Source organism: Roseimaritima sediminicola, from assembly GCF_009618275.1.
Lineage (GTDB): Bacteria > Planctomycetota > Planctomycetia > Pirellulales > Pirellulaceae > Roseimaritima > Roseimaritima sediminicola.
On record NZ_WIAD01000002.1, the window covers coordinates 1 to 115,343 of the forward strand.

The window sequence follows — 115,343 nt, forward strand, 5'->3', positions numbered from 1 at the left end:
CCTGCTCCAAAGTAGCTTGGCGTCCCGGCCGAGCCCCTACCACCTCCTCGGCCAACACAGCCGAGCTACGATCCCTCCGCAACGGCCCACTCTCATGACACCCATGGTCTTCACGCGTACCGCTGGACTGCTTCTTCTCGGTCTCTGGACCACTGGGTCGGTGGCCGCAGCCGCTCCGGTGCAAGCGGCCGCCTCGGACCCGGCGGACGAGCGGCAGGGCCAGATGCGGCAGGGCGAGTTCACCGACAGCGAGATCTTTCCGGGCACGACGCGTACCTACCGCGTCTATGTCCCGGCCCAGTACGACGCCAGCCAGGAGGCGGCGTTGATGGTCTTTATGGACGGTCGCAACTACGCCAAAGCTTCGGGGCCGTTTCGTATTCCCCGGGTTTTCGATCAGCTGATCGCCGCGGGCCAGATGCCGGTCACGATCGCCGTCTTCGTCGATCCGGGAACGATTTCCGCCACCAAGGCCGGTGCGGCAAACCGCAGCAATCGTTCCTTCGAATACGACTCTTTGGGTGATCGCTACGCCCGTTTCCTTATCGACGAATTGCTGCCTGTGGCACTAGAGGGCCTGAACGTGTCGACCGATCCGGCCGAGCGGGCGGTCGGTGGCATCTCCTCCGGAGCCATCGCGGCGTTCACCGTCGCTTGGGAGCGTCCCGACCAGTTCGGCAAGGTGCTCAGCCACATCGGCAGCTACACGAATATCCGCGGCGGAGGGGCGTATCCCGGTTTGATCCGCCAAACTAAATCCCAACCCAAACCCATCAAAGTCTACCTGCAGGACGGACGCGACGACCTGGACAATCTGCACGGTCATTGGCCCTTGGGCAACGAAGACATGGCGGCCGCCCTGCAGTTCGCCGGGTACACGTACAAGTTGGAAATGACCGATGGCGGACACAGTGGCAAATGGGCGGGCGAACGTTTGCCTGCCGCGCTCCGGTGGCTGTGGTCCGACAGCGCGGAGTCCACGAATCGGACCGCCCAGCAAACCAAACCGGATTGGCAACCCCATCCCGATGCCCTGGTCAAATCAGACGTCCCTCAGGGTAAGGTTCACAAGATGCCGCCATGGCGGTCAAAGGTCCTGGCGAACACGGTTCGCGACTGGGCGATCTACGTCCCGGCCCAGTACGATCCGCAAACCCCCGCCGCATTGATGGTGTTTCAGGATGGGCAGTCCTTCCTGAATCCCAAAGGCCGCTGGCGGGTCCCCGTGGTGTTCGACAATCTGATTGCCAGCGGTGACATGCCCCCGACGATTGCGGTGTTCTTAAATCCAGGACACGACACCACCAAGCCGCGACGGCCCGGCGGAAAGCCCTCGGATCGCGGTTTGGAGTACGACAGTTTGGGCGATCGCTACGCCCGCTTCCTCGCTGAGGAAATCCTTCCGGAAGTCCGCCGGCAGTACAACCTTTCGGACGATCCCTCCCTGCACGCGATCGGTGGTTCCAGCTCTGGCGGGATCTGTTCATTCACCGTCGCCTGGGAACGTCCCGAGCTGTTTCGCAAAGTGTTCTCCAATGTCGGCAGCTTTGTGAATTTACGCGGTGGCGATGCCTATCCCGGCCTGGTCCGCAAAACGGAACCCAAACCACTGCGAGTTTACATGGCCGACACCAGCGGCGATCTGGACAACCCTTTCGGCCACTGGCCCATCGCCAACCGGCGCATGGCGGCCGCCCTCAACTACATGGGTTACGACGTCCGTTTCGACTGGGCCGAAGGCTACAGCCATAGCGCGGATTTCGCTGGCGAACGATTCCCCGAGGCCATGCGTTGGCTGTGGCGCAGCGAATCGCACCGGCGCGTCATCGATACGTCGGATGATTTGAAAGGCGACCTGACTCTGCTGGAGTTGCTGATTCCGGGTGAAGACTGGCAGGTCGTCGCCGATGACCTGGGCTTTGTCGATGCCCCCTGTGCGGATGAACAAGGCAATTTTTACTTTTGCGATATGCGTGCCCCGGCCGTGTATCGCCTCGACCCCGAAGGCAACCGACACCTCATCTGCGAAGAGGCGGTCAGCGGTTTGGAGTTCGGTCCCGACGGTCGCCTGTTTGCCTGTCAAGCTGGAAAGAAACGCGTCATCACGATCGATCCGGACAGCGGACAGGTCGAGGAAGTGGCCAGCGGGTTCGCGCCCAACGACCTCGCGATCGCATCGGACGGCAATCTTTACATCACCGAAACTCGGCAACAAAAGATCGTTCGGGTGAACCCCGACAGCGGTGCCGTGCTAGCCTTGCCGACCGAGATCGCGGGGCCCAATGGTATCGCCCTGTCGCCCGACGAAGGGACGCTGGCCGTATCGGACCACCGCGGTCCGCACGTCTGGATGTTTCGCGTGCAAGCCGACGGCAGTTTGGATGCGGCGATGCCTTCGATGAGTGTGCGTCTGCCCATCGATGCCGAGGGCGAGTTCCGGTTTAACCAGCCGCCCCCATATCTGACTCGCTCGCGAGGCGATGGCATGGCGGTCGACTCCCGCGGCCGCTACTACGTCACCACCGCCGTGGGCATTCAGATTTTTGACCCCACCGGGCGGCTCTGCGGCGTGTTGCCAGCGCCGCGCGGTGACCAGCCGTTGGTCAGCTGCGCCATCGGCGGCCCCGCCGGGCAATACCTGTACGTGGCCAACGGCAACGCCGTGCTCCGGCGGAAGTTGCAAGTCCGCTAGCGTTCTTTGTCGGCTCGCAGCACCGAGACGAAAGCTTTCTGCGGGATGGTCACGCTGCCGAACTGCTTCATCTTGGCCTTGCCCTTCTTTTGTTTCTCGAGCAGTTTCTTCTTTCGCGTAATATCGCCGCCGTACAATTTCGCCGTCACGTCTTTGCGGTACGGTTGAATCGTCGCCCGCGCGATGATCGTCCCGCCGATCGCACCCTGGATCGGGATTTTGAACTGGTGGCGAGGAATCGCTTCGGCCAGTTGCTCGCAGTAGTGCAGGGCCCGGGCGCGAGCCTTGTCCCGATGGACCAGGTAGGAAAGCGCGTCGACCGGTTCCTTGTTGACCAGGATGTCCACTTTGACGATGTCCGTGGACCGATACTCGATCGCGACGTAATCGAACGAACCATAGCCTCGCGTAATCATCTTCAGCTTGTCGTAGAAGTCGAACAGCACCTCGCCCAGCGGCATTTCGCTGGTCACTTCGACGCGACCGGCAGCCAGGTAGGCCATCGTCTGCGAGTCGGAGCGATGTTCGCGGCATAACTCCATCACCGGACCGACGTATTCCTCGGGGATCAGGATCGACGCCTTGATATAGGGTTCCGAAGCCGCTCGGATGTTCGTCGGATCGGGCCAATTGCTGGGGTTGTCGACTTCCACCGTGGTGCCGTCGTTCAATTCCAGGCGGTACAGCACCGAGGGCGCGCTGATGACCAGGCCGATATCGAACTCCCGTTCCAAGCGTTCCTGGATCACATCCAAGTGCAGCAGGCCCAGGAAGCCACAGCGAAAACCAAAGCCCAACGCCGCGGAACTGTCTTTCTCGAACGTCAACGCCGCGTCATTGATCGCCAGTTTTTCCAGGGCCTTGGTCAGGTCCTGGTACTCATCGGTGCTCATCGGATAGATCGACGAGAACACCACCGACTTGGCCGGTTGGTAGCCGGGAATGGGCTCGGCGGCCGGAGAATCGACCAACGTAATCGTGTCGCCGATCTCGATGTCCTGGACGCTCTTGACGCCGGCGACGATGTAGCCGACCTCGCCGGCGGTCAATTGGTCCCGTGGTACCGCCTTGAACTGGTTGTATCCCAGTTCGTCCACCTTGTACTGGCGGTCGGCGTGCATGAAGTGGATTTGATCGCGTGGCCGGAGCGTGCCCTGCATCACGCGGCACTGCAGGATCACGCCGCGATACTTGTCGAAGTGAGCGTCGAACACCAAGGCCTTCAGCGGAGCGTCTGCGTCACCGGTGGGGCTGGGCAGATGCTTGACGATGCCCTCCAAGACGTCTTCGATGCCCTGACCGGTTTTGGCGGATACTGGGATCGCCACGAATGGGTCCAGCCCGAGGTCCGCGTCGATCTCCTCGCGGACCCGATCCACGTCGGCCGCCGGCAGGTCGATTTTGTTGATGATCGGCAGCAGTTCCAGGTCGTACTCCAGCGCTAGGTAGAGGTTCGCCACGGTCTGCGCCTCAACGCCCTGGGTCGCGTCGACGACCATCAGGGCCCCCTCACAGGCCATCAGCGACCGCCGTACTTCGTGGGAGAAGTCCACGTGACCGGGTGTGTCGATCAAGTTCAGCTGATACTCTTTGCCATCAGCCGCCTGGTAATTCAGGGTGATCGTATTGCTTTTGATCGTGATCCCGCGTTCGCGTTCGATTTCCATCGAATCGAGCATTTGCTCGTGTAATTCGCGCTGCGAGATACCGCCGCAAGCCTGGATCAGACGATCGGCCAGGGTTGATTTCCCGTGGTCGATATGAGCGATGATGCAAAAATTTCGAATCTGTTTCATACGGGCTTTGCTGGTAAAAATAAGAACGCGGGACGCACGTCCGGGGCGGTTGCCTGCCTGGAATTCTAATGAAACCCCGGTCGATCCGACAGGGAATGACTATGTCGACAGAAAAGCCTTCCCAGATGCAACCGTTGCCCGCCCGCGCCAACACCCTGGTGATGTCCTACCTGAGCATTCGTCGAGCGATCGGCATGACCGGGATCATGCTGCCGATCATCCTGGGTCCGGTGGGCTGGCTGGTCTTTGACATCGACATCCAGGACAACCTGAGCAGTTATTACCACACCGAGTTGCGGGACGTGTTCGTCGGCAGCCTGTGCGCGATCGGGATCTTTCTGTTTTGCTATCGAGGCTACGACCGAATCGAGAACTGGACGGCCAATCTGGGCTGCCTGTCGGCTCTGGGCGTCGCCTTGTTCCCGCTGGATCCGGGCAGCGACCCGCTGCACCAACGCTCCTTGGTCGGTTACCTGCATTCGCTCAGCGGCGGAGTTTTCTTCTTGACCCTGGCCATGTACTCGCTGTTTCACTTCCCCAGTTCCAGCAGCCAGAAGCACGAGACCGCGCCGCACGAACCGGAACGCAACTTTATCTATCGTACCAGCGGCGTCGTGATCCTGTTAAGCATGGTCGCGATGGGAGGCTATCTGTTCCTGCTGCCGCCCGACTGGAAAACCCTGTTCAACCGTTACAATTTCTTGTTTTGGATGGAATGGTTGGCCGTTTGGGCGTTTGCCACTGCATGGCTGACCAAGGGACGCACCATTCTCGCGGATCTGGCCGTGGACGTGCTGGCGATCCCCAGCAACCTGCTGACCAAGCGTCCCCACAAAGATTGACCCGCGGGCCGCAACCGCGCATCAAAAAACGCCGATCCGTTGTCAACGAATCGGCGTATAGCGAATCGCGTGTCTAACGGATCACGCGAGTCGAAGCTAGTGCATCGGCCGTGGCACGGTGAAACTAACGACGGTTCTGGTCGCGGTCACGGTCACGGTCACGGTCCTGATCGCGGTCGCGCCGGTCCTGATCGCGGTCGCGCCGGTCCTGCTGTTGCTTCAGCGGAAACCGAGTGCGACTCTTCGGTCGTTCCAGCTGGACCGTTTCGTCATCCACGTTGACTTCCTGGGCGATCAAGGCCTCGCGGCCGTTGACGCGGCCCTGGCGAACCAACAAGCGCACCTCGGTGCCTTGCCCGATATCCAGATCATCGAACTTGGAGGCCGGTCCCATGTTCACCGTTTCCTGCTTGCCGCTTTGCGTTTCGACGCGAGCAACCAGGAACGGCTGGTCGAAGCCTCGGAAGCGAACCGTGCGGGTTTGCAACACGTCCGCTTTGACGCGTTTCATGCGGTTCTGCTTGGCTTGTCCGTCCTGAGGCGATTTCGGGCGAACCGTTTGTCCGTCGTGACGAACTTCCTTGGCCAGCAAGACCGTGCGGTCATTGATCCGGGCTTTGGTGCCGCGAACCCGCACGCGGTCGCCCTCGGAGAGGTCCAGTTTCGCCAGTTCCTCTTCGGTCCCCAAGCACACGACCAACCGCTTGTCGTCGTTGGTGTCGATCTTGGCCAGCTGATGACGCTGGTCCATACCCGCCAACTGCGCCTTCCGCATCGAATCGATTTCTCCGCTGATCGTCATCATCCGGGACCGTTCGGGTCGCATACGATCCGATCGATCGACCGAGGGCCGACGGCTCTCATGCGACGGACGATCCTGTTGACTGGAGGCGCGCGCAGAACGCTCCTGTCGCGACTTGCGATCTTGACTGCTCCGGCGAGCCTTTTCCAGATCGTAAACGTAGATCGTTTCGACTCCGTCGTAGACACCGTCGTTGTTGTAGTCGACCGCCATCGAGACCCAGCCGCGGGGGTCGATCTGGACGCCACGGTCCTGTGCCGAGCGATCGCCCCGGCGCTGGCGGTCCGAGGTCGATTGCCGATCGGAACGTTGACGGTCCTGCGAAGTCCGATCGCGTTGTTGCTGCCGATCGCTTTGTCGCTGCCGATCGCTGTCCTGCTGCCGATCGCTGTCTTGCTGCCGATCCTCGCGTCGATCGGTTCGCTCTTGGCGATCTTGGCGCATGTCGTTGGTGCGGCGGCCGTCTTGCTGGGCCGCGACTGGTGCGGTGCACACGGCGGTGGACAGCAGCAATGCGGTCAAGTTTCTGAGTTTCATCTGTATTCTCGCTTCTTCAAGAGGTCTTGCGAATTTCCTAAGTGACGATTCAGCGGCGGGGCCTAGAAGGCGTCGTACCAGCCATCGAACACGCCGTTGTCGTCGTACCAGTCGCTGGTGTAGTAGTTGTCGTAGTAGCCGTATCCGTAGTCGTAGTCGTCGAAGTCGTAGCCGTCATCGAGACCGTAGTTGTCGCCGTAGGCGTAGTCGTCGTCCCCGTAGTAGTCTTCTTGGTAGTCGTCGTTGTCGTAGTAATCGCTGTCGTAGTAGTCGTTGTCGTAGTAGTCGTTATCGTCGTCGTCGTATTCGTAATCGTCGTAGTCGAGGTCGTCGTAGTCGTCCTCGCCCTGGTAGTAGTCTTCGATCTCGGTGTCATTGCCATCGAACCAGTCACTCGGATCGTACCACTCGTCTTCGGCAACGTATCCGGCACCTGGCACATACTGCTGAGCGGTCGCCTGGGGAAGACTCAGCGGGACCAGAGCACACGCGGCGCTGGCGAGCCACCATTTCAAATTGATCTTCATGTTTTGTTCTCCGTGTTCAGGGAAAGCGTCTGGAACAATCTGTCCGGCTCGGCGAAACAAGCGTTTACATCCGAGCCTGCTGCGGGGAGTGCTAAGCACGCACCCTGTCGATGTCGCCAACAAAGCATCAAATGGCGCGCCAGGGTGGGACGAACCAGCCAGGAATCGCTAGAAAGCCGCAGCGGTGGCGAGGGGCTGTTCGCTGCCTGAACAGCCTGCGCGATTAGCGTGCGCACCTTGCGTTCGGATTTGCGTTGCCGACGCCGGAGGTCCGTTCGACGTGCGTCGCGTTCGCTAAACTTTGGTTCAGCATCCGATCATGCGGTGCTTCGAGTGGACAGAGTTGCTACGATCGTGGTGACCGCAAACACACACGCTTCCGACGTTTGCAATCCGTTCTCTCCCTCCCCCCAAGGCGACAATTATGAGAGTGTGTTTTCTGCTGCTCCTGATGGCCGTTTCGATCGGCTGCTCCGACCGCGACACCGCGGTTAGCACCGCAGAGCCCTCGGCACCCGCTTCCGATGCGACGGCACAAGATGTCTCGGCAACGGAGACAGATGACTCCGCGACGGAGGCCAGCACGATGCCGGGGGAAGCGGCGTTGGTCATCGATGTGCGCAGCCAGAACGAGTGGGACGATGGCCATGTGGCCCAGGCCGTGCATATTCCCCACACCGAGATCGCGGATCAGATCGACCAGCACACCACCGACAAGGATCGCAAGATCGTCGTCTACTGCGCCGCCGGCGTGCGTGCCCAGCGTGCCAAGGAGTCGCTCGAGGACCTGGGGTTCACCGATGTGGAGAACGCCGGCGGATTGGACGACGTCCGGCAAAGGTATGAAATGACCGAGTAATCGCGGCACCGCAAGCATGGCTATCGCCTACCGGAATTGAGCATGCCCTCGTCACGTACCCTGGTCCTGCTGGGCATCGGTCACACCAATGCGGAAGTCGTTCGCCGCTGGATCAAGCGGCCGATTGCCGATACGCGCTTGGTCTGTATCTCGAAATTTCCCTTTGCGACCTACTCGGGGATGTTGCCGGGCACGTTGTCGCGCCAGTTCGAGCCGACCGAAATGCAGATCGATCTGCGGGCCCTGACCAAACGTGCGGGAGCCGAACTCATTCTCGATGAGGTCACCGAACTGGATCCAGCAACGCGAACGCTGCATTTTGCCAAGCGCGACGCTCTGCCGTTCGACGTCTTGTCGGTGGGTGTGGGATCGATGCCGGCCGGTTGGCGCGATCACCGTTCGCCCGCGTTGGTCCCGATCAAACCGATGCAGACCTTCCCGTCACGCTTGGAGGAACGTCTCGGCGATGGCGCCGGGCCCAAGCGCTGTGTGATCGTCGGCGGCGGTGTCGCGGGGGTCGAGGTCGCGCTGTGTCTCGATGCGGGCCTAGCCAAACGGGGCCTCGCCGAACGGGGCCAGCCACAGTCCTATTCCATCACCATCCTGACCAGCGGACCGCAGATTGCCGACGGCATGACGAACCGCAGTCGCCGGAAGCTGCGTGAGATCCTCCGCGCTCGCGGCATCGAGGTGCGCACCGACTACCGCGTCAAAGAGGTCGACGAGCGGTCGGTCGGTAATGGCCAAGACGAACCGATCGCGGCCGACGTAATCATCTGGGCCACCGGCGCCGCAGCCCCACCGGTACTCGGTCGACTCGGGCTGGCTACTGACGAACGCGGCTTTCTCGCGCTCAATCCCCGGCTGCAAAGTACCGACGCGGAACCCATCTTCGCCGTCGGCGACTGCGGCACGATCCTCCAGCATCCGGCTCCCAAAGCCGGCGTATTCGCCGTTCGGCAGGCTCCCGTGTTGTGGCACAATCTGCGTGCGGCGCTCGGCGCAGAAACCGCTTACCAAACGTATCGTCCGCAGAGCGGGTTCATGAAGATCCTGAATACCGGCCACGGCAAGGCGTTGCTGGAATACAAAGGCCACAGCGCGCACGCCCGCTGGTGTTGGTGGCTGAAATGCTGGATCGATAAGCGCTTCGTCGCCAAGTATCAGTTTCGCGAATAGGAATGGTACGCGGCGAGCCTTGAGGGACTGGTGGCCCGATCCACTACGGGGTGTGGCCTGATCCACTACGGGGTTTTGCGGACCAGCGTCATGCCTTCGCGGCCGTGAAAGGTCAACAGCAGCGAGCCGTTGGCGGCGACCGCCTCGAGCACCGCTTCGAAGAACGGCTGTTCCCCCGGCCATGGAAAGGCGAAGAACAAATCAAAATCCGTCACCTCCAGATCCAGCTCGTCATAGGCGTTGCCGGTCTGGGTGACGACGTTCTCCAGCTCCGATTCCCAGTGCACCATGTCATCCAGCTCCGACGGCAGGAAGCTGCCGGCGACAAAGCGGGCCGGAATCGTCAGCTCCGCCGCCAGTTCGTCGGATTCCTGCACCAATGCCGAATCGATCTCGATGCCAACCGCTTCCAGGCCTCGCAGGGCTGCCAACATCGTGCCGGCGCCGATCCCGCTGCCCCATTCACAGAACCGGTTGCCGGCCAACAGATTCTCTTCCTGCAGCCAGCCCAGCGTTTTGTCCAGCAGTTCGAAATCGCAGGTCACAAACTGCTCGGTCACCGAAGCGTTGCGCAGCATCAAGGCTTCGATGCGTTCGAACGCGCGATCGATCAGGTGGGCGGCCGGATCGGAGAGCGTCCGCGAGCCGACGTGGTTGGGTACACAGATGGGCGCTAGGGCCACCGTCAACCTCAGGGAAGTGCGCGGATCAGTTGCCGATCGTCGCTCAATTCGAAAAGCGGCGGCTGCTGGACCTCGATCAATTCGTACACGCGCGGGACGGTCAGCGACGTTTTTCCATGGGTGTTCGCCTTGGCGACCAATTCTTCGAGGTTCGTCCAGCCTTCCGGAGCCAGATCGATCCCGATGGACTCGGGGTGATGACGCAGCACAAAGGCCAGGTATTTGCTGATTTTCGTTAAGCGTTTGTTCATAAGCGGCAGTGTAATCCAAGCCGCCTCGGGTCGCTGCGCCCGGTCTTAGCAAACCGCGCCCCATCGGTCAAACTATGTCACCATCCTTTCCTTCAGAGGTTCTTCGCATGACGATCCAGTGGTTTCCCGGTCACATGCACAAAGCGCGGCTCGAGATCGAGGCCGTGTTGCCGAAGGTGCACGTCGTCCTCGAAGTGCTCGACGCGCGGATCCCGTTTTCCAGCAGCAACCCCATGCTGGAAGAGCTGCGGAAAGCGAAACCGTGCTTGAAAGTGCTGGCCAAGAGCGACCTGGCGGATGAGGAGATGACGACGACCTGGAAACGGTTTCTGGAACAGTCCGAGAACACGCGGGCCACGGCCGTCTCCAGCGAAGACGTGCCCTCCATCCGGCGGCTGAAACCGCTGGCCGCCCAATTGGTTCCCGAGCGTCAGGGCCGCCCGGTAACGATCATGATCGCCGGAATCCCGAACGTGGGAAAATCGACTCTGATCAACTACCTGGCCGGTCGCAAGATTGCCCGAACCGGCAACACGCCCGCGATCACCAAGAGCCAACAAAAGGTCCCGATCGGCGACGGTTTCACGCTGCTGGACACGCCGGGGGTACTGTGGCCCAAAGTTGAGAACGTCAACAGCAGCTTTCGACTCGCGCTGCTGGGTTCGGTCAAAGAAACCGTGATGGACTACGCCGAAGTCGGCTTCTTCGCCGCGGGATACTTGTTGGAACATTACCCCGAACGCTTGCAGCGGCGCTACGACTTGGACGCTCTGCCGGACTCGGCTCTGGCGGCTCTGGAAGCGATCGGTCGTCGCCGCGGATGTTTGGGCAAGGGCAACCGCGTGGATCTGGACCGCGCGGGCCGCATCTTGGTGACCGAGCTTCGCAGCGGAGCTCTGGGGCGAGTGACGTTGGAAACTCCGGAATTGATGCAGCGCGAACAGCTGGAGACAGCCCGGCAAGCCGCCGACAAAGCGGCTTCGAAAGCGGAAACCAAAGCGGCCCGCAAAGAACGGTATCGAGAACGCAGTCGCGCGCGCCGCAAGGGGTCCTGAGCACGACGAGGAACCGTAAGGCCATACAAAAAACACCAAAAAAGCCCGTTCGACAACAGTTCGTGTGAACTCTCGTCGAACGGGCGTACTGCGACGGTTTTACCCGCGGGCGTGGGCGAATCGAACACGGTCGACGCTTTGGTCGCGGCTGGTTCTTAGTTGCTGGTCAGATCGAAGGGAATGTTATTCTCGCCGTCGACCACCGTCGCGGTCAGTCCAGACTGTCGCGGGTTGCGGTATTTCTTGGGGACCTCGAAGGTCAAGTCGGGTCCGCGTCCGGGAACGCTGGCCTCGGTCGACTGGATGCCTTTCTCTTCGGCCTCCTCATCCGAGATGTAATCGGCCATCTGGGCTTTGCGGATGCTGACCATGTACTCACCGGGCAGGGTGCCCGATTCGGGTGCCGCGACTTCTTCACCATCCGGAACGGCCGTCAGGCGATAGACCCCATTGGCGTCGGTCCGCCCCGTGGCGGACTGCCCCTGGCCGGCGGTCGTGGGCACGAACATGATTGTCGCCCCTTCGACGGGCGATCCGTCCAGGGTGACCTTTCCTTCGACGGGCACGGTATCCATTGTCGGTCGACCGGAACACCCCACCAGTCCCAGCACGCTCAACATCGCCACGGCCACAACCTGTCCAGTTCGTTTCATCGTGTCTTCCTACAGTTGTCAAAGTAAACAAAAAAAGCCCGCCGAACCCAGGTCATTAGAACCACGATTCGGTGGGCGATACAAGAACCCTTTTCGTTTGGAATCAGCCGTACAGCTTAAGGCAGCTGAGCGGTTTCACCACCTTGAACCGACCCCAAAGCTCCCCACAGGCCATACAGCGAGGGACCGCTGTAGTCCTGCGGACGGTTGGAGTCTGCCGGAGGCGTGGGTGAATCGAAGACGGTCAACGTCGGGTCGCCAGCGTCAATCGTCTCGCCGATGAAATGCACCGAGCCGTCGGCAAAGACCACGTTGACACCACCGGGGTGCGCACTGCCGGCGGTGATCAACGCCCAGGACTCAGCGCGATTACCACAGCTGGGACCATTGGGCGGCAACATCGGCTGCCAGGTCGTGTAGGGCGTTCGCGAGTCGGCCCAACGCCAACCTTTCTGCCAGCTGCCGGTTTCGACGTCGCCCACGAACTGGTTGTTCGGACCGACTTCGCCCAAGCACAACGCGGGGGCTTCACTGTTGCTCGCACCAACGTTCATGGCAAAACCGTCCTCGACCTTGCGGCTGCTACGGTTACCGATCCGTACACCCGAGATCATCATCGTGTTACTGGTTCCGTCGGTGATGCCGGCAAAGTTGCGGACCACTTTGTCGCCTCGTGCTCCCACGCCACGCGATTCGTGCCAAGCCCAGTCCAACCACTGGTCACCGCGGTTGATCTGGTAACTGATCCGGGAGATCGTGTTGGGCGGCGTGGTCGCCATCGGGTCCGAGGGACACAGCAGGGTTTCCGGCCCGCTCTGCATCAGCGTCGTATTGTGCCACGGTCGCTCGATTCCGATGTGGGTGTCGAACAACTGATCATACAGCGGTTGGCCTTCCATAAACGGCAGCAACAGCACCGCGTAACTCCACCGCTCACGCCCACTGCGGTAATCGCGGTACTGGGGATCTAAGAACAACGGATCATGCGTCGCCGCCGGAAACCGCTGGTAGGTGTCGTGAAAGTTGTGCATCGCCAACCCCAGCTGCTTCAGGTTGTTGCCGCACTGCATTCGCCGTGCGGCCTCCCGAGCCGCCTGGACGGCCGGCAGCAGTAGTCCGACCAGCACGCCAATGATGGCGATCACCACCAACAATTCAACGAGCGTGAACGCTTGTCGCGAAACGCGAAGATTTCTAGCTTTCAAAACTGCACCCTTGTAAACGATAGCTACGAAAAAAAGACACGCCCAGGGAAAACAAATCCCTGGCCGCTTCGTTAATGCTATGCGGACCCGGCTCAAAGAGACGCGAACTGGAACCGAAAAGCCCGCCGCTTGCCCGCCATCTTCAGCGCACCCGTTTCAGCCAAGAATTGACTAACAAGGACCGCCCCGGGTACAGCTTTCGACGACTTCACAGAAGATCATGCCCCCAAACAGAAGTACGGTAATGCAGCAGGCGATTGTAGGGAAATTTATGGCGAGATCAATACATTAAAGTGCGACAGCCCCGCACAGGCCACCCTTTAAAGGAAAATTCGCCACCGCCTTCCGGCCCTCGGGTTCCTTTGAGGCTCCGATAAAGGGGATTAGCGTTGAAGATCTAACGGCTGCGCTGCGTGACGGATTCGGGCCACTTCGGCCACCCGTGAAGGGGTGGTGTCCAGATACGGTACGGGCGTCTGCCTGGCAATCTGCGGTTGTTGCCGCCGCCTTGAACACCGCGTTCAGTCGAGCAACTGATGCAGATGGATGAGGCTCTTGCCCAGTCGTCCGCCGTAGTTACCGGCGCTGATCCGGATCAGTCCCTCGGTATCGGCGGCCGCTTTCAAGGCTTCGCCGGTGGCTCGCTGCAGCGACTGCAGATCGCGGCCGTTGATGATGATTTCCATGATCGAACGGCAGCCCTTGGGCACTTGGGATTTCTCTCCGAGCTGGTCACGCAGCGTGGGACAGAATTCGGCATAGGTGCTGGCGATGGTGAAGTCGTAACTGCTGCCGGCCTTGCTGCCGCTGGCGGCCACGCCGCCGGGAAAGGGGGCCACCACATCGGCACAGCGTTCGACCGCGGCGGCGGCTTTTTCCGCCGCCTCCAGGGCCGCGTCTTCGCTTTCCCCCATGAACCACAGGTTTCCCCCCATCACTCCATCGCGAAAGCCGAAGCGGCGAGACAGAAAGAACTCCCCGCCCAGGATCGGGATCACCCAGCCCGGCGTGTCGTAGCGGGTCTCGCGAAATTGGTGTCGATCGCCAAAGAAGGCGACTTTGCGTCCCAATTTAAAATAGTCCTCGCTGTCGATGCGGTTAAAGCAGCGAGCGGTCGGACAGGTCAATACGTTCTGGCTGATTCGCGCCAGCATGACTTTCTCCAGATGCTCGCGACGGTCCTTGCGAAACCGCGGCACATGGAACTGGACCACCGCCCCGCAGCGCCGGTCGGGCGTGCCCTCGCCGGCTTCGATCCACTGGGCCACGCCGGCTTCGCAGTCGCACAGGATCGTGCTGGAGGCGTGCCCGGTGACCGCCGCGACGCAGTGCTCCAGCCAGCGGCGATCGCGAGCGGTGATCAGGATCTCGCCATAGATGCTGCGAAAACCTTCCGCGTAGGTGTCTTCGACCAGATGTTTCAGATCCGTCATGCTCAGCTGCGTCCTCGGCCCTGGTACACGGTCGATTCGGTGACGACTTTGTCCATGTAGATGTCGTGGTCCTGCATCGGGATCTCCGGGAATATCTGGCAGTCAAACGCCAGGGCGATCAACGGCGTATCGGGCCGCGCGTTCTGCAGCAGTTTGTCGTAGTAGCCTTTGCCATGGCCGGTGCGTCCGCCCTGAGCGTCAAAGCCGACGCCCGGCACCAGAATCAAATCCAACTGCTCGACCGCCACCCGTTTCGCGGCGACCTCGCGGAGGTCGGCCCGCGGTTCGAGGATCTTGTACATCCCGACTTCCAGCTCGTCCATCGCTTCCAGATGGAACAGTTCCAGTTCCCCTTCGACGCAAAACGGCACGATGATCCGCTTGTCCGAAGCGATCGCGGCGGGCAGCGCATGCCGCGTTCGCACCTCGTCTCGCACGTCGACGTACCACATCACGCACTGGGCGGATTGATACTCGGGCAACTGCATCACGGCGGCGGTGATCTGTTCGCTGACGGCGTCCTTGTCGTGCTGCGCCTTGCGGTTGGCGTGTGCGGTCTTGCGGATCGCCTGCTTCAGCTGGTCCCGGGGATCACTGTCTTGAACGGTCATAAAATGCTTCTACACAGTAGGGCGAGAGAAAGAGATGCATCCGAGGTGGTTGCGCAAAGCAAACCGGCCGGCTACACCGACGGACCGGGCGGACGATTTTGGACACTCAGTTCCGCTTCCTGGTCGTCTTCGTCGTAGCGCAGGACGCTGTGCGATTTGTAGGGACTCAGCCGGTCCTCGCCGCCCAGGGGAACGAGGTGAATCAGAAAGCTACAACCCACGATTTCGGCGTTGCACTGTTCCAACAATCGGCAACAGGCTTCCATGGTTCCGCCGGTGGCCAACAGGTCGTCGACCAACAGGACTCGCTGGCCTTCGGCAACGCCGTCGACGTGGACTTCCAGTTCATCCGCTCCGTACTCCAGTTCGTAACGAAAGGAGTTGCGATCGAAGGGCAGCTTGCCGGGTTTTCGAATGGGCACGAATCCGGCGCCCAGCTGCAGCGCCAGCGGAGCGGCAAAGATAAATCCGCGAGCTTCCGCCGAAGCGACCACGTCGACCCCTTGCCCGGCGAAGGGCGCGGCCATGGCTTCGACCGCCATCTGTAACGCCTTGTGATCGGCCAACAGGGGCGTGATGTCGCGGAACAGGATACCGGGTCGCGGAAAGTCGGGGATGTCGCGAACGTAACGTCGTAGATAGTCGGCGTTCATAAAAAGAAACGGCCTCGATGAATCCAGGCAAATGGCGTGGCAAAGCGTCTCAGCTTAGCACGTCATCTGCGGGCGCGACACCGGTTAGCACGTCGGCATGAATCTTTCAGTGAAACCTCGCGACGACACCCTCCCGCGCAGCGGGAGGGTCGGGCTCTTAGGCCCGGGGAGGGCCCTACGAAAACCCTCTCCGGGCCTAAGAGCCCGACTCTCCCAAAGGGAGAGTAAAGCCGAATGAAATGTTGCGAGGTGCTTAGCACAGTGCACCGGTTAGCACAGTGCACCGGTTAGCGCGGTGCCCGCGGCGGCATCGACGACAACCGTCGCGAACCCCCAAAAGGCTGCGTTCTGCCGACCGGCTCAAAAACCCTGCAACAGGCCTTCCACCGCGGCCTGGATACGCGGAGCGGTGCCCAAACGATCGCCCAGCCCGGGCATGCTGAGCACGATGAACAGCAACAGGACGATCCCGGCAAAAGCCAGTTCGTTGTTACGAGCCTGTCCGGAACCGCGGGTTCGCCGGGTGAACAGCGACCAACGATGCCGATCGCTGTCTTCGGCGGTGCGCAGATCTTCCAGCCGCCGTACGGCCAATTGCACCATGCCGTTGTCCGCTTGGAACATCCATTCGCTGCGGACCCGCGTCCGTTCGCTGTCGGTCAGCAGGATCCAGGGCGTGCCAACCTTTAACTTCAGTGCTTCCTTGGGTTCGATCATCAAGGTGAAGCCGTCGATCGATTGCTCGTGCAGCATGGCTTTGACGCGTTTTCGTCCGATGCAGATCGTGGCCGCAGCCACTTCGGGTTGCACCGGACAGCGAAAAAAACCGGCTTGTTTCGAACTACTGCTGTCGCTCATCACACTGGATCCTCGGGGGACACTTCTCGCCGTAGCGGCTGGCAAACGAATTGCCCATCTAAAAAGTACGTCGAACTCGGGCGAGCAGCCGGTGAAAAACTTCCTGCCGCTGCACGTCCGGTCGTCGGCGGTACCGGTCGCACCGGCCGTAGGGTTTGTTCGCAGGGCTGGTCCACAGCGGCAAATCTTTTCACTGGCTTGTACCTGTCAAGCTGTGACGATTACGCAGGCTCTGACCGGCAGGTCGCGATGAAGCGATTTTGCGGCCCACTCCGGTCGATCTGATTCTTGGGCCCCTCGCCCGCTTTCCGGCCGCTGGGGCAGTCCCCCCGCGGTCGCCTGCGTCGCTCCTCCGGCGGGTGAGGTGCACGTGTCTTCACTTCCTACGCTCAGATCGCGCATCCGAATGATCCTTCGCGTTCGCAGCCATCGGTCGCTTGTTGCCCGGACGTTTCTCGCCGGTGCGCTCGCCCTGTCGCTTGCCGGCAAAAGCGATGCCCAATCCGGATCGGGGGATCGCTTCCGTGGAATCGATAGCGATCCGGCCGGCGGCCCGCACCAGGATCCCGCCGCGATGGTGCCCGAAGCGATTCGCGGTCAACTGCCGCCGGGCTGTACCCAGACCTGGCAACCCACCAGTCATTTGCACCCACCCGAGACGACCCGCCGCACCGCACGTTCGCATGGTTCGCAACCAGAACGCGTCTCCAGCCAGCCGGCGCGGCCCGAACCGGCAGTGACACCACCGCCCTACGTGCATCAGCATCTCGGTCAACTCGCACCCTTCGCTCCCAGAGCGAAAGCGGGTGGAATCGGCGAAGCCGCAGCGCATCGCTGGCCGAGTTCATCCGTTCCGGCTGCTCCGCCCGCTTACCTGCGAAATTCCGTGTCCCCGCGTCTGGCCGGTGACGATCTGCTGGCGGGTGACGACCGACTGGGCGGGGACAGTCTGCTGGGCGAGGACAGTCTGCTGGGCGAGGACAGTCTGTTGGGCGAGGACAGTCTGTTGGGCGGGGACAGTCTGTTGGGCGAAGAACGATCCGGCGGAGCGGTCGATCCGCTGACCTCGCTCGGCGGCGCCCCGGCAGCGGGTCAGGCGGGCAATCCGCATTCCGGCGCCAGCCGAGACGCGGCTGCGTTGCCGGCCGGCTCGGATTTGCTTTCCGGTGCAGAGGATCCGCACGCAGCCCTGCTGGGAGAAACGCGGTACCCGTCGGCGCTCACCTGCGCCCAGTGTCATCCCAAGCATTTTGAGGAGTGGCGGACCAGCGCCCACGCCTATGCTGCGATCTCGCCGATGTACCAGCGTTTCGAACAGACGATGGTGGAGCTTTCGCAGGGGACGATCGGCACGTTCTGCGCTCGCTGCCACAGCCCGGTCGCCACGCAAGTCGGTTACTCGCGTTCCGCCAGTGCGCTGGACGCCCCGAAAATCGTGCGCGAGGGCATCACCTGCATCGCTTGCCACCGCGTCAACGAAGCCTACGGCCGCACCAATGGCCAGCGGCGGATCGAACCGGGCGACATTCACGCTCCGGTCTACGGTGGTGGTCACGGCGCGGGCCTGGCCGATGCTCTGGCCCAGCGGGAGAAATTAAAACTGAAGACGGATGCTTCCGATCAAGGCCCCGGACAAGCCATTCATCGCAGTGCCCGATACTTCGAACCGATCACGCGCAGCGACTTCTGTGCGTCCTGTCATCAGGTGGCCGTGCATCCAGGCATCTGGCTGGAGGTCGTCCACGCCCAGTACCGCAGCGGACCGGCCGCCGCCCAGGGGATCAGCTGCCAGGACTGCCACATGGGCGCCGTGCCCGGCAAAGCCGAGGGTTACGAGCAGATCCCGATTGCGGAACTGGCCGGCAAACCGTGGGGCGAGCCGCGACGCCACGCCAACCATACCTTCTGGGGACCGAATTATTCGATCGCGCATCCGGGACTGTTTCCGATACACGAGAAGGCCGATCGCTGGACGCCGCGCCAGTGGACGCAGTTCGATTACACCAGCGACTGGGGCAAGCCGCAGTTCGAACGCAATCTTCCCGCCGACGCCGCTTTCCCACCGCCCTGGGACAATACGGATGACCGCCGCGACGCCCGCAAGATTATCGAAGCCAATTTTGCCAGTCTCGACCGCAAGCGTGCTTCGTCGATCGACGTGATGGAAGCGGCCATCGGAATCGAAGGTCCGTTCTTCGAAGCGGCTCCCGATCGCCACGCCGACCTGCGTTTTCGTTTCCGCATTCACAATCTGAGCGATGGACATAACCTGCCGACCGGATCGCTGGGTGCCCAGCCGCAGGTCTGGTTGAACGTGGCCGTGATCAATCCCGAAGGCAGGCGAGTTTGGGAGAGCGGATACTTGGACAGCCGTGGCGATTTGGCCGACGTGCGTTCGGTGGATGTCGCCCAGGGCCGCGTCCCGCGCGACGCCCAACTGTTCAACCTGCAGACCAAGTTCCTGATCAATACGCTGCGCGGCACCGATCGCGAGGTCTCGCTGCCGCTGAACTTCAACCAGGATCAACTGGTCTTCCTTCGCCCGGGAGCGGTTCCGGTCAGTGTCCTCAACCACCCGCCGCTGATCCGCATGGAAGCTCACAGCATTCCGCCGCTGGGCCATCGCGACGCCCACTATCGAGTTCCCGCCGGGGCGCTTCAGCAACCGGGCGTGTATCGCTTGTCGGTCCGCATGCGCAGCCGTCCCGAACCGACTTACCTGATGCACGAAGTGGGCGCGACGCCCGACATGATTCGTCGCATGAACACGGGCATCCTGAACATCCATCCGCGCAGCCACACCTTTATGGTTCCCTGAGTCCATGTTGTTGGTCCGATCAAAGCGAGCTTGCCGTCCGAACCGCACCTGGGCTACGACCCTCGCGGTGGTCGCTGCGCTGGTGGTTGCCGGAGCTTCGTCGCGGCCGCTGGTGGCGGCCGAGCCTCGGGCAACGCTTGGCGTTCCCAGGGCGAGTGGTGTCGGTGATGGGAGTTCAAAGTCTGGCGACGTTCGCTATCGCGGACCGGAGGCGGGGACGGCGTTGTCGACGCCGATGCCGTTTCCGGTTCGACCAACGCGGACGTCGACCGCTCGGCCGCGTCGCTTGCCGCCGGTCGCCCCGGAAGAACCGCAGGCTCCGGCGGACCACGCGAACCGTTTGCCCGCGCCGGCTCGAGCTTGGGAACTGATCCGGCCGGGCGATGTCCTGCCACCGGCACCCGCGGCGCCGGCCACACCGGCTCGCCCTCGGCGGCTTCCCGAGGTCGCGCCGCAAGCTCCGCGCGGGCCTTCGTCGGCTTCGTCACCGTCGCGTTTCGCCGAACCCCCGCCCGTTCATCCCGGGGACTTCCAGCCCACACCGCTGCCGGCCGGTTCCGATCGCTATGATCCGGCGGCCCAGCAGTACGTCTACGATGCCAAGCGCGATGTCCCGACCCAGCGGCCGATCTACGAGTGCGGGATACCTTTTTACTCCGGCGGCATGATGCCTCGCGGCGGCACGCTGCTGGGCGAAACCCATCTGACGCACCCGGCGTTCTACGTGTATGGCGATTACCGCGTCGGTGCGGCCAGCGGACGCAACGCCATCGGGCGGGTCGACAACGTGGCGCATCGCCTGAATCTGGACATGGATTTGCGGCTGACGGCGACCGAGCGGTTCCATGCCTTCATCGGACCGTTTAACCGGGCGGCCCAGTTCAGTCAGGTGCGATTTGTCGATGGCAGCGTCGAGTACGACCCGAACTTTAACCTCAATCCCGTAACCGCGTTCTTCGAAGGCGACGCCGGCGCTATCCTTGGTGGCATCGACGGCACGCCTTCGCCCTTCGAACTGCCCTTCAGTGTCGGGCTGGTGCCGTTGCTGTTTCAGAACGGCATTTGGATGGAAGACGCGGTGACCGGAGCGGCCATGGCGCTACCGGCTCGCCACAGTCGGCTGTTGGATTGGTCGAATTTCGACTTGACCGGCTTCGCCATCGCCGACCAATTGAATAGTCCGGCCTTTGGTAACGATGCTCACGCCGGTCAGGCGCTGGGAACGGCGATCTTTATCGAAGCCTACGACGGGTACATCGAAGCCGGCTACGCTTACGTCCACGACCGGATCGGTCTGGGACGCAGTTATCACAACATGACGGCCAGCTACACGCGCCGCTACTTCGACCGCGTCAACAACAGCGTCCGCGTGATCGTCAACGCCGGACAGGACCTGCCCAGCGACCAGCGGACGGCCGACGGTGGGCTGCTGTTGGTGGAAAGCAGTTTGGCGACGGCTGACTCACTGCGCATCCTGCCCTACCTGAATCTATTCGTGGGCTGGGACCGGCCGCAAAGTGTCGCTCGAGCGGGGGTCAGCGGCGGAATCCTGCGGAACGTCGGGATCAACTTCGAACCCGACGGTCTGAACGGCCATCCGACCCTGGATGCGACGGCCAACAATACGCTGGGCGGAGCGATCGGCATCGACTTACTGGGCGCTGCGCTCGATCGCCAGTGGATCATCGAAACGGCTTACGTCGCCACGCACCGCAGTGCCGCCGGGCGGATTGCCCGCGGCGATCAATGGGGACTGGCTTCGCGCTACCAGTTCCCGCTGTCGCACCGCACGCTGCTGCGGTTCGACGTATTGTACGGCGTGCGAGAGAACGACACCGACCTGTACGGCGGCCGGATGGAATTCCGCTGGAAGTTTTAAAGAGGCGGGCGGGTTTTAGATAGGCGGGCGGGATCAGGGGGGGCTTCCCAGCCGTTAAAGGCGGCAGCCGTCCGTTGCGCACCCCCGCCCCTGCCTGTCCGCCTAGCACCCCACGCAGGCGGCCAACTGGGCCAATTTATCGGCCGCTGCGCCACTGTCGATCGCTGCGGCCGCTTCGCCGGCGGCGACGGTCAAATCGTCACAGCGACCGACCAACCACAGCGCCGCGGCGGCATTGGCCAGCACGATCTGGCGGCAGGGTCCCGGTCGGCCGGCCAGGATCCCCCGAATGATCTCGGCGCTGTCGCGGGGGTCTTTGGCTTGTAACTGAGAAACCGAAACGGCCGGCAGGTCAAAACTGGCCGCCGTCCACTGCAGCACTTCGGTGCCGCTCGGGCGAACGTCGTACACGGTCGTCTGACCTTCGAGGGCCACTTCATCCTGCCCATCGGCCCCCCGCACGACCAACGAACGCGTCGTATCGAGTTCGGTTAGGGCTGCCGCGATCTTGGCCTGCGCATCGGCCTGTCCGGTCCCCAACAACTGGTGCGTCGCACCGGCCGGGTTGCACAGCGGTCCCAGCATGTTGAACAGCGTCGGGACCGACAGCGACCGCCGCACCTGGGCGACGTGCCGCATCGCCGGATGCAGCTTGGGCGCAAAGCAGAAACACAAACCGACCTGGGCCAGCGATCGCGAAACCGCTTCGGCCGACGATTCCACGGCCACGCCCAGTTCCGCCAACACATCGGCCGAACCGGACCGGCTGGTCGCCCGGCGGTTGCCATGCTTGGCGACCGGAACGTCCATCGCGGCGACTACGATCGCCGTGGCGGTGCTGATATTAAACGTTCCCGATCCGCTGCCACCGGTCCCGCAGGTATCCAACAGAACGGAGCCTTCGTAGGCGATCGGCGTCATGTGCTCGCGGAGGGCCCGGGCCGCTCCGACCAGTTCCGAGACGGCTTCGCCCTTGGCGCGCAGCGCTAACAACAATTCGCCGATGGCCTCGTCGCTGGCCTGTCCGCTGAGCATTTCGCCGATCAGCTGGCTGGTCTGCGGTGCCGTCAGATCTTGACCGGCTTGGACAGTTTCGACGGCGGTGGGAAAATCGATCATCGGGATACACTCGTACGGCGCAGGGCGTCGACAGGCAACGCAGGAAAAAGGAACGGTGGGCGCTGCAAAACGCTGCAGTATAACAACGCATCTGGCGGCCCACAGCGGGCCGCGACAACGGTGATTTCAAGGCCCCAACAAGCAGGCTATAATTCCGCGATGAGCACCAAAGTAATCATTGACTGTGACCCGGGTATCGACGACGCAGTAGCCCTGGCGATGGCCCTGTTCGATCCGCGTTTGGACGTCTTGGCCATCACAGCCACCGCTGGCAGCGTCGACGCGCAACAGGCGACCAACAATGTCCAGGCCATCGTCGCCCAGTTGGATCCGGCCAAGTTCCCGCGGATCGGCCGCGCGACGCCCTCGGATAACGCACCCGTTATCGACGACCGCTACCTGCTCGGTCCCGATGGCCTGGGCGATTTCCTGATCCAAACCACCGACCGCCAGCACATGCACACCTCGGAGAAGGTGATCGCCGAACTGCTGCGGTTGTATCCCGACGAAATCACCATCCTTTGCTTGGGTCCTCTGACCAACATCGCCCGCGTGTTTCAGCGCGACGCGACGATCGCCAATGCGGTCGGCAAACTGTTGATCAGCGGCGGAGCCGTGCAGTGCAACGGCAACGTCACGGCCGCGGCCGAGATGAACATGTTCATGGACGCGCCCGCGGCCCAAGCCGTGTTCCACTCCCCGACGACCAAGAGCGTCGTCCCGCTGGATGTTACCGATTCCGTGACCTTTGGCGTCGACCTGCTGGAGAAACTGCCCAGCAAAGACGGTCCGGTCGGCGGTATGCTGTACCAGATGCTGCAGTACGCCTTCCGGATTTCGCATCAGAAGCTCGGTCGCGAAGTCATCCCGCTGCAGGATGCGATGACGGTCCTGGCCGCGTTGGAACCGAATCTGTTTCAGTGGAAAGAAATGCCCGGCGATGTCGAGACCCGCGGTGAAATCACCCGCGGCATGACCGTCTTCGATCGCCGTGACCGCGCCGATGATCGCAGCAATACCGAGGTCGCCATCGGCGTCGAACGCAGCGAAGCCAAAGCCCAGATCGTTCGCGGCCTCCGCTACGCAGGCCAGGAACAGTAGATCCAGGGCTGCGACCGGGCTTGAATTGCAGGTAGCCGATCTCGCCAGAGATGGGACCAAGGCTCGCCAGAGATTGGACCAAGGCGACGAAAAGGTCCAAAGTCTGGCGACTTCAGCTACGGCTGGCCTCCAGGATCATCTGGGGATGCGATCCTAATTCTCGGCGACGACTTCGCCGCCGGCTCGCGTCGAGAGGGCTCGCCAGGTCGCCAAGTTGATCGTGTCGGTCTTGAAACGCACCGAACCGTCCAGAAACACCACGTTCACGCCGCCGGAGTGGTAGCTGCGGGCGGTGACCGCCGCGTAAGTGTTTTCGGTGGTCGAACGCCCTTCTCGCATGTTCGTCCAGTCGACGTCATAGACCGTTCCGCCCTGTTCGCAAAGCACCTCGGTGTTGGGGCCGAAGGTCGTCGTGAAACTGGTCTGGTGGGCGCGTCCGTCGACCCATTCGGTGTGACCGCTGTTGGTTTTGAAGCTGCCGGCCAAGCCGCAGATCTCGGCCGGACTCGTCGGCGGCGTCAGGTTGTTGCCCGAAGCGGCATCACGGAAGTAGGGCGTGTAGGCTTTGACTTCCGCAAACGCCATCGTTTGGCTCAATCCGTCGGTACAGGTGTTGAAGCCCAAGTAGCGGTTGGGGGCCAGCGCCCCGTCGCCGCTGGAACCGTTGCTGGGATTGAAAATGAAGAACGTCCCCGCGTTACAGGCGTAGTTCAGCGGGTAGTGGTAAGGATTGCCCGAGGAATCGGTCCGCAGCTCGTCCTTGACCTCCGAGGGACAAAGGTACGTGGGGACACGAAAACTGGCCAACCGCTGCGTGCCCGAGCTGGTTGTGACCTGCGCCGCGCCGTACCCCAGACCGTAATCGATCTCACTGGCCAGCGAGACCTGCTCGAGGAACGGCAGCAACCGAGCCTGGCTGGACCAGCCGTCGCCGCTGGAGTTGCCCGGATGCGACCAGGAAGCCGGCAGCCGCTTGTTGGAGGATTCGTAGTTGTGTAGGGCCAAGCCGATCTGCTTCAGGTTATTGCTGCAGCTCATCCGGCGAGCCGCTTCGCGAGCCGCCTGCACGGCCGGTAACAACAGCCCGACCAGCACGCCAATAATGGCGATCACGACCAACAATTCGACGAGTGTGAATCCGCGAGGGGAACGTTTGACCATCGGACACAACCTGGGTGGTGGGAAAGCGGCGCGAGCCGTCAGTTTTTAATGAGACTCATTCTCAACTCGATAAAAGATGCGGCGATTTTAGTAGCTCAAGCGGTCAGGTCAAGCACCGAAATTCCGTCAAATCTCAGGTTTTCGCTCACCGGATCAGCATCGTCGAGCCACCGCCCGGCGAGGCGTTCGTGGGAGCTGGCTGGCCAGCGGCGGCCGGCGCCGCGATAATCCCGCTGATCCCTTCCTCCCCCCGCCCCTCGACTCCTCACCCAACGGACCGCTGTAATGTCTGGAAAAGTCGTGTTGCTGAACGTCGTCGGTTTGACGCCCCAGCTTTCGGCTCATGCTCCTCGAATCCGTCAACTGGGAACCCCGCAGCCGCTGCGCAGCCCCCTGCCGGCGGTGACCTGCACATCACAGGCCACGATGTTGACCGGCGTCATGCCGGAGAAACACGGAATCGTCGGCAACGGCTGGTACTTTCGAGATACGGGGGAAATCCGTTTCTGGCAGCAGTCCAACGCTCTGATTCAAGCTGAGACGGTGTATCAAGAACTGGGGCCGGGCCGGACGGCCAAGATGTTTTGGTGGTTTAACCAAGGGGCGCCGGTGGCCTGGAGCGCGACGCCCAAACCGCATTACGGCAGCGACGGGTCGAAGCAGTTCGGGATCCTGGATCAGACGGGCTGCGACCTGGTCGCGCGGCTGGGCGAGTTTCCCTTTCATGCGTTCTGGGGACCGATGGCCGGCCTGCCCAGTTCGCAGTGGATCGCCCGTGCGGCGGCCGAGGTAATTCGCCAGCAGCAACCGGAGCTGACGCTGGTGTATCTGCCGCACCTGGATTACGACTACCAGCGTTTTCCCGATCACGATCCGGCCCGCGTGGCCGAGGTGGACGCCTGTGCCGGTGAGGTCATCGACGCGGCCCAGGCGGTGGGCGCCCGCGTGGTGGTGGTCAGCGAATACGGGTTGGTCCCGGTTTCCAGAGCCGTACTGATTAACCGTGTCCTGCGCGAAGCGGGTTGGTTGGTCGTCCGCGACGGCCCGTTCGGGGAAATGTTAATGCCCATGGACAGCGACGCCTTTGCCGTCACCGATCACCAGCTGGCCCATGTCTACGTCCGCAGGCCGGAATTGATTCCCGACGTGCGCCGGCGGCTGGAAGCGGTCGACGGGATCGCCGATGTGGTCGACCCCGGCGATATCTCGCTGGGTCATGAGCGCAGTGGCGAACTGGTGGCCTTGGCCGAACCGGATGCCTGGTTCGCATACTACTACTGGCTCAGCGACGCCCGGGCACCCGATTTCGCTCGCTGTGTCGACATCCATCGCAAACCGGGCTACGACCCGTGCGAATTGTTCATGACCAGTAAAGCTCGCGCGGCCGCACGGTTGTTTCAAAAAAAGGTGGGCATGCGGTACCGGATGGACGTCATCCCGCTGGATCCCTCGCTGGTCCGCGGCAGCCACGGCCTGCGCCCCGAACCGCAGCACGGCCCGGTGATCGTCGGCGAAGACGCTCCGGAGGACATGTGCCAGGTCAAGGAGTACCTGCACCGGCTGCTGAGCCGGTAGGCAGCAAACGGCGAGCGGGGGTTGTCGTGTTTTTTCCCGTTTCGAGGAGAATCGCGATAATAAAGCCTCGGCGGGATCGTTTTCTTTGGTGTTGTCTCCCGCACCCGCTTCTCTGACGGAACTTTATCGTGCCGGTCGCCTCGACTCACGACCGCGTCGAACAACTGGGCCGCTTGGTCGATCAGTACCAGCTGCAACTGTTGGCCTACGCCCAGCGGTTGAGCGGCGGCGATCTCGAACGCGCTCAGGATGCGGTTCAGGAGACCTTTCTGCGATTGTGTCGCGAAGACCTGTCGCGATTGGAGGGCCGTATTGCGCCCTGGTTGTTCGCTGTCTGCCGTACGCGAGTCATCGATATGCAACGCACCACTCCTCCCACCCAGATTTCATCGGACCAGGTGGCCGACACGGCCGCTACGCAGGATGGTCCGGCCGAACACGCCCAATGGAGCGATGAACAGCAGCGGCTGGCGGCCCAGCTCAGCCGGCTGCCTTCGCGACAACAGGAGGTGTTGCGGCTGCGTCTGCAAGCCGGGCTGACCTACCGCGAGATCGCCGAGGTGACCGGCACGACCGTCAACAACGTCGGCGTCCAGCTGCATCAAGCGATCCGCACCCTGCGCCAGCGGATGGCTGCGACCTAACGCTCGGCAAGCCGGCTCGCTGCTTTCGGAATCCGTAGAACGCCAAACCGCCAAACCACTCTCCTCCGCCGAGGATCCCATGAACGCTTCCCACGATGACGACCCCCGCATCACGGACTATGTCCTGGGCGAAATGGACGCCCAACAACGTCGGCTGTTCGAACAGGAACTGGCCAGCGACCCAGAGCTCGCCGCCGCGGTCCGCGAAGCCGAACAGCTGACCGGCCAACTGCAGACGCTGTACGCCGACGAGTCGCGACGTGCTCTGCCAGCAGACCAGCGCGAGAAAATCCTCGAAGCCGCGGCGTTTGCGCCGCGTCACGCTGGGCCCAGCACACCGCTGCCGCCGCGGGACTCCGTCGCCGACGCCCCCGGGTCCGGTTTGGCGTGGCCCCAGCTGGCCCTGTTGGTCGTTCCCTTGGTGGCCGTCGTGGTGATCCTGTTGCTGGCCGCCCAGCGTCAAGCCGCGACGCTTGCCCAGCAGACCCCCGACGCCCAGCAGACCCCCGACGCCCAACCGACTCCCGACACCCTGGGGCCGGCGATCGCGGCGTCTGATGAAACCTCGTCGCCGGACGCGGACGCGCTCGATTCTCTGTCCGTCGTCGCCGCCCAGCCCATCTCGGGCTCGGGTGCGGCAGACGATCAGGGCGGGGCGGGTAAGACGGTTCGTTTGGACCAGGGCCGGCTGAAAGCCCTCGCAGATAACAAGCAGAAGGGAAAACCCGTCCAGTCTCGCGGTGCTCTGGCTTCGCCCGCAAACACACCCCAGGGCGCCATGGAGAGCAGCAATGCTTTAGAGGGTGCGTACGGGAGCGGGCCGGCCGAACCGGAACAGCTGCGACGCCTGTCCGGAATCGAACCGCGTTTTGGAAGGCCGCAATCGGGACAAGCCCAGGACCAAACCCTCGACACGCACCTGAGCAAAGCTGTCGCCGAAGAAGAGGAGATGGCTGAAGGCTTTGGAATGGGTGACATGGACATGGGTTATAGCATGGGCATGGGCATGGGCATGGGCATGGGAGGTATGGGAGGCATGGGGCGCCCGGGGGATGGCATGGGCATGGCGACGGACGAACTACAGATGGGCTATGGCATGGAGGTACAGCGAGACAGCTCGCTTGCCACGATTCCCAACCCGGCCTCCGTGGTCGCCGAGCGGCTGCTGGGCGAAGGCACCGGTCCGGGACAGGCCGGCAATCGCTACGACGCCATCACCGACAATCCGTTCCGCCGCGTCCGCGAACACCCGCTCAGCACCTTCTCGATCGACGTCGATACGGCTTCCTACAGCAAAGTTCGCAACTACCTGCGGGGAAATCGGTTGCCACGTCCCGACGCGGTTCGGATCGAGGAACTGGTCAACTACTTCCACTACGACTACCGCGGACCGGAAGCCAAGCCGGACGTGGACGATGATGCACCCACCGGCGAGACGGCCGAAGCCGCGACCGACGGGGCCGCTCCCTTCAACGCCGACGTCGAGATCGCGGCTTGTCCCTGGACGCCGCAGAATCGCTTGGTCCGGGTCGGCATCAAAGGCCGCGAAGTCGCCAACGAAGATCGGCCGGCCAGCAACCTCGTCTTTCTGTTGGACGTCTCCGGATCGATGAACCAGCCCAATAAGTTGCCGCTGGTCAAACAGGGCATGCAGATGTTGCTGGAGCAGTTGAGCGAAGACGACCGCGTTGCAATCGTCGTGTACGCTTCGGCAACCGGCTTGGTCCTAGACTCCACTCCGGCCGACCAACATGCGACCATCTTTGGGGCGCTCGAGCGGTTGTCGGCCGGCGGCAGCACCAACGGTGGCGACGGCATCCGTCTGGCTTACCAAGTCGCCCGCGACCACTTCATCGAAGGCGGCGTCAATCGCGTCCTGCTGTGCACCGATGGCGACTTCAACATCGGCACGACCGGCACCGATGAACTGGTCCGCTTGGTGGAACAGGAATCCAAAGGCGGGATCTTCGTCTCCGTGATGGGTTTTGGGATGGACAACCACAACGATTCGATGCTGGAACAGATCAGCAACAAGGGCAACGGGAACTACGCGTTCATCGACAGCGCCGCCGAGGCCCACAAGGTGTTCGTCGAACAGACCAACGGAACGCTGATGACGATCGCCAAGGACGTGAAGATCCAGGTCGAGTTCAATCCGGCGGAAGTGGCCGCGTATCGTTTGATCGGGTACGAAAACCGGATCCTGGCCAAAGAGGATTTCAACGACGACACCAAGGACGCCGGCGAGATCGGCGCCGGCCACACCGTCACGGCGCTGTATGAAATCGTTCCGGCCGGCGAACAAGCCGAACCGATCGCACCCACGGTCGATCCGCTGCGATACCAGACACCGGCCAGCACGACCGAGCAGGCCGAAAGCGGCGAAATGCTGACCGTCAAACTGCGTTACAAGCAACCCGACGGCGAGGTCAGCAAGCTGCTCCAGTTTCCGGTGGAAGACGCGGGCAAGCCCTTCGCGGCGGCCAGCGACGACATGCAGTTCGCCAGCGCCGTGGCCGGCTTCGGCATGCAGCTCCGCAACTCGCCCTACAAGGGCCAGTGGACGCTCGCCGCGGTCGCCGAAACCGCTCGCTCGGCCAGCGGCGAAGATCCCCACGGGCTGCGAGCCGAATTCGTCGAGCTGGTGGAAACCGCCGCCAAGCTCCGCGGCGAAAACGGTGAGTAGCGAGTAGCGAGTAGCGAGTAGCGAGTAGCGAGTAGCGAGTAGCGAGTAGCGAGTAGCGAGGGGCGAGGGGCGAGGGGCGAGGGGCGAGGGGTGAGGGGTGAGGTGTGAGGTGTGAAAAAAACATTTCTGACTCTAACTGAGCCATGTGCCAAAAGAAGCGTTTACTCCCCTCTCCCCCGAAGCCTGGCGAGCCTAAGCGAGTCAGGCTTCGGGGGAGAGGGGTTGGGGGTGAGGGGGGACCAGCAGAGCAGCAGCACTTCCGTCTTTCGATACCGTGCGCGAATCGGAAAGGCGTACGCAAACAGTCATTCCTTTACACCCGAGCCCCCTCACCCCCGGCCCCTCTCCCACCACTGCTTCACTCGCTGACGCTCGCGGCGCAGCGGGGGAGAGGGGAGAAACCGGGGCTATCGCCCAAACGGCTCAGGGAGGCACAGGGGGGCAGAACCGGGGCTATCGCCCAAACGGCTCAGGGAGGCACAGGGGGCAGAACCGGAGCTATCGCCCAAGCGGCTCAGGGAGGCACAGGGGGCAGAACCGGGGCTATCGCCCAAACGGCTCAGGGAGGCACAGGGGGGCAGCACCGGGGCTATCGCCCAAACGGCTCAGGGGGGCACAGAAGGCAGAACCGGGGCTATCGCCCAAACGGCTCAGGAGCGTTTTGCGGCTGCGTCAGTGGGCTTCCAGCCAGTTTTTGCCGGTGCCCATTTCGACGACGATGGGGACGCTCATGGGCATCGCGGTCTTCATCGCCTGTTCGATCGCTGGCATCACCTCCGCCTGCTCGTCCTTGGGCATGTCGAAGACGATTTCGTCGTGGACCGACAACAGCATCTTGGTGCGGAAGCCGCCTTCATCGAGCGTGCGGTGCACCTTGATCAGGGCCAGCTTCAACATGTCCGCCGCGGTGCCCTGAATCGGGCTATTCATCGCCAGTCGTTCGGCCGTATTGGCCACGGTGCGGCTGTTGGAATTAATATCGCGCAGGTAGCGGCGCCGCCCGGTCAATGTCTTCACATACCCGTGCTCTTTGGCGTAGGCGATCGTGCGGTCGATGTACTGCTGAACGCCGGGATACTTTTCAAAGTAGTTCTCGATCAGCTCGTTGGCTTCCTCCCGCGGGATGTTCAGCCGCTGCTGCAGACCGAAGCCCGAAATGCCGTAGATGATCCCGAAGTTCACCGTCTTGGCCTTGTCGCGCATCTCACGCGTTACGTCTTCCAGGTCGACCTTGTAGACTTTCGCCGCAGTGACCGTATGGATGTCGGTCTCGGCCTGAAACGCTTCCATCATCGCCTCGTCGCGGCTCAGCTCCGCCATAATCCGCAGCTCGATCTGCGAGTAGTCGGCCGAGAGCAACAGATGGTCGTCATCGCGGGCGACAAAGGCCGCACGGATTCCCTTGCCGCGGCTCTTGCGAATCGGGATGGTCTGCAGGTTGGGATTGTTCGACTGCATCCGCCCGGTCGCCGTCCAGGACTGAGAATAATGCGTGTGCACGCGGCCGGTTTCGGGATCGACGTACGTCGGCAACGTATCGACGTAGGTCGATTTTAATTTCACCGCGTTCCGGTACTCCAGGACGTTGCCGATGATCGGGTGACGGCTGGACAATCGCTCCAGTTCGGCTTCGCGTGTGGAGTATTGTCCGGTGGCCGTCTTCTTGGGGTTCGCTTCCACTTTCAGTTCGTCGTACAGCACAACGCCCAGCTGCTTGGGCGAGTCGATATTGAACTCGCGTCCGGCGGCTTCGAAGATGTCCTCACGCAGCTGGTCGATGTCGCGGTTCAGCACATCCGCGAAGTCGGCCAAGGCGTCGGTGTCCAGCCGAATTCCTTCGTGTTCCATATCGACCAGCACCGGAACCAGTGGAAACTCGACTTCATAGCAGACCTGGCTGATCCCCAGCCGATCCAGCTCCGGTTCAATCACCTGTGCGACCTGCAGGGTGACGTCGGCGTCTTCGCAAGCGTACTCGGCGACGTCCTCGACCGGCACATCGGCCATGTTGCGTTGCTCTTCGCCGCGGGGCCCCAATAGGTCCGAGGTGGGAATCGGCGCGTAGCCCAGGTACACCTTGGCCAGGTAATCCAGGCCGTGCCGCATCTCGGGTTCTTTCATCGAGTGGGCCAGCATCGTATCGAACAGGTCACCGGCCACCCGGATGCCGTGCCACTTCAGCAGCGTGATGTCGTACTTGAGGTTGTGACCGACTTTGCGGATCTGGGGATTTTCAAGAACGGGCCGAAACTGTTCGAGCACTTCGCGGGCCTGTTCGCGGTTTCGGGGGCAGGCCACGTAGAAGGCTTGGTGGGGCGCGAAGGCAAATGCCAATCCCAGCGGTTCGGCCACCCGCGGATCGAGGTCCGTCGTTTCGGTATCGAAGCAGATCGTCTGCTGTTTTAACAACTCTTTCAGCAGCTTCTTTCTGCCCGCCTCGTCGTCGACCAACACATAGTCGTGATCGACGTCGCGGATGGTTTTCTCGACCACCGGCTCGTCGAACAACGAAGCCTGGATCTCCTGTTCGCGTTTGCTGCGGCGATTTTCGGCTCGATTCGCTTTGCTGGAAAACGACTTGCCGAACATCCGCTTGCCCAGCGTTTCGAATTCCAGCTCCATGCACAGCGTTTTGAGCGCCGCGTCGTCGAGACCATTCCACTTCAAACTTTCCAGTTCGATGTCGTGGGGCACGTCCAACTGGATGGTCACCAGCCGTTTGGACAAGCGGGCTTGTTCGGCGTTCTCTTCGACGCGTTCCCGCTGCTTGCCTTTTAACTGGTCGGTATTGGCCAGCAGTTCCTCGACCGTACCGAAGCGTTCGATCAATTTCTGGGCGGTCTTGGGACCGATCCCCGGCACACCGGGAATGTTATCGCTGGTGTCTCCCATCAAGCCCAGCACGTCGATCACCTGGTCGATCCGCTCGATTCCCCATTTCTCCAGCACTTCGGCCACGCCGATCCGTTCGAAGCTGCTGCCCTTGCGTCCCGGGCGATAGATCCAAACGTGTTCCGAAACCAATTGGTCGTAGTCCTTGTCGGGCGTGACCATCCAGGTTTCGAACCCTTGCCCGCTGGCCTGCCGCGCCAGCGTCCCGATCACATCGTCCGCTTCGTAGCCGGGGATGCGGATCGTGGGAATGTTGTAGGCCTGCATCAAGCGATCGATGTAGGGCAGCTGGACGCTGAGGTCCTCGGGCATCGCGTCCCGCTGGGCCTTGTACTCCGGGAACTCGATATGCCGCTGCGTGGGCTCGCTGGTATCGAACGCGACGGCCAGGTAATTCGGCTCTTCGCGTTTGATCAGATCGTTCAGCATGTTGATCATGCCAAACACGGCGGAGGTACAAAGCCCGCCGGCGGTATAGCGAGGACTGCGAATCAGGGCAAAGTGGGCGCGATAAATCAACGCCATCCCGTCGAGCAAGAACAGCCGTCGCTGAGAATCCAGCAGATTGCCCGCCGTCGCATTAGAATCGGATGCACTCATCGCTCACTCAACCTTCAATAGCCTACAGATCCTGTAAGGCGGCATTGTAGGTGAGTGGCCAGGGAAGTCGACGCCCGATCGAGCGTTCCACGTGTGCTTGAAAATGCCCCACGCTGCCCCAAGTGTTGCCCCGTCCGCTGCCCCCGAGCCTGCGGCCGCTAGGCTCGGTGCGATCTAGGCCGCATCGCTGCGGCGCAGCTGTTGGTAGGCCAACAGGATCTCGTACAAGTCCGAGGTCACCCGCACCGGTTCGTCCCCAAAATCGTTCAACCAGACACGATCGGTTTGGTAGGCATCGACCAACAACGGGACCAACTGGGCCACGCTGAGATTGATGGTGGGTTCGGAACTGCGAGGTGGTTCAGGACGAAAAAGTCGTAGGCGACTTGAACTCATAATTGGATCATCCGTCAGTGCATTTCTGATCGCGAGGAGAACGCAAATACGGAATCCCTGGCGAGAAGCCAAGGGGTAAAATCCGCGTCCACCATCCTCCTCAACCGTTTCCACCGCAAGCTGCCGGTGGAAAGCCCGTCAATCACGGTATCGGAAGGTCCACCGGGAACGGTTGAGTTGAATTTGAAAAGTTTGCCGGTTATCCACCGCGACATCCATACAGCATGGGGCTCGCTGGAGCACGGGCCTTACTCGGCTCGGGCTTCGACCAACATCCGCAGGCCGACCAGGTAACGGACCACGTCTTCGGCCTTGACCGCTTCCCACTGGGTCGCCTTGTGCCGCAGGATCGCCAGCTTCAGCGACTCCACCGCGTCGTTCAGGTCTTCGGGCAATTCCGGCAGATTACGAAACGGCTGGATCAAGTCCGCCTGCGGGGCTTCGTCCTGGGGCGGTTCGGGTTCGGCCAAGGCCGCCCCGGCGGGATCGCAGCCGCGGGCGCCGGAGATATCATCCTCGTCACCAAAATCCGGTCCTTCGTAGTCCGGTCCGGCCGACACGCCGGCGGGTTCCTTGTCGTCGAACTCGCCACGGCCGCCACCACCCTGCGCCGGCATCACGACATCTTCGTCCAGATCGACGTCCACGACTTCGGCCGCCTGCGGCTGGGCCTTGGGGTCGCCACCGGTGGCCTGCCAGCGTTGTTCGCGGAGCTGGGAAACACTCCAGCCACTGCGGACCGCGCCTTCGAGCCACATCGGCGCGTCGTCCCAGTCCAGGGCCGCCAGGAAATGGCTCCAGTACAAGCCCGGATAGCTTTCGTGTTCCTTGCCGAAGCGATCGTAGACGCGGCGCAGCCGTCCCACGTGGGGCGCGGTCACGCCGCCGGCACGCCGTGCCCAGGCTTCGTCGGAGTACTCGGTGGGATGGGCACCGGCTTCGATCAGAGCCCCTCGCCACTGGCCGATGATGCGTCCCTTCTCCCAGTTGGTGGAACTGACCAACCGCTGCCACTGGCCCACGAACGGTTCGCTGGCGTCGTCAAAAGCGGTCGCGTCCTCACCCGTGGCGTCCAGCTGGCCCGCAGCATCTTCCGCCCCCGACTCGGCCGCGTCGACTTCGGCCGCCCCCGACTCGGCCGCGTCGACTTCGGCCGTCTCCGCGCTCACCACCTCGCCCACCGCGCCGGCTTCGGCCACCGGACTGTCGCCCTCTGTCAGGGGCGGTTCGGCATCGAAGTGATCGACGAACTGATGACGTTCGGCGTCGACCGCTTCCTCGCCGGCGACGGGGTCGCCGGAGGCCAGATCGCCGGAAGCCAGTTCGCCGGAGGCCAGATCGTTGGGGGCGTCGGCAAAATCGTCAACGTCTTCGTAGATTTCGGAGTTGGGAGTATCCGCCAAGGTAAATCCTTTTTACACATCGAGATCGCAAGCACACACTGCGGTGTCGACATCGAGAGCGACCCGCCACGTTCACACGCTATCACTCCCGCCGCATTCGCCGAAGGGCTAGCGGTGGAAAAACCAAAAACGCAACGAAAACGCGTTCGGATTGCGCCGCCCAGTGAAAACGCAGCGGTGGAAAAAACGTTGACACCCGGGAGCAAAGAAGGCCACCGAGCTCGAGACAACGCGGCGACCCGAACCAGACAGCCGCCCGAACCAGGCGGCGGTCAGGGTGCGGCGGCGGCGGCATCCCAGCGAGCGATGTGGGTGGAGGGGTCGTCGGTGGGGTGCAGCCGGATCGACTGCCAGGCCATGGCCGGACGCTGGGGATGTCGCAGCCGCCCCTGGACGTCCTGAGGGGAGGACGCGTCGTGGTCGTAGGGCTGTTGGGTTTCGAACCGCCAACCGCTGCACAGCTGCTCGGCCGTGGTCTCCAGCTGCCGGGCCAGGGCACCGGAGGCGGCCAGAACGGTGCCGTCGGGATCGACGGCACAGAGCAACTCCGGCGAGCAATCGATCAACTGCTGCATGGCGTTGGTCTGGGCCCTGGCTCGCTGGACCTCGGTCGACTGTTTGGTGATGTCGTGCAGGGTCCCGTAGATCTCGACCACTTTGCCATCGTCGTCGCGAATGGGTTGACCGCGCGAGATCACCGTCCGGTACTCACCGCTGGGCAAGCGATGCCGGGACTGCACCTCATAGGGTTGGCCGGTCTGCATGGCGTGTTCGATCTGTCGCTGCAACCGTTGGCGATCCTGGGGATGAACCGTTTCCAGAAAGACTTCCAGGCTGGGCGCTTGCTCGTCGCGCGAGACGCCGGTCAGGGTATACAGTTGACTGTTCCAGCGGACCTGCTGGGTTGCGACGTCGAATTCCCAGGTTCCCAGTCCGGCCAGGCGAGTGAACTCCCTCAGCCGCTGGCGGCTGCGTTTCAGTTCATCCTCGGCCAGTTTTCGCTGCGTCACATCGCGGAGGTTCGTCACCAGCATCCGCTTGCCATCTTGAACCATGGTGCGACCGGAGATCAGCACATCGATCACGCGCGAATCGCTGGCATAGAAGCGGGCTTCGAAATTATCGATCCGGCCACGTCGCTGGAGTTCTTCGAGGAACGCCGCTCGCCGCTGCTGGCAGACCCACAGTCCCAGGTCGATCACCCGTTTGCCCACGATCTGATCCAGCTGGAAACCGAACCGGCGCAGAAAGACCTCGTTGGTTTCCAGAATCGTTCCATCGTCCAAGCGGGTCAGCAACACGGCGTCGGCGGAGTGGGAGAAGAGCATTTGCAGGCGAGCTTCGCGCTCGACCTTTTGCTGCCGACTGGACCGCCGCTTGCGAACTCGATAGGCCAGTTCCGAATCGCCCTCGCCGGCCGAATCCAGCAGGCTGAGGGCCAGGTCGTAATCGCCTTGATCGATGGCCCGGCGGGCGAATTCCACGCGCAGGCTGCTGAGCAGGGCCTGGGCGCGGCGGTTGCCGGGCGAAACCTCCAGGGCCTCGTTCAACAGACTGATCGCCAACCCGTATTTATCGTAACCCTCGGTGGCGGCGGCCTTGTCGGCGCACTGCCGGGCCCGGTCTACCAAGCGGACGCTTTCCTGATGATCTTGAAACCCGCGGAGAGCTTGCTGGAAGGCGTCGACGCTTTCAAAGCGTTTGGAGGGTCGCCGCTGCATGGCTCGACGGGCGATGTCCATCAATTCACCGGTCACGCGAGTGGGGCGAATGACGTTCTGGGCCGCAGCGCGGATGCAGGCGACCAGCGTCTCGCCGTGATGCGGCGGCTCACCGGTCAGGATTTGAAACAGCACTGCCCCCAGCAGATAGACGTCGGTGTGACGGCCGAGATCGGTGATCGAACCGGCCGCCTGTTCGGGCGCCATGTAGGCGGGCGTTCCGCCGATCGATTGCGTTTGCTCCTTGGTCTGGGGTCCCGAATAGGACAGGGCCAGCCCCCAGTCGGCCACCAGCACTTCACCGAAGCGGCCCAACATCACGTTTTCGGGTTTGATGTCACGGTGCAACAAGCCCCGGGAGTGGGCATAGCGAACCGCATCGGCGACGCGCAGCAGCGTCGAGAGGTTTTCTTCCAGCGAGCGTTCGGCCAGCACCTCCGCCCAGCTCGTCCCGTCGATCCGTTTCATGCTGTAGAACAGCCGTCCATCTTCGGTGTGGGCCAGTTCGTGCAGGGCGATCACGTTGGGATGGTCCAGTCCACCGACGGTCTGCGCTTCGGCGATGAAGCGTTGCTGTGCCGAAGCATCGCCAGCGAGTTCGTCGCGGAGGACCTTGACCGCCACCTCGCGGTCGACCGCCCGCTGGTGGGCTTGATACACGACGGCCGTGCCGCCGTGGCCCAGCACGCCCACCAGGCGGTAGTCGCTGTCCGGACCGCTACGTTGGCCCTGGCTGACCACGGGCCGAAGGGGCAGATGAACGCTGGCGGGCAGCGGGAAGGGGCCCGAATCCGGTTCCGAAGCGGTCCCCGGTGCGGTGGGCGCCTCGAGCGTTTCCTTAAACCCGCCGGCGACCGGAGGCAGCGGAGCCAGCTGCGCGGCCGTCGCATCGATCGTGATCGTTTGTCGGGTACTGCCGACCGCCTCCAGCTCTTCCAAAACCGCGGGATTGTCGAGGATCGTGGCCAGAAAGTTTCCGCCGGTGGTCCGTCGTTGGTCGGAGTTGCCGATCTCGGGCCCGCGGGCATCGAGATGGATTTGCGATTTTTCGGACACCGAACCATTCCTCGGCAAAGGCGAAAGGGCCTGGGATCGGCGCGAGAACGCTGGCAAGCAGCGCTACGTCGAGACGCCCTGAAAAGAGTTTGACTGATTGTTGCCGCGGCCTCGGGCGTCGTCAAACCACCGGATGTGGCCGCATTTTCGGTAGGGACGGAAGGGAATTCTGCGGATTTGCCCCGGCACTCACCGCCGCGAAGGGGGACGATCGGGTACGATTTGGCGGGGTTTTGGCTGCCGCCCGCCGCCGCTCACCCCCTGCAGGGCGGACCCGTTCCCCCGGGCGACCGCCCAGCCGGACTAGGAAAACGGCTCGGGCGGCGATAGAATCCCGCGTTACGCAGGATGCATTTGTTTTGTATGCTGTCCTCTTTCCGTGACCTTTCTTCCGTGAGTTAAGTCCATGCAGTTAAGCGTTTCCGCACGACACGGCGATCTTCAAGCTGGCGACCAAGCGTTGATCGAGCAAAAGGTGGAAAAGCTGAGACGTTTCTTTGATCGGATCAACGCGATCATCGTCACGGTCGACATGCAGAACCTGGACAAACCCGAGGTCGAGGTCAAGGTTTCGGCCGAGCACGTCGACGACTGTGTGGCTTCGGCCCAAGCCTCCACCGTGATCGGCGCACTGGATTTAGTGCTGCCCAAAATCGAACAACAGATCCGCCGGATCAAAGAAAAACGTACCGGCCACCGGGCGACCGGACTGAAACATCTGGATCCCACGCCGACGGCCGACGAAGAATAAATCATTCCGCTCCGCCGTGCCCCGCTTTGGACGGCACCGGGACGGTGGTAGGGAGGGCCGCTGCGGCAGTCGCTCCTGATGTTCAACCCTATGGAAGTACCGACATGAAATTCTCTGATTTTATTAGCACCAAAGCGATCCGGGCCGACCTCGAGTCCGAATCCAAGGAGGCGGTGATCCGCGAGCTGGTCCAGTCGCTGCTCGATGCCGGCGACATCAACGCCGACGAGCAGGAAGACATCATCGCCGCGATCATGAAGCGCGAGGAGCTGGGCAGCACGGGAATCGGCCGCGGGGTAGCCGTTCCTCACACCAAACACCCCAGTGTTGATAAACTGGTAGGTACCGTCGGCATCAGCGTCGACGGCGTCGATTTCAACAGCCTCGACGGCGAGAAGGTCCAGTTGTTCTTCCTGTTGGTCAGCCCGCCGGAACGACCGGGCGACCACTTGCGGGCTCTGGAGAACATCTCGCGGCAGCTGCGTGATGATGCGTTTTGCCGGTTCCTCAAGCAGAGCAAGACGCCCGACGATATCCAGCAACTGCTGAACGAAGCCGATAATAATCACTTCGTTTAATCCCATGAACGCATCGCCTTTCTGCTTCACCGTCATCGTGCGCAACCCCAAGGGTCTGCACCTGCGCGCGATCAACACGTTGGTCGAAGCGGCCGGGCAGTTTGAAGCGACGATTCTGTTGCAAAAGGACAGCGAACAGGCCGACTGCGCCAGCGTCTTTTCGCTGATGACGCTCGGTGCCGAACAGGGCACCGAATTGACCGTGACAGTTGAAGGTGCCGATGCGCCCCTCGCCGCTGCGGCCATCCAACAACTGTTTGAAGACGGTTTTTACGAATTGGAGGAAGCCTAGGCCCAGTCGCTGACACCCAGCGCGGTCGGCGGTCTCGCCTGACCCATCGGTCATCCGGCAGCAGGCTGGATCGGACCCGCAGCGCGCGGGATCGATTGCCGCTGTTAACAGGATCGCCGCTGCGTCGCCGCCTCGGGTTTGCGGCGGCTGCGCACGGTTTCCGGTGACTCGATGGTTCCCGCTGATCCTCGCCCTGGTGGGCGAGCGGCAATGGGCTCGGGATCCGGAGACCGAGGCCGGGCGGCATTTTCCAATCCTAATCGCACATCCCATAGATGAATCCGAACCTGTCGAAACGCTGGTTTACCGGCCATCCTACGCGGCCTCCGACCCCCGGGTCTGAGTCTGCCGGTGGCCGACAAAGCGGCGCGGACGAGGTCGGGGCACGATGCTCGAACTGCACGGTATCCCTGTCTCACCTGGTGTGGCAATCGGTCCGGCCTTAGTGCTGGATCCCGATGGCTACAGCATTCCCAGGTGCTATATCGCCGCCGCGGATGTTGCCGACGAATACGATCGTCTGCAACATGCCGTCGATGCCGTCTCGCGCTCTCTGGAAGAGAACCGGCTGCAGACGTCGGCCAAACTGGGCAACCAGACCGGTGACATCTTCGCCGCCCAGCTGCAAATGCTGCACGATCCGCGGCTCTCGGCCGAACTGCGCCGCCGCATCACCGATCACCAGCAATCGGCCGCCTATGCGGTCAGCCAGGTCCTGCACAATTACGCCGACGCCATGCGGCGGCTGAAGAGCTCGCTGTTGGCCGAGCGCGCCGACGACGTGCTGGACATCGAAAAACAATTGCTGCTGGCTCTCGGCGCGGTCACCTCCAACCCGCTGCATAACCTGACCGAGGAAGTCATCATCCTCAGTCACAACCTGACGCCCAGCGAAACGGCCAACCTGGACCGCCACTTCGTCAAAGGCTTCTGCACCGAAACCGGCGGCCCTGGAGGCCATACGGCGATCGTTGCCAAGGGCCTGGAGATGCCGGCGGTGGTCGGGATCGGCGAATTCCTGGACCGCGTTGGCGAAGCGACGCAGGTGATTGTCGATGGCGATCACGGTTGCTTGATCCTCGACCCCGACGAGGAAACGCTGAAGCGCTATCGCACGGGCCAGGAACGCCAACGCGTCTTCGCGCGGCGGCTGGAGGAACTCCGCGACCAACCGGCCGACACCATCGACGGCACACGGATCCGGTTGAATGCGAACATCGAATTCCCTCACGAGGTCGCCTCGTGCCTGGAACGCGGCGCCGACGGGATCGGCTTGTACCGCACCGAGTTTCTGTACCTGTCCAGCGAACAGGAGCCCAGCGAGGAGGACCACTACCAGGCGTACAGCCAGGTTGTTCGCGCCATTGGCGATCGACCGGTCGTGATCCGCACGCTGGACCTGGGCGCGGACAAGATGGGCCATCGACCGCTGGCCGACAACGAACACAACCCCTTTCTGGGTTTGCGAAGCATCCGTCTGTCGCTGAAAAACCAGGACCTGTTCCGTCCGCAATTGCGGGCGGTCCTGCGGGCGGCCGTTCACGGCGACGTGTGGATGATGTTCCCCCTGATCAGCACGCTCAGCGAGCTGCGGCAGGCGCGGATGTTGGTCAATGTCGTGGCCGAGGATCTTTCCGAAGAAGGCATCCCCCATCGCCGGGACATCCCGATCGGCATGATGGTCGAGGTGCCGGCAGCGGTTTTGACGCTGGATCGGTTCGCCAAAGAAGTGGACTTTTTCAGCATCGGAACCAATGATTTGGTGCAGTACACCCTGGCGGTCGACCGCAGCAACGAATACGTCGCCGATCTGTATCAGTCCAGCGACCCGGCCGTGCTGCGGTTGATCGACCACTCGGTCAAGGTCGCCAATGCGGCCAAGGTGCCGGTGGCCGTGTGCGGCGAAATGAGCAGCCGTCCGGCGAGGGCCTTGTTGCTGATCGGCCTGGGCGTCCGCAGTCTAAGCGTGCCGCCCAACGCTCTGCCCAAGGTCAAGAAAGCCATCCGCACGGTCTCGATTCAAGAATGTGAAGAGATTGCCGAGCGGGCCATGACTTTGGAATCGGCCCGCGAGGTCGATATTTATTTGGCCGATCGGCTTCGCGAACTCGTTCCGGAGCTGATCCTGCGATGAACGATACCTCCACCGAACCGCTGCGGATCCGTTTTCAGATCCGCTTTGCCAAAACCGACCTGCTGCGGTGGATCAGCCACCGCGACCTGGCCCGTCTGTGGGAGCGGCTGCTGCGCCGCTCTCGGCTGGAGTTGTCGTTGACCGAAGGCTTTCATCCCAAGCCACGCATCGGCTTTCCGTCGGCCCTGGCACTGGGGATCGAAGGCCACGACGAGGTGGTGGAAATCGATTTGGCCGAAGCGATCTCCGCCGCCGAACTGCTTGATCGGCTGGCCGCTGACGATCAACCGGGCCTGCGCATCTTGAGCGTCGCTCAGGTGCCCGAGGGGCTGCCCAAAGCCAGGCTGAAACGCAGCCACTACAGCGTCCCGATTCCCGAGGGCTTCCCGAGGGCGGACGTCGAAGCGGCGATCGCGAAGATGCGGCAGGTGCAAACCCTGAGCGTCACGCGCAAGAACAAAACAATCACGATCGATGCCGCATCGCAAATCGATGAACTGAACATCGACGATGCGCAGCTGAAGATGGTTATGTCCGCTAGCGACAAAGCGGACCTCAAGCCCACCGACGTGCTGTCGGCGATGGGCCTCAACTCACTGCTCGAAGCGGGTGCATACATCGTGCGTACCCGCGTCGAACTCGAACATACACTCGGACCCGAACACTGTGTCCAATTAGGAATGACTCATGAAAAAAGAGATGTTGATCAATGTCGCCCAACCGGAAGAGAGTCGCATTGCGATTCTTGAAAATGGCCGACTAGACGAACTGTACATCGAACGCGCCAGCCAAGAGACCTACGCCGGCAATATCTACCGCGGCAAGATCGTCAACCTGGAACCCAGTATCCAAGCCGCCTTCGTCGACTTTGGTGTCGGCCGCAACGGCTTCCTGCACATCAGCGACGTCGAACCTCAATATTTCCGCCAAGGTGGATACGATCCCGAAGAGGTGATGCGCGAGTCGGACGAACTGGCGCAGAAAGCCGCCCAGCGGGCCCGCGAGACCGGACGCGGCAACAAGCAAGCCTTCAAAGGCGGCCGGCCGCGCAACAAACCGCCCATCCAGGAAATCTTCAAACGCGGCGACGAAGTCCTGGTGCAGGTCATCAAAGAAGGCATCGGCACCAAAGGACCGACGCTGAGCACCTACATCAGCATCCCCGGCCGCTACCTGGTTCTGATGCCGGCTCTGGGCCGGGTGGGGGTGAGCCGCAAGATCGAAGACGAAGACGATCGCAAACGCCTGCGCCGCTGCATGCTCAACTGCGATCCGCCCAAAGGTCTGGGATTCATCGTCCGCACCGCCGGCGCCGAACGTTCCGAAAAAGAACTCTCCCGCGACCTGGATTACCTGCTGCGATTGTGGAGCTCGATCGTTCGCCGCCTGAAGGAAACCGACCAACCGGGCGTGATCTACGAAGAAAGCGACATGATCATCAAGACCATTCGCGATATCTTCAGCGGCGACATCGACGCGATCTATATCGATGAAAAGGAAGCCTACGAGAAAGCCCGCGACTTCCTCAAACAGGTGATGCCTCGGTTCACCGACCACCTGAAATACTACGAGGACAGCGAGCCGCTGTTCCACAAGTACCACCTGGAAGAGGAAATCGCTCGAATCAATCAGCGTCACGTGCCCCTGCCCGGTGGCGGATCGATCGTGATCGATCCCACCGAAGCGTTGGTGGCCATCGACGTCAACAGCGGCAGTTTCCGCGGCGAGAAATCCGCCGAAGACAACGCCTTCCGCCTAAATATCGCGGCGGCCAAAGAGATCGCGCGGCAGCTACGACTGCGCGACCTGGGCGGCGTGATCGTCAACGACTTCATCGACATGCGCAAAGAATCGCATCGTCGCAAAGTCGAAAACACCCTCCGCGACGCGATGGCCAAAGATCGCGGCCGCACCAAAATCTTGCGTACCAGCCCGTTCGGCCTGGTCGAAATGACCCGCCAACGGATCCGCCCCAGCCTCAAACGCAGCATCTATCAGGACTGCCCCTGCTGCGAAGGCCGCGGCGTGGTCAAGAAGGCGGAGAGCATGAGCATCGAAGTGATTCGCATGCTGTCGCTGGCCTGCCGCAACGAGCACATCGCGCGGGTTACGGTGCGCGTCAACGACGCGGTCGCCGCGGCCATCAACAACAACAAACGCCGCGAGATTGCCGACATGGAAGATCGCGGCAAGATGACCGTGCAGATCCTGGGCAGCGAGGGTTTGTACCCCGAACACCTGGAACTGGACTGCCGCGACGAGCGCGGTGAAAAGGTCGAAATCGACAGCTGAGTGAGAGGTGGTGGAGCCGCCACCCCAGGCTCAGCGTCTGGGGCTACCGCATGTCGCCACAGAGTAGCTCGGCTGTCCCAGCCGAGAACGAGACTGGCGGAATCGCGCAAGCGATTGAGTGTGGTAGCCCCAAAGCGCAAGCCCGGGGAAACGCCGGCGGAACCGCAGAGCGATTGAGTGTGTTAGCCCCAAAGCGCGAGCCCGGGGAAACGCTGCCGGAATCGCAGAGCGATGGCATGTGGTAGCCCCGGGCGCCAGCCCGGGGAAACGCCCGATTTAAACCACGAAGCCCTGGCTGGGCGACATGACGGGACGGCCGCGGAATTTCATGTCGTCCCCCTGGGACTTGCGTGGCATGTGAGCCCGCACCCCAGGCTCGCGCCTGGGGCTACCACATGTCGCCACTCCGTGGCTGCGTGGCTGTCCTTCACAGGCTGGAAGCCGATGCCACAGAGTAGCTCGGCTGTCCCCGCCGAGAACAGGACTGCCGGAATCGCGGAGCGATGGCATGTGGTAGCCCCGGGCGCCAGCCCGGGGAAACGCCGAAATTGAAATCACAAAGCCCTGGCAGGGCGATATGACGGGGCGGCCGCGGAATTTCATGTCGTCCCCCTGGGACTTGCGAGGCATGTGAGCCGGCACCCCAGGCTCGCGTCTGGGGCTACCACATGTCGCCACTCCGTGGCTGGCGGTAGCTACCGCATGTCGCCACTGGGGTGGCTGTTCCTCACAGGCTGGAAGCCGATGCCACAGAGTAGCTCGGCTGTCCCCGCCGAGAACAGGACTGCCGGAATCGCAGAGCGATTGAGTGTGGTAGCCCCAAAGCGCGAGTCCGGGGAAACGCCGCCGGAATCGCAGTGCGATGGCATGTGGTAGCCCCGGGCGCCAGCCCGGGGAAACGCCGAAATTGAAACCACAAAGCCCTGGTAGGGCGACATGACGGGGCGGCCGCGGAAGTCTATGTCGTCCCCCTGGGACTTGCGCGGCATGTGGGCCGCCCGCACCCCAGGCTCGCGCCTGGGGCTACCACATGTCGCCACTGGCGTGGCTGTTCTACACAGGCTGGAAGCCTATGCCACAGAGTTCTTCACAGGCTGGAAGCCTATGCCACAGGGTTCTTCACAGGCTGGAAGCCTATGCCACTGGAGGAGAATTAGTTTGCGACCCACTGCAGCAGATCGTCTTTGGACATCGCGCCGGTCTGCCGTTTGACGACCTCGCCTTGTTCCAGCACGAGTAAGGTGGGCAGGCGTTTGACGCCCATCTGCTTGGCCAGCTTGGGGTGTTCGTCGAAATTGATTTTGACGACGTGCAGCGGCGCTCCTTCGCCGCTGGCGATCAACTCGTCCAAAATCTTTCCCTGAACTTTGCACGGCCCGCACCAATCGGCGTAGAAGTCGACCAGGACGGGTCCCGGAGCGTCGCCCAGAACTTCGCTCAGAGCCTGACCTTTGTTCAGCGTGACCAGGGTGGACGCGGCGGAAATCTGGGCAGAGGCCGGCTGCACAAAACCGGTGGATTCCTCGCCATCGGCGTCAAACCGATACTGTACCGCAGCGGATTCGCCGGGCGACGGTTCGCCGGAAGCGGTCTCGGTTCCCGGTTGCGCGACTTTGGCAGCGGCCAGTGCGTACTCCGATCGCCCGTCCGCTCCAGGGCCGTCCGCTCCAGGGCCGTCCGCACCAGGCCCGACCGCACCAGGCCCGACCGCACCAGGCCCGTCCGCTTCCGGAGCCGACTCGGAGCCTGCATCGGCCTGCGCCAGTCTTTGTTCGTCGTCGCCGCCCGGTCTCTGCCACCACGCCAATCCGCCCGGACCTTTGCAGCCACTCGCAGCGGCCAACGCACCACACAGGACCGCGGTGCGGCCAAACGATAAAACGGGCATAAAATTACTTCAGCGTACGTGTCTTGCTCGCGCGCCGAAGCCATCTTCAGCACCGTATCGCTTTCCTCCTAACGAAAGGAACGCCACGAACGCAAGATCGCTCGTTGCCGCACGAAGCCCCTCGCCGGGCCTGAGCGCCAGACTCTCCCGGCAGAGAGAGTCATGTCTAAAAACATCTCGTGGCCTGCTTAGGAGGCGAATCCCACGGAGATTTCGGGGTTGGTATCGACCTCCAATCCGTCGATCTCCTCGACCAACTCCTGCAGCTCGGCCCGAAACTGCGCGGCGGGCAGGTCTTCGATCCGTTTCATCTGCTCCAAAGCCTTGGGTTGCTTCAGCAGCGGCCCCAATTCCGCTTTCAGCAGTGTGACCTGTTGGTCGGAATAGTAACGAGCGTCGGTATCGGCAATGCCGCCTTCCAGTTCCACGAAGACGCCGACGCGAGCATCCTTGAGGGCAGCCGCCATGGATTGCAGCATCGCTTCGGACATGATCGGTCCGGCCGGCCCGCTTTTGGACGCTTCGGCAAACGGATCGGTCGTCGCCGGCGGTTCGCGGTCGGCCGACTCACCGGCTGGGCTTTTCTGGCTGGGTCTCTGCAAAATCACCAAGCGGTCGTCCTGCAAGCGGAAACGGGTATCGGCCAGCCACTTGGTCGTATTGTCGTTCGCTTTCGCCTCTGCTTCGTCCTCCTCTTCGTCGTCATCACCCAGCTCCAACAGTTCGTCGTGGAGGACCACGTGGTCGATGTCATCGAAAGCAAAGACGACTTCAAACCCTTTCCAACCGTGGGCGTTGGTCTTGCTGACGGCCTGCTGTACACGAACCCCCGGACCGAGCGCCTTAGCGACGCGTTGCAGCTTTGCGTCCGGTGGAGGCGGAACCGTTTCGTCCTCTTCGTCCTTTGACGATTCCGACGAGTCAGCGGAACCGAAGCTGAACAGTTTCGTTTTCTGCTGGTAGCTGCGAACGTGGATCACGCCGCTGCCATCGCGATTGACTTTGACGACCACCGACTCCTCGAAACAACCGATCGAAGCCAAGGTCGCTACGAGCAACACCGCGGTCCACCATCCGTTTTGCCATCCCACCATCGCTCGTCACCTCCGCCAGAAGAGTCAGGAAACCTCAAGGCCTGCGTGAAAAACGCAGTATACCCCCTTTCCCTCTCGCACTCAGCGTTAGCGGTACTCGTACTCAGCGTTAGCGGTACTCGATTCGCTTGGCGGTTCGGGGCTACGGCAGTCTTGGGCTACCGCATGAGTACGCGCGGGGTTTCGAGCACGAGCACGAGTACGAGTAGGAGTAGGAGTAGGAGTAGGAGTAGGAGTAGGAGTAGGAGTAGGAGTAGGAGTAGGAGTAGGAGTAGGAGTAGGAGTAGGAGCACGAACCCTTACAGGCTGGAAGCCCGAGGCCACTTGTTAGCCCGCCGGGCGGCACAGTTGGCCGGGCCCCGTGTCGTCACCGGACCTGCTCGCCGCAACGATCCAATCTCTGGCGAGCTCAGCTCCCCTGGAACGCGCGGGTTCAGGCAAGCGACTCTTCTTCACTCAGCATGATCGGTTCTCGAGCGATCACCGTGGGCACGACGGCGACGCTGTCCACTTGACTACAGCGGCGGATGTCGTCGCCCATCCCGACGCGTTGCAGGTTGCGTCCGCCCTGCGAATCGGCCAGCCGCTCGGCGACCCGTTCAGCCAGCTCGCCGCCGGTCGCGCTTCCACAACCGGCCCTCCACAGCTCGGCGGCCAAGCGGGCTTCGTCGTTCTCCAGCGTGGCTCCCTGACGGTCGCGGCAGCGGGCGGCCAACGCTCCGGCCAACAGGACATCTTCCCCCGTGATCGCTCCGTCGGTCCCCGCACACAGCACATGCACTGCCGTCCGGTCGCGGATCCGCTGCGCGACCGCGGAGAGGTTCAAGAACGAAGCGGCAACGACGTGCTGGAAATTCGCTGCCGCGGCGAGGGCCCGGGTGCCGTTGGTGGTGGTCATGGCCAAGGTACGGTTCTGGACCTTCGACACGGTGTATTCCGCTGGCGAATTGCCCAGGTCGAATCCGTCGATGGGCTGGCAGTGGCGTTCGCCGCACAACAACGGACGCTGGCGGTGGTCCGCTTCGCCCGCGGCCCACTGCCGAGCCGCTTCGACGCTTTCGAAGGTCACAAACCGCCGTGCGCCGCTGGCCAAAGCCGCCGACATCACGCTGGTGGCTCGCAGGACATCCACCACGATGGCGGTCGCGGCGGCCGGGTCCAGCCCCACAGGCAGGCGATGGCTGGGTAAAAAAGAGACGGTCAATCGCATACGTCGGCTCGGCGGATCAAAAGGGGGTACCGCTTGCACTCCCAGGGCTTGTCGGAAACCGTTAGATTAAAACTCACGGTTCCTCGTTTTTTTCCCATCGGCAAACGGACTTATGTCGCGGCCTTCCACGCTTCCGTCAGCATCGACGTACCTCGCTCGCTTCGGCCTGTCCAGCTTTCGCCCCGGTCAGGAGGAGGTCGTGGACACGGTGCTGGAAGGCCAGGACGTATTGTGCGTGATGCCCACCGGTGGCGGCAAGAGCCTGTGTTATCAGTTGCCCAGTGTGATCAAGGAAGGCACGACGCTGGTCGTTTCGCCGTTGATCGCGCTGATGAAGGATCAGGTCGACGCCCTGAAGCAGCGGGGCATTCCGGCCGCCCTGCTGAACAGTACGCTGTCCGGCGGCGAACAGGCCGACGTGATGCGGAATATGGCCGAGGGCCGCTATGCGATGGTGTACGTCGCGCCGGAACGGCTGCGAAACCGGCACTTCCAGGACGCGGTGCGAACGGCCAACGTGTCGCTGTTGGCCGTCGACGAGGCTCACTGCATCAGTGAATGGGGACATGACTTTCGTCCCGATTATGCCCGGCTGGGCGGCTTTCGCGAGCGGTATCTGAACAACGTTCAAACCATCGCCCTGACCGCCACGGCCACCCCCACGGTCCGCGACGACATCCAGTCGTTGCTACAGATGCGCCAGCCGCGTTGCTTTGTCACCGGATTCGCCCGCGAAAACCTGTACTTCGGCGTTACGCACACCAAAGGGGACCGCGAAAAAGACGACGCGGTGCTGGCTTACCTGAAACAACAGGAGGGCTCGGGCATCATCTACGCGGCGACTCGGCGGCGCTGCGAAGAACTGGCCGAGTGGCTTCCCGAACGACTCGGGCGCCGCGTCGGCGTGTACCACGCCGGCCTGGACGGCCAACAACGCCAGGACGTCCAAGAGGCGTTCATGAGCGGCGAATTGTCGGCGATCGTGGCCACCAATGCGTTCGGGATGGGCATCGACAAATCGGACCTGCGCTACGTCATCCACTACAACATGCCGGGCAGCCTGGAGGCCTACTACCAGGAGGCGGGCCGCGCCGGCCGCGATGGTCTGCCCAGCGAATGTCGCTTGTTCTTCGCCTACTCCGATCGCTACGTCCAAGAATTTTTTATCGAGAACCGTTATCCCAGCGAGGAAACGGTGCGGGACGTTTATCGGTACCTGCTGTCGCGTCCGGAAGACCCCATCGAATTAACTTTGCTGCAGGTCAAAGAGGCCCTGGGTGGAAAGATTTCGGCCGAATCGGTGGGCACCGCCGAGGCGCTGTTGGCTCGAGCCGGCGTCCTCAAACGCCTGGACAGCAGCGCCAATCACGCCATCATCCGGCTCGACAGCAATCTTCCCACGTTGCAGGACCTGCTGCCGCGCGAAGCCAAGATCCGCCGCAAGGTGATGGCCGCTTGCGAGAAAGTAGTGGGCTCGCGTCGCCACGAAGACGTCTACGTTCGGCCCAACCGGCTGGCCGAGATCGCCGGGTTGGAACGGGAACAACTGGCGCGGTCGCTGCGCGAATTAACTCGCCTGCAAGCCTTTGATTACGTGCCGCCGTTTCGCGGCCGGGCGGTGCACTTCCTGCGACGCGACCTGCCGTTTGAAGAGCTGGAGATCGATTTCGATGAACTCGCCCGGCGCAAGGCGGCGGAATACGAGAAACTGGAAGCCGTGGTGTCCTTCGCCCGCAACGGTCGCTGCCGGCAACTAGCGATTTTGGATTACTTTGGCGATCCCAACGCCCAGCGCTGCGGCAATTGCGACCTGTGCCGCCCCGGGCAATCGCCCCTCGCCGGCGGAGCCGCGACAACCGATCGCAAACTCAGCAGTGGCGTCGACATCCAAGGCGTCAACAAAGAATTCCTGACCCGCGGCATCCGCATCGCGCTGAGCGGACTGGCGCGGATGCACGGGCGATTCGGCAAACTGATGGTCGCCCAAATGCTGTGCGGTTCGCAGAACAAAAAGATGCAGCAGTGGAAGCTGAATCGCTTGAGCACCTACGGGATGCTGAGCGGTTTGAAGCAGAATCAGGTCAGCGAGGTGCTGGACGTGATCTGCGACGCCGGGCTGGCCGAGCAGATCGAGGTGGACGAACGGCGGCCGACGATTCGGCTGAGCCCCCTGGGCCAGGAGGTCATGAAGGGCCAGGCCATCGTCCCGCCGTCCCTGCGATTGCCCTTTCCGCTGGCCAAGCGGTTGGCCGCGTGCGCCGCGGCGCACGAGTCGGGCGACATGCCCCAAAGGGATATCGCCGAAGCCGACGAGCCGGGCGAACAATCCGGCGGTTCGGCGTCCGACGGCGGTGGTGCGGCCCCACACCCGGAGGTGCTGGCGAAATTGAAGAGTTGGCGCCGCAAGGTCACCGCGGCCCTGGGCATCCCCGCCTTCCGCGTGCTGTCCAATGCCACGATGGAACGCGTCGCCACGGAGCGACCGACGGACACCGAACAACTGGCCGCAATCAAGGGCATCGGACCGGCGACGATCGAGCAGTTCGGTTACGATATCGTCGAGATGATCGCGGCGGTGACCAGCGATCCGGACAGCTCGGCCGAGACGCCAGAAGCCACTACCGCCGATCCGCAGGCCCCGCCCGCGGCGACCGGCCCCGCCCCGCCCGCCGATCCGCAGGCCCCGCCCGCGGCCCCCTCGGCTCCGGCCGACGCCTCCGCGCCGGCCGCCGCTGCTGGCGGGCCTTCCGCGTCGCCGCAGCCGGATTTCTATTGGACTTGGCGGCTCTTTTCCGACGGCTACAGTATGCAAGACGTGGCTCAGATCCGTCGTGTCAGCGAGTCCACGATCCTGGCGGATTTGTTGGCCGCCGGCGATGCCGGTCGTCCGCTGCACCTGCACTGGGTGGCCGACGAAGCCCAGCGTGAAGCCTTGCAGAGCCGGCAGGACCCGTCCGGCGAAGGGGGTGCGACCGCGCTCGAAGACATGGATCCTCAGTTGTTAGAAATCGCCCGGCGAGCTCGGTAGCGGCATTGTGTCCCGCCGTCCCGTGCCGTGTGGGACCGCGGTTAGCCAGGTCGCAAGAACCCCGTTACAATCGGCGGTAAACACCGCCACGCTGATGAACGAGCCTGCTCCGCAAATCAGCCCCCCGACGAACTAAATGCCTTTTTTTGGAGCCGCGAGAACGCTGTAATGGAGAACACCCCGGAAAAACGACGCAATGGCGAAGAGGGCGGTGGCGGAGGTCGACGGGGCAATAATGCGCTGTTGTTGCTGCTGGTCTTCGCTTCGGTCCTGGCGATCATGTACTTCAATCGCGGGACCCCCCGGTCGCAGATCAGCTACAGTTTCTTCTCCAAAGAATTGGCTCGCGGCAACATCGAATCGGTCCAAATCGGCACCACTTATGTGCTGGGCCGCTTCAAAACCCCTCCGCTGCCCGAATCCGAACCCGGGGCTCCGGCCGCCGACGCCGATACGGCCGCAGAGGGCGACCAACCCAAGCCGCTGCTGAAAGAGTTTCGCTTTGAACGGTTGCCCGATGACGGCTCGATCACCGAACTGAAGGATGAACTGCTCAGCAAAGGGGTGCACGTCGAGGGGATCCCCAAGGACAACACCTACGACATCCTCTCGTTCATCATGATCCTGGCGTTGCCGCTGGTGATCATCGGCTTTTTCATCTACACCCTGCGGCGTAGTCGCGGCGAGATGATGGGAGGCGGTTTCCTGTCGGGCTTCAGCAAAAGTCCCGCCAAACGGTTTGAGAAATCCGAACAGGCCATCACCTTTAAGGACGTGGCCGGCCTGGAAGGCGTCAAAGCGGACCTGCAGGAAATCGTCGACTTCCTCAAAAGCCCCGAGAAATTCCAGAAACTCGGCGGCCGCGTTCCCAAGGGTGTGCTGCTGAATGGTCCGCCGGGAACGGGCAAGACCCTCTTGGCTCGCGCGGTCGCAGGCGAGGCCGAAGTGCCCTATTTTTCGGTTAACGGTTCGGAATTCATCCAGATGTTCGTCGGCGTCGGTGCCAGCCGCGTCCGCGATCTGTTCCGCACGGCCAAGGAATCCAGTCCGGCGATTATCTTCATCGACGAAATCGATGCGGTGGGTCGCCAGCGTGGCGCCGGCCTCGGTGGCGGGCACGACGAACGGGAACAGACCCTGAACCAGATCCTCAGCGAGATGGACGGTTTCAGCCCCAGCCAGGCAGTGATCGTGATCGCCGCGACCAACCGTCCGGACGTCCTGGACCCGGCCCTGCTGCGCCCCGGCCGTTTCGACCGGCACGTCACCGTGGGCCGCCCCACCCTGAAAGGCCGCGAAGAGATCTTCAAGGTCCACGTTCGCGACGTCCCGTTGGCCGAGGATGTCGACCTGCATCGCTTGGCGGCCGGGACGGTGGGTCTGACCGGCGCCGATATCCGCAACATGGTCAACGAAGCCGCCCTGTGGGCCGCCCGTGGCAACAAGAAAGCCGTGGACATGAGCGATTTCGAATACGCTCGTGACAAGATCCTGATGGGTGCCAAGCGCGAAGAGGTACTGCAGGAATCGGAGAAAGAAAAAACCGCCTACCACGAAGCCGGCCACACCCTGACGGCGTGGCATCTGGACGGCGCGAACATCGTCCACAAGGTGACGATTATCCCTCGCGGCCGTGCCCTGGGCGTCACCCAGTACATCCCGTCGGAGGATCGGCTGAGTATCTCCAAGCACGAACTGGAGCACCAATTGATCGTCCTGCTGGGCGGCCGAGCGGCCGAACAGTTGGTCTACGGCGAGATGACCGTGGGAGCGGAAAACGATCTGGAACGCGCCAGTAATATCGCCCGCCGGATGGTGACCCACTGGGGGATGAGCGAGAAACTGGGGCCGGTCAGTTACAAGATGTCCGACGACGATCCGTTCCTGGGCCGCGAGATGCACAAGTCCCGAACGTTCAGTGAACACACGCAGGAAATGATCGACGAGGAAGTCCACAAGATCTTGACCGAAGCCGACAAGGCCGCACAGGATCTGCTGACCAAACACCGCGATCAACTCGAAGCCGTCTCACGGGCGCTGCTGGAACGCGAAGAATTGAGCGAAGCGGAATTGACCGAGATCCTTGGTCTGTCCATTCAAGCTCGCCAGCGCGAAGAAAATGGCAAAGTGAAGCCCGAAACCGTGTTGGCGCCCGAAAGCGCCTCGGAACACAGTCCGGGCCCGGCCGTCAATCGTGAAGACCCGGCCGTCAATCGCGAAGACCCGGCCGTCAACCGCGAAGACGCAGGGCACTGATGGCTGGCAAGAAGCGAGGCAAGGACCAGCGTAAGGTCCGCGCGGAGTTTCGCAAGAAGCATCAGGGTCGGGTTCGTAACAGCGATCTGACGCGTGAGTTTAAACAGGGCGATGGGCATTCCATCGAAGACCTGGTGCAGAACGAACGCGTCAGTGGCAAAGGCGAACTGACACGCCACCGCACCATCATCGGTGCCACCGCCGCACCCGAAGACGCGGCCGGCCTGAACGTTCACCTGGACGTGGACGAGTCGCTGGTGATGGGACGCGTGCTGAGCGTCCATGGGTTGCAAAGCCGAGTCATGACCGACCAGGGCCAGGTGGTCGAATGCGCCGTGCGGCAATTGCTCAAATCGCTTTCGACCGACCAGCGACACGTGGTCGTCGCCGGCGACCGGGTGGCCATCCGGACCGATGGCGAGAGTGCGGGGATGATCGAACGCATCGAACCTCGTCGCACCCAACTGTCTCGCACCAGCAAGGGCCGCCAGCACGTGATCGTGGCGAACTGCGATTACCTGTTGATCGTTGCCAGCGCCGTCCAGCCGGCGCTGAAACCCAACTTGATCGATCGCTTTCTGCTGACCGCCGAACAGTTCGACATTCAACCGGTGGTCTGCATCAACAAGGCCGACCTGGTCGATACCGCGGTCCTCCAGCCGATGCTGGGCGTGTATGCCCAACTGGGTTATCGAGCGCTGCTGACGTCGGCCGAAACCGGCCAGGGAATCGACTTCTTGCAGGCACTGGTTCAAAACAGCCAGACCGTCGTGGCCGGCCAGAGCGGCGTGGGCAAAAGCAGTCTGCTGAACGCGATCGAACCGGGACTGGGCCTGCGCGTCGGTCAGGTCAGCCACGAGAACGACAAGGGCAAACACACCACAACCGCCGCCCAATTAATTCCGCTGGAGTGTGGCGGTTTTGTGGTCGACACCCCGGGAATCCGCCAGTTTCAACTGTGGGACATTACGGCCAGCGAAGTCGGCGGGTTGATGCGCGATTTGCGACCCTACGTCGATGGGTGCCGTTTTCCCGATTGTCGGCACATCAATGAACACGACTGCGCGGTCAAGGACGCGGTGGCCGACGGCCGCATCGACGCGCGGCGCTATGACGCTTACTGCCAGATCGTCGCGGACCTGGAACCCTGACCTACCAACACAGTTCCTGGGGAAAGAACTCGTCGATCAATTCCTGGTAGTAAGGGCGCAGGCCCGCCACGTCGGGCGCTCGGTGACTCTTGGTATACAGGTCATAGGGATTGAAAGCTCGCACCCACCGAAACAGCCGCTCGTCACGCTCGTCCATCAAATGACGATAGGCCCCTTCGCGGTGGGCCGCGTAGAACGAGTGGTAGCGGATCATGTACAGAGCTTCGTCGGGTAGGTGGTCGCGAACCACGTGGTACAAGTACTCGTCGTGTCCCCAGGACATCAGCACCTGGTCCAGTCCGCCGGCCGGCGAATAGATCCCGCATTCACTGCGGTAACGCGAGTCGTTCCAGTCTGGGTTTTCGCGAAAGAACTCGGCAAATACCACTCGGTCGCTGAAGGCACAGCCCACCGGAAACGTGTCGCCCACGACGGCCCACTGCGGTTCGCCAAACAGGCACAGGATCTTGCCCAGATCGTGAATCAATCCGGTCAGAATGAACCACCGCGGATGGCCGTCCGCCCGAATCGCTTCGGCGGTCTGCAAGAGGTGTTCGATCTGCGATAGTTCGGTATCCGGATCGCTCTCATCGACCAACGTGTTGAGAAACTCCAACGCCTCCCAGACGCTCATCCGACGTTGTTCGAGAGCTAGGTACTTGCGACGCTGCTGCCGCACAAAATCGACTGTCTGGTAGCGATGATTCAAACGATAGAAGTCCCTCACCCGGGCGGGGGCAGAATCGCCGTAGTCGCGAAACGCGCCGGTCTGTTTCCCCCCGCCGCCCGCTGCGATCGCCTCCGCCACGGGCGCTTCACCCGCTTGGCGATCACCTGCGGCCGATGGGTCGGGATAGCGTCGGAGCAGATCCTCCTCCCACTCGTCCAAGTCACGCAGCGGTCGAGCATCCTTGTTCATGATTGACGGTCCTCATCGGGGGGCACAGCACGTCAGGGGGGCACAGCGCATCGGGGAAGCACGTCAGGGGGCAATTAGCCCCGTCGAGGCATTTTGCCCCGCCGACAGCCGCCGATCACGGAGGGCGGGAAACACGCTGAAAACAAATTTTACCAGCGTTTTGCGGTGATCTCTACGTCGCGACGGCGGTTATTACTAAGCGGCATGGGGCTTGCGTTAGTAGTACCACCGACGCCGAATACTGCAAACGGCATTCGTTCTTATCCTGCCACCGCGTGCTGGCTAAAACAGCGATCGCAAACCTTGCGTGGCAGCGTCTATATACGGAGGGAGAGTCTGCATGATTGCCAGACCTGACGGTTTTTCAGACGAAGGCGACCAGGAGAAAGGGGTACCGAGCCCGACGCCGAAGGAGATCCGCAAACGCGCCAAAGCGATCCGTAAGAAATGGAGCCCCCGAACACGCACCAGGCGACGAGTCAGCGGGGCCCCGAAATGGAACGTACCGCGAATCCAGCTGGACCTCCCCGAGGAAAGTCCAGAGTAGCTCGGCGGTCCTCAGCCGAGAATCACCGCGTGAAGGCGGGTGGGTCGCTGGCCGGAAAGGACTCACTGCTGGCTTCGTCGACCTGATCGACCACGCCATGAGCCGGATCGAAGGTTTCACCGGTGGGTTGCTGGCCGGTCGGCTGTTGGCCCGCAGGCTGCTGGGCGGGGCGGTCTTCGTTACCCGCGGCCGCGGTACCGGAAGCACTGCTGACGTCGTCCCCATCGCGCCAACGGACGGCCAGTTGAGCCACCTGCCGCACGCGGTGCAGCAGTTCGGGATAGTCCCCCGGAGGATCTTGTCCGCAGAACTGCTCGGTATCCGACTTGATGGTCGCACCTCCCTTTCCCTCCTCGAGATGCTTTTCGGCGCACGTTTCCAAACGGCGGCACAGATCGTTCCATTCGTTTTGCAACCAGTCATTAGACATATCTAAATCCTCGCTAGCAGGCGGATAGACGGTAAAAGCGTCGGCGTGAACCACGCGGAGTATGCTTGTATAGAGGTGCAAACGCTGTGCCGAGAGCCGGCTCTGCGGCGGGTGGTTCCGCCTCTTCGCTTCCCGCGGAACGATCACACCTGGCGAGGGCCGCTTCGGGGTTCGTTACAATGATGACCCGTTAAGCGTCCTCTCCCTTGCTACCCCCGCTGGGCACCGATGATTCGTCAACTGTTGAACATCTTTTTTTTCGCTGCGATCCTGCCGGTCGGTCCGGCCTTCGCACAGTCTTCTTCGCCGCAGGCGCAGGCGTCGGCGAAACCGCAATCATCGCCGCAGCGACCGAACATCATCTATATCATGGCCGACGACCTGGGTTACGGAGACCTTGGCTGTTACGGCCAACAGATGATCCACACGCCGCGACTCGATCGCATGGCTCGCGAGGGCCTTCGGTTCACCGACCATTACGCCGGACACACGGTTTGCCGTCCCTCGCGATTGTCCTTGTGGACCGGCAAACATGTGGGCCACACGGGCCTGATCGGCAATCGGTCGCGGAACCTGAGCGGTAACGAAGCGACCGTCGCGCGGCGCCTTCAGCAAGCCGGCTATGCGACCGGCGGCGTGGGCAAGTGGGCGCTGGGCAATGTGGAATCCGCTGCGGACATTCACAACGCCGGCCACCCCAACAACAACGGTTTCGATTTTTGGTTCGGGTATCTGAACCAGAGCAATGCTCACAACTACTATCCAACTTTCCTGTGGCGCAACCGCACGCGAGTCCCGCTGGCCGGAAACGTCTTGATGCAAGACAACCCGCGAGCTCGAGGCCGGGTCAGCGTCGTCCGTCAGACCTATTCCCACGATGTGATCACCGATGCGGCCCTGGACTTCATCCGCGATTCCCACCAAGAACCCTTCCTGTTGCACGTGCACTGGACGATCCCCCATGCCAACAACGAAGCGGGACGCGTCCTGGGCAACGGCATGGAGGTCCCGGATCTGGGTCGCTATGCCCAGCGTGATTGGCCCGAAGCGGAGAAGGGTTACGCCGCGATGGTCGAAAAGATGGACACCGATGTCGGCCGTATGCTGGATCTGCTGGCGGAGCTGCAGATCGATCGCCGCACCCTGGTCCTCTTCACGTCCGACAACGGACCACACAACGAGGCCGGGCACACCTATGAGTTCTTTGATTCCAATGGACCGCTGAAGGGCTACAAACGGTCGATGCATGACGGCGGCATCCGCGTTCCGCTGCTAGCCTATTGGCCGGGAACGATCGCTCCGGGTCGCCAGTCGGATCATCCTTCGGCCGCCTGGGACTTTCTGCCCACGGCGTGCGAGTTGGCCGGAGCGACGCCGCCCGACGACATCGACGGGATTTCCTACGTGCCCACTTTGCTGGGTCGCACCGATCAACAGGCCACCCACGAGTATCTGTACTGGGCCAGCAGCGAAGGCGCCACGGCGGTGGGTATGCGTCAGGGACCTTGGAAACTGGTCCAGTATCGCAACCAATCCAAACCGGGCCGCAAAGCCAAGTCATCCAAGGCGGGCAAACAGCGTCCAGAGCGCGACGTGGCGCAAGACTGGCGACTGTACGATCTGGACACAGATCTGGGGGAAGAAACCGACGTGTCCGCCCGGCACCCCGAACGGGTCGCGGGGATGTTGGCGTTGCTTGAACGGGACGGGTTACTGTCTCCCGCCGATACCCGCGAATAATTTTTACCTTCTACCTTCTACCTTTGACCTTTGACCTTTGACCTTTGACCTTTGACCTTTGACCTTTGGCCACGCGGCGACGGTGCATCCCGTGCGGCCTGTTGCTTTCGGTTACCATAGCAAGTTCTCTTTTCCTTTTCGCGGTGAGTGCCCCCATGCTTTTCTCGACGCACGTTTGGCGCCAGGCGGTGCCGCCCCGGACGGTCTTTCTGCTGCTGTGCCTGCTCTGGGGAGCCTTCGCTGGGTCGCTGTCCGCGAAGCAAACCGACGCACCGTATCGGTACTGGACGACGGCGGATGGTAAACGCAGCGGCGTACGACTGAAGGTGATCCAGGCCAATGCGACGCACGTGCGACTGCAGCGTGAAGACTCGGGCAAACAGGTGACGTTCGCGCTGGATCGCCTGTCGGCCGCCGACCAGCGTTACCTACGCACGCGACAAACCGCTGCGACCGCTCCGCCGTCCGCTCCGCCGTCCGCTGCCGCCGCCGATGCCGACCAAACGCCTACCGCTGACGCGTCTGCGCGGGCCTCATCCGCTTCCGCCGAACACTGGCCGCAGTGGCGAGGTCCACAGCGTGACGGCAAGAGCCCGGCCACGGGATTGCTCCAGCGGTGGCCCGAGGCGGGACCACCGCTGTTGTGGTCGGTCGATGGACTGGGTCAGGGCTACTCCGCGCCGGCGGTCGTCGAAGCGGTGCTTTATGTTCTGGGCACGCGGGACGAGGGAGAGTACCTGTTTGCGATGGCCGTCGACGATGGTCGGCTGTTGTGGGAATCGCCGCTGGGTGCGAAGGCCGGTGGCGGCGGATACCCGGGTCCGCGAAGCACGCCCACGGTGGACGGCGACCGAGTATTTGCGTTGGGCAGCGACGGGACGCTGGTGAGTGTGCAGCGGAGCAGCGGACAACGTCTCTGGTCGGCCAACCTGCAACAGGACTTCGGCGGCCAGCGAGGTCACTGGGATTACGCCGAATCGCCGTTGATCGATGGCACCAATCTGATCTGCACGCCGGGCGGCCCACGGCAAACGCTGGTCGCGTTGAACAAGAACAACGGCCGCTTGGTGTGGAGCAGTGCGGTGGGACCAGCCCTGGGTCAAGCCAGCGAGGATTACGTCCAAGCCGGGTACGCGTCCTGTGTGTTGGGTTCGTTTGCCGGCACGCGGCACGTGATCGCCTTCCTGCATGGCGGAGTCGTCGGCGCGAACGCCAAGGACGGTTCGCCGCTGTGGCACTACGACGCACCGGCCAACGGCACGGCCAACTGTTCGACGCCCGTGGTCCAGGACGGCAGCGTGTTTGCGGCCAGCGGCTATGGGACCGGCGGAGGCCGAGCGGAGATCGTGCGCCGCGGACGGCAGTGGAATGTGCAGGAAAAGTATTTCGTCAACAAGATGCAAAGCCACCACGGCGGATTTGTTTTGCACCAGGGGCATCTGTACGGCACCAACGACAGCGTACTGCTGTGCGTCGACTGGGAAAGCGGCCGGATCCGCTGGCAGGACCGCTGCGTCGGCAAGGGTTCGATCTCCTACGCCGACGGTCACTTGTACGTCCGCGGCGAAGACGGCGAAGTCGCGCTCGTCGAAGCTTCGCCGAAAAAGTACCGCGAGCGGGGACGGTTTATGCAGCCCGAGCGCAGCGGCGGCAAGGCCTGGGCCCATCCGGTGATCGCCGGCGGACGATTGTTCCTCCGCGACGGCCCGCAGATGCTTTGTTATCAACTGCGAAGCGACGAGGCGCGCTGACGTATTGCATAAACAGAAAGGACGCGGCGCAGGCGAAGTCAAGCCATCCGCTGGATCGCTTAAACCACGCCGTAGGCCAGCATCGCCTTGGCGACCTTTTCAAAGCCCGCGAGGTTGGCTCCGTCCATGTAATTGACGCGTCCGTTGCGTTTACCGAACTCGACGCAGCGGTCATGGATCTCGGTCATGATGGCTTGCAAGCGGTGATCGACTTTTTCCCGCGACCAACTGACCCGCATCGCATTCTGGCTCTGTTCCAAGCCGCTGACCGCGACGCCCCCGGCATTGGACGCTTTGCCGGGCACGTGCAGGACGCCGTGTTTGCGAAAGACCTCGGCGGCCTCACGCGTCGTCGGCATATTGGCCCCTTCGCACACGGCCAGCACACCATGCCCGACAAGCGCCTTGGCATCCTCGCCATCGAGTTCATTCTGGGTGGCGCAGGGCATGGCCACGTCGCATTCGACGTGCCACGGTTTTTTGCCATCGTAGTAGTCGACACCATCAAAGCGGTCGGCCATCTCACCGATTCGCCCCCGGCGGTTCTCCTTCAGATCTTTCAGGAATTCCCAGTGCTCCTGCTGCATGCCGGCGGGGATCCAAACGAATCCGGCCGAATCGCTCATCGTGACCACCTTGGCCCGCTTGATCATGGCCTTCTGGGCGGCGTACAGGGCTACGTTGCCGCTGCCGCTGATCGACACCAGTTTGCCCTCCAGGCCTTCGCCGTGTTCGTTCAGCACGTGTTCGCAGAAATACACACAGCCGTACCCGGTGGCTTCGGTGCGGATGGCGCTGCCGCCGGAAGCCAAGCCCTTGCCGGTCAACACGCCGCTCCAGCGGTTTTCCAGCCGCATGTACTGACCGAACAGGTAACTGATCTCTCGGGCGCCGACACCGATGTCACCGGCCGGTACGTCCACGTCTTCGCCGATGTGGCGATGCAGTTCGGTCATCAAGGACTGGCAGAAACGCATCACCTCACGTTCGCTCTTGCCCTTGGGGTTGAAGTTGGAGCCTCCCTTGGCACCGCCCATGGGCAAGCCGGTCAGACTGTTCTTGAAGATCTGTTCAAAGGCCAGGAACTTCAGCGTGCTCTGCGTCACCGAAGGATCGAATCGCATGCCGCCCTTATAGGGTCCGAGCGAGTGGTTGAACTGCACCCGCCAAGCTCGGTTGGCTCGGATTTCGCCGTGATCGGTCTCCCAACTGACGCGAAAGATCACGATCCGGTCCGGTTCGGTCAACCGTTCCAGGATCTGAGCTTTGCGAAAGTCCTCGTGCTGCAGGTACCACGGCATCACGGAACTCGCCACTTCTTCCACGGCCTGATGAAACTCATCCTCATGCGGATTCAGCTTCCGCAGCCCGTCCATGAAGTGTTCCAGCTCTCTCTCGTATCCGCTCATGTCGTTGCGTCCAAGTTGTTCCGTCGTAGGTTTACTTTTCGGAAAGGATCGTTCGTCGGCGGCCTCGCTCGGCGGCGGCCGGTTTTCTATCATCAACCACTGCTGCCCGCCTACCGCGGGCGACTCGGTGCAGCCGTCCCCCAGATGCTCAGCCGCCCCCGGCCGACCGGCCCGAACGGTTTCGACCGGCCCGAACGGTTTCGACCGGCCCGCACGGGTGTCGACCGGCCCGAACGGTCGGGAGCCTGAGACGGACGCGGGCGGCCCGTACTGTTGCGGGTAACCCATGAGTTTGTAACCTCATGCGAACCTCGGCAAGCGGGGCACCCGCTGGCCAGACCAAGCTTCCAGGAATCCACCCATGTCGGAAATTCTCAAAAACCTCAACTTCGACGTCGGGATGTTCGTCAAACCGCTGTTAGCGATCGTTTGCGGGGCGATGCTGGGCCTAAATCGCGAACGGCGAGGCCGGGCCGCGGGTTTGCGCACGCAGACGCTGGTCGCACTGGGGTCCTGCGTCTTTACCATGTCGGCTCTGCTGCTGGTCGAACGTTACCCGGAAGCCAACTACGATCCGATCCGCGTGGTCGCCGGGATCGTCGGGGGGATCGGATTTTTGGGCGCCGGTTCGATCATCCAGTCGGGCCGTTCGGTTCGCGGAGTGACCACGGCCGCCACGGTTTGGCTCTCCGGCGCCATCGGAATCGTGTGCGGAATCGGGTGGTACGAGATGGCTGCGATCACGCTGACCTTCACCATGATCACGCTGATCGGGCTGGGCAAACTGTCGCACCGCATCGAAGGCAAGCGGGGGGACGACGACGTGGTGGACGAAGTTACCGCCGCGGAGCTGCAGCGGCAACGCGAACATCAAGCACGCGTCCAGCAAAGCGCGGGCGGAGAGGGTTGAGCGGCGGTGCCGCGAGGGGGCCGGAGCGCGCGCGCCAGGGCGATCGTCGACCGTCCGCTGGAGGGGCGCTCAGTCGTCGGCCGCGCTGGCGTCCTTGATGACGAAGCGAGCCCGAAGGCGAGCGACTTCGCTGGCCAGTCCGGCGTCCTTCACCGAACGCAGCACTTCGTTGAAGTCCTTGTAAGCGGCGGGAGCTTCGTCCATCGGGTAGCGGCGACAATTGCTCAGGATATCGTGCTGGTCCAGTTCCGCATCGATCGCCTGTTGATCCAGAACCCGCTTGGCGTGACGCCGCCCGAGCACGCGGCCCGCGCCGTGGTTGACGCTGTAGCAGGCCTGCCGAGCGTCTTTGTCGGCGACCATCACGGCCGAACCGTCCCGTGGGTTTCCCGGCAACAAGATGGGGTGGCCGCTCTGGGCAAACGGCGTGTCGCGGAGGGCGTGATGCCCACCGGGATAGGCTCGCGTGGCTCCCTTGCGGTGCACCCACGCCGGCCGTTGGTCGATGACTTCGCGGCGGGCGATGTTGTGGCTGATGAAGTACACCAACGATCCGGTGGTTCCGGGAATCACCTCCTGAAACGCTTCCAGGACCAGGGCGTTGATCAACAGGTGATTCACCGTGGCAAAGTTCGCCGCCAGCGCCATGTCATCCAAATACGCGTTGGCTTCGTCACTGCCCAACGGCGCGTAGACCAACTGCGGGTCGCCCGCCGGCAATGGGATGTGCCAGCGGGCAAACTTGTCCTGCAAGCCGCGGAACTGGCCGGAAGCCAATTGATGGCCCAACCCGCGGGATCCGCAGTGCGAGAGGAACGCCACATGGCGATCGCGGAGCCCAAATGTTTGGGCGACGCTGCGAGCCCGCGGATCGTCCTCGATCGCGACCACCTCGCATTCGCCAAAGTGATTGCCGCCACCGTAAGAACCCAGCTGGGTGACCTTCTCGGTGAACTTGGCCAGGGCGTGCTCGTCCAGCAAGCGTTCCAAACGCAGGGCCAATGCGTCGTGGGTATCGTCGTGTCCCCGATGGGCCGCGTCCTCGCAGCGCTCGGCCCACTCCGGTGGAATCCCCAGTTGCCGGCACACGTCCTCGCTAGCTCCCTCGACGACGACCTGTTGCCCCAACGCTCGGTCCACCGGGCGGGACTTCTTGACGGTTCGCTGGCCGCGTCCGGGGCCAGTGGGCGTACGCTGACAGATCGCCGAGATCAACTCGCGGCGAGTGCGGCGGTCCTCCACGGCCTCCTCCGGCAGGTCCAACTGCAACAGACTCATCGAACACTTGATGTCCACGCCCACCGGCCCCGGATAGATGTGCGTGGGCGAGACCATCACACAGCCCACCGGCGCGCCGTAGCCGAGGTGTGCGTCGGGATTGAGCACCACGTCCGTCACGCCGGGAGCCAGCCGCGAATTGATCGCCTGCTGCAAGCAGGTCTCGTCGAAGGTCTCCCGGATTTTGGGCGTTCCGATCACCGTGATCGGCGACGTCGACCCGGTTGGCAGGATCGCGGTGGCTTCGCCGGTGGGAATCAACTTCGTAGGTACCGCAGCGGACATATTTATTTCTCTGGATGGATTCAAATCGCAGTCGGCACCGAAGCACTCGCCGCGGCCGACCCTGCGTGGGCTTAGACGGCGGCCCACACGACCAAGTTCACCGCAAATGGGCATGGAAGCTCAAGCGGCGGTTCTGGTAGGGTATTCCCATGAACACGTTTGATCACTTTGCGTACGGCTCGAATCTTTCCACGGCCCGTCTCCGCGCCCGCTGTCCCAGCGCGATCCCGATCGCCGTGGGTTACATCCGGGGCCGCGCCCTGCGGTTCCACAAACGCGGCCGCGACGGAACCGCCAAGGCCGACGCTTATTTTACCGGAAACCCTACCGACCTATTGTGGGGCGTCGTCTACCGTTGTGATCTGGCCGAAAAGGAAACGCTGGACCGCTGCGAATCGCTGGGCTGCGGCTACGACCTGGTCGAGGTCCGCGTCCAGGCCAACCAGAAAGTGCTCCACACCCGTTTGTACGAAGCCATGCCGCAGGCCATCGACACGTCGCTGGTTCCCGCGCCGTGGTACTTCGATCATGTGATGACCGGAGCTCGCGAGCACGGCCTACCGTCGAGCTACCTGCGGATGTTGGCCGGGTTTGCTGCGGTGGGCTGACAGCACGTCTGCGCCCCCCCTGTACTCGCACCGGCCGCGGGTCTATCAAAAAAAATCAGCACCAAACGCAGCCTGCGCTTGGTGCTGTTGCAAGGTCAGCGTGTCAGACCGCGACCGGTCCGTCCACGTCCGCCGTTATGGATCAGTCTTCCAGGACCTGCACATTCTCAGCTCGCGGTCCCTTGGGCCCCTGTCCGATGCTGTACTCCACTCGTTGCCCCTCGCGCAACTCTTCGTAGCTGACGCCTTCCAAGTTCGAACAATGGAAGAACATGTCGGTGCCGGATTCCGTGGCAATGAATCCGAAACCTTTGTCCGTCAGCCGCTTGATTTTGCCTTCTGCCATCTCTCTCGTCCAATCACTCTATCTAACAGTTTTGCGGTAGTCCCGCCCAGGAAACGCTCCCGGCCGACCCACACCGCCTACGTAGCCCCGCGCCGAGACGCTTCGCTACCTTCGCTCCCTCACCATACCGAATCCCCTCGGCAGAATGAGTCGACAAGCGAGAATATCGGCAAACATTTGCAAAAAAAACGCGGTTTCGAGCCTTTTCGGCTCACTTGTCCAGGCTTCTTCGCCGACATGTCGACGTTTGTACCGGCCGGACCAACCCGTTTCGAGCGCCGCCTTCTTCCTCGCCGAACCGACCGGATCGACCGGCAAACCGGTCACCGGGGCACCGGAAAGCGGGGGCGTCGCGGAGGCTTTCGCTTGCAATCTGCCCAATCCAGCCTTACTTTGACCACTCCTCGACCTCCCGCCTTTCCTTCCTTCCTCTCGCTGGATGACGCCACATGGACTTTCGAGTCTTTCTTGTGTTGGTTTGGTTGCCCGGATCGTTCGTTGCTCTTCCGCCGGCGGCGGCCGCCGACCAATCGGTCGCGGCGACCGGGGTAGCCCAGGACCGCTCGACCGACCAGGCGACGGAAGACGACCGGATCGACGCCGAAGACGAGATCCTGGCCGGTCATTCCTACCACGGCGAATTCCTGAACGAAGGTCCCCGCCAAGCCGCCTATTTGATGGGCGGAACCGGCGAAGTTTCCTTCCCCGTGACCAGCGACAATCCTCAGGTGCGTCCCTTTATCGAACAGGGGCTCGGCCAGCTGTACGGGTTCTGGTACCTGGAAGCCGAACGCTCCTTCCGCCATGCGGCTCAGCTGGATCCGCAGTGCGCGATCGCCTACTGGGGAGCGGCCCTGGCCACCCACAAGGCGCCCGAACGTGCCCGCGGCTTTATCGCCGAAGCCACCGCGCGGAAAGACTCGGCCAGCCGGCGCGAGCAGATGTATATCGAAGCCCTTGACGCCTATCTGAACTTCGGCCGCAAACCCGCCAAGGGCGACGCGGTGGCCGAGAAACAGGATGCCTCCGAAGACGCGGCGAAACCCGAAGGCGATGGCGACGACGAGTCGGCCGAAAAGTCGCTCGACGCCGAACAAAAAAAGCAGCGAGCCGAAAAGTATACCAAGGCGCTCGAGGGAATCGCGCTGGAGTATCCCGAGGATGTCGAAGCGCTCGCGCTGTTGGCTCTACAGCTGTACGAAAACCGCGGCGAATTGCCCAACCCCAGCTACCTGGCGGTCGATGCGTTGATGGACCGAATCTTTGCCGCCCAACCGCTGCATCCCGCGCATCACTTCCGCATCCATCACTGGGATCACAAGAAACCCGAACTGGCCCTGCGCTCGGCAGCGCTGTGCGGCGAGTCGGCGCCAGCGATCGCCCACATGTGGCACATGCCCGGCCACATCTATTCCCGCCTGAAACGCTACGACGACGCCGTTTGGCAACAGGAAGCCTCCGCCCGCGTCGACCACGCCCACATGATGCGCGATCGCGTGCTGCCCGATCAGATCCACAACTTTGCGCACAACAACGAGTGGTTGATCCGCAATCTGGTCCACGTCGGCCGCGTCCGTGATGCGGTGGATCTGGCCAAGAACATGATCGAATTGCCCCAGCATCCCAAATACAACACCCTGGATAAACGCGGCAGCGCCTACTACGGCCGCCTGCGGTTGACCGAAGTGCTGAACCAGTACGAATTGTGGGACGAAGCGGTGGAGCTGTGCACCCAGCCGTACCTCGAACCCACCGACCGAGAGAAAGAACAAGTCGACCGCCTGCGTCTGCTCGGTTCCGCCCGCTTCATGACCGGCGACGCCGCCGGTGGACGAACCATCCTGGAAGACCTGCGGCAGCGGCTGGGCGACAAGCAAGCCGAACGGGACGAAGCCGTGGAGCAAGCCGAAGCCAAAACCCGAGCAGGTTTTGCTCCAGCGGAGACCGACGCCGAAGCGGACGCGAAGGAGACCGAAGCGGACGCGAAGGAGACCGAAGCGGACGCGAAGGTGGACGGAGCCGCGTTGACGGCGGAACAGAAGAAAAAACTCGAGAAAGCTCGCGGCGATGCCGGCAAACCGTTCAAGACGCCGATCGGCAATCTGGAAAAAGCGCTCGCCCAGGTCGAAGCGTTCCAACATCTGGCTCGGGATGACTACGACGCCGCCCTGCCGCATCTGGAGAAAGCGGGTCGCAACGTCAGCCCGCTGTTGGTCGCTCGCGCACGGTTGATGAGCGGGGATCCGGCCGCCGCGATCGAAGCGGCCGAGAAGGAAGTCAAACGCAACAAGAACGAGGTGCTGCCGCTGGCCTATCTGACCGAACTGCATTACCACAGCGGCGACTGGTCGGCCGCCCGAGAAAGCTTCGACCAGCTGCGCGAGATCTCGTCGTCGATCGATCTACAGGCCCCGGTCTTCCAGCGGCTGGACCGGATCGCCGCCCGCCTGGGCTACCAAGGCGACTGGCGCCAGACGGCCCGCCTGCGTGAGGACTTGGGCCAGCGACCGGAACTGGACTCGTTGGGCCCGTTTCGCTGGCAACCCAGCCCGGCACCGTCCTGGAAATTGGTCGACGCCCAGGGCGATGTCCACACCTTGGACGACTACCGCGGTCGTCCGCTGGTGGTGATCTTCTACCTCGGATTCGGTTGTCTGCACTGTGCCGAACAGCTGCAGGATTTTGCGCCCTACGCCGAGAAATACGCTCAGGCAGGCATCGAGATCCTGGCGGTCAGCAGCGCGGGCCGAGAGGATCTGAAACAGGGGGTCGAGTTATATGATGGGGACCCGTTGCCCTTTACGATCACCTCCGACACCGACCTGCAAACCTTCAAGGCGTATCGCGCGTTCGACGATTTCGAGAACCAGCCTTTGCACGGCACGTTTTTGATCGATGGCGAAGGCCGCGTTCGCTGGCAGGACATCGGCTACGAACCCTTCATGCAGCCCGGTTTTTTGTTGGACGAAGCCCAGCGGTTGCTGGGGCAAAGCCAGGGCTCGCCCGAGACTCCACAAGGAAGTGAAATAGATGACGATCGATGATTCCGCTCGACAGTTCTTGATGGCCGCTTTGTCCACGCCCAGCCCCTCCGGGTACGAGGAACGCGTGCAAGCGGTGGTGCGTGAGTACATCGCGCCGCATGCGGCCGACGTCCGCACCGACGTCCATGGCAACGTGATCGCGCGCAGTCCCTCCTGCGACGGCCCGCGATTGATGTATGCCGGCCACTGCGACCAGATCGGTATGTTGGTTTCCTACGTCGACGAAACGGGATTCGTCTACGCCAACACGATCGGCGGCTGGGACCCGCAGCAATTGGTCGGACAAGCGATGACGATCTGGACCGACAACGGTCCGGTGGCGGCCGTGATCAGCCGCAAACCGATTCATCTGCTGAAACCCGAAGAGCGCAAAGAGGTCGTCCAGCTGGAACAGTTGTGGCTGGACATCGGTGCGGCAGACCAGGACGAAGCCCGGCGGACGGTACGGATCGGCGATCCAATCACCCTGGACCTGCGGCACCGTCCGCTGCTGGGCGACCATCTGGCCGGCCCGGCCATGGACAATACCACGGGCATGTGGACCGTGATCGAAGCCTTCCGCCGGGCGGCCACGGCAGCGGATCCACTGGCCTGTAACCTTTACAGTGTGTCGACCGTTCAGGAAGAGATCGGCCTGCGAGGGGCGAAAACGGCGGCCGGATCGATCAACCCCGACGTGGCTATCGCGGTGGACGTGACGCACGCCTCGGACTGTCCCACGATCGACAAGAACCAACAGGGCGACATCCGGCTGGGTGGCGGTCCGGTGATCGTACGGGGACCGAACATGAATCCGCAAGTCGTTCGCCGCTTGGTCGAATTGGCCGAAGCGCATGACATTCCCTACCAACTGGCGGCCGTCGGCCGGGCCACGCCCAACGACGCCAACGTCCTGCAAATCCATGGCGGGGGCGTCGCGACCGGGCTGGTCGCGATCCCCAACCGTTACATGCACTCGGCGGTGGAAACGATCTCGACCGCCGACATCGACCACGCGGCCGAACTACTCAGCCGGTTCGCGCAATCGCTCTCCTCCGACGACGACTTTACACCTCGCGTGCCGGTAAACTCGTAGACCGAGTCCCGACGCTCCTCCTTTTGCTCCGAGCCGCCCAACGATGCATCCCCGCCAACGCCCGCGCCCAAGTGCTGTTTGCCTTGTTTTGTTGTGGACCGCGATGGGTTGGGCCGCCGAGCCCCCATCGACCCAGATCTTCGCCGGCACCGGTCAAAGCTCGCCGCCGGCTGCGGCTTATCCCGCAGGCCAGCCAGCCGGTCCGCCGCGAGAGGTTGCGCTCGGCAACCCGTTTGGGATCGAGATTACTCAGCGCGACATCTACATCACCACGGTCGATGACCACTGCATTTACCGCAGTGATTCGGGCGGTCGACGGATCGAGCGGATCGCCGGCTGTGGCCTGATGGGCTACAGCGGCGATGGAGGTCCGGCGGATGAGGCTCGGTTCAACTGGCCGCACGAGATCCGCGCCGACGACGCCGGCAACTTGTACGTGGCCGATACCCGCAATCACGTCATCCGCGTCATCGACGGTCGGGACCAGACGGTTCGTACGCTGGCCGGCGACGGCACGGCGGGCTTTGCCGGCGAGGGAGCCAGCGGTTCGGACGTCCGTTTTAACCAGCCGCACAGCGTCGCGTTGGACGATGCCGGTGGTTTGTTGGTCGCCGATACGCTGAACCATCGCCTGCGCCGGATCGATCTGGAAACCGGCGCGGTGACAACCATCTCGGGCACTGGCAAACCCGGCTGGCCGCGCAGCGGTGCCGACGCCGCCGAGTCCCCGTTGTTCGGACCGCGGTCCCTGGCCGTGGATGCCGATTCGATCTGGATCGCGCTTCGCGAGGGCAACAGCATCTGGCGGATCGACCGCCACGACAACACGCTTCACCATGTCGCCGGGACCGGCAAAAAAGGGTACGACGGCGACGGCGGACCTCCGCTGCAAGCCACCTTCAACGGCCCCAAAGGATTGGCTATCGACGACCAGAATCGCCTGCTGGTGGTGGATACCGAGAACCAGGCCGTGCGGCGGATCGATTTGAAAGCCCAGACGGTGTCGACGGTGATGGGCGGTACGGTGGCCGACGCCACGTATCGGCTGAAACGTCCCCACGGAATCGCCTTCTGGCCCGCCCTGGGGTTCCTGGTCGCCGATTCCGAACACCATCGCGTGCTGCGGGCCAACTAAGTGGCATAGGCTTCCAGCCTGTGAAATGAATCCTCCCCCAACCCGATCGACTATGCGATCAAGAGGAGGAAAGCGAGTTCGTTTTCCTGAGACCGACACCAATGAAGCCGGCCCCTTTGATTTATCCGCGGATTGCCAAAGGGAGGCGTCCTCGGAACAATGGGCGGCATGGATGAATCACCTGTGGGTTTCGAGACGCTGGTCAAGACACCGGTGCGGGCGGAGTGTTCCGAGTCGCGCTTGGTGCTGACCTCCGTAGGCATTCCCAATCGCGTCGTGTTTCGCGACGGCCTGTGGATGCTGTTCGTGCGCGACGAACACGCCGCGCGGGCGCGGGCGGAGCTGCGGGCTTTTCACGAAGAAAACCCTGTCGAGGCGCCCGATCAGACCGCGCCGTTGCCGGCTTTCGAAGGCGCCACGGCCGGAGTGCTGGTGTATGCGATCACGCTGGCCCTGGTAGCCCTGTACACCGCCCACCGCACCTACGGCCTGGAGTGGCTGGAGGCGGGACAGATGCAATCGGGGCAAGTCCTGTCGGGCCAGTGGTGGCGGATCGTGACCGCGCTGACGCTGCACTTGGACGCCGGCCACATCGGTTCGAATCTGGTGTTTGGCAGCGTGTTTGGGCTGTTGGCCGGCCGAGCCTTCGGCGGCGGAGTCGCTTGGTTGACCATCGTGGTGGCCGGTTCGCTGGGCAACCTGGCCAATGCCCTGGTCCAGCCCGCCACGCATACTTCGATCGGTGCCTCAACCGCCGTCTTCGCGGCTCTGGGACTGTTGGTTGCCCACGCCCTGCGAAACCGTGGGCCGGCCCGGCGCGAGCGAGCCCTGCGGCGGTGGAGTCCGTTGATCGGCGGCGTGGTCCTGCTGGCAATGACCGGCGTCGGCGGAGAACGCACCGACGTGATGGCTCACGTGACCGGCTTCTTGGCCGGGCTGGTCGTCAGCTTGCTGGTCACGTTCATCCCGCTGGCCCTGCTGGGCAGGCCCGCCGTCCAACGCACCACCGGCGTCGCCGCGCTGCTGATCGTCCTGGGGGCCTGGATCGTCGGGTTGGCGGCCGCGGGCTGAGTCGCGACGCACGTTTGCGTGCGGCAAGTTATGGAACGCGGCTATCGCCCCAACGGCTCAGGGGACGGCAGGCGAGACGGCCCAGGCCTTGCCCCCGCTCGGCCTAACGCAGCGGGTCCGCTTCCGGCGATGCAGGGTTGCGGATCGAAAGCACCACCGAGGCGACGATGGTCAGCACGGTCAGCGGAATCACGACGTATCCCAGCACCCACCCCAGTTGCTCGGCAATCGACGGGTGGGTCTGAGTAAAAATCAACAGCCCCGTGTAGGCCACATAGTAGGACAGCAACAGGATGCCTTCCCATCGCGTGATCAGTTGGCCGGTAAAGAAGATCGGCATGCAGACCGCGGCGACGGCGATCATCACCGGCAAATCAAAGGCGATCGCTTCGGCATCGACCGGGATGCCGCCGGGAGCGACCATGCTGGAGATTCCCAGCACGCAGCCGAGATTAAACAGGTTGCTGCCCACGACGTTCCCGACGGCGATATCGCGTTGTCCGCGAATCGTCGCCACCACCGAAGTCACGATTTCTGGCAGAGATGTTCCCACCGCAACGATCGTCAACCCGATGATCAGTTCGCTGACCCCCAACCACGTGGCGACACTGACCGAGCCGGTCACCAACCACTTGGCTCCAAATCCCAGTCCGACCAGCCCCAAAGCGATCCAAACGAACTGCAGCGGCAGACGCTCCGGCGGCGGCGGCGTGACCAGTGATTCATCCACCACAAACACCCCCACGCCTTCCGCTTCGGTGTCGGCCGACAGCTCCGCATCGGCGTCCGACAGGTTCTTCTCGGCGGCCGTGGGAGCTGCTTCAGCAGCAGCCGCAGCCGGTTCCCTGCCGCGCCGCGCGTTGAAAAAACACAATCCCAAGTAGGCCACTAACAGGGAAAACAACAGCGCACCATCACCGCGCGACAATACGCCGTCGCGGGCCAACACCCACGTCAACACCGACGCGCCGATCATCAGCGGCACGTCCAGGCGAATTAATTGGCTGGACACGACCAGCGGTGAAAACAATGCCGCCAAGCCCAACACGCACAACACGTTGAACACGTTGCTGCCGATCACATTGCCCACGGCTACGGCGACCGAATTGGCGTAGGCAGCTTGCAAGCTGACGCCCAGCTCGGGCGCACTGGTGCCGAAGGCCACGACGGTCAGGCCGATGACCAAGGGCGAAATCCGCATCGCCGCAGCGATCGCCGACGCACCACGGACCAGCAATTCGCCGCCGACGATCAGGGCCACCAGACCGAGTAAAATTTGAAAACTTGCCAACATACGCGTTTTTCGTGCCCGACCTGGACACCATTCCATCAAGGAGAATTCGACCGGAAACCCGGTACTCTAACATCCCGATCGGTCGGCACAACGGTGGATCGAGCGACTGCGTCAGTCCAGCATGCGGCTGAACATACACAGATCGATCGCTTCGGCGACCGCTGCCTGCGGCCCCCAGCGCAGCCGATTGCTGCGTGCGTTCCCTTCGTCCAGCAGCCGCCCCAGGGGGCTCGCCAAACGGACGAAGCCCAGCCGCCGGGCATCATCGTACAGCCTCTGCCACGCGGCGACGTCGCCGTGTTCCAACCCCATCAGAACCGCATCGGCGAGGGCCTGCCGCAGCGCCTTGGTAAACGCTGTGATGGGGGACGTTTCGGCCCGCTCACTCGTCGGGTCCGTCGCCGGTTCGTGCGCGGCGTCTTGCCGCCGCCCCGTCCACGCCGAGACTGCCGTCCTCGTTCCGTCGGCGTCTTCGCAAATCACAGTCATCGGCTGGACCTGCAATTGCCGGTGCCGCAGCGAAACGTGACCGAAGACAAACCGTACCGCGGCCCCCTGACGCCCCAGCACCTCCGACAAGGCACTGAAGGCGACGGCGCCGCGGTGATGATACGGATGGACCAATCGCGCCGTCTGGCCATCGGCGTCCCGCAGCGTGGCGACCAGCCGTTGGTGGACCTCATCAAACCCCACATCCGCCGCCCCCGCCGTGCTTAAGACCTGCAGGTTCTGGGTGTGGCGACGCGGTAGTAGCCAATCCGGAGGAAGCACCTGCAGGCGTTCGATCGCTTGCCGGAAGGATTCCAGCAGCAGGGGCGGGGCGAGGTTCTCCCAACGAAACGATTGAGGATTCACCGTCATCCTGCTGGGCCCCCGCGGCAACACCAGCTCGTCGGCCGGAGTGCGTTTGCCCGCGGCCAGCAGCAACTGGCCATGGGCGGCGGATTCCAGTGAAACGCCGCGCTGCAGCTGCACGCCGGCCAGGTCGGAAAACGATTTCGGCGTCGGAGCCTGCTGTGGATCGGTGTCGGTGAACCCTCGCTTCAGCGCAGCCACGGCACCGGTATCAGTGTTTTGAAAATAGGCCAGGATCGAAGTGTGTCGCTTGCCGGGAACCACGCCCAAGCCCAGACCGATCAACCGCGCGGCTTTGATCTCGACAGGTCGATCCGACTTGGTGCCGCGGATCAGCACCTGCGCCGCGGCCCCGGTATCGGCAAGGATCGCGCGCCGCCGCGCGGTCCACTCGCCGACGGTTCGTACCACCAGGGCCGGATCAAAGCGAGCGTTACTGTCGCGGTACTGCGTTTCCAGCAGGGCCAATTCGGCCAACAGGTCCGCCGGCCAAACCAGCCCTTGCCCACGCACCGCCCGCTCGGCACGCGCCAACCGCGACGGCCAACTTCGGTGCAGTCCGTCCAGACCATCGGTCAACAGTTCCGCCAATAATGCATCCGCAGCGTCCAGACAGGCCGCATCGACGGGCAGCGTTTGGGGTTGCAGTGAGAGCACGGCGGAGCGTTGTTCCGGCGGCAGCTGGCGAAATCCCCAAACGGCCATCGAGACCCAGCCCGCCAAGGCAACGTCGGCGCAGTCGGCCCGAGCGTAGCGGACGTCTTCGGGCACGGGAAACCGCACGGTGCAGGATTCATGTAAAAAGCGCGCGGTGGGCTTCGGCCCGCGGCTCAGTTCCACCAACACGCCTTGCTTGAAGATCCGGCGAGCTTTGTTGACGGCGGCTTTGCCAAAACAGGCCACCAGTGCTTCGTCGTCGATTTGCCCCGGATCCCAAACACGGCCGAGCGATCCCGGCTCGCTTGTCTCGCGGCTGTTGGCCGGCGTCGCCGCCGGCGTCTCGGCGGGCATCGGTAGGGGGTGCTCTGCCCCGGCAGGTTTCCCGCCCGCCGAGGGCGGCCCCGCAGGAGCCAACGGCGGCTCGGGGTCAGCGGCCGGGGGCGTCAGTCGCTGGTAAGCCAACACCGAACGGATCACGTGGCGGCTGATCCCCGAGGTGCCGCTGCTGCACTGAGCTTCGTGGATCGTTTGTCCGGCGGGAAACACGCACACCGTTTGATCGGACCAACGCACCGTCAAGGTTTCTCCGTCCAGCGTCAGCTCGCAGGTCAGTTTGCCGGTTTCCAGCTCGCGCCGCGCACGTTTGACGGTTCCCCGGTTGGTGGTCGCCGCCAGGTCGTCATCGGAGAGGGCCAGCAGATCGTGACGCGTCATGGATTCACCGCCGGATCCTTTCGGCAACCCAGGTGGCCAGTTCCCCCGGCGTCATCGCGGCGACGTGCCAGCCGATTTTGACCAGCTGGGCCGCGACCTGCTCGTCGTAGGTCGGGTCCGCGCGTTGATCCAGCGCGGCCAAGCCCAAACAGGTCACGCCACTTTCGACCAATTTACGAGCGGACGTGTACAGCTGCGTCGTCGAGCCGCCTTCGTAAAAATCGGTGATCACCGCGAGAATCGTCCGGCGCGGATTCTCGACCAATGTGGAGGCGTACTGGACGGCCTGGCCGATGTCCGTGCCGCCGCCCAGCTGGACCTTCATCAATGTCTCGACCGGGTCCACCACACGGTCGGTCAAGTCCACGACCGAGGTATCGAAGATGCACAGATGCACCTTCATCATTCGCATGCTGTAGAACACGGCCGCGGTCACCGCCGAGTGGATCACGCTGTCCATCATGCTGCCCGACTCGTCGACCAGGATGATCATCTGCCAACGGTCGACCCGTCGCTGTACGCGAGAAAAGAAGTACGGCGTCTGCACGGTCACTCGCCGCGAGTGCGGGTCGTAGTGTTTTAAATTGCGTCGCAGCGTGGTGGCGACGTCAAAGTTCTTGGCGATCTTGAGGAACGATCGATGTCGGCGATCGACCGAACCCTGAAAGGCGCTGCGAACCTCCTGGGCCATCTGCCGCATCAATTCCTCGACAGCTTGGGCGACCAGGTGCCGGGCGGCTTTCAACACTTCCTGGTTCATCAGGTGCTTGGTTCGCAGGACCGCCTTCAACAGCGTTTGATTCGGTTGCGCCCGCGCAAGCACCTCGGGATTGGTAACCATCTCGTCGATCTCGTACCGCTCCAGCGCATCGCGCTCCATGCGTTCGATCGTGCGTTTGGGAAACAAATCGTGGATTTGGTTGATCCAGTCGGGAATCGTCAAGGCACTGGGGTCCAGGCTGCCACTGCCGCCTTGCGATGGCAGACGGACGTTACGCCCCTGGCCATATTCACGGTCGTACAAAAACGCCAAGCAGTCTTCTTGCTGCTGGCCGCGAGCGTCCAGCGGTCCGCACAGCTGTTCGCTACCGGGCCCCATCACCAGCCGCCATCGCGATTGGCGGCGCGAGGGGTCTTGGGCAGAGGCTCTGTCGGCTGGCTCGCTCGGGTCGGGGCCGGCTGGCGGCTGGGGATCCGTCATCGCTGGCGCTCCAGTCCGTATCGCTTGACGGCTTCGAACAAACGTTCCTCGATTGCAACCGCCTCCTGGACCGTCTCGGCATCCGCCGTCGCCAGGGCAGCCGAGGGTTTCAGGTGCGGCTGCAGCGACTGAAACAAGGTCGAAAGCATGTGATGTTTCTCTCGGGGTGTGAACGAGGTGAACGCCAGTCGCAGGGAGGGCAGGGCGGCCTGAAAATCGTCTGCGGCATAGTCCAACAACAGTTGATCGATGGCCCGCAGCAGCTCGGGCTGGCGCTGGACCTGTTCGCGAGCGACCGCGAACAAACCGGCCAGGAAATCTCCCAGTTGTTCGGGATCGGAAAAAAACAACAGGTCTTCCAGCACACTCTCGGTCGTCGCTTGGCCCAACGACCACAGCATCCCGGCGGCCGCTCCCCGCAGCAGCGGCGGTTTGTGTGCATCGGACTGAACCCGCCGGATCACGTCGCCGATCTCTTCGGCCGTCCAGTCGAGCACGTCCGGCAAGCGGCGGAACGTTTCCCGCATCGTCCGCATCCCCCGCAACAAGGACCGCGGATCGGAGACCGGGCGGCCGTGCGATTCGCACAGGGCCAGCGACCGAGAAAACGTTTCTCGCACCAACGTCCGCAACGCTTCCAGACGCTGCGTCCCCAGCGCCTCGTCAAAGCAGTACAGAAACAACAGGTGTTCCAGACACGACGTGGCCCCCACGAACCGCGGTTCGGAGTGAATCAATCGCTCCAGCGACTCCAGCAACGACTGCGATAATGTCTCGACGCCGGCCTGGGCCGCAAGGATCAACAGTTCGGCGGCCGCAGTGGCGTCGCGTTCGGTCTGTGCGGCCTGCTGCGTCAGACAAGCCGCCGCGGCGGTGCTCAGCCGAGTGCCATAGCGCGACGCTTCGATACAGCTGGCCTCGAACTCGGGACTCCAGCGCAGCTGCCACAATTCCCAAAGCCGGTCCAGGTTGTCGCGTTGGGAAAAATCGGTTCCCCCGCGACGCGAAAAACCGCGGATCTCTAGAATCCGCAAGCGGTGCAGCAAGCGACTCTGCTTTCGACCTTCTGGGTCAGTCAAATCCAGTTCGATCTGACGACCGCGCTGATCCGGCCGGAGACCGAACGTCTCCAGTTGATCCTGGATGTCTCGGACCAGCGGTGGCAGGCGTGTGCCCTGGGCCAGGCGACCGCGACGCTCCCCCCGCAACACCTCGTGCACTGCATCGATAAAGGGCGAAGCGCAGCCGTATTCCAGTTCGTCCTTGATCAAGCAACTGGTCACCGCGTCCAGCAGATCGCGCCGCCATACGTGGGGTCGGCCGCGCAGGGCGGCAATCGCCTGGGCCGACGTTTCCACGGCGATCAGATCGGCGGTGCTGAGCGTTTGTTTGCGTCCTCGAAGGGCGTCGACCAAGCGCGACAACAGTGGCTGGTGGTCGAAGGTTCGCCGGTCCCGTCGCTGCCGCCACGCGTACTCGTAGAAGCCGGGACTGGGCATGCCCGCGTCGTAGCCGGTCAGGTTATCAAGTCGTTGGTAGGAGTACGTGGTCAGCGCGATCCCCCGCTGGGCGATACGGCGGGCTCCGTTTTCTTGGGCGTCGTCGGTGCTGCCGGGACAGTCCAGTCCGCTCAACCGCGCCGCCAGAGCACCGCTGTGGAATCCGCCGGTCACGACCACTAACGGACCTTCAAAGCGGGCCTGGGACGCACGGATTTCGGCGGCCATGAAGGCTTCGCGCTGCCGGTCGCTGAGGCTGATCGGTTGCTCCCACACGCGGATGTTCAAACACAGCGAATGGACGCGGTGCAGGTAGTCCCGACGGGACAAGCCCAGTTGCGATTCGATCAGGCGGTCCCAGAGATCATCGAAATCTTCCACCTGCAATCGCTCGCACAGTGCCTGCACATAGCGACCGCGACGAAGTTCCGCATCGGCATAGCGATGCGTGGTCCGCTCGTGTTCAAAACTCTCCGCCCAGGGCAGGTCGATAAAGCGAACCGCCGCCCCACAGCTGCGAGCGGCCTGGATGGCAACCCATTCCGGCGAGTACTCGCAGAAGGGGTAGTACACGCCGTGGTGGGTGGCCGTCTGGGACTGGTTCTCGACCAGCTGGAAGTAGCTGTAGATCGCGATCGGCAGTTCGTGTTCCAGCGACAACTCGTTGATCGAATCGTTAAAGTCGCTGGGGCCTTCGATCAGGACGGCGCCCGGTTTCAGTTCCTCGATCAACTGGCTGAGCAGGTCGGCGCTGGCAGGACTGTGATGCCGGACGGGATAGAACACCACGTCCGCCTGATCATCGCACAACCGCCGCTGCAGGGCATCCATTTGATGCTCGTCCATCAGATCAACTCGTCGCGGGCATCGTAGAACGCTTGCCACGGTTCAGTCTTGCGTTTTTTGATCACGTGGTCGAAGTAATGCCGGACCGTTTTCAGATCGTCCGGATTGTCTTTCAGCACACTGCCGACCAGATGCCGCACCAAATGAAGCGGTTGGACCTGGCCATCGCTGTAGTAATAGGCGTGCACGCCGGCGGCGTAACCGGTGGCCACCGCTTCGGCCGTGCTGAGCACCGTAGACGGGGTTTCGATGCCTTTGCCATCGACCGTCTTTCCCTGGCGCAGTTCGCGGAACGTGGTCACCAACAATTCGGTCAATTCCGGATCGATGGTCACGGGCACCTGCGACCGGCTGAGATTGCGATTGGTTTCGCGTTGGACCAGCTGCAGTTCTTCCTGGATGTCGGCGATCGGGTGGACGGTTTCGAAATTAAAGCGGCGTTTCAGCGCGGCGCTCATTTCGTTGACGCCTCGGTCGCGAGTATTGGCCGTGGCAATGACGTTGAATCCGTTGCTGGCGTACAGCGACCGCTGGGCTTCGGGCAATTCGGCTACGGCCATCACCCGGTCGCTCAGCACCGACAGCAGGACGTCTTGAATCTCCAAAGCACAACGTGTGATCTCTTCAAAGCGCACCAGTTTTCCGTGCTTCATTCCCAGGTACAGCGGGGCGGGAACCAACGCGTTCTCGCTGGGCCCTTCCGATACCAACAGGGCGTAATTCCACGAGTAGCGGATATTGTCCTCGGTCGTCCCGGCGCTTCCCTGGATCGTCAGGGTGGAATCGCCGCTGATCGCGGCCGTCAGCAATTCGCTCAGGTAACTCTTGGCCGTTCCCGGTTCGCCGATCAACATCAGGCCGCGATTGGTGGCCAGGGAAACGATGCACCGTTCCAAGAAGGCTCGGCGGCCCACGAACTTTGCCGGTCGATCCTCGCTCGGGTCGCCCAGCACGAATTTCAAAACGGCCCGGGGAGACAATTTCCAGCCGGGCGGCTTGGGATCCTTGGCCGACGCTTTAGCCAGCGCCCGCAGTTCGTCGGCGAACAGGATTTCCGCTGGCGGCCGCTGCAATGTTTGCGGGTCGCCGTTTGAGGAAGCCGACTTGGTTCGCGTGCGTTTCTTTGCCATCGCTACTTGGCCTTGGATTTGATGATTTGCAGGTCGGCGATCACTTCGCTGATCACGATCGCCGGCACATCGCCCAGCTTCATCGTCTTCTTGCTGCCCCAGCCATAGCCCGAGGGGCCGCGCATGCCCTGGCAGAAGTGAATGCTCTCGGTGGACAGCATCTCGTCGGGATCGATGTAGCCCATTCCGACCACGCCGTCGTAATGCACGACTGCGGTGACATCGGCCGAGGGAAACTGCTTGGAGTGTTCGTCAAAGCAGCCGGCGTCCATGGCTTCACCACGCACCCAGCCGAGTTTCTCCAGCGTAAAGACCATCGTCGGAGCGGCCAGTTTTAAGCCGTGAAAGCGTTCCAGTTCCTTGCTCCTCGGCTCGCCGTTTTCCAGTTCGTAGATATCGCGGCCCAGCTGTGGAAACGGCGCGATGATTTCGTAATCGCTCAGTACCTCACCCCACGCGCTTCGCTCCTTGGCTGTCATGTCCAGCGGATGGACGACGCCAACTTGGCGAACATCGTCCAAGGTCGCCTGCTCGTCCTCGACGTCGGCGTAATCCCGTTCTTCGGTCACGCGAAACAATCGCTTGCGTTTGCCCTTTGCGTCGTAGCCGGCCCAAATTAATTTCTGGACCAAGTGCGTCATCAGGGGGTGTCGCACCAGCAGGCTTTCAAAGTCTGCGACCGCCCAGCGGCGGCCGGTGACCATCGCTTGTTCCAGCCTGGCGGCCTGCAAGGTGGCGACATCCTTGATCTGTTTTTTGATCAGTTTCCATTCGCTGAGCGATTGCTCTGCGACATTGGCGTCGTCTTTGACACCCGGCTTGGGCATGTTGGGACGCACCTTGCCGGCTTCGTCCCGCACCATCGGTTTCAGGTCGCCACCGAGCACGAACCAGAACGAGCGAGGACCGAAAGAAAACTCGCGGCGTCCGGTTTCATCCAGACCGCAATCGGGGATCACACGGTCTTCCAGCTCGGCCCGCGTCATCCCTTTCTCCTCGGCGATCTGTTCGACGAAAGCCGCCGCTTTGGATTTCAATCCTTTGAACTTCAGTTTCTGGGCGATACCGGATAACTGCATCAACGCCACGCTACTGCCCACCGCCCGCAGGCACTCCAGCCCGAACACGGCCCGCGCGTGTTGGCTTTCTCCCGGCCACGCCCGAACCAGCGGAGTTAATTTCAGGACGCAGCCGTCGTCGCCCAGATGACCGATGGCTCCCATGGCCCACTTATGTTTGGCGGCCGCACCATCCTCCTGCCAGTACCGGAACAACTGCCAGGCGAACGCATCTCGCGACGCCTTGTCGGCGTGCTGCCGGAGCGTCTGAAGCAACGGATGCCGTTCGGTGATCGGTGTCGTGGCCAACACCGAAAGCACGGTTTGGATTTGCTGGTCGTCCAGCCTCTTCTCGCCGACCACCAGAGGCGGCAGGCTTGCCGCGTCCGCCCAGGCGGGCAACCGGGGCGGTTTGGCGATGGCAACCTCGGCCAGCGCGTCCTTCAACCACCGCGGTGTCGACCGCGTGGTGAACGCTTCGTAGACTTTTTCTTCGTGCTCGATCACCTCGCGTTGCACCTGAGCGACGCCCGGCGCCGACTCTCCGGCTTCTTTCAGCGCTTTGACGATCACGGCTTGCTGTCCGTTGCGTTTGACCCCACGCAGGTATTCAATGGCCGCCTCGCCCAGTTTGCCCTTGTTTGCCGCCGTCGGGATCAAGCCGGCGACGGCGTTTCCCACTTGATGATTCAACCAATCTCGAGCCGGCGCCGGCATCTTGGCTTCCAGACGGCAGCGGAGCAGCGGTTCGGCCGCTTCGGGTGCCCGCACCAGACAGAGCACTTCCAGCAATTCCAGACAATAGTCTTTGTTGGATTGTGCGCAGACCTCGCTGGCTAGAACGTCCAGGGCGGAATACTCCGTACACGCCAGAAAGCCTCGAGCCTCTTGGGCGCTGTTCAGGCGGATCTTCAATCGTCGCCATTCCGCCTCCACCGTGGCCGCGTCGGACAAACCGAACAGCAACATCTGCGGCCGCAGGTAGTGATCGATCCACCCTTCATGTTGACTGAGATGATTGTCGGGCCACGCCGACACCACCGCGTAGACCTCTTTGTGCATCCCCAGGATTGCGGCCACGTAGTGTTCGGCCGGGTAGGTGCCGTAGGCATCGGTGACTTCGGCGGCGGGGTCAAAAGTTTTGCGAACGCGTTTGCGGAGCGTGGTGATTTGCGACTTGGACAGATAAGGCAGCACGTAATCGCGAAAACCTTCGGACAGGGCCAACGTGACCTCGCCGCGCGAGATGTACTTTTTGGCATCCTCCGGACACGGCGTCAGCGCGATTTCCAAGCATTGCTCCGGAGTGAACAGGGCGGCCAGCGGCCCCATGATCGCGGCGGAGACGCCCCGGGACGTTTTAAAAACCCGCTTGCGAATCGTTTCGAAATCGACCTCGCCATCGCATTTACAGCCCTTCCTGGTTTTGGCCGCGTATGCCGCCACGGCCTTCTTGCCGGCCAAGCGGCCGGGAGCCCCGATCATGGCTTCCAAGTACAACTGGGCTTCCGGAGCCGGCAGGTGCGGCCCCAGCGGCAGACTTTCATACGACAATTCCCAGCCGTATTGCTTGGTTTTCAGGGTCGCCAGTTTCTTCTCCGCCGCGTCCAAATCGGCTTCGCGAGGGCCGGGTTGGGGCAGGGGTTTTCGTTCGCGAAAACTGGCCATCGACCAGTCGGTCGGGGCGAGGTCGATCTCGTGCGTGACGTTTAATTCGGGCTGGGTCAGAACGCCGGCATCGTCCACCGCCACCGCCACCGGCTCGGCTGCGGACTCGGCCGCGGCCGCGGCCGTCTTCTTTTTGATCGTCTTATTGGTCGCGGTTTTCTTGGCCGCCGTCTTGCCAGCGCTTGCAGGAGCCGCGGCCGCACCGCCGCCGCCGCCGGCATCGACGTAGCCCTTTGCCATTTTTTGCTGGATCAGTTTTTCGAACGACTTCTGGCAAGCCGCATCGTCGTCGAAGGATTTCGCACGCGTTTGCCCGGCGGTCCCGGCGCGACCAAAGGTCACCGTGTGGGTACTGCCTTCCCGAACGATATTCCAGAACTTGTTCGATTTGCCATCTGCAAAGACCAATTGACGCGCGGTCATGGTGGGCGACTCCCCGATGAGAAGAAACAGCGTGATCGACGAAGGCGACGAGGTGTGGGTCGAAGAAGAGGTAACGGAGGATCCGTATTATGGCAGTTCCCAGAACGCTTCGCAGCAGTTTGGGCCGGCTCAGATCCGTCTTCCCGTCGTGGCCGGCCGCATGGTATCACCGCCAAGCTCACGCCCATCGTGCGGGATCGATGGTTGCGTTTCCTCGAGCCCTGGGAAGGATTCCTGCGAATGCCTGCGGTTACCGACACGGCACAAACGACCTCCGAACCGTCATCGCGTTTTGATTTGATGGCGGAACTGAACCAACTGCGGCAGCTGGACGCCGCGCAGATACATACGGCGATCACCGAGTACGTTCTGCCGGCACTGGCCGCCCTGGCCGTTATCCTGGTGGGTTACTTCGTGGCCAAGTTGGCCGCGCGGGTGATCAGCACGCCGGTGATCCGGCGCGTCGATGAAACGCTGGGCCGGTTCGTCGGCAAGTTCGTGTTCTATGGCGTGCTGGCCGGCATCACCCTGGCCACGCTGTCCAAGATCGGCGCCCCGGTGGGCGGCTTGGCAGCCCTGGTGGCGGCGGCCGGTTTTGCCATCGGCCTGGCCTTTCAAGGAACGCTCAGCAACTTTGCTTCCGGCGTGCTGCTGTTGGTTTTTCGCCCTTTCAAAGTCGGCGACTTCGTCAATGCCGGTGGCGTGATGGGCAAAGTGAACGAGATCGATCTATTTACCGTCACGCTGGACACGCCGGACAACCGCCGGATCATCGTTCCCAACAGCTCCATCTCCGGCGGGACGATCGAAAACATCTCGTTTCATCGCCACCGCCGCGTCGAGGTCTTGGTGGGCGTGGAATACGATGCCTGCATCGACCGCACTCGGCAGGTTCTGACCGCCGCGGCCGAAGCGATGCGTCCCAGTTTGGTCGAAGGTCCCGGCCGGGATTACCAGGTCATTCTGGACGGGCTGGGCGCCAGTAGTGTGGACTGGAAGGTTCGTTTCTGGACCCACAACGCGGACTTCTTCGCCGTCAAAGAGCAATTGACCGAGCACGTCAAAAAGGGATTGGACCAAGCCGGCATCGGAATTCCCTTCCCTCAAATGGACGTGCATGTCAGCGGCTGGCGGGAATCCGCACCGGCCGCGCCAGCCACAACGCGAATGCGTCCGCGACCGGCCCGCCAATCCGCGTGAGCGTGTCGCAGTAAGCCGGCCGCAGTTCGTAGTGAGCCGGCCGCAGTTCGTAGTGAGCCGGCCGCAGTGTCGCGGAACGAAAGAAGACCCCCGCTTCTCGGCAGAGACAGCCGAGCTAAGCACGTCGCAAGATGTTTTTAGGTATTACTCTCCCTCTGGGAGAGTCGGGCTCTCAGGCCCCGAGAGGGTCTTCGTGTGGGCCCTCCCCGGGCCTAAGAGCCCGACCCTCCCGCTGCGCGGGAGGGTGTTGTCGTAGGGTTGTACCGGAATACTTATGCCGACGTGCTTACTCTCTACTCCCAGCCTACGGGCTGCGTCCAAGCTTGCTTGCGTTGGCCTTCGAAGGACGGATCGGCCGGCGGCGCACTGCTGGTAACCACGGCCCGAACGTATAGTTCATTGCCCTTCAGACGATACTCTGCCGCGGTCCCTTCCACCGTTTTGACCACCACGCCGATCCGGTCTTCATCGATCGCCGCGGCCTTGGTCGTGCCTTCGGCGGACGCTTCGGCCGCCAGCGTGGCGATGAATTGAGTGGTGTAGGTTTCGTCCTCGACCGGCTGGATCGTCAATCGCAACGTCTGGGTCTCGGCGTCGTAACCGACGTCCTCGAGCGAGACGCCGCTGGAGGCATAGAAGTCGCCGGCTTTGAGCGCCAGGATCAGACGTTCGGGCGTCAGATAACGGCTGCGAACCATCACCCAACCGCGGCCCGGCCGCGATCCCGGCTTGCCGTGGTACTCGTGACTATCATCGGTGGCGATGCCCATCAACGGCGGCACATTCAAGTGTGTTCGGCGGATGGCGTTGGCCAGGTCCCACATGCGTTCGACGCCGGGACGGGTCTCGTCGCCCAGATGATTGACGCCCGGGTGCCCGTTGTAGACTTCGAAGAACCGCTCGGAGACCACCGCGGCCAGGTCTGCGGCGGTCATCGCGTAACCGAAATTCGGATGATTGATGTGCGGGAAAACTTCGCGGCCGTGCTCCCGCTCGTGCTCCAGGATGGCTCGCAGATTGTTCTGCATCGCTTCGCGAACCGTAGCCCCGCCGGCCGGCGGAATGGCTTCGGCGATATTGGTCGCATTGATGTGCACGGGTTTGCCTTCGGCGCGGTCGCTGATCTCTTCGGCCGGGATCAACAAGAACCGCTGTTGCTGTTCGACCAGAGCGCGAAACTCTTCCAGCGGCATCAGACGCACCTCGTGCGAATCGGTACCGGGTTCGCCGCGCGTCTGCACCCAAGCGTCACCGAAGCGTTCGCGATACCGCTGCAGGATGCCCTCGTCGCTGCGGGCAACCACCTGACTGACCTTCATCCACCGCCGACCTTGGGCCAGCACGTTGTGGTCGGTGATGGCCAGAAAATGGTACCCCTTGCTGCGGTACCAGTCGGCAATCATTTCAGGAAACTCGTCTCCGTCGCTCCACAAAGAATGCGTGTGCAAATTGCCCTTCCACCACTGGGGCGAAGGACTGCTGGACGATCCGCCGGGCTGTTCGCCTCGGCACACCGAGAGCGACAATGAACAAAGCGTGAACACACAGGCCGTGACGACGGCCCCTGACAAGCGTGGCATAGTCATACAGGGATTCTCGAGCTGCGAAGGGATTACAAGGACTGCTGGATTACGACGATCAAGGCGATCACCAACAACAGACTGATCGCCAATAGCATACTCGTCATCATCAGCCGGCGGTGCTTGCGTTGGCTCTTCGCAGCCCCGGGCGTCTGATCGCCGGCCAGCGCCGGGTCCTCCGGCTGTTCGATGACCAGGGGTCCGGAAGAAACCGGTTCAGACGCCGCCGGTGACGAAGTCGCCGGTGAGGGGGCCGCCGATGAGAGGGCCGCCGGTGAGGGGGCTGGCTGCTGAGGGCTCGCCGGCGCGCTGGGTGCGTCCTGGGCGGCGTCCAGTTCGGGAAGCACTTCGGCGGCGCTGCGCCACTGGGCCCAACCGTCTCGCCACAGCAGTGCCGAACGGCTGACCCGCCCCTGCCCGATCCACTCGTACAGCAATTCGACCGTTGCCGGGCCGTACTGACCACCGCTCCGCGGGCGCACGTACCACAGCGCGGCGGGATCCTCATCGAGCACCACAAACCGTCGCGTCGCCGGCGGAGTGGGCGGGGGCGGCTGGACCACGGCGGACTCGCTGATCGACGTGTCGGCGGCCGCCGTGTCGGAGACTTGGGTGTCCTCCTCGCGAACCGTCGCCCCGGCTTCCGGACGCGTCGCCTCGCCGGTAGCCGCATCCGCCACCGCGGGCGCCGAGGGCAGGGCAGAGGATTGCTGAGGCTGGGGGTCTGCCGGGGTGGATTCCTCGGCCGGGGTTGGTTTCTCGGCCGGGGTTGGTTCCTCTGCCGGGGTTGATGCTGCCGCGGTGGATTCTGCCGGGGCTGGATCTTGTACAGCCGGCTTGTCGGGCAGGGGAATCGAATACTCGGTGTCTTCCCGTGGGATGCGAAAGCGCACGCCACACTCGGGGCACTTTCCGCGACGCCCAGCCAACTGGGTTTTGATATTCAGCCGATGCCCACAAGCGTGGCACGCAAAACGAACTCCCATCGATACCGTACGTTCCTAACCGCCCTTTAGCGAAACTGTTCGTGACAGGCACTGCAAGATTGCTCGATCGCCCCGATTGCCACCCCGACGCCTTCCGCGTCCTCACGTTCCAGGGCCGCCCGGACGTCCAGGGCGGCGTTGGTCATGGCTTTGCTGAGCAACTGGTAATCTTCGTCGTCGGCATCGTCCATGCCTTCCTTGGTCAACACCTCGCCCACCAAGGCCACCATTTCAGCGTAGCGGCGGAGGCTGTCGGCATTGGCGGCGACGGCCGCCGGGGTGTTGCTGCCGGGCGACATTTGCTCGTACAAGGCAAAGTCCAAGTATTCCATCAGCGGTGACCGGTCGACGATCATTACCCAATCGTTGCCGTCTTCGGCATCGCGGCTGTTCAGGCCCGCGCCACTGACGATGTCCTGCAGATCCGCCTTGCGAAGTTTGGCTTCGTTATACACCTGAATCGAGCCGGCTTTGCTGTTGAAGGCCGTGCGAGCCAGCAGATCGCGAGCGGCCGCCGATTCCTCTTTCCACCGCACGTCGCCGTCGTACTCGGAGATTACGGCGAACAACATCGCCAGGATCGAAAGGTTGACGCGGGCGTCCTGGTACCCACCGCTCTTGAACGGTCCCGGCGTGGTGACGATCTCGTCGAACTTCAGCTTCAGCCGTTTGATCTCGTCTTCCAGCGAAACCGGGCTGATTAACTGCGACCAGCCTTCCGAGGCGGTTTCGGCCGCCCCGCCCTCGGCAGCCGTGCCGCCATCGGCAGCCTGGGCGGCCACCATCGCGGCGGCCCCACCGCTGTGCAGTTCGTCGACGCTCGGGCGGGTGGCGCGGACGGCGTCGCCCAGGTTTTCGTAGAACACGCTGTCCAGAGCCGCCCCCTCAAAGGACGGCGGCCGGGCACGCCGCTCACCGGCCAGCAGCGGCAGGGACAGGATCGTCATCAACAGCACGGCGGCCGGAGCCGACCGACACGGGCTGCACGAGCCACCAACGAATTTCACGATGAATACCTGCCTGCTTTCTGGGGCCAAAACGGACGATCCATTCGCCCCATTATCACTGCTCCGGTGGACCCTCACAACGCAGCGACCGGAATTATTGCCCGTTTGATCTTGCTCTGGCCGTAAATCCTTGCGTACCCTGCCCAGGCAACTCACCCAACGGCGACGGAGCGTCGGTCTTGAACAAACCCGCACACCATCGATTCAACCGCCCAGACCTTCGCGGGGATCGCTGCGCTGTGGTCGCCTCGGCCGTCCCTGCCACCCCGGCTCCGATCGCGTGGATGCCGAACGTGCTGGTGGGTGTGCTGCTGCTGAGTGTGCTGGGCGGCTGCACCAACAACCCTTACATGGCGGGCGCCACCCCCTGGCAAAATGCGACGCCCCCGGGTGTGGCTCCTCAGGAGGCGCGGCTGTCCGAACTACAGCGACGCGTCCAGCACCTGGACGATAACAATCGCCAGCTGCACACGCAGATCGCCCAAGCCGAACAACAGACGCAGGTGTACCGCGAAGAATTGGCCCTGGTGCGTCAGCAGTTGGCCGAAACGGCTGGCCAACTGGAACAATCGCGGCTGGCCGCCAGCAACGCCGAGAAACAGTTCCGCGGCTTGAAAGCCTCCACCCAGTTTCGCGGCGGCGCAACGATCAAGGCCAACACCAATCTGCAGGCCCTCGCACAGGGTTTGGACCTCGGCGGAGTGCCGATCATCAACGACGGAGACGTGCTGCGGATCGTCCTGCCGGCCGACCAACTGTTCCAGCTGAACACGGCCAATCCCCAGCCTCAGGCCACCGCCCTGCTCGACAACGTTGCGGGCGCCATTCGCACGCGTTTTCCACAACAACGCATCGGTATCGAAGGCCACACCGACGGCAGCCAGCTGTACGGCGGCCACTACCGCACCCCCCATCAACTGTCTTCAGCACAGGCCGTGGCCGTGCTGGAAATGTTGAGCGTACGCGGCGGATTGCCTCAACCCCAACTGTTTACGATGGCCTTGGGCGCCTCGAGTCCCCGCTATGAAAACCAAACCGCGGCGGGACGCGCGGCGAATCGCCGGATCGAAATCGTGGTCTATCCCGATTCCTACCAGTAGGTGGTCTCTCGGGCGGCGCACAGCTGTTAAGATACGTGACGTTGTCTCTGTCCGCTGACTCGTCACGCCCGCTTTCCAGCTTTCCCGCCCATGCAAATTGGCCTATTCGTTCCCTGCTACATCGATCAGTTCTATCCGGACGTCGCCATCGCGACGGTCGAGTTGCTCGAGCAATTCGGCGATCAAGTCGAATTTCCGCGGCTGCAGACCTGCTGTGGCCAACCCATGGCCAACACCGGCTGCGGTGACGATGCGGCTCCTTTGGCACGGCGCTTTGTCGATATCTTTGCCAGCGACGAGTACCAATACGTGGTCTGCCCGTCGGGCTCGTGCACGGCCATGGTCACGCATCATTACGAAGAGTACTTTCGCGGCACCGCACGCGGTGCGTACGAAGCGGTGCGCAGCAAGACGCTGGAACTGTCGCAGTACTTGAACGAGGTCAAACAGGCTGCGGCGCCCGCGACCGAAGCCTCCTTCGCCGCCTTTCCGCATCGCGTCGGTTTGCATCAAAGCTGCCACGGTCTGCGAGAATTGCGGCTGGGACAGTGTTCCGAACGCATGACCGACTGCGACGATTCGGTACGCAGCCTGCTCGACCGCGTGCCCGAACTGGAAGTCGTCACGCTCGAGCGACGCGACGAATGCTGCGGTTTTGGCGGCACGTTCGCCGTGACCGAATCGGATGTCTCGGTGGCCATGGGACGGTCGCGCGTCGCCGATCATGTCCAGGCCGGAGCGGAGGTCATGGTCGCCGGCGATATGTCCTGCCTGATGCATCTGCAGGGATTGATTCGCCGGGACAAAGAACCGCTGCAGACAATGCATTTCGCGCAAGTCTTGGCCGGACGCCCCCTCGATATCAACTCGCCCTCCGCGACCGTTTGACCGCAACCGTTTGAATCAACGCCCATGAGTTCCACGACCGACCATCCCACCGCCGCCAAGCCGTTTGTCGCCAACGACCAACGGATGAAGTGGCACGACGGAGCCCTGTGGTTTGTGCGCAGCAAACGTGATCGCCAAGCGGCGACGCTGCCCGAATGGGAGTACCTGCGGCAGCTGGCTTCGGACATCAAAGCCCATACGCAAGCGAACCTCGCCGAGTACCTGCAGCAGTTTGAAGAGAACGCCACGGCTCAAGGGGCCGTGGTCCACTGGGCGGCCGATGCCGACGAACACAACGCCATCGTCCTGAAACTGCTGCGGCAGCACGGCGTCGGGCATGTGGTCAAAAGCAAATCCATGCTGACCGAAGAGTGTCATCTGAACCCGTATCTGGAAAGCCACGGCATCGAGGTGGTCGACACAGACCTCGGTGAACGCATCATCCAGTTGCGAGAGGAACCGCCCAGCCACATCGTGCTGCCGGCCATCCATCTTAAAAAAGAAGACGTCGGCGAGACCTTTTATCGGCATCTGGGCACCGAACAGGGCGCCTCCGATCCGCAGTACTTGACCGAAGCCGCTCGCGGACATCTGCGGAGTAAATTCCTGGCGGCCGAAGCGGGGATCACCGGCGTGAACTTCGCCATCGCCGAGACGGGCGGAGTGGTCATCTGCACCAACGAAGGCAATGCCGACCTGGGCACCTCGCTGCCGCCCTTGCACATCGCCTGCATGGGCATCGAGAAATTGATTCCTCGTCAGGCCGATCTGGGGGTGTTCCTGCGGTTGTTGGCCCGCAGCGCCACCGGCCAACCGATCACGACCTACTCGTCGCATTACCAAGGGCCCAAGCCCGGCGGACAACTGCACATCATCCTGGTCGACAATGGCCGCACGAGCCTGCGCGACAGCGACACGTTTCGCAAAGCACTAAACTGCATCCGCTGTGGCGCCTGCATGAATACCTGTCCGGTCTACCGGCGCAGCGGCGGCCACAGCTACGGCTCGGTCGTCCCCGGCCCCATCGGCAGTGTGCTGTCTCCGTCCAGCGACGCGGCCAAGCACCGCAGCTTGCCCTACGCATGCAGCCTGTGCGGATCGTGTACCGACGTGTGTCCGGTAAAGATTCCGCTGCACCACCAGTTGTTGGCTTGGCGGCATACGCTGGCGCGCGAAGGCCTCCTGCCCGCCTCGAAACGATGGAGCATGAAGGCCGGCTCGAAGCTGTTAGCTCATCCACGCTTGTTCGCCGCGGCCGGCTGGTTCGGTCGCGTCGCCCTCAGGTATTTGCCGCACGGCTTGACGCACAATCGTCTGAATACTTGGGCCCGCGCGAGAGAGTTGCCCACCCCGCCGAAGTCCAGTTTCCGCAGCTGGTACCGGCGCAACCGCGCGGCGCAGACCCAGCTGCCGATCGTCCAAACGCCGGATGATCCGCCGCCGCGCACCGAGTCCTAACCGGATCGCATTTCCCGCGCTTCTACCCACGCCCCTTCGAACCGCAGCACCCCACGACGATGGACGACACCGCGCAAACCGCATCCTCGCCCGCCTCGGCTGGCTCGCCCACCCGCAGCAGTCGCCAGGGCATTCTCGACCGCATCCGCAGCCGCCGTCTGCCCGAGGCTGCCCTGCCGGATATCGATGCGGCACGCCTGGTCCGGTACGACAACCTCGCCGACGCGTTCTGTCAATCCGCAGAAATCGTCGGTGCCAGCGTCCGGCGAGTTGCCAACATCGAACAGGCCCACGCCCATCTCGAAACGCTTGACGCGTATCGCGATGCGGCTCAGGTCGCGTCGACCGTGAACGGGATCGAGGGCAATTTCGATCCGGCGTCCACGTCCGCTGCCACGGAACTGGCGTCGCTGGACTGGATGGTCATTAACGGACGACTGGGCGTCGCAGAAAACGGCGCCGTTTGGGTACCGGCGGACGAAGTGCACGACCGCACGCAAATCTTCATCACCCAGCATCTGGCCATCGTTCTCGACACCGCCCATCTCGTGCCGCACATGCACGAGGCCTACCAGCGGATCGGCCGGTTCCGCGGCTACGGCGTCTTCGTCTCGGGCCCCAGCAAGACGGCCGACATCGAACAGTCACTGGTCCTGGGCGCCCACGGCTGCCGAACCCTGACAATTTTGTTGCTCGACGCGGCATCCCCATCCCCGTAGCTGAAGTCGCCAGACTCTGGGCCTTTAAGCACGTCGCAACATTTCATTCGGCTTTACTCTTCCTCTGGGAGAGTCGGGCTCATAGGCCCGGAGAGGGTTTTCGTAGGGCCCTCCCCGGGCCTAAGAGCCCGACCCTTCCGCTGCGCGGGAGGGTGTTGTCGCGGAGTTTCATCGAAAGATTCATGCCGACGTGCTTAGAAACCTCGCCTCCAATCTCTGGCGAGATCAGCTACGGCTAGACGTCCTCGATGCCCATTCGGCTGGTGTGCGAGCCGGGGTAGCGTCGGCGGGCATGAGGCTGGCCGATCTCGTGCCAGTACTCCACGGTCGGCTCGCCGGCTCGCCAGCACAAACGGACCTCACGTCCGTCGAGCAGCGCCGGAAAATCCACCGAACCATCTTCCGGGCTGTGCAGCTCGACGCCCAACGACCGCAGCTCTTCGCAGCAGTCCTCCAGACGATCGTGATCTTCGACCAGAGACTGTTCGACTTCGGCCAATTCCTCGGAGTAAGCCTTGCGGTCGACCGTTTGGTGCAGCATCTTCAGCCCTTCGCGCTGCGCCTGCTGCGACTGGACCGTATCGCTCAGCCGCATCCAGTCGCGCACGATGCGCCGCAGCAGCGGCAACATCTCATTGGCCTGCTCAGCGGTGAAGTAACCGGAATGCTGGGGAATCGCTTTAACCATGCGTCCGTAGGATCGTGGGGCTGCAGAAGAAATACGGGAGTGCCGTCCCTATACATTGTATTGGACCCCAGTCGATTCGGTTGGTTCCCGACTTTCTTGGCAAAACCACCAGCGCGGCGAGACGGTTTGTCGGGGAAGGGGCCGCCCGAGCGGCCAACGGGCCCTGACGGCGTCCCAAACCCGCATTTTGCTAGCATTTTCGCCATTCAGCCGCTCAGCGTCGATAACGAATCGCATGCCAATTGCAAGCCCAGCGCAGCAAAAAAAGCAAATTCTTGGCGCGCACTTGCTTGACTCTCCATCGGGGTGACGTAGAGTGAATTAGGTAACAATAGAGTCAAGCTGGCGACGGATGTCGTTGAGGGCTCACGTCACGCCGATGATCGACGAGGCAAGAGCAGCCGAGTGTGCTGTGTGAAGACGGCCGGAGTTCGAATTCGGATTGAGTAGGACCGGTCCCAAAGGAATGCGAAGATGTTAGTTTTATCTCGGAAGAAGAACGAAAGTATCGTCATCAACAACGACATCAAGATTGTTGTCGTTGAGATCCGCGGTGACAAGGTGCGGTTGGGCGTCGAAGCGCCCCGCGAAGTACCGGTGCATCGCCGTGAGGTGTACGATGCGATCCAGCGTGCCAAAGAAGATTCGCCGGAACAAGTTTAGCGTCGTTTTTGCCGTGTTTTGCCGGGCGAAATCATCCTTGTTCGGCTGCGATCGATTTTTTTCTTTCGCGGTCCCTTGACGATCTTGCCACGCTCTTGGTACACCTTGTGACATCACTGACACGCGGCCCCTTCGTCTAGCGGTTAGGACACCGCCCTTTCACGGCGGCAGCACGGGTTCGAGTCCCGTAGGGGTCACTTGTTTGTACCATTGCCCGTAAGAACTGAGCGGATAACGCTCGGTTCTTACGGGTTTTTTTATGCCCCGGTGGGTTCTTCGCCCCGGCGGTACGTCCTCAAGCTCTCGCTCTTCTCATGCCGCGTCACGGCTCCGAACTGGATCCCCCAAACCGATTTGCCAGCACGCATTTCGAACGCGATTGGGATCAGGTGCAGTGGGACCAGGAATACCGGCACAGCGTCCAGCGACGCGAGCCGCAGTATCTGGAGGACGCCTCGGAATCGATCGTCAGCGAGAACCGCTCGCCGGACATCCCGTTCCGCTACAGCCTGAATCCTTATCGCGGCTGTTTGCACGGCTGCAGTTACTGCTATGCCCGGCCCACGCACGAGTACCTGGGCCTGAATGCGGGCTTGGATTTCGAAAGCCGGATCGTGGTCAAACACCGCGCGGCCGAATTGTTTCGCCGATTTCTTGCCCGCCCCGGCTGGTCCGGCGAGCCGATTACGTTTTCGGGGGTGACCGATTGTTACCAACCGGCCGAGCGACGGTTCCAGCTGACGCGGCAATGCTTGGAAGTGGCCTTGGCCTGCCACCAGCCGATCAGCATCATCACCAAGAACGCTCTGGTCCTTCGCGATCTGGACATCCTTGCTCCGCTGGCGGCGCAGAACCTGGTACACGTCTACCTTTCGATCACCACCTTGGATGCCGCTCTGGCGCGGCAGATGGAACCGCGAACCAGCACGCCCGAGGCGCGTCTTCGGGCCATCGGCGAATTGGCTGCCGCCGGGGTGCCGGTCGGCGTGATGATGGCCCCGCTGATCCCGCACCTGACCGATTCGGAGATTCCCAGTCTGTTGGGCGCCGCGGCCGAAGCCGGCGCGAGCGCCGCCGGATACGTGCTGCTGCGGCTACCGCTCAGCGTCGAACCGGTCTTTGTCGAGTGGCTCGAGCGGGAACGGCCGAATCAGGCGGCCGCGGTGCTCGAGCGAATCCGCGACGCTCGCGAGGGCCGGCTGAACAGCGCCAAGTTCGGCGAACGCCTGCGAGGCAAGGGCGAACGCGCGGAGCAGATCCGTAATCTGTTTCAGTTGTTTCAAACCCGCCACGGCCTCGACCGGCGGCTGGCACCGCACGACCGGACTCCGTTCCAGCCGCCCCCGCCGCCCTCGGGCCAGATGCAGCTGTTCTAGGCTCGGCGTTCCCGATCAAGCCGAACGGATTTTTTTCCAAAAACGACCTCGCTGTTGACCTAACGTGTCAACGCTCGGCCGTTTACTACCTGGTAGCCTTGTACTTTTGGATTCACAGCACGAGGGGCAATCGATGCCGAGACCGAATCGCGTTTTCCTGGGCTGGGATAGCCCCCTATTGCCCGCGGCGGCCACTTACCTGCGCGAGCGTTACCAAACAAACGGTCGGTGGGACTTGAGCGGTACGCTGTTGGTGGTTCCCACGGCTCGCGCCGGTCGCCGCCTGCAGTCCCTGCTGCGACGGCAAGCGGAACAGCACGGGGTTTCGTTATCGCTGGGGTCGATCCTGACCGTCGGAGCCCTGCCCGAACGCCTGTACGAGCCGGACGCGGAGGTGGCGTTGGAACTGGAACAGACCCTCGCCTGGACGCAGGTGTTGGTCGCTGCGACGCCGGAGCAACTGAGCCCGCTGATGCGGAACCTGCCGCCGGAGGAACCCTTGACGCCGTGGATGGAACTGGGGGCGGCTCTGCGGCGGCTGCATCAGACGTTGGCCGCCGATGACCTGCGATTTGCCGACGTCCTTCCGCACGTGGACACCGAAACCGAACGCCGTCGCTGGCAATTGCTGGACGTCCTACTGGGGCGTTATCACGAACAGATGCAAGCGGCCGGACGGGTCGATCCCTACTCGGCTCGCGTGGCTGCGGCCGCTGGCAAACGCTGCAGCAGCGATGTCGACATCGTGCTGATCGGTACCACGGACCTGAATCGTACGCTGTGCCGGATGCTCGATCAGGTGGCCGATCGGGTCACGGCGTTGGTCGCGGCCCCGGAGTCGCAGCTGCACCTGTTCGACACCTACGGCAGCGTCGACCCGCAGGCTTGGAACCTCCAGGACCTGCCGCTGGAAGACCAGCACCTGGTCAGTGCCGACGATGCTCCGGCCCAGGTCGAAGCCATGGCCGCACAGTTGGCCGACTTCGGCCAAGCGTTCTCGCCCGATGCGATCACCGTGGGCGTGACCGACGAGTCGTTTGTCTCGCTGGTGGAAACCGAACTGCAGCTGTGCGGCGTGGCCGCGCACCGCGAACAGGGCTGGCCGCTCTCGCAAACCGCGCCCGGGCGATTGCTCAGTTTGCTGACGCTGCTGCGAACGCGGATGAACTGGACGTCGCTGGCGGCGCTGCTGCGTCACGCCGACATGTACGACTGGATCGATCGGCAACTTCAGCAACTCCAGCAAGAGGATCCGCTGGAAGTGGAACCGGGTCGCAGCCGCACCGCGTCGCTGCCCTGGTTGAGCCAGTTGGACCATTTCCTGGGCGGACACTACCCAACCCAACTGGAGAATCCCTTGCCGCCCGAGGCCGCGGCCGCCTACCCCGTGGTTCGGCGGCTGCGCGAGATCGTCCTGCGTTGGCTCCGGCCCCTGGATGGACCGCCTCGGCCGCTGGCCCAGTGGTGCGAAGCGCTCAGTGGGTTGCTGGAGGAGATCTATCCGCAACCGCCCGAAACCGACCCGCCCGAAACCGACCCGCCCGTGGCCGACCCGCCCGAAACCGACCCGCCGGTGGCCGACCCGCCCGTGGCCGACCCGCCCGTGGCGGCGACATCGGCCGAGACGGGCGAACCGCATCCTGCCCACGCCGAAGGACTCCTCGAACCGCCTCGGCGTCTGCCGCGAACCCAGCTGGCGATCGAACGGATCCGGACGATGCTCGAGCGTTTCGAAGGCCTCAGTTCGGCCCTGGACGTGGAGGTCTCGGCTGCGGCGGCGATCGAGATGCTGCTGGGGCGTTTGGCCGAGGCGCCGATTGTCCTGCCGCCGCGCGCCGAGATGGTCGAGATCCTGGGCTGGCTGGACCTGGCCCTGGACGACGCCCCGGCGATGGTCGTGGTGGGCATGAACCATCCGTTTGTGCCCGAGAGCGTGACGGCCGATGCCTTCCTACCGGGCAGCCTGCGTTCGCGGCTGAACGTCGCGGACAACGAACGGCGGTACGCCCGGGACGCCCACGCCTTGCATTTAATTCTCTCGACCCGGCCGGCGGTCCGCCTGATCGTGGGCCGCCGCGGGGCCGATGGCAGCCCCACGCCGCCCAGCCGATTGCTGTCGGCCGCGTCGGGCGAGGACGTGGCCCGCCGCGTGATGATGCTGCTGGACCGGCCGCCGGTGGCTACGCCGGTTCGGCACCGCTGGTCGGGCGGTGCGACGCGCACCGAATTGCCCATTCCCACCGCGGGCCCGGCCAAGATCAAGGTGATGAGCGTCACGGCGTTCAGCGCCTACCTGGCGTGTCCGTTTCGCTTCTACCTTCGCTATGTGCTGGGCCTGCGGCCGATGGATGATCAAGCCGGCGAGCTGCAAGCCAATCAGTTTGGCGACCTGGTCCACGGAGCGTTGGAAGAATTTGGTAAACACGAAGAGCACCGGATGGCCGACCGAGCCGATTCCATCCGCGAACTGCTCTTTGCGCACCTGCAGGATTACGCCGACCACCACTACGGCGATCACCCGGCGGCAGCGGTTCAGATGCAAATCCAACAGGCCAAGCGGCGGCTGAGTCTGGTCGCCGAAAAACAAGCGGTGCGCCGCGCCGAAGGATGGGAGATCCGCTTTGCCGAGGCGGCTGTCAATCCTTCCGACGGAGCCGCAATGAAGGTCGACGGCAAACCAATGGGTTTAAAGGGCCGCTTCGACCGCATCGATTTCCATCCCCAGACCGGTCGCTGGGCGATTTTGGATTATAAAACACACGGTCACAAACCGCTGAAAAAACACATCGATTCGGCCACCGGAGCGTGGATCGACCTGCAGCTGCCGCTGTACCGCCTGATGACCCCTTACCTGAACCTGGATGCCGAGGTCGAAGAGGTCCAGCTGGGGTATTTCAACGTCGCCGAGCAGGCCGAACAGACCGGCGTCCACTTGGCCGAGTTCACCGCCGAGCAGTTCGCCGAAGCCACCAAGGTGATCGAGGATTGCATCCGCCGCATCTGGGCGGGCGACTTTACTCGCAGCTCCGATCCGGTTCCTTTCGACGACTACGCGATGATCTGTCAGACCGGACTGGCCCAGACGCTGTTGGATGAATTTGCCGCAGCGGACGAACCCGCTTCGCCGCGGTAGGCCGCCCGCCGCTGTCGTTGTCATCCCCATGGAACCCGAACATCCTGACCTGCCATGCAACGCGAATTTGATTTCCAGTCCTCCGATCCGCCCTCGAAACAAGCTGTGGATGCGAAGCCGACCGCGGAAGACCCCACAAACCGGCGAGCGTCGTCAGATCGGCCGGCGACGAGCACATCGCGATCGCTGGTGCTGGAATCCGGTGCGGCGGCGGCGTCCTACCGGATCCCGCCCCAGCCGCTGCCGTCGCTGTTGGTCCGCGCCTCCGCCGGTACGGGCAAGACGTACCGGTTGACCGGGCGGTTGATCCATCTGTGGCTGCAGGGCACGCCGATCGAAAGCGTTCTGGCCACGACGTTCACGCGCAAGGCGGCCGGTGAAATCCTCCAGCGCGTGCTGACCACCTTGGCCCGCGCGGCAACCGATCCCACGGAGGAGGCCCTGGCCGACCTGCGCCGCCAGATCGGGCGCGAGGACGTCAGCCGCGTGCAGTGCACTCGGCTACTGCACGCGATCGTGCGATTTATTCACCGCCTGCGGATCGGCACCCTGGACAGCCTGTTTTCCCAACTGGCCCAGTCCTTTCCCTTCGAACTGGGCTTGCCGCCGGGGTGGCGGTTGACCGACGAGAACGAGGAGCGGTGGCTGCGGAGCCGGGCCATCGAAGCCCTGCTGGCCGGATCGGAGCTCAGCGAGGTGGCGTCGCTGATGTCGATGCTGACCAAAGGCGAAATCAAACGTTCGATCGCCCGCGAGATCGACGGCGTCGTGCTGTCGGCCTATGCGGTGGCTCGCGGTTGCCGTCCCGATGCCTGGGAAACCCTCCAGCGGGCGACCGCTCCTGACGATGCCGCGCTGACCAAAGCGGCCGGATACCTGCTGACCGCGCAAGTCGGTCATAAATCGGCCGACAAGAACCTGGCCAAACTGGGCGAAGCGCTGGAGACGCGCGAACCGTCGCTGCTGGCCGGCAAAGAGCTGCTCTCCACGGTCAAGGGCTGTGTGGACCGCGGCGAAACGCCGTCCTACTACCGCCGGGAATTGCCCGAGGATATCGTCGAAGCGTTGTTGGTGGCCTATCAATACGTCCGCTCCGACACGCTGGGCCTGCTGGCCGAACAATCCAAGGCCACCGGGCAACTGCTGCAGAACTACGACCGCTACATCACCCTGCTCAAGCACGGCGTGCGGGCTCTGGCCTTCGACGACGTCACACTGCGTTTGGCCGATTGGATCGAAGGCCAACCCTTACAGTCAATCGCCGCGCGGCTCGATGGAGCGATCGAGCACGTGTTGCTGGATGAGTTCCAGGACACCTCGCCCCAGCAGTGGCGCGTGCTGCGACCGCTGGCCTATCGCGCCGCCTGCGGTCCACCGGATGCCGGCCAGAGGGACGGCGTCTCCGGTGCCAAGGGCGATCCGTCCTCGGCGGTGCGTTCTTCGTTTTTCTGTGTGGGCGACACCAAGCAAGCGATCTACAGCTGGCGCGGCGGCGTGGCCGCGATCTTCGATACGGTCGACCGGCAGATTCCCGGTGTTCAGAACGACGCGATGTCGCTCAGCTATCGCAGCAGCCCGGTCATCACCGACGCGGTCAACGACGTGTTCCACAACTTGACCCGCCATCCGCTGTGCGACCACGCCGGCCAGGTCGACGAGGACCCGGCGCGGCAAGAACCGTACGAAGCGGACGCGGTGGTGGATTTTGCCAAAGCCTTTCCGCAGCATGCGGCCAGCCGCAGCGACCTGCCCGGATACGTGCGGATGCAAACCGGCCCGGAGTGTGACGGGTTGGCCGATGAGAAAGCGATCGTGCATCAAAGCTACGTGGCCCAGCAGGTCGCGGATCTGGCACGGCGAATGGCCGGCCGCTCGATCGGCATCCTGACTCGCAAAAACGCCACCGTCGCTCGCCTGATTTATTTGCTTCGCGGTCACGGCGTGGATGTCAGTCAGGAGGGTGGCAATCCGTTGATCGATTCCGGTCCAGTGGAATTAATATTGTCGGCCCTGATGCTGGTCGAACATCCCGGCGACGGCCGCTGGTGGTACCACGTGCAGAACTCGCCTTTGTCCGCGCACGACGTGTTCGCCGGCGTCGGGCCGCACAGCGATTCCCCCGACGTGCTGGCCGAGCAGAGTCATCGGGCGGCGGCGCGGCTGCGACGTTTCGTCGAGGAACGTGGCCTGGTCGCTGCGATCCGCCAGCTGGCCGACCCCGTGGCGGCGGTCGCCGACGCATCGGATTGCCTGCGCCTCCGTCAATTGCTGCAGCTGGCGCAGCAGTTCGCACGCAACCCGCAACCGCGCTGGAGCGACTTTGTGGACCTGGTCCGCCAGCAGCGCGTCGAACGGCCGCAACCGGCTCAGGTCCGGGTGATGACGGTCCATCAAGCCAAGGGTCTGGAGTTTGATGCCGTGGTGCTGCCGGAGCTGGAGTACGCACTGGGGCCCAGCGGCGTGCGCTGCGTGGCGCGGCGGCCGGTGCCACACGACCCGCCCGAAGCGATGCTGCGGTACGTAAACCGAGCGTCGTGGAGTTTCCTGCCGGAAGTCTGGCAGCGAGCGTTCGGCCAGATGGTGGCCACCAACGTCACCGAGACGCTGTGTCTGTTGTACGTCTCACTGACCCGTCCCCGTCACGGCTTGTATCTGTACGTCCAGCCCACCGGCAGCCGCACGGCCAAGAGCCAGAAGAACGCCAAGATGCTGCTGTACAACGCCTTGGAATGCGAAGCCGATCCGGGCGACGCCGAGACGCTATGGTATGAGGCGGGCGAGGAGCAGTGGTACAAGAAACTGCCGCCGGTCGCACCGCCCGATCCTCCGCCCCCGGCCAAAACGATCCGGCTGCAGCCCGTCTCCACCCCGGCGCGACGCAATCTCCCGCCCGCCCCCGAAACCACGGATTCCCAGAACAGCAGGATCGGAGAGAATTGGTAGCCGTGGACGGGAATCTCAAATCTCAAGTCTCAAGTCTCAAATTCCCTGACTTCGGCGGAAAGCCTGTATGAAAAAAGATCGTTTTCTCCCCTCTCCCCCAAATCCTGGCGAGCCTAAGCGAGCCAGGATTTGGGGGAGAGGGGCCGGGGGTGAGGGGGAATTGCAGCGTAGGTTCGTCAGTGTCACGCCTCGATGCGGTGCGGCAGGAAGATCCGTTGCAACGAGTCAGCCATTTGCACCCGAGCCCCCTCACCCCGGCCCCTCTCCCACCACCGCTTCACTCGCTGGCGCTCGCGGCGCCGCGGGGGAGAGGGGAGAAAACGATTCTATTCGCCCATAGATTTCGCTAGAGTCAGCAAACCTCAAACCTCAAACCTCAAACCTCAAATCGATTACGAGCACGAGCACGAGCACGAGCACGATCCAAACTCACCACTCACCACTCACCACTCACCACTCGCCAACCAACAATGCCTACGTTCCTTCACGCTGCCGACTTGCATCTCGACAGTCCGCTCCAGCGGCTGGAAGCCTACGAGGGGGCTCCGGTCGAACCGATTCGTTTGGCGTCCCGCCGGGCGTTGGAGAACCTGGTCGAACTGGCTCTTGCACGCAACGTCGACCTGGTGGTCATCGCAGGCGACCTGTACGACGGGGATTGGCAGGACCACCACACGGGGCTGTTCTTTGTTTCGCAGGTCACGCGTTTGGTTCGCGAAGGCATTCCGGTCGTCGCGATCAGCGGCAATCACGACGCGGCCAGTCAGATGACCAAGTCGCTGCCGCTGCCCAAGAATCCCGATGGCAGCCCGATCATGTTGTCCAGCCGCTCGGCGGAAACTCGCCGCTTTCCCGATCTCGGCATCTCGGTCCACGGCCGTTCCTTCGGTCGCCGCGCGGAGGTCGACAACATGGTCCCGGACTACCCGGCGGCCGACGGCGGTGTGTTCAACATCGGCGTGCTGCACACCAGCCTGACCGGAGCCGAAGGACACGACACCTACGCTCCCTGTACGACCCTGGATTTGGTCAACAAACAGTACGACTACTGGGCCCTGGGGCATGTCCACACCCGGAGGCTGCATCACGATGTGCAGGATCCCGATGCCGCTCCGATCGTCTTCCCCGGCAACCTGCAGGGGCGTCATCCCAAGGAAACCGGCGCCAAGGGGTGCTACGTGGTCGACATCGATTCACGGGGACGACCCCATCTGGAGTTCGAAACGCTGGACGTCGTCCGCTGGGAAACCTGTCCTTTAAAGCTGGAGGACTGCGAAACGCTCGACGACGTTTATGACCGATATCGCAGCTGGCTGCAGGCGGCCATGCACGAGGCCGGCGACCGTATCCTGGCGCATCGCGTCCGCGCCCTGGGCGGAACCGGATTGCACAACACGCTGGTTTCCGATCACCTGCAGATCGAGAACAGTCTGCGAGCGGTGGCGATGGAGATCGCCGGCGAACAAGCTTGGCTGGAAAGCCTGCGAGTGCGAACCAGCTTGCCCCGCGATGCGATGCCCAACTTCGATCCCGACGGACCGCTGGGATGCTTGGAGGAGGTTCTGGCCGAAATGAGCACCGACGATCAACTGGACTCGCTGGGCGATGAACTAAGTGACCTGGTGCGGAAGCTGCCCGACGAGCTGACCGCCGCGCCGCAAGACGCCCTGCGTTTGAACGATCCGCAAACCCTACGCGAGCTGATCGAAGCGGCTCGTCCCCTGCTGCACGTGCAATTGCATCGCGAGGAGGCAACGCAATGAGACTGGAACGACTGGACCTGATCGCTTACGGCGGATTTACCGATCGCAGTCTGGACCTGTCGGCCGGTCCGCGCAGGCTGCATCTGCTGTACGGCCCCAACGAGTCGGGCAAGTCCACAGCCCTGCGAGCCATCACCGGATTGCTGTACGAGATCGATCGCAACACCGACGACAATTACCTCCACAGCTATCCGAACCTGCGGATCGGCGGACGTTTCTGCAACGACGACGGCGTCCGCCTGGATTGTGTACGGCTCAAGCGGAACAAGAACTCGCTGCTGGATCTCGATGGCGAACCGGCCGACGAAGCGGTCCTCGCCCGCTTGCTGGCCGGGATCGATCGCGAAACCTTCGAGCATCAATTCGGCCTGACGCATCCGCGCCTGGTCGAAGGCGGACGAGCCATCACCCAGGGTGATGGAGACCTGGGCGAAATCCTGTTTGCCGCCGGTGCCGGACTGGGCACGTTGACCGAGGTGGGACAGCAGTTGATTAAACAGCAACGTGAGCTGTTCAAACCCTCGGGTTCGATCCCCACGATCAACAAACAACTGTCCGAACTGAACCGTCTGCGCCGGGACCTCAAACAGGCGCTGCTGAAACCGGCCGATTATAAACGCCGTTGCGATGCCCACGAACAGATTAAAAAACAGACCGGCATGCTGCAGCAACAGGTCAGTCAGGTGCGTCAGCAGCACGCGAGAAACCGCCGCCTGCTCGACGCGCTGCCGATCTTAAGGAAACGCGCGACCCTACAGCAACGCCGCGAAACCTTTGGCGACGTGCCCCGGCTGGACAGCGACTTCGTCGAACGCCGACGCGATGCGCACGAAAAGCGTTCCACCGCCGAAAGCCGGCAGCGGGATCAGCGTCAGCGGTTGGCGCGTCTGGAGCAAGAGCTGGCCGCTGTGGAGGTCGACCCGCGTTTGGAAGCGCACCGGCAATCGATCGAAGCGCTGAACCGGCAGTTGGGCGCAAGCCAAACCGCCGCGCGAGACCTGGTCAAACGGCAAGCCGAAGCGGATGCGATTCGCCAAGAGATCGATGCCAGCCTTCAACGGCTGGATCGCCAAGAATCGTTCGACGACCTCCAGTCGCTCCGCATCCCGTTCGAACGCCGCGAGCGCATCGCCGCACTGGCGGACGAGGTCGGCCGGCTGGAAGAAAAGCAACACGCGGCGCGGCAACAACTGGATGATTTGCAGGAACAGATCCAGCCGCTGGAAACCGACGCCGCCGGTCAATCCGCTCCGGTCGACCCGGCTCATCTGGCGTCGGTACTGGAACAGATCGGTCCGCCTGCCGCGCTTTTGGAAGCCCACGGCGACGCACAAAAACGGGTGGACACGTTGGCCCGCCGAGCCGAGCGGCAACGCTCACAGTTGGTCGGATTCGACGGCACGCTACAGCAAGCCGTGGGGCTTACCCCGCCGCGGCCGGCCCAGATCGAAGAGCTCGCCGACCAACTGCGGCACTGGCAAACCGTCCGCGAACAGTTGGCCCCGCAGCAGCGTGAGCGGCGCCAACAACTGGAAGAGATCGAAGCCGAACTGGAAACGCTGAAAAACGCTCAGGCAATCCCCAGCGAAGCCGAACTACAGGACATTCGCCAGAGGCGCGACAGCCAGCTCGCCGATCTCAAAGCGGCCGCCCCCCCGGACACCTCGACGCTGGCCGCCGTCAAAGATGCGGTCGCTCGCGCCGATGCCATGGTCGACGTAATGCGGCGGGAAGCCCAACGTGTGGCGCGCCGTGCGACCTGTGAGGTCGACGCCGAAAGATACCGCGTCCGGCTCCAGCACGACGAAACCGAACTGCAGGCGGCCCAGCAGCAGTACGAGGCCGCCTGGCAGCAATGGCTCCGGCTCTGGCAGCAGGCCGGGGTGACCGCCGAGGGGCCCGCGGCAATGAAGGACTGGCTGGAGACGCTGGAGCAACTGCGCGACATCCACAACGACTTGCGCGAGGCGCAACAGCAAGCCGAAACGGCCCAGCACAAGGTCGCCGATGCGACCGAGCGACTTAGCAAAGCACTCGCCGAGACGCTTTCCGCCCCCGCAGCCACCGTGCCAGCCGACGGGGAACCCGATCTGGTTCGTCTGGTCGCCACCGCGCGCCAACACCATGCCGCGCTGCAAAAGCGGTTCGAGGAGCATCGTCAGGCTCAGGCGTCGCTCGAGACGCTGCGACGCAAGCTGCCCAAAGCCGAACGGCAGTTGCAAGAACAGCAAGACCAATACGCCCAGTGGCAGCGTCAGTGGCGGGCGGCGATCGAAGGCATCGTCCAGTCGCCGGACGTGCCGCCGTCGGGGGTCAAACGGTTGATCGAACAGATCGACGAGATCTTGAACAAGAAAGCCACCCACGATGGGCTCCAGTTACGAATCGACGAGATCCAGGCGTCCCACAAAGCGTTCGCTAGGGACGTTCAGTCGCTGCTGCAAACGGTCGCGCCGGACCTGCTCGAATTACCGGCCGATAAAGCGGTTCCGGCCTTGATCGAACGTGCCAATAGCCATCGAGACGCCGCGGTGAAGCAACGCAGTTTGCAGGAGCAGGTCGACGAGGCGAAACGAATGCTCGAACAGAATCAACGGCAGTACGACGAAGCCTCGGACACGCTGCGAATGTTGGCCGACGAAGTCGGCTGCGAACAACTTGATGATCTCCCGGAGCTGGAGCACCAGTCCGCAGAGGCGGCGCGCTTGGATGCCGAGCTGGAAAGCTGTGATGATAGTCTGCGGGCCCTGGCCAGCGATCAACCACTGGAGGCATTCGCCCAATCCGCCGAAGCGGCGGACGCCGAAACCCTGCAGCAAGAAGCCGATCAACTGGGCGACCAACTGGCCCAGTTGGAGGCGGAATTGGGCGAGCGGCAACAAGAACAGGGCCGGTTAAAAGATGACGTCGAGAGGATGGATGGCAGCGCCGCCGCCGCGGCCATCCAGCAAAAGATCCAGGACACGCTGGCGCGGCTCCGCCGCGACGCGCTGCAGTACGCCACGCTGCGAATGGCCGACGTCGCCCTGCACCGGGCCATCGAACGCTACCGCGCCGCCAACCAAGGTCCGATCCTCGCGCGAGCTGAGGATATTTTCTGTCGCTTGACCCTGAACGATTACACCGGCCTGCGAGCACGGTACGACGACCGTGCGACCCCCACCCTGGTCGGCGTTCGCGGGACGATGGAGGTGCCGGTGAACCGGATGAGCGACGGGGCGGCCGATGCGCTGTACCTGGCGCTGCGGCTGGCCAGCCTGGAGTCGCACGTCGACCGCCGCGGTCCGTTCCCCCTGATCCTGGACGACATCCTGATCCAGCTGGACGACGACCGAGCCGCCGCGGCCCTGGAAGTCCTGTCCGAGCTGAGCGAGAAGACGCAAATTATCTTCTTCACCCATCACCGCCACCTGCTCGAGATCGCCGCCGAGCGGCTCGGCGCCGACCAGTTCCACTGCCACGACCTGCACGAAGTGGCGGTCACGTCGTAGCCGAGCTATTGGTGCGTAGGCGCCCCTCGCCAACCAAACTCTGGCGAGTTCGGCTGCGAAATTGGGCGACTTCGGTTGCGAGCGATCGGTCAAGACGGCTTGCCAAGGCGTCTCGGATCGAGAAACTGTGGTTCTTGCCTTTAACGGCTGTGCCGTTTCGAGTTCTCGCTTCACCCTGAATGTGTTCCTATGTCCCAGCGTCGTGGTTCGTCCTTTGCAGGTTTGTCTGTCGCCATCGCCACTCCGTTTCAAGATGGCCAAGTCGACTATGCGCGACTGAAAGCACAGTTGGAATTCCAGATCGCCGCCGGTACGACGTGCGTGGTCCCCACCGGCACCACGGGCGAATCCCCCACCCTGACTCATGACGAGCACGAGCGGGTGATCGCCGAAACGATCCAGACGGTCGCCGGCCGCATCAAGGTCATGGCCGGTACGGGCAGCAACAGCACGGCCGAAGCGTTGCGGCTGAGCAAGCGAGCGGAGAAAGAAGGCGCTGACGCAACGCTGCAGGTCGCCCCCTACTACAACAAACCCACCCAAGAGGGCTTCTACCAACACTACAAGGCGATCGCCGAAGCGGTTTCGATCCCGGTGTGCGTTTACAATATCCCCGGACGCAGTGCGGCCAACATCGAAGTGGAAACGATCCAGCGGCTGGCCGACGTCGATGGAATCGCGATGGTCAAAGAGGCCACCGGGAAACTCGACGCCTGCTCGGAGATCCTCGGCACCACCGACCTGACCGTGCTCAGCGGCGATGATAGCCTGACGTTGCCGATGATGTCGGTCGGGGCCGAAGGCATCATTTCAGTGGTCGGAAACGTCGTTCCCGGCGACATGTTGGCGATGGTCAAAGCCTATGCCGAGGGCCAGATCGCCGAAGCCCAGCGGCTGCATCACAAGCTGTACGGCCTGTGCAGCAACATGCTCGGACTGGCGACCAACCCGATCCCGGTCAAAGCCGCGATGAAGTTGGTGGGCCGCGACACGGGCGAACTGCGGTTGCCACTGACGGCTCTGGACGACGCCGGGATGCAGCGTTTGACGCAGACCCTGCAGACCTACGGTTTGATCGCTTGATCCGCTCGTTGCCGCCCCATCACCGGCCCCGGCCCCACGGCCGCGAAACTTTGTTCGACCGGGCGGGTTAAAATACCCGGGTCCCGATGTCGTTACCACAAAGCCTCGTGAGCTGGTTGTGATGAAAATACATGCTTTCCTGTCGCTGCTGCTGATCGCCCTGCTCAGCGTGCCCGCTCAAGCCCAGCCCCCCAGAGAGGGAGACCGTGGCGGACGCGGCGGAGACCGTGGCGGGCGTGGTGGAGACCGGGGTGGGCGCGGGGGAGACCGTGGCGGTTTCGACCCCAGCCAGTTCCTCAGCCGGCTCGATCGCAACGGCAACGGCATGTTGGACATGGACGAGCGTGACGGGCCCGGTTCGTTCATCATCGGCCGCTTGAAACGCGAAAACCCGCGTTTCAATGCCGATCGTCCGATCCCGCTGAAAGAGATCAGCGACGCGTTTACCCGCATGCGGGGCGGCGGCGGCGATCGAGGCGGTCGCGACAACAACGATCAAGCCCAAGCGTCGGCCCTCGAAGCGGGAATGTTGGTTCCCGGCTTTGGCGTCGAGGCACCGCCCGAGCCCGTGCCGGGTTTCGGAGCGACCGCTGAGATGTTCGACGTGGAGGTCCGCGAAGAAGACCGCCGCGAAGCCGAAGAACGGATGCGGCGCTATGACCGCAACCGCGACGGGTTCCTGACCCCGAACGAACTGAGCAGCCGCTGGGAGGGCAACCCGATGGACTTCGACCGCAATCGAGATGGCAAACTCTCGCCCGCCGAACTGGCCGTTCGCTACGCTCGCCGCCGTGAAGGCAACGCCCAGAAGGCCCAGCCCAAACGGGATTCTCGCGACGATCGTCGCCGACGTGACCGCGACGACGACGAACCGGTCGATCCCTACAACGGGGCGAAGTCGTTCCGCAATCTGGGTTGGCCCAGCGAGAACGAGGAGTTGCCCGAGCTGTTCAAAGAGCGTGATGCCGATGGTGACGGACAGGTGCTGATGAGCGAATTTGCCAGCGAATGGACGCAGGAGAAAGTCGAAGAGTTCTACGCCCTGGACCGCAACGGCGACGGTGCCATTACCCTGGCCGAAGTCAATGCTCCGCGGCGCGAGGACCAGGACTCGCAGGACGACGGTCGCCAGAGCATGACTTCGACCTCGCAGCAGTCTCGCTCGGAGGATCGCGGGGATTCCTCTCGCAAGGACGACGAAGAGAGCCGCTCGCAAAAGTATTTGGACTACTCCAAGCGAATCATCAGCCGCTACGACACCAACGAAGACGGGGCCCTGCAGGCCGCCGAGTGGAAGAAGATGCTGATCGATCCCTCGCCCGCGGACGTCAATCGCGACGGCCGGATCACGGCCGACGAGTACACGGATTATCTGTTGAAAAAAGGTCGAAGGTAGGCGTGAGCGACATCGAGGACACGATCTGCGCGGTCGCCTCGGCCGCCGTGGGCGCGGCCCAAGGGATTGTGCGGATCAGCGGCCCCGATTCGCTGCGAATCCTGCGCTCGGTTCAGCGCGGCCAAACCGACTGGCCGCAGCGGGCCCCGCGGCGGGTGCCGCTGGAGATGGATTTGGGGTCGCCCCTGGGCACGGTCCACGGCTCCGCTTTGCTGTGGCCTACGCCGCGCAGCTACACCGGCCAGGTCGCAGCCGAGCTGCATCTGCCGGGCTGCCTGCCACTGCTGGACGCTGCGGTCGAACGCTTGATCGCCTCGGGGGCCCGTCCCGCTCGCCCCGGCGAATTCACGCTCCGCGCCTTCCTCGCTGGTCGGCTGGACCTGACGCAGGCCGAAGCCGTTTTGGGGGTGATCGATGCCGACGATCGACGCTCCCTGGACACGGCCCTGGAACAACTGGCCGGCGGACTGTCCGGGCCGCTCGGCCGCCTCCGGGCCGATCTGCTGGACCTGTTGTCCCATCTGGAAGCCGGCTTGGATTTTGTCGAGGAAGACATCCAGTTCATCGCCCCAGAGGAACTGGACGCCGCCCTGTGCGATGCCCAGCGGCAACTGCAGACGATCCGCGGCCAGCTGTCGCGGCGCACCTCGTCGGCGGACCTGCCGCTGGTCGTCCTGCGCGGCAAACCCAACGCCGGCAAAAGCCGCCTGATGAATGTGCTCTCGGGCGCCTCGGCGGCGATCGTCACGGATGTGGCCGGGACCACTCGCGATCCGGTGCACTGGCAAGCGAACCTCGGGCGGCATCGGGTCCAGCTGGCCGACACCGCCGGAATCGAAGCCGGCCGTGATTCGATCGAACGCCGTGCGCAAACCGCAGGTGTGCAAACCGATCGCCGGGCGGCCGTCCGCTTGATCTGTCAGGACGCGCTCGACCCTGCGCCACAAGCTCCGCCTACCGACGCCACGCCCACACTCTTCGTCCGCACCAAGTGCGACTTGCTTGCGGCCGACGACGCCGCGAAAGACCACTCGGCTTCCGACGGTTGGATCGACACCAGCAGCCTCAGCGGTCAAGGGATCGACCGGCTGCGCGAGGCGATCGCCGAGCTGCTCGACCGGGTGCTGCACCGCGACGCCGGCTCGGTTGCCGGCACGGCGGCCCGCTGTGCGGCTTCGCTGGACGAAGCGATCGCGGCCGTGGAAGAAGCCCGCAGCGTCCTGCACGGCGGAGGCGGCGAAGAATTGGTCGCCGCCGAAATGCGGCTGGCTCTGTCGGCCATCGGCGAAGTGACCGGCGAGGTTTATACCGATGACATCCTGGACCGCATCTTCAGCCGTTTCTGCATCGGCAAATAACGCCTTCTACTCGCCTTCGACCGGGTCCAGCTGAACCGGTTCGGTCTTGGCCCACTTGGCGGCTTTCTCCTCGGCACTGGGCTGCTCCAGCGGACGGACGACGCGAAACCCGACAGTTAGCGCATCGGTGTGATACCAGATGCTGCGGGGCAATTGCGGGTCCTGCTGTTTCCAGTCCTCTTCGGAGTGGTGGCGAGCGGCGCTGCGAAGCCGATCCGGGTCGTCGTCCCAGCTTCCGCCGCGGACCACACGCGGGTACAGCGTCGTGGGGATCTGCAGCGGGTCGACGATCAAGCCCTCTTTGGCTCGCTGGGCATACAGGTCTTCGACGTACTGATCCAACGTCCATTCGGCGACGTTGCCATGCATGTCGTGCAGGCCCCACGGATTCGGCTTTTTCTGTCCCACCTCTTCATAGGCATCGTCGCTGTTGTCGAAGAACCAAGCGTAGTCTTCCAGATTGTCGGGATCGTCGCCGAAGGAGTAGGCCGTCGACGTGCCGGCGCGGGCGGCGTATTCCCATTCCGCTTCGGTGGGCAAACGGTAGTAGCGGCCGGTCTTGGCGGTCAACCACTCGCAATAGGTGCGAGCGGCGTGCTGGGTCATGCAGATCGCCGGATGCTGGCCCTTGCCCATCCCGAAACTCATATCGGTATAGGGTTCGGTGGGACGGGTGACGCCATCGACCAACAGGTCTCGCGGCCCGGCGGCGATCGACAGCAATTTGCGACGACGCTGGTCCATCTGGTCGGTCCAAACGTCGTACTCGTCCCAGGTCACTTCGTGCTTGCCCATCCAAAATGGCGAAATTTTGACGGTGTGCTGCGGGCCTTCGTCCTCGTTTCGATCCGCTTCCGATTCGGGACTACCCATCTGGAAGGTGCCCCCCGGAATCGGCACCATCTCAAAGGCCACCTCGGTGTGCGCCAGTTCTTCGGTATAGGGCTTCATCTCCGCTTCGGTCTCGGCAACCGCGTCGGGATTAGCGACCGGCGCGGGCGATTCGTCGGCCGCGGCGCCCACAGCGAACAGGCCCGAAGCAAATAGGCCCGAAGCAAATAGACCAAGGGCACGGAGACTCAGCTGCGACGAGCGTTTGGGGGGCATAAACGTCCAATGGCAAGACATGGTGGGAGAATCCACGGGGGTGGGAAGAAACGAACGAGGGGGGCGTGCGCGGGTGCGACCATTCTAATCTCCGCGGCGCAACGGCTTGTCGATTTATTCGAAAACGCATTGCTTACGTGAGCCGTCCGGGCGATAGCCTCCGTTGTGCGGTGACGAAACCGAGGCTATCGCCTAAACGGCTCAAAAACATCGGCAGGCCGGCAAGCGAGCGGCTCAAGTTTTCAGCGAGGGCAACCCCTCTCGTTCCAGGCGCAGGACTTTGTCCAGACGTCGCGCGTGTCGTTCCTGCGGATCGTACTGTGCGTTCAGAAAAGCACGAATGACTTCCAGCGCCAGCTCCGGGCCGATCACTCGGCCGCCGATGCACAGCACGTTCATGTCGTCGTGTTCGACACCCTGACGCGCCGTGTAGGTATCGTGACAAACGGACGCTCGGATGCCGGTGATTTTGTTGGCTGCCACGCTCACGCCCACGCCGCTGCCACAGACCAGGATTCCCCGATCAGCTCGTCCCTCGACAATTTCGCGGGCGACGAGTTCGGCAAAATCCGGGTAATCGCTCTGAGTGGTATCAAACGCCCCGCAGTCATGCAGCCGGATTTCGGGCACGGTCTGCTGGCCCCCGCCCGACAGCACCTCGGCCACGGTTTGCTTGAGTGAAAAACCAGCGTGATCGCCAGCAAGAGCGATCCGTAGGGGGCCAACCGGGTGCGTCATAGTTCAGGGCTCGAGCAGATTAAATGGACGAAATGGTCAGATTTGTGTCAAAACGGCAAGCCAGGGGGGGAAAGGCCGTTGTCTCCGGCCAGCGGCTTTGATAGTTTTTGCGGATTGTGGCACCGTTGGCTAGCTACCATCGCTGCGTTCTCTATCCGTTTCCCGCTAACCCCCGAACGATCGGGCTTTTGTAGTCGCTCCACCGGGCCAAGTAAACGGTTGCCGGACTCGATTGCTAGCTTTGACCGTTCTCGAAACTGAGTTTTCCATGGTAAACCGTAATCTGATCCGCGCCCTAGAAGATGATGATCTGGCGAGCGAGTTGGCTCTGCTGGCTCCCCCCGAGGACACCGAAGACATTCTGTTCGAGGCGTTGACCCAAGAACAGCAAGACTACATCCAGGGGCGAATCGTCGACGGCCGGATCGTCGAGTTGAACGACGAATGGGCTCTGGTCGACGTCGGATTCAAGAGTGAAGGCACGATCGGACTCGATGAATGGGGTCCCGAGGAAGACCCGCCCAAGGTCGGCGACACGGTCAAAGTCCTGATCGAGGAGATGGAAGACGAACTGGGGGCCGCCGACGACCCCTACGGCATGATCTCGCTGAGCAAGCGCAAAGCGGAAAAGATCATCCAGTGGGAAGAGATGATGGAGTCGGTTGCCGAGGGCCAAGTGGTCACCGGTACCGTGATCCGCAAAATCAAGGGCGGCCTGTTGGTCGATATCGGCGTCAACGTCTTCCTGCCGGGCAGCCAAGTCGACATCCGTCGACCGGGCGATATCGGCGATTTCATCGGCCGCGTGATCCAAGCCGAAGTGCTGAAGATCGACGACACGCGCCGCAACATCGTGATCAGCCGCCGCTCGTTGATCGAACGCCAGCGTGAAGAAGACCGCGCGTACCTGATGAAGGAACTGGAAAACGGCCAGATCCGCAAAGGTATCGTCAAGAACATCGCCGACTTCGGTGCCTTCGTCGACCTCGGTGGTATCGACGGCCTGCTGCACATCACCGACATGGCTTGGGAACGCATCGGGCATCCCTCGGAAATGGTCTCGATCGACCAAGAGATCGAGGTCAAGGTGCTGAACATCGACCGCGAAAAGCAAAAGATCGCGCTCGGTTTGAAGCAAAAAGACCGCAACCCGTGGGAAAACATCGAAACCAAGTACCCGGTCAACACCGCCCACGAAGGCGAAGTTGTCAACGTGATGAGCTACGGAGCGTTCGTGAAGCTGGAGCCGGGCATCGAAGGCCTGGTGCACATCAGCGAAATGAGCTGGACCAAGCGGGTCAATCACCCCAGCGAACTGGTCAACATCGGCGACAAGATCGAAGTCAAGATCCTGGGCGTCGACCCCGAAGGCCAGCAGCTGTCGCTGGGTATGAAGCAAACCCAGAAAAACCCCTGGGACGAAGTCCTGGAGAAGTACCCCGAGGGCAGCGATGTCACGGGCCACGTGCGCAACCTGACCAACTACGGTGCCTTCATCGAACTGGAAGAAGGCATCGACGGTCTGCTGCACGTCAGCGACATGTCGTGGACTCGCAAGATCAGCCATCCCAGCGAGTTGCTGGAGAAGGGCCAAGAGGTTCACTGCCGCGTACTGAGCGTCGATCAGGATCGTCGCCGCATCGCCCTGGGCCTGAAGCAGCTGGACAACGACCCCTGGACGACCGACATCCCGGAAAAGTACCAGCCGGGTCAGTTGGTCAACGGCCAAGTTACCAAGATCACCAACTTCGGCGTCTTCGTCGGACTGGAAGACGGCCTGGAAGGGCTGTTGCACATCTCGGAACTGGCCGACCACAAGGTCGAAGACCCCGAAGAAGTCGTCAAAGTGGGCGACCCGATCGAAGTCAAGATCCTGCGGGTCGACACCGACGAACGTAAAATCGGCCTCTCGCGCAAACGCGTCGAATGGGCCGAGGAACAGGAAGAAGCGGCAGCCGAAGAAGAACGGCAACGCACCGCCGGCCAGGAAGAGCTTAAGGGCGGCCTGGGTGGCAGCGATGGCCTGCTGATTCCGTCGCCGGAGCCTAAGGACGAGGAATAAAATCGCGTCCTAGTCGCCTAAAGCAAACCGAGAAAACCTCGCGGTCCCCCCGGGCCGCGAGGTTTTTTCATGTGCCGACCGAGTCATTTTCTATCTGAGCCGAAGGCCAAAGCGGGCTGTCGGTTGGAGTCGAGAACGCATCGCTTGAGTGAACCGTTTGGGCGATCGCCCCGGTTCATTCCGGTGACGTATCCTGGCGGAACGTCAATTCGGCCACCAACGGCAAATGGTCGGAGGCGTATCGTTCCTCGACGGTATAGTACGCTTCGACGCTCAGCGTCTCGGCCGCTTTCTTGTTCCAAAGAATCAGGTCGATCGCTTTCTGGGGATTCCGCTGCGGATAGGTTAAGGGATGGGCTTCGGTCAACATCCCGAACTGACTTTTCAACAGGCGGAAGTTTTCGTCATCCGGTTCCATGTTGAAGTCCCCGCCCAAGATCACCGGGTACTCTTCATACCGCTGGGTGTGCTTCAGCAGCGTCTCGATCTGGAACTTTCGGATCGTGTCCGAGCGGTGATCCAGGTGCACGGTCATGAAGGCGACTTTGGTCCCTTCGATCTCGACCAGCACGATCGCCAGCGAACGCGTTTCTCCGCTCGCCCCTTGCGGGGCCGGCAAGCGATGGCTCTCCGCCTTGAGGATCGGATACCGGGACAGGATCGCTTGCCCCTGTTCCCCATCGGACTTGTACGAGGCGCTGGCGAAGTGGTAATGCATGCCCGTCGATTCGGCCAAGTCCTTCGCCTGGTGGGACTGCTTGCCCGAACGGACCGTGTACTTATCCACCTCCTGCAGCCCGACGATGTCGGGTGATGTCCGCCGGATGACGTCCGCAACCGCCTGCAGGTCCTTGTGCGAGTAGTCCGGCTTGGATGGCGGAGACGCGATGTGGATGTTGTAACTCATGACCTTCAGCGGTTCTGTCGAACCGCAGGGATTCGCAAAGCCGCCCAGAATGACCAGTGCCGAGACAAACGAAAGTACTGTTTTCATCAGGTTTGCAATCTCATCAGGAATTGGATCGTCATCCCTTACCGAGCGGCCTAGCCCGGCGAACTGGCGAGGGTGTACTGGAGCTTCTGCGGCTTGTTGTGTTCGGCGTGCGTGGCATCCAGGGCTCGCAGTTCCAGCGTCAACTCGTCCTCACCCAACTCGGCACGCACCCAGCCACTGGGGCGCGATTCGTTGAAGACATATGCGGTGGGCGGCAAGTTGATCAGATAAGGCTGGCCCTCGGAGCGGCGGACGTTCCAGTTGTGCGTGTGCCCGAAAACGTAGGCCTGCACATGCGGGCGGGCTTGCAAGGCGTCGAGCAGCGCCCGTGAATCGACTAGGCCGGAAACCCGCTGCTGGGAGCCCTCGGGCAGGAACTGAAGATTGTGGTGACCGATCACAATCGCCGGTTTGTCCGAATGAGCGTCCAACGCCTCGATCAACCAGGCCAGCTGCGGCTCGCCCAGTTCGCCGGTGACGACGTTGACCTCTTTCAGCGAATCGACCAGGAACAGATTCGCCGTCGGCGACTCCAGCACGCTGACGTGTTTGCCTTCGACCAGCGGGTGTTCCGGTTGTTGACTTTTGAAAGCGTTGTAGAACGGACCGCGATCATCATGATTGCCCATGTTCATATGCACGGCCAAGCCGGCATCGCTAAGCCGCTGTAGAGCTTTGCTGAGCGTCGCGTAGTCGGCAGGAAGCCCTTTCAGGTAGGCACAGTCGCCGTTGATGATGACGCCCTCCGGCGGAGTCGCTTCGGCCAGCACCTGGTCGACGACGCGGTTCAAATTATCGAACATCGTCACACCGCGAGCACTGGTGGCCGGATCGGCGGCGATGTGCGTGTCGGACAACAGCGCCCACCAGGGACGCGGCGAGCTCGGTTCCGCGGCTCCGCTGGCTTGCCCGGCCAGCAAGGCGGTCCCGCCGACCAGGGTGGTGTGCAAGAAACGACGACGAGATTGGGGCAGGACGTGCAGGGGCATCGGACACTCGGCAGGGTTGGGGAAAGGCGGGCCAGTCAGAGGAAAGTTGATTGTAATCGCTGCGCAGGGGCCATGGTGCCCAGTCGTTCGACAGCCGAGCTTCTACCTCGGATTGGCATTCGAGGCTATCAACTGCCATCGCTTCGCGATTCAGCGCCGCTAACATCAGCCGCAACGCGCTAGCGTACGGTTCCCTCCGCAGCCGCAACGCGCTAGCGTACGGTTCCCTCCGCAGCCGCAACGCGCTAGCGTACGGTTCCCTCCGCCGCGTCCAAAACCGGCACGGTCGCGCCCGGCCTCAGCCCGCGCTCGTCTCGGCTGAAGACAGCCGAGCTACTTTAAGCCTCGTTTGCGTCAGCGCAAG

Annotated in this window: 82 protein-coding genes and 1 tRNA gene; 44 read left to right on the forward strand and 39 right to left on the reverse strand. The window is 62.8% G+C overall.

Translation table 11 applies throughout. The annotated features are described in order from the left end of the window. Window positions 1-103: 103 nt before the first annotated feature. Entirely contained in the window at window positions 104-2,692 is a 2,589-nt protein-coding gene (locus GE027_RS01680; protein ID WP_153555632.1) for an alpha/beta hydrolase-fold protein, read from the forward strand. On the opposite strand, the gene lepA is transcribed toward GE027_RS01680, so the two are convergent. Continuing rightward, complete coding sequence (lepA, locus tag GE027_RS01685) at window positions 2,689-4,488, reverse strand: translation elongation factor 4 (protein ID WP_153555442.1); 1,800 nt, start codon at window positions 4,486-4,488, stop codon at window positions 2,689-2,691. The two genes, GE027_RS01680 and lepA, sit on opposite strands and share 4 nt — an antisense overlap. Before the next feature lie 101 nt (window positions 4,489-4,589). Here lepA and GE027_RS01690 point away from each other — a divergent pair, with 101 nt between their 5' ends. Beyond that, entirely contained in the window at window positions 4,590-5,330 is a 741-nt protein-coding gene (locus tag GE027_RS01690; protein ID WP_237607175.1) for a DUF998 domain-containing protein, read from the forward strand. 124 nt (window positions 5,331-5,454) lie between these two features. Here the strand turns inward: GE027_RS01690 and GE027_RS01695 are convergent, their stop codons facing one another. After that, window positions 5,455-6,669, reverse strand: coding sequence for a hypothetical protein (locus GE027_RS01695; RefSeq protein ID WP_153555444.1), 1,215 nt, complete (start codon window positions 6,667-6,669; stop codon window positions 5,455-5,457). A gap of 62 nt (window positions 6,670-6,731) precedes the next feature. Further along, the gene (locus GE027_RS01700; protein ID WP_153555445.1) at window positions 6,732-7,196 is read right to left on the reverse strand and encodes a hypothetical protein; all 465 of its coding nucleotides are present in this window, start codon (window positions 7,194-7,196) and stop codon (window positions 6,732-6,734) included. A gap of 424 nt (window positions 7,197-7,620) precedes the next feature. On the opposite strand from GE027_RS01700, the gene GE027_RS01705 reads away from it, so the two are divergent. Next, window positions 7,621-8,055 (forward strand): rhodanese-like domain-containing protein, encoded by a 435-nt coding sequence (locus GE027_RS01705; protein WP_202617301.1) that lies wholly within the window; start codon window positions 7,621-7,623, stop codon window positions 8,053-8,055. Window positions 8,056-8,097: 42 nt separating this feature from the next. Further along, entirely contained in the window at window positions 8,098-9,234 is a 1,137-nt protein-coding gene (locus tag GE027_RS01710) for an FAD-dependent oxidoreductase (RefSeq protein ID WP_153555446.1), read from the forward strand. Window positions 9,235-9,299: 65 nt separating this feature from the next. On the opposite strand, the gene GE027_RS01715 is transcribed toward GE027_RS01710, so the two are convergent. Both GE027_RS01715 and GE027_RS01720 read right to left on the reverse strand, forming a co-directional pair. After that, window positions 9,300-9,917: a class I SAM-dependent methyltransferase gene (locus GE027_RS01715; RefSeq protein ID WP_153555447.1), complete on the reverse strand. Its 618-nt coding sequence runs from the start codon at window positions 9,915-9,917 to the stop codon at window positions 9,300-9,302. Between the two features lie 8 nt (window positions 9,918-9,925). Then, window positions 9,926-10,168 (reverse strand): RNA 2'-phosphotransferase, encoded by a 243-nt coding sequence (locus tag GE027_RS01720; RefSeq protein ID WP_153555448.1) that lies wholly within the window; start codon window positions 10,166-10,168, stop codon window positions 9,926-9,928. 107 nt (window positions 10,169-10,275) lie between these two features. On the opposite strand from GE027_RS01720, the gene ylqF reads away from it, so the two are divergent. Further along, window positions 10,276-11,223 carry a ribosome biogenesis GTPase YlqF gene (gene ylqF / locus GE027_RS01725; RefSeq protein WP_153555449.1) on the forward strand — a complete coding sequence of 316 codons (948 nt, stop codon included), beginning with the start codon at window positions 10,276-10,278 and terminating at the stop codon, window positions 11,221-11,223. A 155-nt stretch (window positions 11,224-11,378) separates the two neighbouring features. On the opposite strand, the gene GE027_RS01730 is transcribed toward ylqF, so the two are convergent. The 6 genes from GE027_RS01730 to GE027_RS01755 form a co-directional block, all read right to left on the reverse strand. Then, window positions 11,379-11,876: a carboxypeptidase-like regulatory domain-containing protein gene (locus GE027_RS01730; RefSeq protein WP_153555450.1), complete on the reverse strand. Its 498-nt coding sequence runs from the start codon at window positions 11,874-11,876 to the stop codon at window positions 11,379-11,381. Window positions 11,877-11,992: 116 nt separating this feature from the next. Continuing rightward, window positions 11,993-13,081, reverse strand: a complete 1,089-nt coding sequence (locus tag GE027_RS01735; RefSeq protein WP_162006534.1) for a DUF1559 family PulG-like putative transporter — start codon at window positions 13,079-13,081, stop codon at window positions 11,993-11,995. A 521-nt stretch (window positions 13,082-13,602) separates the two neighbouring features. Next, entirely contained in the window at window positions 13,603-14,514 is a 912-nt protein-coding gene (locus GE027_RS01740; RefSeq protein ID WP_153555452.1) for a formylmethanofuran--tetrahydromethanopterin N-formyltransferase, read from the reverse strand. A gap of 2 nt (window positions 14,515-14,516) precedes the next feature. Next, window positions 14,517-15,125: a 5-formyltetrahydrofolate cyclo-ligase gene (locus GE027_RS01745; protein WP_153555453.1), complete on the reverse strand. Its 609-nt coding sequence runs from the start codon at window positions 15,123-15,125 to the stop codon at window positions 14,517-14,519. 71 nt (window positions 15,126-15,196) lie between these two features. After that, complete coding sequence (locus tag GE027_RS01750; protein WP_153555454.1) at window positions 15,197-15,778, reverse strand: adenine phosphoribosyltransferase; 582 nt, start codon at window positions 15,776-15,778, stop codon at window positions 15,197-15,199. A gap of 360 nt (window positions 15,779-16,138) precedes the next feature. After that, window positions 16,139-16,636, reverse strand: a complete 498-nt coding sequence (locus GE027_RS01755; RefSeq protein WP_153555455.1) for a hypothetical protein — start codon at window positions 16,634-16,636, stop codon at window positions 16,139-16,141. Between the two features lie 406 nt (window positions 16,637-17,042). Between GE027_RS01755 and GE027_RS01760 the strand changes: the two genes are divergently transcribed. Together GE027_RS01760 and GE027_RS01765 are read left to right on the forward strand one after the other, a co-directional pair. After that, on the forward strand, window positions 17,043-19,454 hold the full coding sequence (locus tag GE027_RS01760) for a multiheme c-type cytochrome (protein WP_237607177.1): 2,412 nt from the start codon (window positions 17,043-17,045) through the stop codon (window positions 19,452-19,454). 235 nt (window positions 19,455-19,689) lie between these two features. Beyond that, window positions 19,690-21,333 carry a hypothetical protein gene (locus GE027_RS01765; protein ID WP_153555456.1) on the forward strand — a complete coding sequence of 548 codons (1,644 nt, stop codon included), beginning with the start codon at window positions 19,690-19,692 and terminating at the stop codon, window positions 21,331-21,333. Window positions 21,334-21,435: 102 nt separating this feature from the next. Here the strand turns inward: GE027_RS01765 and trpD are convergent, their stop codons facing one another. After that, window positions 21,436-22,452 (reverse strand): anthranilate phosphoribosyltransferase, encoded by a 1,017-nt coding sequence (trpD, locus tag GE027_RS01770; RefSeq protein ID WP_153555457.1) that lies wholly within the window; start codon window positions 22,450-22,452, stop codon window positions 21,436-21,438. A gap of 159 nt (window positions 22,453-22,611) precedes the next feature. On the opposite strand from trpD, the gene GE027_RS01775 reads away from it, so the two are divergent. After that, window positions 22,612-23,553 (forward strand): nucleoside hydrolase, encoded by a 942-nt coding sequence (locus GE027_RS01775; protein WP_153555458.1) that lies wholly within the window; start codon window positions 22,612-22,614, stop codon window positions 23,551-23,553. 153 nt (window positions 23,554-23,706) lie between these two features. Here GE027_RS01775 and GE027_RS01780 read toward each other — a convergent pair whose 3' ends face one another. Further along, window positions 23,707-24,714 (reverse strand): DUF1559 domain-containing protein, encoded by a 1,008-nt coding sequence (locus tag GE027_RS01780; protein WP_153555459.1) that lies wholly within the window; start codon window positions 24,712-24,714, stop codon window positions 23,707-23,709. A gap of 285 nt (window positions 24,715-24,999) precedes the next feature. Between GE027_RS01780 and GE027_RS01785 the strand changes: the two genes are divergently transcribed. From GE027_RS01785 to GE027_RS01795, 3 genes are all read left to right on the forward strand, one after another. Continuing rightward, entirely contained in the window at window positions 25,000-26,289 is a 1,290-nt protein-coding gene (locus GE027_RS01785) for an alkaline phosphatase family protein (protein ID WP_153555460.1), read from the forward strand. 128 nt (window positions 26,290-26,417) lie between these two features. Next, complete coding sequence (locus tag GE027_RS01790) at window positions 26,418-26,933, forward strand: RNA polymerase sigma factor (protein ID WP_237607178.1); 516 nt, start codon at window positions 26,418-26,420, stop codon at window positions 26,931-26,933. Window positions 26,934-27,012: 79 nt separating this feature from the next. Beyond that, the gene (locus GE027_RS01795) at window positions 27,013-29,619 is read left to right on the forward strand and encodes a VWA domain-containing protein (protein ID WP_153555462.1); all 2,607 of its coding nucleotides are present in this window, start codon (window positions 27,013-27,015) and stop codon (window positions 29,617-29,619) included. 672 nt (window positions 29,620-30,291) lie between these two features. Here the strand turns inward: GE027_RS01795 and polA are convergent. From polA to GE027_RS01815, 4 genes are all read right to left on the reverse strand, one after another. Further along, entirely contained in the window at window positions 30,292-33,111 is a 2,820-nt protein-coding gene (gene polA / locus GE027_RS01800; RefSeq protein ID WP_153555463.1) for a DNA polymerase I, read from the reverse strand. Window positions 33,112-33,285: 174 nt separating this feature from the next. Continuing rightward, window positions 33,286-33,507: a hypothetical protein gene (locus GE027_RS01805; RefSeq protein WP_153555464.1), complete on the reverse strand. Its 222-nt coding sequence runs from the start codon at window positions 33,505-33,507 to the stop codon at window positions 33,286-33,288. Between the two features lie 248 nt (window positions 33,508-33,755). Then, window positions 33,756-34,910 carry a hypothetical protein gene (locus tag GE027_RS01810; protein ID WP_153555465.1) on the reverse strand — a complete coding sequence of 385 codons (1,155 nt, stop codon included), beginning with the start codon at window positions 34,908-34,910 and terminating at the stop codon, window positions 33,756-33,758. A gap of 272 nt (window positions 34,911-35,182) precedes the next feature. Then, complete coding sequence (locus GE027_RS01815; RefSeq protein WP_162006535.1) at window positions 35,183-37,687, reverse strand: serine/threonine-protein kinase; 2,505 nt, start codon at window positions 37,685-37,687, stop codon at window positions 35,183-35,185. A gap of 406 nt (window positions 37,688-38,093) precedes the next feature. Here GE027_RS01815 and hpf point away from each other — a divergent pair, with 406 nt between their 5' ends. The 6 genes from hpf to GE027_RS01845 all read left to right on the forward strand — a co-directional run bounded on the left by hpf (window position 38,094) and on the right by GE027_RS01845 (window position 43,734). Continuing rightward, window positions 38,094-38,438, forward strand: a complete 345-nt coding sequence (gene hpf / locus GE027_RS01820) for a ribosome hibernation-promoting factor, HPF/YfiA family (protein ID WP_153555467.1) — start codon at window positions 38,094-38,096, stop codon at window positions 38,436-38,438. A 104-nt stretch (window positions 38,439-38,542) separates the two neighbouring features. Then, window positions 38,543-39,016: a PTS sugar transporter subunit IIA gene (locus GE027_RS01825; RefSeq protein WP_153555468.1), complete on the forward strand. Its 474-nt coding sequence runs from the start codon at window positions 38,543-38,545 to the stop codon at window positions 39,014-39,016. A gap of 4 nt (window positions 39,017-39,020) precedes the next feature. Further along, entirely contained in the window at window positions 39,021-39,308 is a 288-nt protein-coding gene (locus GE027_RS01830) for an HPr family phosphocarrier protein (RefSeq protein ID WP_153555469.1), read from the forward strand. 388 nt (window positions 39,309-39,696) lie between these two features. Beyond that, entirely contained in the window at window positions 39,697-41,442 is a 1,746-nt protein-coding gene (gene ptsP, locus GE027_RS01835; RefSeq protein ID WP_153555470.1) for a phosphoenolpyruvate--protein phosphotransferase, read from the forward strand. Then, the gene (locus GE027_RS01840) at window positions 41,439-42,191 is read left to right on the forward strand and encodes a TIGR03936 family radical SAM-associated protein (protein WP_153555471.1); all 753 of its coding nucleotides are present in this window, start codon (window positions 41,439-41,441) and stop codon (window positions 42,189-42,191) included. Before ptsP ends, GE027_RS01840 begins: the two co-directional genes overlap by 4 nt. Beyond that, on the forward strand, window positions 42,130-43,734 hold the full coding sequence (locus GE027_RS01845; RefSeq protein WP_153555472.1) for an Rne/Rng family ribonuclease: 1,605 nt from the start codon (window positions 42,130-42,132) through the stop codon (window positions 43,732-43,734). The genes GE027_RS01840 and GE027_RS01845 overlap by 62 nt, the downstream gene beginning before the upstream one ends. 1,153 nt (window positions 43,735-44,887) lie before the next feature. Here the strand turns inward: GE027_RS01845 and GE027_RS22990 are convergent. From GE027_RS22990 to GE027_RS01865, 3 genes are all read right to left on the reverse strand, one after another. Next, window positions 44,888-45,622 carry a thioredoxin family protein gene (locus GE027_RS22990; RefSeq protein ID WP_153555473.1) on the reverse strand — a complete coding sequence of 245 codons (735 nt, stop codon included), beginning with the start codon at window positions 45,620-45,622 and terminating at the stop codon, window positions 44,888-44,890. Between the two features lie 188 nt (window positions 45,623-45,810). Next, complete coding sequence (locus GE027_RS01855; protein WP_153555474.1) at window positions 45,811-46,716, reverse strand: hypothetical protein; 906 nt, start codon at window positions 46,714-46,716, stop codon at window positions 45,811-45,813. A gap of 433 nt (window positions 46,717-47,149) precedes the next feature. Further along, window positions 47,150-47,926, reverse strand: coding sequence for a 2-phosphosulfolactate phosphatase (locus GE027_RS01865; RefSeq protein ID WP_153555476.1), 777 nt, complete (start codon window positions 47,924-47,926; stop codon window positions 47,150-47,152). A 112-nt stretch (window positions 47,927-48,038) separates the two neighbouring features. Between GE027_RS01865 and GE027_RS01870 the strand changes: the two genes are divergently transcribed. The 3 genes from GE027_RS01870 to rsgA all read left to right on the forward strand — a co-directional run bounded on the left by GE027_RS01870 (window position 48,039) and on the right by rsgA (window position 54,361). After that, on the forward strand, window positions 48,039-50,954 hold the full coding sequence (locus GE027_RS01870; RefSeq protein WP_153555477.1) for an ATP-dependent DNA helicase RecQ: 2,916 nt from the start codon (window positions 48,039-48,041) through the stop codon (window positions 50,952-50,954). Window positions 50,955-51,122: 168 nt separating this feature from the next. After that, on the forward strand, window positions 51,123-53,210 hold the full coding sequence (ftsH, locus tag GE027_RS01875) for an ATP-dependent zinc metalloprotease FtsH (RefSeq protein ID WP_153555478.1): 2,088 nt from the start codon (window positions 51,123-51,125) through the stop codon (window positions 53,208-53,210). Beyond that, window positions 53,210-54,361: a ribosome small subunit-dependent GTPase A gene (gene rsgA, locus GE027_RS01880; RefSeq protein ID WP_153555479.1), complete on the forward strand. Its 1,152-nt coding sequence runs from the start codon at window positions 53,210-53,212 to the stop codon at window positions 54,359-54,361. The genes ftsH and rsgA overlap by 1 nt, the downstream gene beginning before the upstream one ends. A 1-nt stretch (window position 54,362) precedes the next feature. On the opposite strand, the gene GE027_RS01885 is transcribed toward rsgA, so the two are convergent. Then, the gene (locus GE027_RS01885) at window positions 54,363-55,280 is read right to left on the reverse strand and encodes an inositol oxygenase family protein (protein WP_153555480.1); all 918 of its coding nucleotides are present in this window, start codon (window positions 55,278-55,280) and stop codon (window positions 54,363-54,365) included. 569 nt (window positions 55,281-55,849) lie between these two features. Continuing rightward, window positions 55,850-56,257 (reverse strand): hypothetical protein, encoded by a 408-nt coding sequence (locus tag GE027_RS01890; RefSeq protein WP_153555481.1) that lies wholly within the window; start codon window positions 56,255-56,257, stop codon window positions 55,850-55,852. Window positions 56,258-56,485: 228 nt separating this feature from the next. Between GE027_RS01890 and GE027_RS01895 the strand changes: the two genes are divergently transcribed. Next, window positions 56,486-57,997, forward strand: a complete 1,512-nt coding sequence (locus GE027_RS01895; protein WP_153555482.1) for an arylsulfatase — start codon at window positions 56,486-56,488, stop codon at window positions 57,995-57,997. Window positions 57,998-58,152: 155 nt separating this feature from the next. Beyond that, the gene (locus tag GE027_RS01900; protein WP_153555483.1) at window positions 58,153-59,748 is read left to right on the forward strand and encodes a PQQ-binding-like beta-propeller repeat protein; all 1,596 of its coding nucleotides are present in this window, start codon (window positions 58,153-58,155) and stop codon (window positions 59,746-59,748) included. Window positions 59,749-59,807: 59 nt separating this feature from the next. Here GE027_RS01900 and gdhA read toward each other — a convergent pair whose 3' ends face one another. After that, the gene (gene gdhA / locus GE027_RS01905; protein ID WP_153555484.1) at window positions 59,808-61,157 is read right to left on the reverse strand and encodes an NADP-specific glutamate dehydrogenase; all 1,350 of its coding nucleotides are present in this window, start codon (window positions 61,155-61,157) and stop codon (window positions 59,808-59,810) included. A 361-nt stretch (window positions 61,158-61,518) separates the two neighbouring features. On the opposite strand from gdhA, the gene GE027_RS01910 reads away from it, so the two are divergent. Then, complete coding sequence (locus GE027_RS01910) at window positions 61,519-62,067, forward strand: MgtC/SapB family protein (RefSeq protein ID WP_153555485.1); 549 nt, start codon at window positions 61,519-61,521, stop codon at window positions 62,065-62,067. A 69-nt stretch (window positions 62,068-62,136) separates the two neighbouring features. Here the strand turns inward: GE027_RS01910 and GE027_RS01915 are convergent, their stop codons facing one another. Continuing rightward, on the reverse strand, window positions 62,137-63,630 hold the full coding sequence (locus GE027_RS01915; protein ID WP_153555486.1) for an RtcB family protein: 1,494 nt from the start codon (window positions 63,628-63,630) through the stop codon (window positions 62,137-62,139). Between the two features lie 149 nt (window positions 63,631-63,779). Between GE027_RS01915 and GE027_RS01920 the strand changes: the two genes are divergently transcribed. Continuing rightward, on the forward strand, window positions 63,780-64,238 hold the full coding sequence (locus GE027_RS01920) for a gamma-glutamylcyclotransferase family protein (protein ID WP_153555487.1): 459 nt from the start codon (window positions 63,780-63,782) through the stop codon (window positions 64,236-64,238). A gap of 142 nt (window positions 64,239-64,380) precedes the next feature. On the opposite strand, the gene GE027_RS01925 is transcribed toward GE027_RS01920, so the two are convergent. Continuing rightward, entirely contained in the window at window positions 64,381-64,584 is a 204-nt protein-coding gene (locus tag GE027_RS01925; RefSeq protein ID WP_153555488.1) for a cold-shock protein, read from the reverse strand. A gap of 449 nt (window positions 64,585-65,033) precedes the next feature. Here GE027_RS01925 and GE027_RS01930 point away from each other — a divergent pair, with 449 nt between their 5' ends. The 4 genes from GE027_RS01930 (at window position 65,034) to GE027_RS01945 (ending at window position 70,909) form a co-directional block, all read left to right on the forward strand. Continuing rightward, window positions 65,034-67,628 (forward strand): redoxin domain-containing protein, encoded by a 2,595-nt coding sequence (locus GE027_RS01930; protein WP_153555489.1) that lies wholly within the window; start codon window positions 65,034-65,036, stop codon window positions 67,626-67,628. Continuing rightward, complete coding sequence (locus GE027_RS01935; protein WP_153555490.1) at window positions 67,615-68,703, forward strand: M42 family metallopeptidase; 1,089 nt, start codon at window positions 67,615-67,617, stop codon at window positions 68,701-68,703. Before GE027_RS01930 ends, GE027_RS01935 begins: the two co-directional genes overlap by 14 nt. 91 nt (window positions 68,704-68,794) lie before the next feature. After that, entirely contained in the window at window positions 68,795-69,838 is a 1,044-nt protein-coding gene (locus GE027_RS01940; protein WP_162006536.1) for an NHL repeat-containing protein, read from the forward strand. 168 nt (window positions 69,839-70,006) lie between these two features. Next, window positions 70,007-70,909 carry a rhomboid family intramembrane serine protease gene (locus GE027_RS01945; protein WP_153555492.1) on the forward strand — a complete coding sequence of 301 codons (903 nt, stop codon included), beginning with the start codon at window positions 70,007-70,009 and terminating at the stop codon, window positions 70,907-70,909. Window positions 70,910-71,012: 103 nt separating this feature from the next. Here the strand turns inward: GE027_RS01945 and GE027_RS01950 are convergent, their stop codons facing one another. The 6 genes from GE027_RS01950 to GE027_RS01975 all read right to left on the reverse strand — a co-directional run bounded on the left by GE027_RS01950 (window position 71,013) and on the right by GE027_RS01975 (window position 82,257). Beyond that, window positions 71,013-72,203, reverse strand: a complete 1,191-nt coding sequence (locus GE027_RS01950) for a calcium/sodium antiporter (protein ID WP_153555493.1) — start codon at window positions 72,201-72,203, stop codon at window positions 71,013-71,015. A 111-nt stretch (window positions 72,204-72,314) separates the two neighbouring features. Beyond that, the gene (locus GE027_RS01955; protein ID WP_153555494.1) at window positions 72,315-74,432 is read right to left on the reverse strand and encodes a hypothetical protein; all 2,118 of its coding nucleotides are present in this window, start codon (window positions 74,430-74,432) and stop codon (window positions 72,315-72,317) included. Between the two features lie 4 nt (window positions 74,433-74,436). After that, window positions 74,437-75,633 carry a VWA domain-containing protein gene (locus GE027_RS01960; RefSeq protein ID WP_153555495.1) on the reverse strand — a complete coding sequence of 399 codons (1,197 nt, stop codon included), beginning with the start codon at window positions 75,631-75,633 and terminating at the stop codon, window positions 74,437-74,439. Further along, window positions 75,630-77,978 carry a DUF5682 family protein gene (locus GE027_RS01965; protein ID WP_153555496.1) on the reverse strand — a complete coding sequence of 783 codons (2,349 nt, stop codon included), beginning with the start codon at window positions 77,976-77,978 and terminating at the stop codon, window positions 75,630-75,632. Before GE027_RS01965 ends, GE027_RS01960 begins: the two co-directional genes overlap by 4 nt. After that, window positions 77,978-79,108 carry an ATP-binding protein gene (locus tag GE027_RS01970; RefSeq protein WP_153555497.1) on the reverse strand — a complete coding sequence of 377 codons (1,131 nt, stop codon included), beginning with the start codon at window positions 79,106-79,108 and terminating at the stop codon, window positions 77,978-77,980. The genes GE027_RS01965 and GE027_RS01970 overlap by 1 nt, the downstream gene beginning before the upstream one ends. A gap of 2 nt (window positions 79,109-79,110) precedes the next feature. After that, entirely contained in the window at window positions 79,111-82,257 is a 3,147-nt protein-coding gene (locus GE027_RS01975; protein ID WP_153555498.1) for a WGR and DUF4132 domain-containing protein, read from the reverse strand. A 240-nt stretch (window positions 82,258-82,497) separates the two neighbouring features. Between GE027_RS01975 and GE027_RS01980 the strand changes: the two genes are divergently transcribed. Beyond that, window positions 82,498-83,457, forward strand: coding sequence for a mechanosensitive ion channel family protein (locus GE027_RS01980; RefSeq protein WP_153555499.1), 960 nt, complete (start codon window positions 82,498-82,500; stop codon window positions 83,455-83,457). Window positions 83,458-83,750: 293 nt separating this feature from the next. Here the strand turns inward: GE027_RS01980 and GE027_RS01985 are convergent, their stop codons facing one another. From GE027_RS01985 to GE027_RS01995, 3 genes are all read right to left on the reverse strand, one after another. Then, window positions 83,751-85,043, reverse strand: coding sequence for a PHP domain-containing protein (locus tag GE027_RS01985; protein WP_237607179.1), 1,293 nt, complete (start codon window positions 85,041-85,043; stop codon window positions 83,751-83,753). Window positions 85,044-85,069: 26 nt separating this feature from the next. Continuing rightward, window positions 85,070-85,930, reverse strand: a complete 861-nt coding sequence (locus GE027_RS01990) for a DUF4339 domain-containing protein (protein ID WP_162006537.1) — start codon at window positions 85,928-85,930, stop codon at window positions 85,070-85,072. Between the two features lie 119 nt (window positions 85,931-86,049). Then, on the reverse strand, window positions 86,050-87,030 hold the full coding sequence (locus GE027_RS01995) for a cytochrome c (RefSeq protein ID WP_237607180.1): 981 nt from the start codon (window positions 87,028-87,030) through the stop codon (window positions 86,050-86,052). Window positions 87,031-87,209: 179 nt separating this feature from the next. Here GE027_RS01995 and GE027_RS02000 point away from each other — a divergent pair, with 179 nt between their 5' ends. The 4 genes from GE027_RS02000 (at window position 87,210) to GE027_RS02015 (ending at window position 91,195) form a co-directional block, all read left to right on the forward strand. Next, window positions 87,210-88,130 carry an OmpA/MotB family protein gene (locus tag GE027_RS02000; RefSeq protein WP_315852900.1) on the forward strand — a complete coding sequence of 307 codons (921 nt, stop codon included), beginning with the start codon at window positions 87,210-87,212 and terminating at the stop codon, window positions 88,128-88,130. 90 nt (window positions 88,131-88,220) lie between these two features. Further along, window positions 88,221-89,018 carry a (Fe-S)-binding protein gene (locus tag GE027_RS02005; RefSeq protein ID WP_153555501.1) on the forward strand — a complete coding sequence of 266 codons (798 nt, stop codon included), beginning with the start codon at window positions 88,221-88,223 and terminating at the stop codon, window positions 89,016-89,018. A 24-nt stretch (window positions 89,019-89,042) separates the two neighbouring features. Further along, window positions 89,043-90,476 (forward strand): lactate utilization protein B, encoded by a 1,434-nt coding sequence (locus GE027_RS02010; protein ID WP_153555502.1) that lies wholly within the window; start codon window positions 89,043-89,045, stop codon window positions 90,474-90,476. 59 nt (window positions 90,477-90,535) lie between these two features. Then, entirely contained in the window at window positions 90,536-91,195 is a 660-nt protein-coding gene (locus GE027_RS02015; RefSeq protein ID WP_153555503.1) for a LutC/YkgG family protein, read from the forward strand. A gap of 235 nt (window positions 91,196-91,430) precedes the next feature. On the opposite strand, the gene GE027_RS02020 is transcribed toward GE027_RS02015, so the two are convergent. Further along, window positions 91,431-91,883: a DUF2203 domain-containing protein gene (locus tag GE027_RS02020; RefSeq protein ID WP_153555504.1), complete on the reverse strand. Its 453-nt coding sequence runs from the start codon at window positions 91,881-91,883 to the stop codon at window positions 91,431-91,433. A gap of 474 nt (window positions 91,884-92,357) precedes the next feature. Here GE027_RS02020 and csrA point away from each other — a divergent pair, with 474 nt between their 5' ends. The 10 genes from csrA to GE027_RS02070 all read left to right on the forward strand — a co-directional run bounded on the left by csrA (window position 92,358) and on the right by GE027_RS02070 (window position 109,089). Continuing rightward, window positions 92,358-92,546: a carbon storage regulator CsrA gene (gene csrA / locus GE027_RS02025; RefSeq protein WP_068131774.1), complete on the forward strand. Its 189-nt coding sequence runs from the start codon at window positions 92,358-92,360 to the stop codon at window positions 92,544-92,546. A gap of 125 nt (window positions 92,547-92,671) precedes the next feature. Continuing rightward, a tRNA-Glu gene (locus GE027_RS02030) sits at window positions 92,672-92,743 on the forward strand. 117 nt (window positions 92,744-92,860) lie between these two features. Further along, window positions 92,861-93,922 carry a PA0069 family radical SAM protein gene (locus GE027_RS02035; protein ID WP_153555505.1) on the forward strand — a complete coding sequence of 354 codons (1,062 nt, stop codon included), beginning with the start codon at window positions 92,861-92,863 and terminating at the stop codon, window positions 93,920-93,922. Window positions 93,923-94,055: 133 nt separating this feature from the next. Further along, on the forward strand, window positions 94,056-97,055 hold the full coding sequence (locus GE027_RS02040; RefSeq protein WP_153555506.1) for a PD-(D/E)XK nuclease family protein: 3,000 nt from the start codon (window positions 94,056-94,058) through the stop codon (window positions 97,053-97,055). Window positions 97,056-97,109: 54 nt separating this feature from the next. After that, window positions 97,110-99,998, forward strand: a complete 2,889-nt coding sequence (locus GE027_RS02045) for a UvrD-helicase domain-containing protein (protein WP_153555507.1) — start codon at window positions 97,110-97,112, stop codon at window positions 99,996-99,998. Window positions 99,999-100,468: 470 nt separating this feature from the next. Beyond that, on the forward strand, window positions 100,469-101,761 hold the full coding sequence (locus GE027_RS02050; RefSeq protein ID WP_153555508.1) for a metallophosphoesterase family protein: 1,293 nt from the start codon (window positions 100,469-100,471) through the stop codon (window positions 101,759-101,761). Continuing rightward, a complete protein-coding gene (locus GE027_RS02055) occupies window positions 101,758-105,252 on the forward strand; it encodes a YhaN family protein (RefSeq protein WP_153555509.1) in 3,495 nt (1,164 codons plus the stop codon). Before GE027_RS02050 ends, GE027_RS02055 begins: the two co-directional genes overlap by 4 nt. 189 nt (window positions 105,253-105,441) lie before the next feature. Then, window positions 105,442-106,335, forward strand: a complete 894-nt coding sequence (dapA, locus tag GE027_RS02060) for a 4-hydroxy-tetrahydrodipicolinate synthase (RefSeq protein ID WP_153555510.1) — start codon at window positions 105,442-105,444, stop codon at window positions 106,333-106,335. Window positions 106,336-106,456: 121 nt separating this feature from the next. Beyond that, window positions 106,457-107,731: an EF-hand domain-containing protein gene (locus GE027_RS02065; protein WP_153555511.1), complete on the forward strand. Its 1,275-nt coding sequence runs from the start codon at window positions 106,457-106,459 to the stop codon at window positions 107,729-107,731. A 2-nt stretch (window positions 107,732-107,733) separates the two neighbouring features. Continuing rightward, window positions 107,734-109,089: a tRNA modification GTPase gene (locus GE027_RS02070; protein WP_153555512.1), complete on the forward strand. Its 1,356-nt coding sequence runs from the start codon at window positions 107,734-107,736 to the stop codon at window positions 109,087-109,089. Window positions 109,090-109,095: 6 nt separating this feature from the next. Here the strand turns inward: GE027_RS02070 and GE027_RS02075 are convergent, their stop codons facing one another. Together GE027_RS02075 and rpiB are read right to left on the reverse strand one after the other, a co-directional pair. Beyond that, window positions 109,096-110,217, reverse strand: coding sequence for a formylglycine-generating enzyme family protein (locus tag GE027_RS02075; RefSeq protein WP_153555513.1), 1,122 nt, complete (start codon window positions 110,215-110,217; stop codon window positions 109,096-109,098). 213 nt (window positions 110,218-110,430) lie between these two features. Continuing rightward, window positions 110,431-110,934 (reverse strand): ribose 5-phosphate isomerase B, encoded by a 504-nt coding sequence (gene rpiB, locus GE027_RS02080; protein WP_153555514.1) that lies wholly within the window; start codon window positions 110,932-110,934, stop codon window positions 110,431-110,433. Between the two features lie 268 nt (window positions 110,935-111,202). On the opposite strand from rpiB, the gene GE027_RS02085 reads away from it, so the two are divergent. Continuing rightward, a complete protein-coding gene (locus GE027_RS02085; protein ID WP_153555515.1) occupies window positions 111,203-112,996 on the forward strand; it encodes a 30S ribosomal protein S1 in 1,794 nt (597 codons plus the stop codon). 175 nt (window positions 112,997-113,171) lie between these two features. On the opposite strand, the gene GE027_RS02090 is transcribed toward GE027_RS02085, so the two are convergent. Next, on the reverse strand, window positions 113,172-113,990 hold the full coding sequence (locus GE027_RS02090) for an endonuclease/exonuclease/phosphatase family protein (protein ID WP_153555516.1): 819 nt from the start codon (window positions 113,988-113,990) through the stop codon (window positions 113,172-113,174). Window positions 113,991-114,040: 50 nt separating this feature from the next. Continuing rightward, complete coding sequence (locus GE027_RS02095) at window positions 114,041-114,979, reverse strand: metallophosphoesterase family protein (RefSeq protein WP_153555517.1); 939 nt, start codon at window positions 114,977-114,979, stop codon at window positions 114,041-114,043. Window positions 114,980-115,343: the final 364 nt, after the last annotated feature.

Excerpts from the sequence above, each read along its gene's own strand:
- GE027_RS01680 (WP_153555632.1), top strand. The coding sequence starts at position 104 with ATGGTCTTCACGCGTACCGCTGGACTGCTTCTTCTCGGTCTCTGGACC.
- lepA (WP_153555442.1), bottom strand. The coding sequence starts at position 4,488 with ATGAAACAGATTCGAAATTTTTGCATCATCGCTCATATCGACCACGGG.
- GE027_RS01690 (WP_237607175.1), top strand. The coding sequence starts at position 4,590 with ATGTCGACAGAAAAGCCTTCCCAGATGCAACCGTTGCCCGCCCGCGCC.
- GE027_RS01695 (WP_153555444.1), bottom strand. The coding sequence starts at position 6,669 with ATGAAACTCAGAAACTTGACCGCATTGCTGCTGTCCACCGCCGTGTGC.
- GE027_RS01700 (WP_153555445.1), bottom strand. The coding sequence starts at position 7,196 with ATGAAGATCAATTTGAAATGGTGGCTCGCCAGCGCCGCGTGTGCTCTG.
- GE027_RS01705 (WP_202617301.1), top strand. The coding sequence starts at position 7,621 with ATGAGAGTGTGTTTTCTGCTGCTCCTGATGGCCGTTTCGATCGGCTGC.
- GE027_RS01710 (WP_153555446.1), top strand. The coding sequence starts at position 8,098 with ATGCCCTCGTCACGTACCCTGGTCCTGCTGGGCATCGGTCACACCAAT.
- GE027_RS01720 (WP_153555448.1), bottom strand. The coding sequence starts at position 10,168 with ATGAACAAACGCTTAACGAAAATCAGCAAATACCTGGCCTTTGTGCTG.
- ylqF (WP_153555449.1), top strand. The coding sequence starts at position 10,276 with ATGACGATCCAGTGGTTTCCCGGTCACATGCACAAAGCGCGGCTCGAG.
- GE027_RS01730 (WP_153555450.1), bottom strand. The coding sequence starts at position 11,876 with ATGAAACGAACTGGACAGGTTGTGGCCGTGGCGATGTTGAGCGTGCTG.
- GE027_RS01740 (WP_153555452.1), bottom strand. The coding sequence starts at position 14,514 with ATGACGGATCTGAAACATCTGGTCGAAGACACCTACGCGGAAGGTTTT.
- GE027_RS01745 (WP_153555453.1), bottom strand. The coding sequence starts at position 15,125 with ATGACCGTTCAAGACAGTGATCCCCGGGACCAGCTGAAGCAGGCGATC.
- GE027_RS01750 (WP_153555454.1), bottom strand. The coding sequence starts at position 15,778 with ATGAACGCCGACTATCTACGACGTTACGTTCGCGACATCCCCGACTTT.
- GE027_RS01755 (WP_153555455.1), bottom strand. The coding sequence starts at position 16,636 with ATGAGCGACAGCAGTAGTTCGAAACAAGCCGGTTTTTTTCGCTGTCCG.
- GE027_RS01760 (WP_237607177.1), top strand. The coding sequence starts at position 17,043 with ATGATCCTTCGCGTTCGCAGCCATCGGTCGCTTGTTGCCCGGACGTTT.
- GE027_RS01765 (WP_153555456.1), top strand. The coding sequence starts at position 19,690 with ATGCCGTTTCCGGTTCGACCAACGCGGACGTCGACCGCTCGGCCGCGT.
- trpD (WP_153555457.1), bottom strand. The coding sequence starts at position 22,452 with ATGATCGATTTTCCCACCGCCGTCGAAACTGTCCAAGCCGGTCAAGAT.
- GE027_RS01775 (WP_153555458.1), top strand. The coding sequence starts at position 22,612 with ATGAGCACCAAAGTAATCATTGACTGTGACCCGGGTATCGACGACGCA.
- GE027_RS01780 (WP_153555459.1), bottom strand. The coding sequence starts at position 24,714 with ATGGTCAAACGTTCCCCTCGCGGATTCACACTCGTCGAATTGTTGGTC.
- GE027_RS01785 (WP_153555460.1), top strand. The coding sequence starts at position 25,000 with ATGTCTGGAAAAGTCGTGTTGCTGAACGTCGTCGGTTTGACGCCCCAG.
- GE027_RS01795 (WP_153555462.1), top strand. The coding sequence starts at position 27,013 with ATGAACGCTTCCCACGATGACGACCCCCGCATCACGGACTATGTCCTG.
- polA (WP_153555463.1), bottom strand. The coding sequence starts at position 33,111 with ATGAGTGCATCCGATTCTAATGCGACGGCGGGCAATCTGCTGGATTCT.
- GE027_RS01805 (WP_153555464.1), bottom strand. The coding sequence starts at position 33,507 with ATGAGTTCAAGTCGCCTACGACTTTTTCGTCCTGAACCACCTCGCAGT.
- hpf (WP_153555467.1), top strand. The coding sequence starts at position 38,094 with ATGCAGTTAAGCGTTTCCGCACGACACGGCGATCTTCAAGCTGGCGAC.
- GE027_RS01825 (WP_153555468.1), top strand. The coding sequence starts at position 38,543 with ATGAAATTCTCTGATTTTATTAGCACCAAAGCGATCCGGGCCGACCTC.
- GE027_RS01830 (WP_153555469.1), top strand. The coding sequence starts at position 39,021 with ATGAACGCATCGCCTTTCTGCTTCACCGTCATCGTGCGCAACCCCAAG.
- ptsP (WP_153555470.1), top strand. The coding sequence starts at position 39,697 with ATGCTCGAACTGCACGGTATCCCTGTCTCACCTGGTGTGGCAATCGGT.
- GE027_RS01840 (WP_153555471.1), top strand. The coding sequence starts at position 41,439 with ATGAACGATACCTCCACCGAACCGCTGCGGATCCGTTTTCAGATCCGC.
- GE027_RS01845 (WP_153555472.1), top strand. The coding sequence starts at position 42,130 with ATGAAAAAAGAGATGTTGATCAATGTCGCCCAACCGGAAGAGAGTCGC.
- GE027_RS22990 (WP_153555473.1), bottom strand. The coding sequence starts at position 45,622 with ATGCCCGTTTTATCGTTTGGCCGCACCGCGGTCCTGTGTGGTGCGTTG.
- GE027_RS01855 (WP_153555474.1), bottom strand. The coding sequence starts at position 46,716 with ATGGTGGGATGGCAAAACGGATGGTGGACCGCGGTGTTGCTCGTAGCG.
- GE027_RS01865 (WP_153555476.1), bottom strand. The coding sequence starts at position 47,926 with ATGCGATTGACCGTCTCTTTTTTACCCAGCCATCGCCTGCCTGTGGGG.
- GE027_RS01870 (WP_153555477.1), top strand. The coding sequence starts at position 48,039 with ATGTCGCGGCCTTCCACGCTTCCGTCAGCATCGACGTACCTCGCTCGC.
- ftsH (WP_153555478.1), top strand. The coding sequence starts at position 51,123 with ATGGAGAACACCCCGGAAAAACGACGCAATGGCGAAGAGGGCGGTGGC.
- rsgA (WP_153555479.1), top strand. The coding sequence starts at position 53,210 with ATGGCTGGCAAGAAGCGAGGCAAGGACCAGCGTAAGGTCCGCGCGGAG.
- GE027_RS01885 (WP_153555480.1), bottom strand. The coding sequence starts at position 55,280 with ATGAACAAGGATGCTCGACCGCTGCGTGACTTGGACGAGTGGGAGGAG.
- GE027_RS01890 (WP_153555481.1), bottom strand. The coding sequence starts at position 56,257 with ATGTCTAATGACTGGTTGCAAAACGAATGGAACGATCTGTGCCGCCGT.
- GE027_RS01895 (WP_153555482.1), top strand. The coding sequence starts at position 56,486 with ATGATTCGTCAACTGTTGAACATCTTTTTTTTCGCTGCGATCCTGCCG.
- GE027_RS01900 (WP_153555483.1), top strand. The coding sequence starts at position 58,153 with ATGCTTTTCTCGACGCACGTTTGGCGCCAGGCGGTGCCGCCCCGGACG.
- gdhA (WP_153555484.1), bottom strand. The coding sequence starts at position 61,157 with ATGAGCGGATACGAGAGAGAGCTGGAACACTTCATGGACGGGCTGCGG.
- GE027_RS01910 (WP_153555485.1), top strand. The coding sequence starts at position 61,519 with ATGTCGGAAATTCTCAAAAACCTCAACTTCGACGTCGGGATGTTCGTC.
- GE027_RS01915 (WP_153555486.1), bottom strand. The coding sequence starts at position 63,630 with ATGTCCGCTGCGGTACCTACGAAGTTGATTCCCACCGGCGAAGCCACC.
- GE027_RS01920 (WP_153555487.1), top strand. The coding sequence starts at position 63,780 with ATGAACACGTTTGATCACTTTGCGTACGGCTCGAATCTTTCCACGGCC.
- GE027_RS01925 (WP_153555488.1), bottom strand. The coding sequence starts at position 64,584 with ATGGCAGAAGGCAAAATCAAGCGGCTGACGGACAAAGGTTTCGGATTC.
- GE027_RS01930 (WP_153555489.1), top strand. The coding sequence starts at position 65,034 with ATGGACTTTCGAGTCTTTCTTGTGTTGGTTTGGTTGCCCGGATCGTTC.
- GE027_RS01935 (WP_153555490.1), top strand. The coding sequence starts at position 67,615 with ATGACGATCGATGATTCCGCTCGACAGTTCTTGATGGCCGCTTTGTCC.
- GE027_RS01945 (WP_153555492.1), top strand. The coding sequence starts at position 70,007 with ATGGATGAATCACCTGTGGGTTTCGAGACGCTGGTCAAGACACCGGTG.
- GE027_RS01950 (WP_153555493.1), bottom strand. The coding sequence starts at position 72,203 with ATGTTGGCAAGTTTTCAAATTTTACTCGGTCTGGTGGCCCTGATCGTC.
- GE027_RS01955 (WP_153555494.1), bottom strand. The coding sequence starts at position 74,432 with ATGACGCGTCACGATCTGCTGGCCCTCTCCGATGACGACCTGGCGGCG.
- GE027_RS01960 (WP_153555495.1), bottom strand. The coding sequence starts at position 75,633 with ATGACGGATCCCCAGCCGCCAGCCGGCCCCGACCCGAGCGAGCCAGCC.
- GE027_RS01965 (WP_153555496.1), bottom strand. The coding sequence starts at position 77,978 with ATGGACGAGCATCAAATGGATGCCCTGCAGCGGCGGTTGTGCGATGAT.
- GE027_RS01970 (WP_153555497.1), bottom strand. The coding sequence starts at position 79,108 with ATGGCAAAGAAACGCACGCGAACCAAGTCGGCTTCCTCAAACGGCGAC.
- GE027_RS01975 (WP_153555498.1), bottom strand. The coding sequence starts at position 82,257 with ATGACCGCGCGTCAATTGGTCTTTGCAGATGGCAAATCGAACAAGTTC.
- GE027_RS01980 (WP_153555499.1), top strand. The coding sequence starts at position 82,498 with ATGCCTGCGGTTACCGACACGGCACAAACGACCTCCGAACCGTCATCG.
- GE027_RS01985 (WP_237607179.1), bottom strand. The coding sequence starts at position 85,043 with ATGACTATGCCACGCTTGTCAGGGGCCGTCGTCACGGCCTGTGTGTTC.
- GE027_RS02005 (WP_153555501.1), top strand. The coding sequence starts at position 88,221 with ATGCAAATTGGCCTATTCGTTCCCTGCTACATCGATCAGTTCTATCCG.
- GE027_RS02010 (WP_153555502.1), top strand. The coding sequence starts at position 89,043 with ATGAGTTCCACGACCGACCATCCCACCGCCGCCAAGCCGTTTGTCGCC.
- GE027_RS02015 (WP_153555503.1), top strand. The coding sequence starts at position 90,536 with ATGGACGACACCGCGCAAACCGCATCCTCGCCCGCCTCGGCTGGCTCG.
- GE027_RS02020 (WP_153555504.1), bottom strand. The coding sequence starts at position 91,883 with ATGGTTAAAGCGATTCCCCAGCATTCCGGTTACTTCACCGCTGAGCAG.
- csrA (WP_068131774.1), top strand. The coding sequence starts at position 92,358 with ATGTTAGTTTTATCTCGGAAGAAGAACGAAAGTATCGTCATCAACAAC.
- GE027_RS02035 (WP_153555505.1), top strand. The coding sequence starts at position 92,861 with ATGCCGCGTCACGGCTCCGAACTGGATCCCCCAAACCGATTTGCCAGC.
- GE027_RS02040 (WP_153555506.1), top strand. The coding sequence starts at position 94,056 with ATGCCGAGACCGAATCGCGTTTTCCTGGGCTGGGATAGCCCCCTATTG.
- GE027_RS02045 (WP_153555507.1), top strand. The coding sequence starts at position 97,110 with ATGCAACGCGAATTTGATTTCCAGTCCTCCGATCCGCCCTCGAAACAA.
- GE027_RS02050 (WP_153555508.1), top strand. The coding sequence starts at position 100,469 with ATGCCTACGTTCCTTCACGCTGCCGACTTGCATCTCGACAGTCCGCTC.
- GE027_RS02055 (WP_153555509.1), top strand. The coding sequence starts at position 101,758 with ATGAGACTGGAACGACTGGACCTGATCGCTTACGGCGGATTTACCGAT.
- dapA (WP_153555510.1), top strand. The coding sequence starts at position 105,442 with ATGTCCCAGCGTCGTGGTTCGTCCTTTGCAGGTTTGTCTGTCGCCATC.
- GE027_RS02065 (WP_153555511.1), top strand. The coding sequence starts at position 106,457 with ATGAAAATACATGCTTTCCTGTCGCTGCTGCTGATCGCCCTGCTCAGC.
- GE027_RS02075 (WP_153555513.1), bottom strand. The coding sequence starts at position 110,217 with ATGTCTTGCCATTGGACGTTTATGCCCCCCAAACGCTCGTCGCAGCTG.
- rpiB (WP_153555514.1), bottom strand. The coding sequence starts at position 110,934 with ATGACGCACCCGGTTGGCCCCCTACGGATCGCTCTTGCTGGCGATCAC.
- GE027_RS02085 (WP_153555515.1), top strand. The coding sequence starts at position 111,203 with ATGGTAAACCGTAATCTGATCCGCGCCCTAGAAGATGATGATCTGGCG.
- GE027_RS02090 (WP_153555516.1), bottom strand. The coding sequence starts at position 113,990 with ATGAAAACAGTACTTTCGTTTGTCTCGGCACTGGTCATTCTGGGCGGC.
- GE027_RS02095 (WP_153555517.1), bottom strand. The coding sequence starts at position 114,979 with ATGCCCCTGCACGTCCTGCCCCAATCTCGTCGTCGTTTCTTGCACACC.